Genomic DNA, 115,343 nt, shown 5'->3' on the forward strand with positions numbered 1-115,343 from the left:
TTATCCGCAAAATCAGAGGAAATTGACAGGATTCTAGGATTTGCTATTGGTGGTGACGACTATATTGTAAAGCCATTTAGCCCCAAAGAAGTGGCTTATCGTGTGAAAGCACAATTGCGTAGAGCAGAATATATCCAGATGGATAAAGAAGATATTCTATTAACAGCAGGCCCTTTTGAATTAAATGAACAAAGGGCAGAATTTAAAAAGAATGGTGAGAATATTGAACTCAGGCCAAAAGAACTTGGCTTAATAACATATCTTCTTAAAAATGTGAATCGAATTATTAGCAAAGAAAGCCTCTACGATCATGTGTGGGGGGAAGATTTTATAGGATATGAGAATACGGTCATGGTACATATTCGCAGGTTAAGGGAGAAAATAGAGGAACAGCCCTCTAACCCTCAATATCTAATTACAGTAAAAGGTTTAGGGTATAAACTTGTTGTAAGGGACGAATAATCCATGAAATGGTTGTTAACGGGAAGGTACTTATTATCCATTGTGTTGGTAGTCATAGTCGTGCTGATTATAAATATCCTGATTTTATTGGGCATGCTCGTGACCTATTCTGTGTCACCGAACCCCTCTTTTCAAAACAGAGAGATATCTGCGGAAGCATTTACGAAAGGGTTCCGTGATTACATAGAGATAGCAAATAATCAGGTGACTATCAGTGAACAAGGAAAAAAAGAGCTTGAAGTCAATAAGTCTTGGATACAAATATTAGACGAAAATGGCAAGGAGATATACGGATATCGATTACCCGAAGGGGTAAAGAAGAAATACACACCATTAGACGCTATTCAAATGCACAAATATAAAGAAATAAATAATGAGACAACTGTTTTTGTAAGTGGAAAAGAAATAAATAGAAAAAACTATAGTTTTTTTATTGGAATAGAAGATCGTAATATCGGTAAATATGTCTTCTCATTTGACTATCGGGACATTTTCAAAGCGTTTAAAGTAGGAAGCCTTACTTTCATTATTATTGATGGATTAATTGCATTAGTGATCGGGTATTTATTCAGTAAAAGACTGACCAAGCCATTAAATATATTGATTGATGGGATCAAGAGGTTGGCTAATAAAGAATACAATATAAATTATGAACCTAAAGGAATCTACAAAGATATCTTTTATAACGTAAATTATTTATCAAATGAACTAAGAGTGAACGAAATTGAACGAAAAAAGCTGGATAAAATGAAGGAAGAGTGGATTTCAAATATCTCTCATGATATTAAGACGCCACTTGCCTCCATCTTAGGTTATGCCGAAATGATGAAAGATCCCGACTATCAATTTACATTAGAAGAAATGATGGAATATGCCGAGATCATTGAAAGTAAATCACTATATATGAATGAGGTTATTGAAGATTTAAACTTAACGACAAGATTGAAGAATAAAGAATTAAATTTAAATAAAGAGACGATCAATATGGTAACTCTTGTTCGGAATATTGTGATTGATATATTGAATGATGCCAAATATGCGAATAGACACATTGAATTTCATTGTAGCGAAGAAACAATACCCTTAGATGTAGATGAGATCTTTATTCGGAGAGCGATAAGTAATCTGACCTATAATGCGATAGTTCATAATGATGACCATGTAAAAATTGTTGTCCGCATTGAAAAGAAGGAACAGGTTCATATCATCATTCAAGATGATGGAAAAGGTATACAAAAACAAGAGCTCGATAGAATTTTTGATCGGTATTATCGGGGGACAAACACTGGGGAGCTACATAAAGGCTCGGGACTTGGCATGGCGATTGCCAATGATGTGATCCGTGTACACGGTGGAGAAATCAAGATCAATAGTGTAGTGGGTCACGGAACGATGATTGAAATCTTACTATAGAAGATGATGTGGAGTTAGGACAAGAGAGAAGGAACGCAGGGTAATATCATATCAGAGGAGCAACGGCATGTGCCGGGGCTTCTTTTTGTTGAAGTCTTGTCTATAAGACTTCTAATTAGAGTTCTAATACTTATATATGGTTAAATATAGAATAAGGATAGATGCTTCTGATTATTTAAATGCGAGATGGAGGAATCGTCTATGAAATTATATGTCACCGTTAAAAACTTAGGTAAGCGTAAGAATGTACTGACCAAAATTGAAATTGAGCTTCCAATCGTTCCGATGACACTAAGGGAACTCATTACGGAAGTTGTTAAAGTGAATGTGCAGGATTTAAAGGATAAGCAACAAGGCACTCAGCTGATGCCATTCTTAACAGGAGCGGAGATTGAGGCGCGTGGGGAGAATGGTAAGGTGGGATTCAGCTCGGTGTATAACGAACAAAGTCCTGATGTAGCTAAGGCAGTAGAGAACGCATTATTAGCTTTTGATGATGGGTTATATAAAGTATTTATTCGTGAAGAAGAGAATAGTCTGTTGGAGACACCACTTAAGCTTATGGAAGAAGATGAGATTGTATTTATCAAGTTTACAATGTTAGCTGGAAGCCTATGGTGAAAGGGGATAATGATTGATGGAGAAGCAGGAACGAGAGAGGTATTACTATGCATCATTACAAGAAATAGCTGAGGGGCTAGATCCTCATTTAGCTCCATTAGCTCAGTTGGTGGTAGAGTTAGGTCAGATTCAATACGTGACTCAGGATGAAGAGTGTTTTACGAAATGCGCAGAGACCTTGCAGTCACTTGCTAGTGGTAATGATGAGATATTATTCGAACCCCTAGTGAAAGTTGTGAGGCTACTTACGAAAGAGTATACGGGAGAAGTCTTTGATTATATTGCTTCTCATGCGACGGAATACCCTTATGGTACAGGATACGAACGTAGACCTTTCCGTACATCGGACCGGCAAGCTCACTTGGGCCAGGTGATTAACAAGTTGAGTTCACTGTTATCTATGGAATGTCATGATTTCGTAATGATTGATTATTTGACGACAGCAGACTATCCCTTACGCCAGAATTATCAAATGGCACAGACGATAAGTGATGTCGTTGCTTTTGAGATAGATCGTAACAATGCAGAGGTTATTGCGGCACTTAAGGACGTAGTTTATGGAGATAATCAAACCGCGTTACTTACACATGGGATGATCAAAGGAATATTTATGAGTCACCAATCGGACTTGTACGTGATGATGGGAGAGCTATTAACGGCTGCACGATTACAAGAGGGGCTTCGACAATCTATTGTGGAACGAATGGACGAGGGCACGCTTGAGGCGAATTTATACATGCTGAAGGTCATCATAGATCAAGGTTATATTCGTTATAGTTCTGTCGTGAGAGCGCTTGGTGTATGGACGGGTATGGGGTTGGAGTCAGCGAATCAACGTGTAGCAGGACAACTGATAGAAGGTGCCTATCTTGTCTTAAGTGATGAATCAGTTCGTACATCGTGGCTGTCGAGTGACAATGCGAACCATGTCTATTTAAGTTTATGGGCTACAGCGGTATATGAAGAACGCGATTTATTTCGTGGCATTAAGCACTTGATGGAGCATGGTGCACTGTATCAGAAGATCATTGCACAATACGTACTCGTGAATAGTGAGAATAGAGATGTTCGGTATGAGATTGCTAGACAATACCTAGATGCTACGGATCCTGAATTACAGTATTGGATTCTATCCAACTATAGTTATGACTACTTCCGTAATTGGGGGGAAGAGGAAGCTAGCGTTACGATTGTACATACGTCTGTCTTGGAGGATAAGAATGAGCGTCGGCGTGAATTCGAGCAGCTTAAGGGCATGTTCCTTGCCATGACTAACAAAGAGATTTCTGGACCTTCCAAAGTGTTGGATTTCGCACATATTCATTACACGCCGGATCTCCCCGTCCGTAAGATGTTATACCTTACAGCTTATGATATGGACAGTGAATGGATCGCGACAATCATTACGTTGAAGGATCGATTAAGTGCGGATATGCGTGGCGAGTTGTTGTCTTTATTCATGAAAGATACGGATCATTCTGCACAGCGTGAATTTATATTCTCATCGCTATCCGATAAAAGTATGCTTAATCGCGAGAAAGCACTCGACAAGGCGAAGAAATTGACGTTATCAGATGAAGAGTTGAGACTAATAGAAGGTTTGTTGAAGCTCAAGACAGGTTCCTTACGTCAAAGTGCTATTGAGTTACTGTTGCGTCAGCCAGAGGCCAATGTGAAGAGCTCACTAAATCGTTTATTACAAGGTAAGAGCGAATTACAACGACTGGCTGCACTAGAGACTATAGTCGAAATTTATGGTGACAGTGAACGAACGAAGCAGTATGAAGACCTAAGTCCACTTCCTCTTTTAATTGAGAATCCCACGCCTAAGGAGCAGCAATTGATTGGAAAGCTTGGTCAAGCGAATGAATATACTAAATCGAATGGCTTTGGTCTATTTGATCCGAATATGATCGAGACTTGGCTTACAGAAGCTCCGGAATTAGGAGAATTTGAGTGGAAGAAGATCTTCAGATTATCGACAGAAGAGGTGATTCTGTTCCTTTCTGGGCTGGAGCAAGAAATTCATAATCATCGTGACTATGAGTATGAGGTAGAATATTACTCTGGTTATAAGGATACATTGCTACTCGGTACAGGATTAAGAAGGCTTCATCCACTTCAAGATGAAGAGGATGATACAGCAGAGCTTACGAAGTATCCATTGCATGAGGTATGGAGAGATTACTTAGAACGGAGTCATTTAGGTGCTATTGAAATCATGCAGCTCTATTTCTATTCTTTACTTGACCCTCTTGATCAGACATTGAACCAGTATTATCATTATTTCTCTAATGGTGATATGGATTACGCTGAGCTTGCGAAGCATACGTTGCTTGAGGGTTGGCGTAAGGAGTTTGCGGAGCAGGTGTATCCTGTTGCTCAGATTCAAGAGATTAAAGATGCACTCAAACAATTTAAGTATAGAGATCAGATCACTACTCTTATTCATGCATACTTCATAGATAGTGATAAACGTTCAACATTTGATTTGAGCGTAGATGCTCTAAATACTGTGATGCAAGCGATGCCTAAGGAGAAGGTGTCCACTGAATGGGGGATATTCAAGCTCTTGGTGAATCCGTGGTTCTCCATGGTCCGTAGTCGAATGGTTGATGATGACAGCTTTAAGCGAGTGTTCCATACTTTCTATGCATTTAATATGATGAGCCCGAAAGAGCGTGTTGATTCCGTACTTGAACTAGAGGATTACTTGCGTGCTTTTGAAGCGGGAATGATCGGAAGAGGAGAAGTATATCGGGAGTTGTTAGGGAGTCATGACAGTCGCCATCATATGCGCAGTATTACATCTAAACGATATGATTGGATTGATGCCAAACCTGAGCTAGTTGCGATTCGACAGACTGCTGTAGAGAGAATTCTAGAGATAGAGCTTGAACGTGGCGATCTAGCGACTGATGTTACACCTCTAGCCATGGGACTGAATCGGATCGAGGGTATGGAGCATTTCATTCATATATTATCTGGCTTACAGCAGGACACTTTCATTCGTGGTTATATCTACGGATATGGGGACAGTATCACGAAGAAGGAAACGTTCAGTCATTTACTGAAGATCAGTTGTCCACGCGAGGGTGAAGATGACAATGGCTTGAGACAAATGCTTGTAGGTCATCATATCACGGAGAAAAGGTTACTAGAAGCAGCGATGTATGCTCCTCAGTGGTTAGATATTGTAGCTAAATATCTAGATTGGGAGGGGCTGCGTAGTGCAGCGTGGTATTTCCATGCGCACATTAATGAAGGCTTCTCTGCTGAGAAAGAGACGATTGTCGCGCACTATTCACCGATTTCAGCGCAAGACTTTAATGATGGTGCCTTTGATATTAGTTGGTTTAAAGAGGCTTATGATACGGTGGGGAAGAAACGGTTCGATTTATTGTACGATTGTGCTAAATATATATCAGCCGGAGCTAACCACCGAAGATCACAGTTGTTCGCAGATGCGACACTGGGCAAGCTAGATATTATGGAAATACAGAAGTCGGTAGAAGAAAAGCGGAATAAGGACCTTTTACTCTGTTATAGCCTTATTTCATTAGGTGATGACCGTGAACAGGATATTCGTGATCGGTATGAGTTCATTCAGCAGTTTCTTGTGCAGAGTAAGAAATTCGGTGCTCAGCGTCGCGCAAGTGAAGGCATGATCTCTCAGATAGCCCTTGGCAATTTGGCGAGAAATGCAGGGTATGGTGATGTTATTCGACTGATGTGGGATATGGAAGCTCGAAAGTTGGACGATATGCAATCCTTCTTCGAGCCCCATAACCTAGATGAGGCGACGACAGTACAGCTTCTTATTGATGACGAAGGAAAGTCAGAGATTGGCATTATGCGTAAAGGTAAAGCGTTGAAATCCGTTCCTGCAAAGTACAAGAAAGATGAATATATTGCGGATTTGAAAGAAATGAGGGTTGAACTAACAGAACAATACCGGAGAGCACGTAAGGAGCTTGAACGCTCGATGGAGTCAGGAAATACATTTACACTGCAAGAGTTGAAGGGGTTATCAGGAAATCCAGTTATTACTCCTCTAGTGCGGACGCTAGTGTTTAAATCTGGAGAGACTTTGGGATACTTCGATGCAGCCACAGGAGGACTTCTAGATCCAGCGGGTAAATTAGTTCTTATCGGGGATAACGAAGAACTCCTGATTGCACACCCCCTTCATTTATATAAAAGTGGGCAATGGAGTCAGTATCAGAAGGACTTGTTCGATCGTCAACTTCGTCAGCCATTCAAACAGATATTCCGTGAGTTATACCTTCCCAATGCGGATGAACAGGCTAATGAAACCGTTTCTCGCAGATATGCTGGACATCAAATTCAACCGAGAAAGACAGTCTCCCTACTCAAAGGTAGGCAGTGGACAGTTAGTTATGAAGAGGGATTACAGAAGGTATACTATGCGGAGAATCTAATCGCGAATCTTTACGCGATGGCAGATTGGTTCTCTCCTTCGGAGACTGAAGCGCCTACACTTGAGACGGTTCAATTCTTTGATCGCAATACCTATAAGAGCGTAGCCTTGGATAAGGTTCCTCCGATACTGTTCTCAGAAGTGATGCGAGACGTAGATTTAGTCGTGAGTGTCGCGCATGTCGGAGGCGTTGATCCAGAAGCCAGTCTGACTACGATAGAGATGCGTTCCGTCATCGTCCGAGAGTCACTTCGTCTCTTGAAGATTGATAATGTTCGTATAGAAGGTAATTATGCTCGAATTGAAGGTTCCCTGGGTGAGTATGGGGTACATTTAGGTAGCGGTATGGTCTACAGACAAGCTTCGGGCGCTATGCATATCATTCCTGTACATTCACAGCATAGAGGCCGTATATTCCTACCCTTCATAGATGAAGATCCGAAGACAGCAGAAATTTTGTCTAAGATCGTGATGATGGCTGAGGATAAGAAGATTAAAGATCCACAGATTCTAATGCAACTGCAATCATAAATGTATTTCAGCGGTACCCAATGAATAACAAATAAAAGACCCGAAGATAGACACTGGGGAACCATGTGTCTATCTTCGGGTCTTTTACGGTTAGGATATGTATAGATTGCAATGGTAATGGTTACGTCATTATTACACAGAAGTGTTCAAAGTTGGATCATTAACAACTTTACGGGAAGCACGTGGCTTGCCATCGCGTGAGAAATAAGTCCACATTCGGAGAATGCGCTCGAATGGGCCATTCTTAAACCAACGGAATAGCAGGGTCGTTAGTACCGCTTGCACCGAATATATAAGCAGAGCCAATAGAAATCCGTTTAGAATGCTGATTTGTCCGAACCAACCCAACCCATACCCATAAAATATGGTTGTACAAATGACAGTTTGCATCAAATAGTTCGTTATAGACATCCGTCCGATAGCTTCAAATGCCGATACGAGCAGTGATCCATTAGATAAGTACGATAAGATTAGAGCTAGCGCAGAAATATACCCAAGTGCGAGCATCTGCCCACCAGCGGCAAGGAGGACGCCGCTCCAAGGGGAGTCTGGCTGCAGTATAGCTATGCTCTTAAACCCTAGTCCAAGCGGCAGAAGAGTAGCCGTCCCCCATATGTATCTCCGTCTCTCGCACCGTGAATTGTGAAACCACTCTTTCTTTGCGGCGGCGATCCCGAACAAGAATGTTGGAATCATTACGATGGGTGCAATAAATATCAACAAGATGATCATAGCGCCTGGCGGTAAACCAAGTGGGTCCTCAGTCAAGCGAAACTTAGAAATCTCCGAATAAGTTCCTTTACCATAGATTTCAATGGATTTTGTGACATAGGCTTGTATCTGAGTTTCCTCTGTAGCTGTCATGTTATTCGTATTGTAGCTTAAGCCCGGTATTACTAAGCTTAGTAGGATTCCCCATATAATAAGTGTTTTCGGTTTCCTCTTAACGAATAGTAGCAAAAGGAAGCCCACTCCCCCATAGAATGCTAGAATGTCACCCTCCCATAATAATAAGCTATGTATTACTCCTAAAATTATGAGCATGAGGAAACGCCGAACTAATGGCCACTTGGGCTTAAGACTACGGTTTACCAAGCTTTCCCGAAGCTTATATAAGCTGTAGCCAAACAGGAACATAAAGATCGGCACAAAGCTACCCACAACTGTAATATTCAATACCTGATACGCTATAGTATCCAAGCTTGTAGGGTTGAATAGCGACATGTTATCAAGCCCGTACATGCCATATTGGAAAGTAAGCATATTTGCAATAAGGATACCGAGTAAGCAGAAGCCACGAATCACATCTATAACGCGAACGCGGTTTCCTGTATTTATTGGGTTCAACTGTTCCACCACCTTGTTTATAAGTATAATCATTTAATTATCTCTAACTCTGATCAACTAATGTTAAGGTTTATATGCAAGCATTACAACAGGTGATGGAGAATGAATATGGGCAAGATGATTATTAAATATCTACAGTGAAATTCATAAAAGAAGCGTCCGCATATGCACGGACGCTTCTTTTATGAATTGATAACTATCTGTGAGTGAACAAATAGATGATTAGTGTGACATATGACCTGCTGACATGTTAGTCATATCAGTTGCCATGTTATGTGCTGCTGCACTTGCCGGTGCCATAGCTTTCGTCATTATAATGGTTGCCTTATCCTTGCCCCAAGCAACATTCCAACCCAGAAGCTCGGTGATGAAACGTAGAGGAACCTCAGTACGACCATCTTTTACGAATACCGTTGCTCCGACCTTCTTGTTCATACCATTCAATTGCATTGTGTCTTGACCAATCCAGAAGGCAAGCTTATCATCTCCAGCCATGATCCAAGTGGTATTTGTTGTTTTATCATATTTGACTTTAGCACCAATCCCTTCAGCTAGGAAACGTACGGGGATAAAAGTACTACCGTTCTTTATGAAAGGTGCCACATCCATCATCATTTTGTTGTTGTTCACATGAATTGTTTTACTTCCGAGTTGCATGGTGACAGTACTCACTTGTGGTGAAGTTGGTACAGTTGGAGTCGTTGTTTCGAATTTAGCAGGGAACTGTTTTACAATACCTTCAGATAGAGCATCACCTGTCATAAACATATGGGCATAGGCTTCACGTTCAGCGGTATAGGCTGTTTTGTAGTCTTTAGCTACATAGCTGTCGAATGCTTTCAGCAATTCATTAATGTGCATTTTCAATCCATCAGCCAATTGTTGTTCACTCAGATTCGGATTTGCTGTAGCGAAGAATTTAGCTTGTGCTAGACGATACTTCTCTAAGTTAGCTACTGCTTTTTGTTTCGCTGTGTTGTCTTTGGTAGCTGTTGCTTTGACATAATCTACGAAATATCCGATATGAGAAGACCATAATGGGTTGAAGGCTTTACCTGCATCCGCTCCGTAGATTGAAGCTATGGCGTTGGACAAATCATTGGTATTCATCGTTAGAACAGCGGCTGCTTGATCGAAGTCAGGGGCACCGTCGATTCCCTTTTGCATAGCGAATACGGCTGCTGAAGCATGTTCACCGAGTATTTGACCTAAAGTCTGACGAAGGTCGGAAGCGGGGTTGTTCATAATGTCTCCAGTAAACATGGTAGGGAATTGTTTAACAATTCCGTCAGCTAGAGCATCACCAGTCATAAGCATGTGAGCATAAGCTTCACGTTCGGTTGTGTACACGCTAGCATAGTCTTTAGCTACATAGCTGTTAAATGCTTTCAATAATTCATTAATGTGCATTTTGAGTCCTTCAGCGAGCTCTTGTTCATTTAGGTTCGGATTCGCTGTTGCGAAGAACTTAGCTTGAGCCAAGCGGTATATCTCAAGATTATCTACAGCTTTTTGTTTGGCTACGTTATCTTTAGCACCGGTTGCTTTCACATAATCTACAAAGTATCCAATATGCGAGGACCATATGGTGTTAAAAGATTTACCAGCTTCATCGCCGTATACAGATGCAATCGCTTGGCTTAACTCATCGGTGTTGGCATTCAGTGCGCCGGCTGCATCGGCAAAGTCTGCTTTACCGTCGTAACCTTTCTGCATCGTGTTAATCGCAAGTATGGCATGTTCACCAAGTAGATTACCGAGGGCTGATCTGAGATCGGCCGCTGATCCTTTAGTTGTCGGTGCTGCACTAGCGAAGGCTGGAATCACAAGAAATACGGCTAACATCAATGTAAGTATTCTGGTCATATGAATTTTCATGAATAGCACTCTCCTTTGAGTTATGGTTATTTGTCCGCCTGTCTTTGAAGCGGTTATACTGATGAAACGTAAGAAGTTGATTTTTGGATCACATAAATTGAAATAAATATTTTGTTATAAAAAGTCATCCTCTTCAAAGGTTCTTGCGAACGTTATAATAGAGGGAGATCATGGAAAGGGGCCCTTAAATGAAAGAACCCATAGAGGATAGTCAGATCATGCAGCGGATTAGGGATAGGGATCAAGCGGCGCTAGAGTTGCTATATGACCGCTATGAACGAGTCGTATATTCCTTTGCCTACCGTATTGTCAATGATGCGATGGCCGCCGAGGAAGTGGTGCAGGAATTATTTCTGCGGATCTGGAACCATGGTGAGAGGTATGAAGTAACCCAAGGGAAACTAACAACGTGGATGTTCGTGATTACGCGAAATATTGCTGTGGACATGCTACGGCGCAAATCGGTTAGAGCAAAGGAGACCCCAATCGAGACGGAAGTTCTACAGCAGTTCACAGATGAAACGTCAGACACCGAGCTAGAAGTGCAGCGAAGAGCTGAAAGTGATGAAGTGAAGCAGGCACTAAATGTACTTAACGAAGAGCAGAAACATGTGATTGAATGGATATATTTCGAGGGACTAACGCAACAAGAAGTGGCCGATCGGCATGATATTCCGCTCGGAACGGTCAAGAGTCGTGTGAGACTTGCCATGAAGCAGCTTAAGCGGCGGCTAACGAACGCGGGAAGGAGGGAGCATGTCCATGAATGAGAGAGCAAATGAATGTTGTGACTGGGCGGATATGTATGTGCTGGGCGGACTTGATGCTGTGGATACGGTTGAATTTGAAGCGCATCTACAGACATGTGTAGCTTGCCAAGATCAGGTACAGGAACTACGCGAAGTTGTAGACCTTCTTCCCTTAGCTGTCGAAGAAGTGCAGCCGCCAGAAGGTATGAGAACACGTATACTAAGCCATGTGTTGAACACAAGCAAAGTGTCGGAAGATAAAGTTGACGCAAGTGATGAGGAGCACAACGTAGTTGAGCAGACGAGCAACCGTAAGCATGGTGAAGATATCCAGAACCTAGCTAATGAGGTATTGCAGGTGGGAAAAGAGGTATTGCAGGTAGAACCAACTCTATCAGATCGCGGAGGAATGGTATCCGCGCAAGCAGTTGAGACGCCAAGCGGTTCGTGGATACCAGCGCGTAGAAATACACGCCGCAGTAGTCTACTATTGTGGCGCACAGTTAGCGTGGGGCTCGCAGCGGCTGTAGCAGGGTTGGCTATCTATACTTCTCAGCTACAACGTGATGTGAATGGTCTAACTAATCAGCTTACGACTATGAATCAGCCTGCACAGGGATTGCGGACGAATGAAGCGGTTCAGCTGAATCCACAAGCGAAGGACATTGTAGCGAAGGGCTTAGCTACCATCGTCATTGACGATAAAGGCACGCATCTGGTCGTACAGGCAGAGAAGCTGCCTGAACTTACAGGCAATCAAGCATTCCAAGTATGGTTGATTAAAGGGGACGTTAAGCAGAATGCTGGAACGTTCCTTGCGAACTCGAAAGGCACGGGTGCGGTCTACTATTCCTTTGATCCAGATGAATACGATACCGTAGCCATTACGCTAGAGCCAGATGCGATGGGGCAGCAACCAAGAGGGCAAATTATATTGGCTGCACCTATTAAAGAGAGCTAGTCAAGATCTTCTAATGTTACTTTTGGGAATGAGAGCTAATCGGAATTTTCCGATTAGCTCTTTTTGAAATATTATTAATTGAAAAAGGTTTTTTATCATAAGAATAGAATTAGGATTTGGGATATATTTACTTATTGTTGAGGTATCAAATATCAGAAAGAAAAAGGAGGGAATTCGAAAATGACGAGTCCAACAATAAAAATGTATGACTACCACGTCTGGGCAAACGGAGTGATAATGAATCGTATAAAAGAACTTCCACAGGAGATTTATCATAAGGAAGTTCAGAGTGGTTTTTCTTCCATTTCCAAGGTGATGACCCACATCTACCTCGTAGATTCTGGATGGTTTGATATTATCTCAGGGAAAAGCATGAATGAAGCATTTGCATATGCAAACGCAGTAAGAGAACAGTTGGAAGCAAACAATATTGAGGAAATGGAGACCCTCTTACTCAATTTATCCGAGAGGTACAAAGTGTTTATCAACCTTCAAGAAGATTTAGATAGGGAAATTGTAGTTGATAATCCATATGCAGGGTTGCTTGAAACGTCACCTTCTGAATCGATTCTACATGTTGTAACGCATGGATCATATCACCGTGGCAATGTAGCAACCATGTTAAGACAATTGGGACATACCTCTGTAATGCAGGACTATGGACTTTACCTATATTCACAATAAACTGAGAGTTTCTTTCAATCAAATTTCTCTTTTGTGCAATAATAATTGTGGATATTATTTACTATTACGTTATACTCAATGTAGCAATTATATCGTCACGGGAGCTTGGTGGGACCAGGCTGAGAGGATAGTTATAACTATCGACCGTCAAACCTGATCTGGATAATGCCAGCGGAGGAAATGGAGTTTTATTTCTATTTGTCTACTCTAAGGGCTGCATCTTAATCAGATGCGGTCTTTTCTATGGAGTAGACTTTACTCCGCTTGATCAAATCACCTTTACTTAGGAGGAAATGAGATGACAAGTGAAATGAAGAATGACCCAATCAATTTATCAGCTTTTCCAGCAAGTCAAAAAGTATATGTAGAGGGTTCGCGTCCAGACATTCAAGTACCGATGCGTGAGATCAAGCTCAGCCCAACGTCAGGTATTCATGGCGAAGAAGAGAATGCACCGATCCACGTCTATGATACAAGTGGCGCTTACACAGATGCTGATATTCACACCGATATCCGACAAGGCCTACAGCCCAACCGTTTAGGGTGGATCGAGGAACGTGGAGATGCAGAAGCGTACGAAGGAAGAACAGTGAAACCTGAGGATAATGGCAATGCAAACGGAAAAACCACGGCGGAAGTATTTCCAGCACTTCAAAGAAAACCTCTAAGAGCGAAGAGAGAACATAATGTCACTCAGATGCACTATGCTCGTAAAGGCATCATTACAGCGGAAATGGAATACGTCGCTATTCGCGAGAACGTGACACCTGAATTTGTACGAGATGAAGTAGCTCGTGGTCGAGCGATCATACCAGCGAATATTAATCATCCTGAGAGTGAGCCTATGATTATTGGACGGAATTTCTTGGTGAAGATCAATGCCAACATTGGGAACTCCGCTGTATCTTCATCTATCGAGGAAGAAGTGGAGAAGATGAGATGGGCGACACGTTGGGGTGCAGACAACATTATGGACCTATCTACGGGCAAAAACATTCACACGACACGCGAGTGGATCATTCGCAATTCTCCTGTTCCGATTGGTACAGTACCGATCTATCAAGCTCTGGAAAAGGTGAGTGGTAAAGCAGAAGAATTAACGTGGGAAATATACCGCGATACACTCATCGAGCAAGCAGAACAAGGGGTTGATTATTTCACCATTCATGCAGGCGTTCTGCTTCGATATATTCCGATGACAGCAGAGCGAATGACAGGTATTGTTTCAAGAGGTGGATCGATTATGGCTGCATGGTGTCTTGCACATCATCAAGAAAATTTTCTATATACACATTTTGAAGATATATGTGAGATCATGAAGACGTACGATGTCTCTTTCTCCCTAGGGGATGGATTGCGTCCGGGTTCGATAGCTGATGCTAATGATGAGGCACAATTTGCTGAATTAGAGACGCTAGGTGAATTAACGGCAATTGCCTGGCGACATGATATTCAAGTGATGGTCGAAGGGCCAGGGCATGTACCAATGCATTTGATAAAAGAGAATATGGATAAGCAACTTGAAATCTGCAATGAAGCGCCATTTTATACATTAGGTCCACTTACGACAGATATTGCACCGGGTTATGACCATATTACCTCGGCTATTGGTGCAGCGATGATCGGTTGGTTCGGTACAGCTATGCTTTGTTACGTTACGCCGAAGGAGCATCTTGGTCTACCGAACAAGGAAGATGTACGTGAAGGGGTTATCACTTATAAAATAGCAGCCCATGCCGCGGATTTGGCAAAAGGTCATAACGGAGCACAAGATCGCGATAACGCGCTTTCCAAAGCCCGGTTCGAGTTCCGTTGGCGAGATCAATTTCATTTATCATTGGATCCTGAACGAGCGCTCGAATATCATGATGAGACGTTACCTGCTGAAGGAGCCAAGACAGCTCACTTCTGTTCCATGTGTGGACCGAAATTCTGTAGTATGAGGATTTCCCACGATATCCGTGATTCCACGAGAGCCCTGAAACAAGAGGAGCAGGAATCAATAGAGGTAGGGATGCTAGAGAAAGCAGAAGAATTTAGAATAGGCGGTAACGTCATTTACAAATAACATATTGTCAAGATAAGTGCGACAGGACCTCCGGGAATGATTCGTAAGCGGTCTCGAACTATAATGTCGTTAAATTAAAAACCCAGTTGTAGCATTCTCATGCTGTAACTGGGTTTTTATTCCTTTATCTATTGATATACAACACTAAGTTTATAATAAAATAATGAAAGCGATTACAAAAGTTGATATAAAGAACGTTTTGTTTATTTTACGTCCTTATTTGCTACATCCTCTTTTGTTATTATGATCTTGTAACTTTGAAAGACTGATAAAATTTAAGGAGGCAATGGTAATGAGAAAAAGGATTAGTTTGTTTTTATCCTCAGTCATGTTGGGGAGTATATTGTGTGTGTCATATGTTCCATCTGTATCGGCAGCCGGGCCTGGGGGTACCATTTGGACGCAGGACTTTTCTAAGAGCGATGAATTTGACAGCTTGGATCTTAATAAATGGGACACTTCATTCTGGTATGATATTTCTGGTGTCTTTGCATTCAATTCGAATAATGTTGCAGTGTCCGGTGGAAACGTTAATCTTTCAGCTAAAAAAGAAAATTATAATGGAAAGTCTTATACCTCAGCCGTGCTAAAATCAAAATTTCAGGTGGGAGGAGATTCTTACACTGAGATTAAAGCCAAAATGATTAATAAAAATGCTAATGTTACCGCTGCACTCTGGTTATCTGATCAACCGGCTCAATGGAGCAATCCGAATATAGAAATTGATATAATGGAAAGTTTAGACCCAGACGGTGCACCTCAAAGAGTCGAAAGTACTCTTCATACTTGGCCAGTAAGCCCTGATTTCCACTTTGTTGCAGGGAATAAAAAATACAATGCGCCAGCTCCTTTAGACAATGACTTTCATGTTTATGGATTAGAGCGAAGAGACGGGAAACTTCGGTTTTATTTGGATGGGGTTAAATATTGGGAATATACTGCATCTGTAATTAAGGAATTTGCAACACAACCTAGAAACGTTATTTTTAGCATTGAAGGACATGCTGGAAATCCTGTAGATGCATACTTGCCTTCTGACTTTCAGATCGATTATGTAAGGGTGTATTCAAGTACAACTGTCGAAAATCCAGGCTTTGAATCCGATGGCGGACAGAATCCGACGGGATGGCTGGAGTCAGGTGATATAGGGGCGAGTTATGCTGTTCGTCATGTAGGGGGCACACATAAGGGGAATTATAAGCTGGAGCATGCAGCTAATGAGCCTTTCGTTGTAAACACGTATCAGAAGAAAATTGGATTGGAAAATGGACTCTATACGATGAAGGCTTGGGTTGCCAAGAGCAGTACAACGAATTATAATTCGTGCAAGATGTATGTCAAGGATTACGGCGATATAGAACGTTCAACTAACGTTAATGGTACTGGCTGGAATCAGATTGTCATATCTAATATTAATGTAACTAATGGACAGATTGAATATGGCTTTGTTACAGATTATAAAGGTGGGACTGGAGATTGGGCCGTGTTTGATGATGTTGAGTTTTATAAGCAGTAATAAGCATTAATTATAAAAAGAGGCTATTCTATCGCGACCATGATAATGGTTGTGACAGGATAGCCTTTACTTATGATTAACTATCGTTCCCAATTTATATTGCAGAACGTGTTGGTGTTGGCTGATTCATTCGCTTTTAAGCACAATAATGCACTAATCAAACCATCATCTAACGAATTTTGAGACGGATCTTGCCCTCGCATAATTTGGATGAAGTTTTGGAGAAGCTTTCTGTCTCCGCCCATATGTCCTTCAGTATTCGCATCAAGCTGATAGGTTTCAACCCTAGCATCATGATGCATATAAACTTCTAATTTATTCGTATACCAATCAAATTCTAAAGTTCCCTTATAACCGAGCAAACGCGCTCCGCGTTTCTCTGCTCCTCGACGTGCGAAAAAGTTCTGTGAGTAGGAAATATGCATCCCGGACTCATATCGAATAAGTGCGCTGCCCGAATCTTCGTTTCCAGTATCTTCAGCGAAGCAACAATACTCTCCAATCTGACTAACGATCGTACTTTCAGCGCAAGTATACTTTTCATCACATTCCGTGCATTTGAGTTTGGCGGGTTTGTTTCCTTTGAAGATCTGCTTCGATTTCATTGCACAAACGGATAAGGGCTTATTAGATCCAATCAAATAGTTAATATAGTCGAAATCATGTGTTGCCTTTTGCAGGAATAAACCTCCGGTAATTTGTTCGTCTCGATACCAACTGTGAAAATAGACACCTCCGTAGGGAACGTTATTCACTGCCTGTACATGCTCTACGGTGCCGATTTTGCCAGAATCAATGATTTCCTTGGCCAGTCTGATCATTTCGGTATGACGAAGAGGGAATGAGACGACAACTGGTGATTTCGAAGCTTCATATCCTGCCTTTAATGAAATTAAATCTTCTAAGTTCGTTGCTACCGGTTTTTCGAGAAATAGCGGTAAATTTCTCTTCAGCACTTTAAGTGCGATTTCCGTATGAAGATCACATCGTGTACCTACCATGACGCCATCCAATTGCATCTGCTCAAGCATTTCATCTGCATTTTCAAAAAACGTGATAGATTCCGATTCAGCACCCAATTTTGTTTTAATCTCCTCATGACGAGGATCTGCGATAGCAACGATATGGCAATCAGCATCCATTGTGGATAGCATGACATGAAGATGCTTAAGGCGAAGCCCATAACCAGCTATTCCAATTCTCATATAGCCTCTCCTTTTACGATTTCAGTAAGAATCTCAGAGATGATGTCCTCGTAGTCCTTATTCTGTAATGAAAAGAGTTCTTCCTTTGTTTTTCTTGCGCTCGGATGAAGCTCATTTAATGTTGTCCATAAGAATACATTTTTCATCTTTTGCTGTATCTTCTCGCGATCTCCGCCTTGATTGATATAGCTATTGAAAATTTCATAATCCCGAATACCCTTTTGTAATAATTTATATCGTAAGGATAGTAGGGGGTGACCATTCCTACCGGGATAGACGAAGTTAGTATCACCCGCTGGGAAGAAAGGGTAATGGTAGGAAATCTTATTCAATGGATCATTAGGCCACACGGTATAATTCCATCTTAAGAAACCATCGATGTTCATGTGGAAGGCGAGCCAAGGAATAAGTCTGCTCTCTAACAAGTGTGAGCGTATGAAAGTGTTAGGAATTTCAGGAACACAGCAGACATAATAGGACATTTTTCCTTTGATCTGGTTCTTCAATTCCTGAATTCTCTCGAATTCATTAGCAATGCAATCTAGAACCGGGATATAATCCATAATTCCTTCAATATCTTGTTCTATGAAGGAAGCATGATTAATGGCTGCTTTATATTTAAAAGAGGGTGCCATTTGTTTAAGCTCGTTAAGTCTGTGAGTGAAGATTTCCGTATCTGAGGGTTCATCAGCGATGACTCTCACGATATCGATCCAGCCTTTATCGATGAAGTTTTGTTCTAAAGCTTGAACATATTTCTCTAAATCTTTTTTATACTTCACAAACTTGTAGGTATTCGTGCTCTCATCCCAATATCTAATTCGGATGGCATCATTATAATCTTCAATAACACTTCCGAGACCAGCATCTTCAAGAACCCAAATGTTGAGCAATCCGAACACTTCGATTTCTTGTGTTATTCCATGCTTCATTCCTAATTCCACATATCGATTCAAGGCATTGAAGTCAAAGGACCATTTGCCATTTCTTAAGAGCGATACGTTTACAATATTATATTCGAACATGTTCGCGGGATCGATTCGATCATAACTTGAGGATTGCCCTGACCAAGGGATTTCCGAGACGATAACCGATAAAGCCTTCTGCCCAAGATCAGCCAAGGAGGAGATATAGTTCTCCATGATGGAGAAATGTTCATCACTCCACAGGGCTAAGTCGTATTTTCTCGCGATATTAGAATTGTGTTGCCATAAATTCAGGTTGAATGAATAATCCGACGCATCGGTAAGGGTTGTATTCACGACTTGGATGTCGAAAGATAGCTGTCTAATGATGACCTCGTCTTCGAACAATCGATGTCCAAATACGCTTATCTGAGGATTATAAGTTCCAGGCTCAACATCTTTATCGATCTCTACTTCGATCCAGATAGGTTGTACTCTTCTACCATCAACATGGATGAACGGCTGCTGCAGAATGATATCGGACTTTAATTGCCGATCATCATCTTCCACAAGACCAATAAGATTAGCTTTAATGCTTCCTTCCTTTAGACCAGGTACTTCAACATGTACGCGGACAATATCGATGGGTCTTCTTTCATAGAAGCAAGCATCTTCATTGACTGATATCAACATTTCTTGCTCGGAATAGACAAGAAGTTGAACGGCAGCACGGTCATTCTTCCCGCATACAAGAGATGTCTCCTTATTCTCGTCAAAAGGGAGCTTGAAATTGTTCACTGCACCATGTACATACTTATAGCTTGCATCCTCTAAACCCAGTGAAATATTCATGAAGGGCCTCCATTTAAATTAAGTATTTGATAGTTAAAGTATAGAACCTGCGAAGTGAAAACCATATGTATATTTCCCTTGTGAATATGGACAATTCACGTATCTATCTGTGATTATGCTAGAATATATTTAAAGAGGTGACGAGATGAAATATTCAAGCGCATATCGAATAGCGGATGAAGATGATAGGGGAACTCTTGATCTAAGCAGCCATCTACTCGTAAATTCCGTTGGATTTTACGAGTACGAGGCTTATTTTAAAATGTCTCATAGGAAAGAAGGGCGTAAGGACTTTTATCTCTTTTATAATTATTTCGGACCGATGACAGTACGTAGTAGGGGGCGAGAACATATATTGCAACCCGGAAGTCTATTTGTATATCGCCCACATGAAGAACAGTACTACGGTCATTACGCCGAACGGAAGTTTATTTCCTACTGGGTGCATTTTACCGGTTACGGTGTGGAAGAGGTTCTTCATACCGCAGAGTTGGCCGAAGATGGCCCTTATTTTGTAGGAATTAATAATGATTTAGCTGAAATGTTCGAAGATATTATGAATGAACTACGTGATAAGAAACCTGGATATGAGCTTGCATCTGCCTCACTTCTGTCGTACTTGTTATCCATTATATCAAGGCAGATTACGCAAGGTTCGGATGTTCAAGCCAACAAAAGCCGTACAGAAATCTATGAATCTATTAAATATATACACGATAACTATGCGCAGGAATTATATGTGGCTAAGCTTGCCGAAATCGCGTACCTTAGCACCGACAGATATACAACGCTGTTCAAGATCATGATGGATACGACGCCGTTGCAGTACCTCATTAGATTCAGACTGGAGAAGGCGTGCGAGCTGATGAAGCATACCCACTTAAATATCCAGCAGATTTCAAGCCGTGTAGGCTTTGAAGACCAGCTTTATTTCAGCAGAATGTTTAAGAAGTATTATCATGTAACCCCCTCTGAGTACCTTGCAAGGTTTAATTAATTAGCTTAATTAGCTCAAAAACCCACATTATGCTCAATGGTTATGTTACGAGTAGAGTCGGCATCTGCGAAGATTGTTTTGTCATACTGGACAGTCGTGGTGACACACTTATTTAGTGTGACTGAAACATCACTTGCATTAACAATATGAATGACTCCACTATAGAACTCGTCATAAACAGGTGTTTCTTGTTGACTTGACCCGTAGCTATGCTGTTCAAGTGGAATCTGATTAGAGTTGATGATGGCATTCCTTCGGACGCTCACATTTTGGCAGGAAGAGAGGAACATCGCCATCCTAGGGCAGTTAATGATCGTATTATCCTCAATCCATATATTATTGAAAATGGGGAATGAGGTTCTGCCGCCTGGCAAATATACGCCCATATAAATGACGGCCATCTGCCACGCATTAAGATCGCAGTTACGAAAGATATTATGCCGAATTGCTAATTGATGAACGCCAGTTCCTTCAGACCATCTGGATTCACAGCCAGCTTCAATCTGAATGGCCGCGCCTTGAATGCTATCGAATATATTGTTTTCTACGATACCGTTAGAGCCATGAATTAATACGCCACGGGCACGATTATTCGTAAACCGATTATTACGAATGATGAAGTGGTTTGTAGAAAATCTGCGATTGAATAGAACGGTGTTCTCATCCAAATGCTCTGGCAGTACATCTTTGAAAGTAAGCTTGCAGACGAACTGCTGCTCATCGTAGGTTATCCCGGTTAGTTCAGAGCTGAAATCCATCGGGGATAAATCGGGATTTCGCAGCTCAACGAGATCATCTACTCCGAATAGTAGCGAGCTTTTTCTTACACGCAAAGCTAGTAGCGTATAATCATCAAGACGCCTGACGCCCATCGTTGTGTTGTCATGAATGTTGATGCAGTCATCACCTGCATAACCGAAGTCGCAATCCTCGATAATGAAATATCCTTTAGAATTAGCGATATGAAAGCAGTCAGCTGCAGTAGAAAGTGATCGATCGGTGCCTGGACGAATAGTCACTTTACAGCTCTGGATATGGATGTGATGGATGTTTCCATTACCGACAAAGCCGCTTCCAGGACATGAGTAAAGTATGACATGATCAACTGTAATATGGCTGCTATCGAACAAGAAGATGGCTACCGTATCATACTCATAATGCCGTAAATTGTAGCATTGACCTTGCTTCATTCGCTGAGCGGTCCAATCGGAGTCCGTAGTATAGAAACGCATCGTGTTGGAGTGTATTTTCTCTATGCCGAGAATTACATTCGATAGCTCTCTCACTAGCTGTTGCATTTGCGAATCTGTTTCTTCTTGATCGCTTGTTATTGCATGCTCGTTTTTGTAAGGACGGTATTCGATGCCTCCAGGCGTTCCGGGGGAATAGAGGACAGGGTCATAGGGGCCGACGATGCGGATCGGCCAATTCTCGGGTATTTCTTGATACGTTGGGAATGCCATGTCGAAGTAAGCACCATTCGTCTCGAGGTGTGTAACTACGCCCACGCTAGATAGCGGGGCGAGCTCCCAGTTCCAATCTAGAACAAGGTTACACAGGCGAATTCGGGTGGAATTGACTACCCGGATGTACATTTTCGGATGTTCAAATATAAGCTCAGATCCGCAACCTTCAACAGTGAAATCAGTTAAGCCATCAAGGGTAAGATAAGCCCCATGAGGTGGGTCAGAATGAAAATAATAAATTCCTTTCGGAATGAAGAGACTCGAAGCACCAATGGCTTTACAATGCTCGATCGCTTGTTGAAAGGGCTGCTGATTGCACACTTGTTGTTGGGTTGATGCTCCAAAATCATGCACGTTAACAGTTATCTGGTTATTACTTTGAGGAAGATCAATCTGAATATTTAAATTTTCATAGGTTAACATGGTCTCTACCCCTTTACTCCGGATGCCATAATGCCTTGCTTTAATTGCTTCGAGCAGATGATGGTAAGTAATATAACGGGTATGATCGTAATGAGAGAAAGGCCAAGAATAAAGTTTTGTTTGGTGCTACCGTTCATAGACAAGTTATAAAGTGCTACGTTAAGTGTCCATAGTTTCTGGTCTTCTGTAACCATCCATGCCCAGAAGAAGTCATTCCAGTTCCCAATAAAGGTTTGTAGGGCAATAAGCGAAATAATTGGCTTCGAAAGCGGCATACAAATTTTCATATAGAGATAAAAGTTTTTGGCGCCGTCCAGTTTAGCTGCTTCGAAGTAGTCTCCAGGTATACGGTCGAAAAATCCTTTGAATAAATAAATATAAAAACCGAATGGATATAAGAACGGTAGCAGTAATGCAGCGTAGTTGTTATAGAAGCCCATATCCTTATACATGATTAACTGAGGTAGCATAATGGAAGCGAATGGAATCATCATCGCTCCAAGGAAATAGAGAAGAACAATGCTGCCAGCCTTTGGACTAAGTAGACGAGATATGACAAAGGCGGAAATGGAGCTTAAGATTACTTGTGTAACAATAGCCCAACCGATCACGATGAATGAATTAAGCACAAATGTTAAGAAGCTGTATTTGGCAATCATAGGATTGTCTGCATACACATACGATGGCAACTGGAAATAGTATTTGAAGCTTTCGAGAAGTAGTAAATTATGATTGGACACACCACTGCCAATAAACTTGCCGTTTGTTTTGTAGCTATCGGATAGTAGACTTGTCAATGTTGGTGAGTAACTATCGTCAAGATGATCCAGCTCTGGCACTCGATCAAGGCCCTTCGGATCAAATTGATAGCCAATGGAATCATTTGCTCGGATATAACGATCACCGTATAGTAATACATCGGACTTCACGACAGAGCTCTGGTACACACCGAAATCTCGGATTAGCTCTAGCTTCATCTTGTGAGCTCTGGAATAGAAGATCGTTTTGTTGTTCAACATTCCATAGACTTCGATTTCAAATATAGACTCTCGTGGATACTCATAGTTGGTCGCGAACATCGCAAGCGCATTATCTCGCAACGCTTTGTCCAGAAGTTCCTGGTCACTCAGTTCGCCCAGACTAGAGTAGTCGATGACAATAGACATGCTTTGTGCTGGGTCGGGCAGTAGCTTAGGCGGTACATCATAAATTTTAACGTTATCCTTAGCTGAGTTGCTTATCGTATACATAAATGGATACAGCATGCATACTACAAATAGAATTGTGATGGTGTATGCGGTGAATCGGAGCAATCGCTCCGAGCCAAATTTGCTAGGTTTCTTATTCATTCTAAATGGCTCCTCTCTAATCACGTTCAGTACGATCAAACTTCATTTGAATGGCAGTGATGATTGCGATGACAAGTAACAATATCGTAGAGGCTGCGGATCCTCGGCCGTAATTAAAATCTTGTTTGAATGTATTGAAGATGTAGATACCCATTGTCGTTGAAGCGCCGCTTGGGCCTCCAGATGTGTACATGAAAGGGGCGTCCAACATTTGCATCGCAGTAATGACTGCCATAACCAATTGGATGGAGATAATGAATTTGATGTTAGGTAAAATCATATAGCGAATGCGCTTCCAACCGACACAGCCATCGAGCTTAGCAGATTCCACAATATCTGGTGAAATGCCTTGAATAGCTGACAAGTACAAAAGAACACTTATCCCGCCTCCCAAGACGCCTGGGAAAATAATGCAAAATTTCGTCCAAGCCGGATCACTAAGCCATGCTTGGGGCTGCCCACCGAAAAACTTGAGGATTTGATTCGCGACACCGTAATCAGGATGCCAGATCCACTTCCAGATGATGACGTTGACGGCAGTCGGAATGAGTGCCGGTAAAATATAGAGTGTTGTAAACACATGTTTCCAGCGAATGATTTCGTTCAGAAATAAAGCCTGTATAATAGGAATAAAAAATGTCATGGCGATACTTAGAAATAGGAAAATAAAGGTGTTGTTCCAAGCATCCCAATAGTATTGCGTAGAGAACATGCGAGAATAATTGGCAAAGCCGACAAACTTACCAGGAGTATTAATGGGATCGTAGTCAAATAACGAAATATAAAATGCTTTAATAATTAAGTAATACTTGAGCCAGGCTGTCAGTAGAATAGGCGCCGCGAGTAAAAGCCATGGTGCTAACCTATTTCTCCAAAAGTATCCTCTCGAATGTAATCGTGTTTGCGATAAGTTAACCACCGTAAGAGACCTCCATATATATAGTAATGATGCTGCATTCATAGAGTACCAAGGGATGGATGTAATTGAAACGATACATAATTGACATCTATGAGCTGTATTTTCTACTTCCTCATGAGCTTGGATGTAGGCGTTGTTATAATATTAAAAGTGCAATCATGAAGTTGATTTTAGATACCATTATGTTCAATTTGATACATATTTCTTTGGAGAACTGTGAGCTATACTTCTAATCACACCACTGATGTTGCTTTATGAAATCCTAAAAAAATGGAGGTCTATCAGATGTTCAAAAGAATGCTTAGCACATTATTTGTAGTCTTGTTAGTTGTTTCTACTGTAAGCGCTTGCGGAGGGAGTGGAAACAGCAATGAATCGTCATCTACTCCTGCACCATCCGCAACAGAGCCTGCAGAGTCAGCTAAAGATCCAGAGCCAGTAACTCTCACGATGTGGGTGACAAGTCGAGAGCAGGATGATTTTACAGCGCAGACAGAAAAGGAATTCTTGGACAGCCACCCATATATCACCTTTAATAAGGTTGTCAAGGAAGGCGATCCCGGAAATGAATTCTACCAGGCAGTTGCTGCGGGTAATGCGCCTGATTTCGTGAACGTATCGTTCACGATGATGGATAAGTACATGAAAGCCGGCATTCTGGAACCACTTAACGGGTATGTTGACAAGTGGGACGAATGGAACAACTTCAGCAAAGAATATGTAGATATGTTTACTTCGGACGGCAAGCTTCAAGGTATTCCTCAAATAGTTGCACCGATGCTGTTTGGATATAATAAAGCGCTATTTACTAAGGCAGGCATAACTGAGCTTCCAAAAACATGGGACGATGCCGTCGAAATTGCGAAGAAGATCAATGATCCTTCCAATCAAGTCGCGGGCTATTCTACTCTGGCGGCCGAATGGACGGAATGGTTCTTCCAGTATTATGTTTGGCAGGCAGGCGGTGACTTGACGACACAAAATCAAGACGGCACGATCGAGTTGACATTTACGGATCCTGCGGTAATTAAGGCTGCGGACTTCTACAAGCAGCTGCGTTCCACAAAAGTGTTGCAATCGGATCTCACGCTTAAATTCGACGAGGTAGTAGGTAAATTCGCCCAAGGTAAAATAGGGATGATGCCGTTTGCAGGAGATTGGGTAAGTTGGGTGATATCTCTTGGTATGAAGCCAGAGGATATTGGTCTAATGTTGCCTCCTGCGGGCCCATCTGGCTCTACCAAGACAGCGATTGCGGGAAGCGTCTTCGCTATTAATTCCAAAGTAACGCAGGATAAAAAAGATGCCGCTTGGGAATATATTAAATTTCAGATGTCCAAAGATTATTTGGTTCGATATTATGAGAATATTGCCAGTAAGGGCGCAGGCAACCCGATTGTTATGGTCAGAAATGATATCAATATTACGGACTACTACAATTTCCCGAAAGAGTACGAACAAGTTCTCAACGATGTAAAGTCAGTAGGAAGACTTGAATTCTACGGTAAATCCGAGTTCGGTATTTATATCGACCGGGTAGTGCAGAAATTATTGTTCGATCCGAACGCGGATCCTACCAAGGAATTCGAAGCAGCTCAGAAGCTGGCTACCTTAGAAGCGCTTGACGGATTCAATGAAAAGGCCAATAAATAAAATAGAGTCAGGGAAAAGGACTGCTAAGACAGTCCTTTTCCCTGATTTAATGGTATATAATAGAATAGATTTCAGGTTCATATTAGGTATTAATTAAAGCAGGTGAGAGTTCATGATTGGGGTATTGCGTAACCGCTTTTTCAATTTTTCACATAGGGTTATTAAGATATTGCGTAAAATCAATATTTTTCAACGACTTATTATCGCATTTCTGGTTCTCGTCATATTGCCAACAATCTTCATTACATTGTTTACGTACAATAAATATGTGAATGAAATCGAAAATAATATGGAAAAGTTTATTTCATTACTCGTCCAAAATGTGAACGTCCAAATTACCGACAAGCTGAGCTCCTTTGAGCAATTAGCGGTTCAATTTTATTCCGATAGTACGACTGTAAGTAAGCTGGAAGATGGTGTCTCTGAGAGCAACCGGGTGATCATTGGACAAAAACTGAACATGATAGCCCATAATAATGGGTATGTGGCGAATATGCTAGTGATAACGCCTCGTGGCCAATACTCTATGATGGATGAGTTTGGCAACAGAAACGGTGGGTATATCAGGGATATAGATCGGTTTCGAGAGAGTCAATACTATACAGAGGCCATTGAGCTGCACGGTTATCCGGTTTGGTTTGATACGAGTAAGGTAAGCGATGTTTTCTATAGGAGCGAGAGTATTAAATACGGAATGTCAGATGTAATCACGATGACTCAGGCGATCTATAATATAGAAACTCGTGAATTTATCGGTGTTCTTGTGATGAATGTCAATATCAGCTTTCTCACGGATTCGTTGAAATCTTACGCTTTTTATGGAAGCGGTAACACATTCTTATTCGGTCAGAATGGCGCAATTATGGGTATTAATTTGAATATATCTGAGCCTAATTTCTCTAATGTTAGAAATATGAATCATCTCATTTATCGAGTTCCGGAAGGCTCCTATAGTGGAAAGATAGACGGTACTAATGTGTTCATGGTATACAAACTCGTTCCCTATACGGATTTGTCCGTCGTTCACATCGTAAACAAAGACAGATTGCTTGAGACAGCATTTAATATACGTAATCTATGCTTGACAATTGTAGCTTTTCTTATTGTATTGTCCGTCGTAGTTGCCTATTGGACAACGGTTAGCATATCGCGTCCTCTGAATAAGTTGATGAAAGCAATGAGAACGTTTACAGAAGATAAATTCGTTGTTAACTATGCCGCTTCTGGAAACGACGAAATCACGGTGCTCGGAGAAAAGTTTAATGAGATGGTCTATAATACGAAAGTACTGATTGACAAAATATATGTGGCCGAAATTAAGCAAAAAACATTGGAGCTGAATAAGACGAATGCGGAGTTAAATGTTCTGCAAATGCAAATTAATCCGCATTTCCTCTATAACACACTTGATATTATCCGATGGGAATCAATGTATGAAGCCGGTGGAGAGAGTAAGGTAAGTCAGATGATTGAAGACTTTTGCCGACTTATGCGGATGACGATCAAAAAGAGCGAAGACATGATACCTATCTATAGTGAACTTGCACACGCTCAAACGTATACTGAAGTTATAAATTTCAGAAATAGGGAAAAGATTGCGCTGACGATTGATTGTTCCTTTGACACAAACGATTACTATATACCGAAGCTTACCATTCAGCCGTTGATAGAGAACGCTATTGTTCACGCATTCGATGATATAGTCTCTCAAGCGAGGATTAGTATTGTGGGTTCAATAGAGAGTTCGGATATTGTGATTGCTATTACGGATAATGGAAAGGGAATGGAACAGGGTCAGCTAGAAGAACTACAACAATTGCTGTCAGGAGATGGGGAACTTAAAGAAAGCATAGCTCTAAATAATGTGAATCAAAGACTGAAGCTACACTTTGGAGAACGCTTCGGACTGAATGTTAGTAGTGAGTCTGGTGTGGGTACCACTGTTCTTGTTAGATTACCTATGAGGCAAGGGGTACAGAGTAGGATGACTCATGCAATTGAATAGGAGGGGACAGTCTTGCACTATAAAGTGTTACTCGTCGATGATGAAGCGATCGTGTGTGATGGTCTGACAAGGTTTGTTAATTGGGAGGAGCTCGGATATCAGGTCGTTTCGGCAGCGAATTCGGTTGCGCAGGCGCTCGTGTATATGGAATTTCACCCCGTGGACATCGTGATAAGTGATATCAAGATGCCGGTACAAAGTGGATTGCAGCTACTTGAAGTAATCCAGGAGGAATATCCGGATGTGAATACCATCATCTTAAGCGGTTATGGTGAATTCGAGTTTGCACAGAAAGCGTTGCGTCTAGGTGCTGTCGATTTTTTAATGAAACCTGTCAATTTCGGTGAACTAAAAAAACTACTAACGGCGATTCACCATAAGCTTGAGGTGGAGCGTAACGAGATTCGCTATAGACAGGACTATAAGAAAATGCAGATCAATAACTTGTTAAATAACCTTGCCAAAGGATATATAAGTGATCTTACTCATGAAAGTGTGCAACATCTTCAGCTTTCTATAACCGATGATGATTATTATGTGGCCCGAATTCAATTGAATAGGTCCTACATGCAATATGATACCTTGACGACGATTAAAGAAGAGATTCATCAAGTCGCTGGTCAGGCTGCCGAGGGTATTGGAACGGTATACGTCTTTAACAATGAGTTAAATGAAATGGCCTGTCTGTTTACTCCGCTGGCAAGTTTGCAAGGTATTCAACGTTTCGCAGATGAGTTACTAGCTGTGCTTGTTGGACGCCAAATCTATGCTCTGATCGGAATTAGTGCTAGACACCAGAAGATGGTTTATTTGAAAGAGGCCTATATAGAGGCTGGTAAAGCTTTGCAGTATTCCATCATAAACAATAAACAGAAGATGAACATGTATAGTGATATGGATCATTTACTGCTGATAGATCATAGCATTGATGAGGAATTGGTTATGGATATGCTCAATATGCTTGCTAATCCGACTCAGAGAGACAACCTCGTAACGGTTATACATTCGACGATTGATGCTATGGATCATTCCAGCGGACAAAGCGTTGGTGAGATCCATTCCTTTTGTATTCAGACGATGTTCATGTTAAGCCAGCACATTCAGAGCTTCAGTAGCGTTAAATCGGATTTTGACGGAAAGCTGTACTCTTCAATAAGATCGTTGTTATTGACTCCAAATATACCGAGCATTAAAGATAATATGGCAAGCTACCTGGTTCAGTTGAACAATGAAATGACGAGGCTGGAAGATGGTGCGGGGTCAGGAAGTGTGATTGCGAACGTGAAGCGTTATATAAACGAGCATTTCGCTGAAGATATAAGTCTCAACACGCTTTCGAACGTATTCTTTATCCATCCCATTTATTTAAGCCGATTGTTTAAGGAAAAGACAGGCGTGAATTTTATTGACTATGTAACCGAAGTGAGAATTTCCAATGCTAAGGAGCTTCTGAAAAACCATGCTCTGAAAATATATGATATCTGCCAAATGGTAGGCTATGATAGTCCGCGCTATTTCAGTAAGTTATTTAAGAATACAACGGGTATGACACCGAAGGAATTTAAAAAAATGACTCTTTAATTCTAAACCATAGGTCCATGCGACCCGTATCAAAATAAGTAGGAATACGATAATCGATCAGTAGGAGGACTTCTTGCGTGAATTTGAAATCATTTTGTGAAGGGATAAGACTTAATCCCGACGCCCAAAAACTCTTGTTTGATTTTCATAAGGATGAAGAATCATATAATAGGCACAAACAACAGTTTTACAATAATCGATTCTCCTTCTTTGAGACTGTAAAGCAATATCCAAACCATCGTCAGCTATTTTTATATTATTATGTGAGATTTGCAATAGACGCTTATGGAGAATATCAAAGAAGGGGCATAGCAGATCAGATTTATTTTGACACGTTTACTGACATAGAGATTTGGTGTTCAAACTGTAAACGAGATTTCGGTGAATACGGCATTCACGAATATGAATGGCTACAAGAGCATGTTCAACTGCGGTTATTCAGACTGGGAAGATTACAGTTTCAGCCATCTGCCTTTGATCGTGAGTTAGAAGTAGAGGGAAGAAAGATCTATAAAAATCAAATTGTTCTCAATGTACATATTCCGTCGGGGGAGCCGCTAGAACCTCAACAAGTCGAAGAATCCTTTGAACTTGCAAGGGGATTCTTCAGAGGGATTACTCCGATTTATATTTGTCATTCTTGGTTAATTTACCCGAAATTAGATGAGATATTAAAGCAAACATCCAATATTATAAAGTTTAGAAATAATTTCATAAACTATCAGATAGATTATGACGCAAGAGAAGCTGAAGAACGGATATTTAATAAGGTGAGTTCCGATCCATCTGAATATGAAGCCCATACAACTTTACAACGAAGTGCGAAGGCGTATCTAATGGCCGGCAACAAACTGGGTAGTGGTTATGGAATTAAATTATAGTTTCGTTGGCGAGATCAATTTCATTTATCGTTGGAACCTGAGCGAGCGTTCAAATATCACGATGAGATATTACCTTAGCAGGCACGCTAGAGAAAGTGGAAGAATTTAAAAAAAGCGGTAACGTCATTTATAAATAAACAAAAAGCAATAACCCAGTTGCCTTCAAACTGGGTTATTGTGCATGACATGGCGTCTTGGAATTAGCAATAATCATTCATTTAAAGAAAGCTGATTATTCATAATGAACCAAAAAAATTTAGATTTTGATATAAGACGAACTACTTTAAAATTAAGTTATGAAAGAGCTGAAAGAAATATAGAAAACAAGGGGGTCTCACCATGAAGAAGGTTAATATGTTACTACTCACTGCAATAACCGTACTTTCGATGACACTTGCAGGTTGTTCTGGAGCGAAGAACGAACCGACAGCTGATCAAGGCGAGAAGAAAGAAAAAGTTAAAGTGAGAATCGCTTACTGGAACAAAGAGGAAAGCGTTAAGACGCTTCTAGATCTAGTGAAAGAAAAATTACCGAACATTGAAGTCGAATACCAATTTATTGATAACAAACAATATCAGAACATCATCGAAACGCAGCTAACAGCAGGAGCAGGACCAGATATTATTTCCACCAATCCATATACAGCTTCAAGATATGCGAAGCTAGGATACATTAAGGATATTTCTTCGTTAGCAGATCGTTATAATGACGGTGGGAAAAATGTATACTCGGTTGACGGTAAATTGTATGCGCTTCCAGGTATTAGTTGGTTTGAAGGAATGTTCTACAACAAAGAAATTTTCGACAAATTGAATCTAAAGCCACCAACAACGTTTGAAGAAGAACTAGCGCTTCACGAAACATTGAAGAAGAACGGGGTTAAGCCGCAGGCTATGGGTGCTAAATCTTGGGAACCGATGATGAAATCTTCAATGGCCTTCGTAATGAATGATTTCTTAGCTAAACCTGAGAATAAGGATTTCGATGTTCAATATGCTGAAGGTAAAACTAAGCTTGATGGGAACTGGAATACAGCGCTAGAACAGTGGTCTGAATTAATCAAGAAAGAATACTTAACGGAAGATATGTTGGGTATTGATTATGATCAAGCGCTTGATGAATTTGCAACGGGTAAGGCTGCAATGTGGCAATCTGGCCCATGGGCTGTTGAGACAATTCAGAAGAAAAATGCAAATTTGAAATTTGATATGTTCCCGTTCTACGGAACTGAGCCAGGAGCAGGATGGTTGATTGGCGGACCAGGCGTAGGCTTTGCAGCGAATAGTAATTCCAAGCATCAGGAAGAAGTTATGCAAGTCTTGGACTTAATTTCGACTCCTGAAGGTCAACAAGCGTTCTGGAACGACAACAAGGGCGGAAGCAGTTATTTGAAAGGCGTTGAATTTGAAATGCCTGAACAATTTGCGAGTGTAAGCGAAACATTGAAAGCAGGAAATGTATATGCACCTTGGAACAACTGGGGTAACGCTTCTAATGTCATTGAAGATTACGGTAAGTATTTCCAATATGTATTGAGCGGTGAAATGACGGTTACTGAAGCGCTACAAGCTATTGATAAAAAGACAGCAGAATTGATTAAAGCTAAAGCAGAGTAATGAACCCTAATATTTGCGGCAGTACTACTGTGCTGTCGCAAATGTTTTACAGAGAGGTTGAATGACACATGAATACGAAAATGAGGTTGTTAAAGAGGGAATTTGATTATCAAATATTGATTTTACCAGTACTGATTTTTTACTTACTGTTCTGTGTATATCCCTTTTTATCGACGTTCTATTATAGTTTTACCGACTATTCCAATATGAAATTAACAAATTTAAAATTTGTGGGTCTTGAGAATTTCAGAAGTATATTTGATAGCGATCTGTTGATGATCTCCATTAAGAATTCGCTTATTTACGCATTATTAATGACAGTATTTCAGACGACTTTCGGCTTGATACTGGCTGTATTCTTAGATCGTAAATTAAAAACAAAAAATATTCTACGTTCGATGTTTTTCTTACCGGCAGTCTTCAGTCCTTTAATTATCGGTTATTTATGGAGTTATCTCATGTCTACTTCTGATTTCGGTCTAATCAACAGTGCGATTACTGCGCTCGGGTTTGAGAAAATTAATTTTCTTGGTAATCCAGACTTAGCCTTATATTCCGTCGTATTTACCCAATTATGGCAATGGACCGGATGGGCAATGGTTATCTTCCTTGCGAACCTACAGTCTATTCCCAAAGATTTATATGAGGCAGCGGAAATTGATGGCGCAAATAGCTGGCGTAAATTCTGGAAAGTCACTTTGCCACTTATGCAGCCTTCCGTAAACGTTGTTGCAGTCACAGCCATGATCGGTGGATTAAAAGTGTTCGATATTATCTTTGCACTAACGGAAGGTGGACCAGGTAATTCGACGGAAACAATTATGACTGCTTATATCAAGACCGTATTTAATGAAGGATTTTATGCAAAAGGTGCTGCCTTCGGTGTTGTGTTCTTTATTGCTGTCATGATGATCACGATGGTGATGATGAGCTTCTTAAGAAAATGGGGTGAAAATACAAGATGAGTTCAAAATTGGTGCGTAAATGGGGTAACCCCTTGTTTGAACTTTGTATGATTGTTGCGGCGGTGATCACATTTATACCGATCTATTATTTGATTGTTACGACATTTAAAACACCTGAAGATGCTACGCTCTTTCCATTGGCGTTACCGTCATCGTTGAACTTTGCCAACTATATGGAAGCATGGACGACGATGCAATATCCACGCGTATTTCTGAATACGCTGATTGTAACGGTCACATCCGTTTTGGGGATTGTCTTGTTCTCCTCCATGGCTGCTTATTCGTTGGCAAGAAGAAACCATGCGTTTAACCGTTTTTTATTCATGTTCTTCTTGGCGGGTATGATGGTGCCTTTCCAAATGGGACTCGTTAATTTGTATAAATTGATTAATGCGCTTGGTTTGATGGATCATCTTGCTGCGGTTACCGTTGTGAATATCGGTACGGGTAGTATCATCGCTATTTTCTTATTTCATAGTTTCTTTCTCAGTTCGGTCCCAATTGAACTCGAAGAGGCTGCCTTTATAGACGGATGTTCTGTTTTCAAAACATTTTGGCTCATCGCGTTCCCTTTATTGAAGCCGGTTATCGCTACTGTGGTGATCTTAAGTACATTGAACGTGTGGAACGACTTTATGAATCCGCTCCTGTTCCTTCAATCCAGAGACAATAACGTCATTCTATTGGAAGTCTTCCGTAACGTGGGTCAATTCTCAGTTGACTGGACGAGTCTGTTCCCAATGTTGCTGATGGGTGTTGCGCCACTTATGATTTTCTATCTTGCTATGCAGAAATATATTATTAAAGGTGTTGCAGCCGGAGCGCTAAAAGGATAAAAGGAAGGTGTATTCTATGCTGCTTACTGCGGTAGATAAGATGGATGTATTAGGTATGATCGAAAGAGTCATTGGGGAAGTAAAGGCTTCGCAATTTCGATTGGAATCGATAGACCAGGAGAACGGTCAGGATGTATTTGAGTTAGAAAGTGAAGGCGGGGTCGTCGTTCTCAAAGGCTCATCAGGAACGGCTCTAGCCTCAGGATTTCACTGGTATTTAAAACATACTTGCAAGGCGCATTTATCGTGGTGTGGAAATAATCTTGAATTACCTGACGAATTACCTAAGCTTGATGCCCCAATTCGTCTAGCCACACCTTATATGTACCGATACTATTTAAATTATTGTACCTTCTCCTATTCGATGCCTTTCTGGGAATGGGATCGTTGGGAAATAGAGATCGATCGGATGGCGATGAACGGCATCAATTTGGCACTTAGCATTATTGGGCAAGAGGAAGTATGGAGAAGAACACTTCTTCGAGTAGGTTATCAAGAACAAGAGGTATCTGAATTTGTATGCGGTCCTGCATTCTTCGCGTGGCAGTGGATGCAGAATATGACTTCTTGGGGCGGACCGTTACCTGAATGGTGGTTCGAAGACAGAGCTCAATTAGCACAAGCGATTCACCAACGCATGAAAGAACTAGGTATTTCTCCTGTACTACCCGGATATAGTGGTATGGTTCCACGGGACTTCGGCGAGAAATTCCCAAGTTCACAACCTATCGATCAAGGGAAATGGTGCAATTTCGATAGACCATCACTCTTGCTTACGGATGATCCGATGTATACTACCGTCGCTACCGCATTTTATGAGGAACAACAAAAGCTGTTCGGAACAGACATTCATTTCTATAGTGTAGATCCGTTCCATGAAGGTGGAAAAACAGATGGCATTGACTTAGGCGCCTATGCGGTTGGTGTTCAGTCAGAGATGATTCGTCATGATCCGAAGGGTGTGTGGGTATTTCAGGCTTGGGAGGGCAATCCGAAAAAAGAAATATTACAACATGTGATACCAGAACAAGCCTTGGTTCTTGATCTGTGGTGCGAATCACACCCAACATGGGAGAGTAATGAAGCTTTTCAAGGGATTCCTTGGGTATGGTGTATGATTCAGAATTACGGTGGTAAGAACGGGATGTTCGGTAACTTAGAGACGATTGCACATGACCCTATAGCTACGATACATAATCCCGCTGCAGGACGAATGAGTGGAATTGGGATGGCAATGGAAGGGATTGAGACAAATCCTGTGATGTACGATCTAATGGCAGACTCCGTGTGGCGCTCGGATGCGACTGATGTTGGGGAATGGCTAAATGGCTACATTGAACGACGTTATGGCAAGGTTACGCCACAAGCACGGATGGCTTGGAACCAGCTACAACATAGCGTATACAACTGTAATACGGTACAGCAGGGTGGTATGGAATCATTCATATGTGCGCGTCCATCTCTGGAAATCTCCAGCGTGTCCAACTGGGGACCAAAGAAAGAATATTATGAACTTGAGGCTGTACGTCAAGCATGCAAATCTCTCTTTGCATGTTATGAGGAGTATCAAGATTCGGAAAGCTATCGATATGACCTCACTGATGTAACACGACAGGCATTAGCGGATTTGTCCCGCGTGTATTATAGTCGTTTCTCGGAGGCTTATCGTATAGGAGATTTTGCAACGTTCGATAAGGAGTCAGAACAGTTCTTACAACTCATCCGTATGCAGGAGCAACTTTTATCTACGAACAAAGCATTTATGCTTGGACCATGGCTTGAAGATGCTAAGCGTATGGGAAGAAACCAAGAAGAGATAGAACTGTTCGAGTTCAACGCAAGGACGCTCGTGACGCTGTGGGGGCCGAAGGAGTCTTCAGAGTCGCTGCATGATTATTCTCACAGAGAATGGTCTGGCTTAATCGGAAATTTCTATTTGCCACGGTGGGAAATGTTTATCGAGAGCCTCAAGGATGCGATATCTGAACAATCGGTCCCGGAGCCAATGGATTGGTATGCATGGGAATATGAATGGACACAAGGACATGAATTATATGCGATTGAACCTCATGGGTCACTTTATGAAGCCGTGAGTATGATCTTGAATACTTACTCTGAATTTGGAACAGAAGAATAACATAGAATTTTTGTGAAAAGCAGCTTTTCAGCCAAAATTGTGGCGATGAAAGCTGTTTTTCCCACATTTCATTTAATTCACATGACGATGTGGAGCATTTAAAACTATTGATCATTCAAAGATGAAGTTGGTAAAATAGATCATGGAGGGGGATATCATCATGTACAGAATGCTTATTGCCGACGACAATAAAAATGAGAGAGATGGTATGAAATACTTGATCTCTAAATATCAACTGCCTATCGAAATTAGTGAGGCGAGAAACGGTAAAGAAGCACTTCAGATTGTTCAACAACAGAAATTTGATATTCTTCTAACGGACATTAAGATGCCATTCATGGATGGCTTGGAGCTAGCCAAAGAAGTTCGGACGATCTATCCGAATATGAAAATCATGTTACTCAGCGGTCATGGCGAATTTGAATATGCAAGGTTAGCTATTCCACTCAGGGTACTTCATTATTTGCTGAAGCCCGTTGAAGCACAAGAGTTACGTAGGGTGCTTTCTGAGGTTATTGAAGAATGTAAGCAGGAAGAAGCAGAACGAGATAAGATACAATCCAATTTGAAACCGCATACAAATATGGATGCAGACGCTCATGTAGAATCCATGGGAAATCGTACGCCAGAAACCGAATATGGTATAAGAGCGATAGATGATTTGATCCGTATCATCGAGAATAACTATGATCAGGATTTGAGTCTGGATTATCTGGCGGGAAAGGTTCATTTGTCTGGTAGTTATCTCAGTCATCTTTTTAAGAAAAGAACAGGGACGAGTGTCGTGAAATATATCAATCAGTATCGTATGGAGAAAGCGAAAGAATTCTTAGACCAAAGTAATTACAAAATAAATGATGTGTATAAGATGGTAGGGTATTCAGATTTCTCATATTTCGGAGTGTCCTTCAAACAGCATTTCGGGCTTACACCCACGCAATATCGAGAAAAGGTTCGATCTTTATGAAAGCATTATTGACGTTCTTCCGGGATATGAAGCTCAAGAACAAACTGGTCGCATCCTATCTGGTCGTGATTATTATTCCCATCTTGGTATTGGGCGTCTATTCTTACCGAATGGCTGAATTTTACTTGAAGCAGCAACTTATGATGGGCATGGAGAATACCGTGAAGCAGATTTCTCTTAACTTAGAACAGAATTTTGAGAAACAGAGCAACTTTATTGATTTCATGGTATTCAATCCAATTATTAAGAAAATTATGGGGTACGAATTAGGGGATATATTCAGCTATACGAAAGAACTAAATGAGAATATTGAGCCAACGCTTTGGTACTACACGAACATCAATATGGAGTTGAAAGAAGTCAGCTTTTACTCGGAATTTACAGGTAGGCAGATCGGGAACTTTATCTATCCAAGTGAGAACGTTCGGAATTTGGATTGGTACCAAGTAGCCAAACAGCGCAATCAGACAACATGGACCTATGAGCAGGGGGTCTTATTTGCAACACATAATATTATGAAGAGTAATAATAGTACCTTCGCGGGTGTTCTGCATGTGAAGCTAGATAAAGATAGAATTTTTGAGAAATTGGACGAGATCAATAATCGTAGTGACTATGGCACCATTATTACGGATAGCAATCAACAAGTGATTTATTCAAGTGCGAGTGGTGGGGAAGCAGATGCTGTAGCGAGTCAAATCATAGGTGCTAGTACCGGACAATTAGATATTGGCGACAAGGAGTATTCGCTGGTCAAAAGTAATATTGAGCGTCCTGGGTGGACTCTTTATTATTATACCCCTGTACGTTCTATGATCATGGATACTAGCAATATTTTAAAAGCAATGGTATCTATCATATTGGTGTGTATCTCTATCTTATTGTTCATTATATGGATTTTTACAAAGACGCTAGTACTGCCTATCTATACGCTCAAAAAGAAAATAAGAATCGTGGAGGAAGGTAACTTCAACGTTCCTATCCATTCACACTCAAAAGATGAAATTGGCGAACTTACGAACAGCTTTGCAAGTATGGTTCGAAAGATAAGGGAATTGATTGACCAAGTATATCAATCTGGCATTATGGAGAAGGAAGCCGAGCTGAAAGCTCTTCAAGCCCAGATCAGTCCTCATTTTCTATATAACACACTGTCGATTGTTAATTGGCGGGCCGTTCAAATGGAAGCGGAAGACATCAGCCGCGTGGTGAATGCTCTTTCGAAATTCTACCGGACAAGTCTGAATCAAGGAAAGCAATTAACAAGTGTCAGAGATGAGATTCTTAATATTGAAGCGTATATTGATATTCAATTGGCTATGCATGATGATCGTCCGTTCGACGTCGTGTATGAGATTGAAGAAGGCTTGAATTATTATCAGACAGTAAACTTTATACTGCAGCCGATTGTTGAGAATGCAATCAAACATGGTATTGATGAAAAAGAAGAGGGAAAAGGAATCCTTACGATTCAAGCCTATACATACGATGATCATATCCGATTTGTCGTAAGTGACAATGGCAAAGGGATGGATCAAGAACTAATCAATCGTCTTTTATATTCTAACGGAACGGGATATGGTCTGAAAAATGTCCATGAACGTATTAAACTTTACTATGGAGAACCCTACGGCATTACGATCGAAAGTGAAATGAATGTAGGGACCAGGATATGTATTGATATCTCTAAACAGATGTAGGTGGATCTATTATTGTTGCTCCTAAGTCTGTGATATCGACTAAAGATCCTATATTATAGATAAATCTACCATATTGAGGTAAAATGAGAGTTGGTAGTTTCTGATCTACTATATTCAGATTCATAGAATAGGAGACATACAATGAAACGATTTGCTCAAATATTATTATGTTCTATTATCGTCGTAGGTGGCATGTCTGCTTTAAGTACCAATACAAGTGAAGCTGCTTCTAATCAATCTGGTCAGGTTAGCATTATGTTGGATGATTATTCGCTTCCATTTCCAGTACAGCCAACGGTTAAAGATGGAACAACATTGGTACCATTTCGCGCCATATCTGAAGCGCTTGGTGTTAAGGTTGTGTGGAATCAAGCAAAACAGGAAATTACAGCATCTAAGTCGGGCGCAACAGGGACTAAACAAGTCGTACTCACGATGGGAAGTAAGAACGCACTAGTCGATGGTCAGGTGGTTAAATTAATCGCTTCTCCGCAAACGGTTCAAGGGAGTACGCTGATACCATTGAGCTTTTTTAGTACCCAATTTGGAGCAACTGTCGCATGGGATCAAGGGACCAAGACAGTATCGATTACTTCTCCCAAAGAAGATATATATACGATGGGGTTCTATGCGTTGTCTTCTTTTGATGAGCGTTCCATGGTCTCGTCATTCGATTCTGTTGCCTTTGGCTGGAGTAGAATTGATAAGGATGGTCAGTTCACAACGCAGGGCAAGGAGTATAGATGGCCACAGGCAGCGGGTACGGTTACGCCTGAATCTATTATTCAGGAAACGGATCAGCAGGGAACGACACCTTATCTGATGGTATATTCAGTTGATGGTGGTCTTGAGCTTACCAAGAACCTAGAGGACTTGGAACTTCAGAACAAGACGATTACGGCTATCGTGGATACAGCTTCTCAAAAAGGTTTTAAAGGCGTTGTACTCGATTTAGAGGGCTTAGGATGGAGCGGAGATAAAGCGAAAGCACGTTCAGACTATAATGCATTTATTAAGAATCTATCCTCGAAGACAAATCAAGCAGGACTTAAGCTTAGTATCGTCCTTCATCCATTAAATAGTTCTTATACGGGATATGATTATAAGATGCTTGCGAGCCTATCTGATGATTTGATTATTATGGGATATGCTTTCGAAGATGAGAAAAGCCCGGAGCCACTTGGTAAGGTAGACGAAGCTATTACATTGGCTTTGAAGGAAGTGGGTAAAGATAAGCTAATTCTAGGTATATCTCTAGGTAGTGAGAACGAGCAATCTGTTAATGCGAAGATTGGACTTGCCAAACGATATGGTCTCAAAGGAATTGCGATCTGGCGTATCGGAATTATTGGACAAGCAGCGTGGACCGAAATGAATAAGTCAGTCTTCAAATGAAGATTACGAAAAGTTAGATCAATTGATATCAGACCTGAAGCAACTGGTCTCCAAGCATTAAATTAGTCATCAGAATAGAAGAGAGTCCTACTAGACCATTCATTCGTCTAGTAGGACTCTCTTTGTTTATGTTGTGAATATTTTATAACATGAATATCAAGATGAATGCACTCAATAAGAAGCAATACCAAGAGAAGTACTTCAGTTGACCACGCTCCATAATACCCATGAACCACTTCATGGAGAAGTAGGAAGTAACAAGCGAGCATAGGAAGGCTAGCGCATAGGGTAGAGCTAATGTCCCTATTAGAGGGTCATGTATGAGATTCGATCCCTCAAGAATCATACTGCCGACACTTATAGGGATGTAGAGAAAGAATGAGAATTTGAGTGCAGTTGATTGTTTAAGTCCGAGTCCCATCCCGGCAACAATCGTAGCTCCTGACCGACTAATTCCAGGGATTAAAGCAACAGTCTGAGCAAGTCCGATGATGATAGCATCTTTCAGTTTGAGTCCTGCTTCATTCTTTCGACCGCGTAGATTACGGATCAACCATAACGCAACTCCGGTAATAAATAGGGAGATGGCGATGGTCAGCATTCCTTTAAAGACCTCAGAGATAAGATCATTGAATAGGAATCCAACCAGCCCAGCAGGGATAGTTGCAATGATAAGGTAAAGGATGAAGTGGAAATCTTTCTTGTATTGCTGATCTTTTGTGGTTAGGAACAGATATCCGTGTTTAATTAACTGTAATAAATCATTCTTGTATATAAGCAGAATAGCTAACAGTGAAGCGAAATTGACAAGTACTTCAAAGCTCAAACCTTCAATTTCTAATCCAAAAAGCTTTTGTACAATGATAACATGAGCACTTGATGATACAGGAATAGGTTCGGTAATACCTTGTACTAAGCCCAAGAAGGCATATTTCAGCAAATCAAAGAAATCATTCATAGTTGTAGAACACCTCGTTAGTGAAGATTGTGTAGAAATACCATGCCATGGACGTAGCGACGAGAGAGAGACTGGAAGCAGGATGTATGAACGGAAGTTAAGGCTACATGGATAGCAGTCTGTAACGTTTCTCTTTGTTCATCAGATAGATCCGATTTGTGTGAAATATAATCTTTCGCTGCCTCATTAATCATCTGATCCCATTTATAGACGAAATCTGACCGTTCACCTATGTAATTGCGGTAACGTTCATCAAGTTCCTCGAACAACGTAGCATAGGAGGAGTAGAAATCAAGAGGGTTAATCAGTTGAAATACAATTTGAAAAAACTTGCGGATGGTGTCGTAATCTAAGGTTGATCGTAGATCCTCTATGATAAAGAATAGAGCAACTTGTTGCAATGAGTACTTCTTTCCTTCCTCGGCATGTCCAATGAAATCTTTGAAATCCCGCTTCACCCAATTTTGAACAGAGGTTATGGAGAAATGAGTGTATTCAATTTGCGATCCTAAGGACACAATATCATGAAGTGAAAAAGAGGGATGAGTGTCTGACTTAATCATTTTTTCTATTATAGATGGAAATGCGGTCGATATTAATGCCGACATGGATCTACCTTGTGCCAATTCAAGCTCATGATTTTCTCTCCAAATGCCTTGAATAACGGTTCGTGGAGAAGTTGTCGCCCCTACTTGTAGTGAGAGTAATAAGGAAGACATTGCCTTACGGGTAAATGTTAGAGTTTCCATAGTGACACCTTTCTATATTGACTAGTTCATCTGAACTTATCATAAAATGATTCTGTGTTCGTGTCAAAACGATGTACTAAAAGATAATGCCTTATCAGGTTTTGCTAACGAGACTAAATCGTCTAATATCACCTCGTATTCGCTTTTTAGCGGTTTGATACAGAGAGAAGGAAATAATATAATAAGTTCATAAGAACTGTTTGTTTGAACGGTTCAACAATTGATAAGAAGGAGCTTGATATGTTACTGAATTTATTTCTGATTGCTGTACTGATTATTCTTACTGCCTTTTTCGTGGCTACGGAGTTTGCGATCATTAAACTTCGTCCTAGCAGAGTGAATCAAATGGTTATGGAAGGCAAGAAAAACGCATTGGCGGTTCAGAAAGTTACAAGCAATTTGGATGGATATTTATCAGCGTGTCAGCTTGGTATTACAATTACTGCACTAGGTCTTGGTTGGTTAGGTGAACCAACAGTGGAGAAGATCCTGTTTCCTCTGTTCAAACAACTGGGAATTGCTGAAAGCACAGGACATATTCTGGCCTTTATTATTGCATTCGTGTCGATAACGTTCCTGCATGTCGTGTTGGGTGAACTAGCTCCAAAGACGCTAGCGATTCAAAAGGCAGAACAAATCGCAGTGCTTACTGCACCTATTATTATTATATTTAATAAAGTTATGTATCCATTTATATGGTTGTTAAATGGTTCAGCCAATACATTCGTAAGAATGTTCGGCATCATGCCTGCCAGTGAACATGAGGAAGCGCACTCAGAGGAAGAGATCCAGATCATTCTGTCCGAGAGTTATGAAAGTGGAAAAATCAATAAAACGGAATATGGCTACGTCAGTCGGATATTTGCCTTTGATGATTTGTTAGCTAGGGAAATTATGGTGCCTCGTACAGATATGGTGTGTCTAGATGTGAATCAAACACTTGAAGAGAATATAGCTATTGTGAAAGCAGAACAATACACTCGCTTTTTGGTTACTAAGGGGAGTAAAGATAATATCATTGGTTTCGTAAATACAAAAAAGTTTTTCTTGAAATACGATAATACTAATCTGGATTTTGATTTTAACGGGTTGATTCAACCTGTTATGACAGTACCGGAAAGTATACCTGTTAAATCACTTCTATTGAAAATGCAGGATCAACACGTACACATTGCTCTTTTATTAGATGAGTATGGTGGAACATCAGGATTAGTTACGATCGAAGACATATTGGAAGAAATCGTTGGAGAGATCCGAGATGAGTTCGACACAGATGAGAAGAAACCCATTGAAAAAATAGAGGATCATCGTTACCTCGTTAAAGGAAACACTTCTATTGATGATATCAACTTACAGCTCGACGTAAATATTGAACATGAACAAGTTGATTCCATTGGAGGTTGGTTATATAGTCAACAACCGGAACTAGCCAAAGGTATTGCATGGCAATACAACGAATTGACGTTCATCATTCGAGAAAAAGATAAAAATCGTATTCGTAAAGTTGAGATTATTCGTGAGAATGTCGAAAAAGAAGAAAGTGAAATATAATAAAATAAGCAGGGTCCTATCGATCAGTGAGTTGATCGGTAGGACCCTTTTTTTGAATATAATGTTATGAGTATTCAAATAGGCTCTGAATTGGTATTATAAGGATTGAGTTTATTGAAAATATTGAAAGCGCTATCATAAATAGCGGTTAGATGATTTAATATGAAATACCCATTTATAGAGATTCCTATACAGGGGGGGGCGATATGTTTGAATGATCTGTGTAAAGTGTTGATTGTTGATGATGAATATCTGGTAAGACAGGGAATCAAACATCTTCTGAATTGGGAAACAGAAGGTTTTCAAATGATTGGAGAAGCTGGAAATGGTAAGGAGGCACTAGAAATGGTGTCCTTGGTAAGACCTCATATTGTGATTACCGATATTGTTATGCCTGTGATGGATGGAGAAGAATTCACTCGAACGTTGAAGGCGACGTATCCTGAAATTGAAGTTATTGTGCTTAGTAGCTTCAGTGAATTTGAATATGTGAAGTCTACTTTTCGGAGTGGGGTAGCGGACTATATATTGAAGCCTACGCTAGAAACAGAAGGACTCCTTACTGTACTGAGAGCAACTGCAGATAAAATACCGTCATTGAGTGGTAGAAATCTTGCCTTAAGCAGCTTCAGTCCTTCTGTAGATAGCATTATTGATAAGCTTATTTCTGGGTATGAAGCGGATGTTGATACAAACATTATTCATGATACATTTCCATGGGATAGCTTCTGTTTACTAGGTCGTTCTATGAAATATATGATCAATAAAGATCAGAAAGAGCTTGCTTCATATAAGACTAGCTTGGTAGCGGAGGTAGCTCGCCATGTCTCTCAAGACCTTACGAAGGTTCATCTGATTGTAACGGAACCTGAGATGTTTATGGTGCTGTTGAATTTTAGGAACAAGGAATTGGGAAATATCTCGGATGTCGTGAGAACGATAGCAACAGTGATAAGTAAGCATGAGCCGGAATGCTGCTGGGTTATGGGGGATGTTTTTCATCATTTGAATCAAATAGGGAACGTGTATCGGGAATCTTTCTTGAAGATGATGGATTATTTATTCTTTTTGCCAGATCGGACACTTATCATAGGAAGTGAGTTACCTATTGTTCCTAAGAACGATATAAAGTTCAATATGAATCATTTCACCGATGAGTTAAAGCGTAAGCAATCGGATACAGCTTTTCAATATTTGCAGGAGCATGTTGAGGTACTTGCGGGTCAGTATAAGAATGATGTGTTTGAGTTCAAGTCATTTCTGAGTAACATTATTTTTGTAATTATCACGTTACTAGATAATACGAAGATAGATACGGCGCTCCTGGAAGAAGAGAAATATAGTTATTTCAAAAAAATGGATGAATCTAGGCATGCGAGAGATGCGGTTAGATTGTTACAGTCGTTTCTAGATAAGGTGAAGCTAATGATCGCATCTACGGACAATAAAGAGAGCAATCGACTACAGCAACTGCTTGATTACATGCACGAGCATTATGCGGACCAGCTTACCTTGGCAGAGTTATCGAAGCATTTTCATTTCAATACATCGTATTTATCCAGTTATTTCTCAGCTCATATGAAGGAAGGATTCAGCGAATACTTGAACAGAATTAGAATTGAGAAGGCTGAAGAATTGTTGAATGACGATAGCATTACCATTTCAGAAATCAGTGGTAGGGTGGGATACTCTGACCATAGTTACTTTTGCAAAGTGTTTAAGAAATATACAGGAGATTCTCCAAGCTCCTATCGTCGCAAAAAATACAAGAAGCAAGTGAAGTGAATGTGATGAGGACTTTATTCGATAAATTTAAAAATTTGAAGTTGTTTACGAAAATGTTCATGGTCATGGTTGTGAGTATTATTGCCGTCTCAGTAGCCATATCATGGACCGTCATTCATATGTCGACAGATTTGTTTATGCAAACGTTTAGTATTACCAATACGAAAGTACTCAATCAGATTAAGAGTGGGTTTGAATCATACAATGATGCCATCGTAACGGTCGTAAGTAATGCCAATCAGAGCGGGGCGATGAAGAGCTTCTTGACGCAAGGGGATGCAGATTCGCTAAGTACCGCGAAGTCGTATTTCAACATGTCTGAGCAGATGAAGAAGCTCAAATCGAATTTAGATGCATATGAGGTGGGAATCACAATTGCTGGAGTGAATGGTCGAGTGTACTCAACCGATCGCTCTTATTTGTCGATGGATGATAAGAAGCTGAAGCAGCACCCACTTACTCTAAATAGTCATAAAGATCCGAAACGACTGATCTATCAAGATTATAAAGAAATTACGGGAACGAATGGTCTAGGAGAGCCGATGATTGTTGCATCCAAAGCCTTATTAGACCGCTCTACCGGTTATGTTTATGGAACGATATATATCAGCATGAAGGAGCGCGACTTCGGTCAAGTCTTCGATAGTTACACAAGCCTTGGTAACGATGTGTTCATCCTTAATAAAAATGGGATGATCGTCTCGAGTAATCGACAGGATCGAATTGGCTATATGAGCCAAGAACTGCTGGATTATGCAGAACAAATGGATACGGAAGCTTCAGATTATTTAAATGTAAGTGTGCAAGGTAAGGATAGTTTTGTGATATCGGATAATCTCCCTACGTATGATTTCTATATTGTGAATACAATCGATAAAGAAATAGCCCTTGGGCAAATGATTGATACTAAGACATTGACGCTCATTGGTATCGTTATCGTAGGCATCGCATTATCGATCGTATTTCTCATCACTAGACAAATCAGTAAATCACTAACGAAGCTTGTTCTTCAAATGTCCAATGTGACACATAATGAATTCGGCAATCACATCACGGTGACGGGAAGTTATGAAATAAGAGAACTCGGTCAGGCGTTTAATTATATGGTTGATGAGCTCCACGATTATGTAGACAAGCTTGTAGAGACGCAAAAAGGACAGCGGAATGCAGAACTTGCAGCATTACAACGACAGATTAACCTGCATTTCTTATACAATACATTGGCATCCGTCAAAACATTAGTACAACAAGGCAGTAAGGAGAAGGCGACGGAAACGATTCATTCATTAATATCGGTGTTGCAAAACACGATCAGTAATGTCAGCGAGACGATTATGGTGGAGCAAGAGCTCGGAATATTGAAACACTACGTGTTTATTAACCATGCTCGTTATGGTGACCGTATTAAGGTTGGTTATTTCGTTGCACCCGAGTGCATGGACTACCATGTTCCGAAGCTGATCATTCAGCCTTTTATTGAGAATGCCTTTTTTCATGGTTTTAACGTAAAAAGTAGCGGCTACATTCATGTACTAGTGTCAACAGACGGACAGGCTCTTTATTGTGAGGTAGTGGATAGTGGTGATGGAATCGAAGGACTCCCTTCAGAGGATGCTTTCCTTAATACGAAGAAGAGTCGGCAAATGTTCAGTGGGATTGGGATTAAGAATGTACATGATCGTATCCGATTGTTGTATGGAGAAGAATATGGAGTCAGCATTGTGAGCGAACTTGGAAATGGAACACGGGTGAAAATAACGTTACCGTTGATCAAATTATAAAGATAGTAATAGAAACCAAAGAAAGTACAAATCGTTTAAGTAAGCGATTACAATATAGCGAAAAATTGACAAATGATCGTAAAGATATTCCTAACGATCGATTCTAGAGAAAAGGTAAGATTAATCCCATGGAAAGCAAACGCTTTCAGTAAAGGTTATCAAAATAATACTCAACGGGGGTTGATGAAAATGAAGAAGTTAAGTGTTGTTCTTCTAACAAGTGTATTAGTATTAAGTGCCTGTTCATCGAAATCAGAAGAATCCAACACGAGCGGTGGTGAAGCTGCAGGGAAAAGTAAAGAAATAACAGTCTGGGCATGGGATCCAGCATTCAACATCGCAGCACTAGAAGCCGCTAAAGAAGTATATAGTGCAACAGACCCTGATGTGAAAGTGAATATCATAGAGTACGCACAAGCAGATATTATTCAGAAATTAAATACAGGACTCAACTCGGGTACTACAAGCGGTCTTCCGAATATCGTACTGATTGAAGACTATCGTGCTCAGAGCTTTCTCAGTGCTTACCCAGATGCCTTTCATGAATTGTCGGGAAGTATCAAGCCAGAGGATTTCGCAGAATACAAACTTGGTCCTACAAGTCTGAATGGTAAGCAATATGGTGTACCTTTTGACTCAGGTGCAACAGGGTTGTACTACAGAACAGACTACTTAGAGCAAGCAGGTTACAAGGCTAAAGATATGGAGAATCTGAATTGGGATCAATACATTGAGATTGGTAAAGCTGTCAAAGAAAAAACAGGTAAAAAAATAATCACGTTGGATCCAAATGATCTAGGGATTATCCGTTCGATGATTCAGTCGGCAGGTTCATGGTATCTAGCTGAAGATGGAAAAACACCGGATATTGTAACGAATGCTGCGCTGAAGGAATCCTTCATGATTTACAAAAAAATGATGGAAGCTGATATCGTTAATATTCACTCGGATTGGAGTCAATTTATTGCAGCTATAAATAAAGGCACAATAGCTACAGTTCCAACAGGGAACTGGATTACACCTTCCATTAAGCAAGAAGCTTCACAATCAGGCAAATGGGCAGTAGCTTCGTTCCCGAAACTTCCGGGTAATGCTAAGTCTGTGAATGCCTCTAACCTTGGAGGAAGCTCATGGTATGTGATGAATGTTCCAGGAGCAGAGACAGCAACGGATTTCTTAGCTTCAACATTCGGTAGTAACGTTGAAATGTATCAAAAACTACTAAAAGATATTGGTGTAGTAAGTACCTTTAAAGCGGCTTCTACAGGAGATGCTTATTCGCAAGAGGATCCGTTCTTCTCAGGACAAAAAATATATGCTGATTTTGCATTATGGACAGAGAAAATTCCAAATGTGAATTATGGTATGCACACCTATGCGATTGAAGATATCTTAGCCGTTGAAATGCAGAACTATTTGAACGGTAAGGAAATTGATAGTGTCCTGAAGGATGCTCAGAGCCAAGCGGAAACACAAGTTAAATAATCATCATTTCCTGATAAACCACCCAGAGCCTTGAGGTTTGATCGGCTCCCTCGCCACAATGAAAGGGGGTTCGGTCAGCACTCAAGGTTCTATTTAGTATTACCTACAGAGAGGAGTGAGACAGGTATGAAGCAAGCCAAACCACGCTTGAGTTTAGACAGAAGAAATGGCATTTCCGGGTGGTCATTTATCATCATTTCTGTTGTGATGATCTTTACCTTTTATTTCTATCCGATGGTTCAATCGCTCATATTATCTTTCAAAACAGGTACAGGGGCTAACTTAACATTTGTGGGATTAGATAACTATATTCGGTTGTTCAGTGATCGTACTTTTCTAACAGCGGTTAAGAATACGTTTATTTATTTGATAATACAGGTACCTGTAATGATCATTCTGGCATTGATGATTTCAGTCCTTTTAAATGATAGTAAGCTGAAATTCAGAGGGTTCTTCCGCACAGCGATATTCCTTCCTTGCGTTACGTCGCTCGTTGCATATTCGATCATTTTTAAATATTTATTTGCTGGCGATGGCCTTGTGAACTCTTTATTATTGAATGTTCATTTGATTAATCAGCCGATCGAGTGGATCACAGATCCATTCTGGGCCAAGGTGACGATTATCATCGCAATCACTTGGCGCTGGACAGGGTACAACATGATCTTCTACTTATCCTCCTTACAGAATATTGATAATTCTATCTATGAAGCAGCTAGAATTGACGGCGCTTCATCGATCCAGCAATTTTTCAAAATAACAGTTCCACTAATGAAGCCAATCATCTTATTTACATCCATCACATCAACGATTGGTACACTACAACTCTTCGATGAAATTGTTAACATTACGAAGGGTGGACCAGGGAACGCCACGATGAGTATTTCCCATTACATATATAATCTTTCCTTTAAATATTCTGCGGATTTCGGTTACGCAGCAACGGTATCTTACTCCATCGTAATTATGATTATTGTGTTAGCCTTCATTCAGTTTAAAGTGGCAGGTGAGAAGAATGGCTAAAATGAAAAGAACGTTTGTATATTTGTTTCTCAGTGTCATTTCCTTCGTATCTATATTTCCTTTTCTATGGATGATTATCAGTTCTACGAATCCATCAGTTGATGTTACTAAAGGTAAGCTTCTTCCAGGTAGCTACTTCATGGACAATTTAAGAAAACTAATGGATTCAACAGAATTGTTGCAAGCACTATATAACTCGGCTGTTATTGCTATCATGACTACGGTATTGGCGATGGTTATCGCTTCACTTGCAGGTTATGGATTCGAAATATTCAGAAGTAAGACGAGAGACGCCGTATTTAACATTTTACTGCTCTCTATGATGATTCCATTTGCTGCACTTATGGTACCGCTTTATCGCTTCTTCGCAGATATATCGCGCTTTGCGCCTGCCATAGGTATTAACAGTATTTCTGCAGTTATTCTACCGACGGTAACGACAGCGTTCTTGATATTCTTCTTTCGTCAAAGCACCAAGATGTTCCCGAAGGATATGCTTGAAGCGGGTAGAATTGATGGTCTAACGGAGATCGGAATTTTCTTCAAAATATTCATGCCAACGATGAAAACAACGTACGCTGCTGCGGGTATTATTACGTTCATGGCAAGCTGGAACAATTATTTGTGGCCATTGATTGTATTGCAGACACCAGAGAAGAAGACCATTCCACTCTTGATCTCGAATCTGGGTGCGGGTTATGCTCCAGATTATGGTGTGATTATGACAGCGATTGTCATTGCAACGCTTCCGACAGCGTTAGTGTTCTTCCTATTGCAGAAGCATTTCGTAGCGGGTATGACAGGCTCTGTTAAGTAAAGCTTGATTTATAGGGTGAGGGGAGAGTTTCAGATGTCTATAAAGCAAATAACACCTACGTTAGAATGGTTAACGGACTTAAATATGTATGCAGTGAATCGATTGGATCCACATTCGGATCATCGATATTATGAAACGATGGAAGAGGCGGAAACGCTAGGCGTAATGCCTCTTCGGTATTCATTAAATGGTGAGTGGAAATTTAGTTATGCTAAACATCCAGATAGCCGACCTCAGAATTTCTATCAAGTAGACTATAATTGTGCAGGATGGGATCATATTGATGTGCCAGGACACATCCAGCTACAAGGATACGGGAAACCACAGTATGCGAATACGATGTATCCATGGGATGGGGTTGAAGAATTACGACCACCACACATTCCACTGAATGATAATGTGGTTGGAAGTTACGTGAAGTACTTCTCAGTGCCCGATAATATGAAGAATAGACCTGTGATGGTATCGTTTCAGGGCGTGGAATCAGCCTTTTATGTATGGGTAAACGGACAGTTTGTAGGATACAGCGAAGATAGTTTTACACCATCGGAATTCGATATCTCTCCTTACTTAGTAGAGGGAAAGAATAAGCTAGCGGTAGAAGTCTATCAACGGAGTACAGGGGGATGGCTAGAGGATCAAGATTTCTGGAGATTCTCAGGAATATTCAGAGATGTGTATCTGTACACGGTGCCGGAGATTCATGTTCGTGATCTATTCGTTCATACGGGTCTGGATCAGGAGTACTCCAAAGGAACGTTATCTGTAGAACTTGATTTTCTTAGTGATGTGAAAGCATCCTTACAACTGGATTTAAGAGATGCAGATGGAGAACAGGTAACGCTCGTTCATTCGGCCGTTGATGGAAGAACGCTTGAAGTGTCTTTGGACGTTGGACAAGTCCAGTTATGGAGTGCAGAGAAGCCTTACTTATATACACTATTTATTCGCGTTCTTGATGCATCAGGTAATCTAGTGGAAGTTATTCTACAACGCGTAGGATTCCGTGTCTTTGAGCTTATAGATACAGTGATGTGTCTGAATGGCAAAAGAATTGCCTTTAAGGGTGTCAATCGCCATGAATTTAACGCTAGACGTGCTAGATCCGTTACGAAAGAAGATATGTTGTGGGACATTCGTACATTGAAGCAACATAACATCAATGCTGTACGTACATCGCATTATCCGAATCAGACAGATTGGTATGAACTATGTGATGAGTATGGGATCTATGTGATTGACGAAATGAACTTAGAGACGCATGGTTCATGGCAGAAGCTAGGCGCTGTGGAGCCTTCATGGGTCATTCCAGGAGATCGGCCAGAGTGGCAAGGTATCGTTCTTGATCGTGCTAAATCAATGTTAGAAAGAGACAAGAATCACCCATCTATCCTGATTTGGTCCTGCGGTAATGAGTCTCATGGTGGCGAAGTCATCTATAACGTGTCGCAATACTTCAGAGAGAAGGACCCGGATCGATTGGTTCATTATGAAGGCGTATTTCATGATCGACGTTTCAATGATACGAGTGATATGGAGAGCCGCATGTATGCGAAGCCAGCAGACATCGAGGAATATTTGCTTGATGATCCGCAGAAACCATTCATTAGCTGTGAATACATGCATGCGATGGGTAACTCACTTGGAGGCATGCACAAATATACAGAACTTGAAAGAAAGTATCCATTGTATCAAGGTGGATTCATCTGGGATTATATCGATCAGGCATTGTTCAAGAAAGATCGCTATGGCAACGAATTCTTAGCGTATGGTGGCGACTTCGGAGACCGACCTACTGACTATAATTTCTGTACAGATGGCATTGTATATGCTGATCGTAAGCTATCTCCTAAGATGCAGGAGGTTAAAGCGTTATATCAGAACTTCCGTTTGCAGCCTGAACTTGAAGGTGTGACGATAGTAAATGAAAGCTTATTCCAGAATGCGAATGATTACAGGTTGGAATATAGCGTGAATTATGAAGGAAGCGAACTGTATCGTGGGAGCATGGAAGTGGATGTAGCACCACGATCAGAACAATATGTGGCATTGCCTTATCTTGCAAACTTTGTTGATGTAGCAGGTGACTATTACATTAACACATCACTGGTATTGAAAGAGGATATGGCTTGGGCGCAAGAAGGTTATGAGATTGCATTTGGTCAGACCATATTCCAGCATGGTTCGGTAGATATACAGCAAGAAGTATCAACTGGTAAGCTGAAAGTGATTCATGGCGACGTCAATATTGGTGTTCAGGGAACCAACTTCAGTATGCTGTTCTCAAGAGCGCAAGGTAGTCTGGTCTCACTTGTATACTCAGGCAGAGAGATGATCTCTCGTCCTCCATATCCGGAGTATTGGCGTGCAATGACCGATAATGATAGAGGTTGTAGCAAAGGCTTCACGCATAGTGGATGGTATGCAGCTAGTCTCATGCCTAAATGTGTTAATGTGGAGACGACGAAACAAGATGATTACGTCTTAGTATCGTTCTCATATGCGGTTAGTATCAGTGAGGACGTTAAAGTTACGGTGACCTACAAAGTGACTTCAGATGGTGCTTTGCGAGTGAAGACACGATATCAAGGTGCGGCTGGATTGCCGTCATTACCGATCTTTGCGCTTTCCTTCAAAATTCCTATGGATTACAATCATTTAGATTGGTATGCTATGGGACCAGAGGAGAACTATATTGACCGTGTTGATGGCGCTAAGCTTGGGGTATTTCGTAACGAAGTATCAGACAACGTATCTGGTTATGTTAAACCGCAAGAGTCAGGGAATCGTACGGGTGTTAGACAAGTCAGCATAACGGATGATCTCGGTCATGGGATTCTTATTAATGCGGACGTACCTGTAGAATGTAACATTTCACCGTATACAGCATTTGAGCTAGAGCATGCAGCGCATCATTATGAGTTACCGCCAGTCTATTACACGGTTGTGACGGTAGCTGGCAGACAGATGGGTGTGGGTGGAGACGATAGTTGGGGTGCACCAGTCCATGATGAATATCTAATCCCATCGGATGGTGAAATGGAGTTCGAATTTGTGATAAAGGGATTGTAGTTATAGAGTAACAGCGGCTCTTTATTATGGGTTGCAAGCTTTAGAGATCAATGAATTGATCTCTAAGGCTTTTTTTATGTAAAAGGACTTCATGAGTATCCAAAATGATTGCCAATTGGTATTATAAGGAATGTGTTAGACATACCAAAAAGAGCTATAAGGGGACTAAGCTATGAATTGGATCATGTTCATGATTATAGGTTGCGAAATTGCCTTTTGGGTATTCATCTTGCTAGGTTTAATATGTAGATATATTTTGAAGATGGAGAAGCTAGGATTGGTATTGTTATCATGTACACCGGTCATTGATCTCATTTTATTAATTGTAACTGGGCTTGATTTATATCGAGGAGCGATAGCGACTACGGCACATGCCCTTGCAGCTGTATATATTGGTGTGTCTATTGGATTTGGTAGAAGTATGATTGGATGGGTAGATGCACGATTTAAATATTACGTTACGAAGCAAGGGAAGTTACCCAATAGATTACACGGTAAGTCATTTGCCAAGCATTATTCAAAGGGATTTGTTAGGCACATCGTAGCTTATGTCATAGGGTGTGGTCTTCTTATGGCAATCCTGCACATCATTAATGACGCATCACGAACAGAAGCACTAAGTAATATGATGAAGATTTGGAGTATAATTGTAGGTGTGGATCTGATGATTACAGCTAGTTACTTCATGTGGCCACGTCAGGAGAAACGCAAAACTTAGTTCTTTCACTAGGTATAGAAAATACGCTACTTAGCCGAAAATAAGCTGGGTAGCGTATTATTGTTTGTGCATGACATCAAGTCATAGGGTTTATATGTGATTTAAGATTACGCTTTTTTTCTACTTCTTCGGATCCAAAAATACAATGCAGTAACAATACCAAGGGCAATGATTACATAAGCAACATTGGAATAGACATCCATATACTCGACGACGTTCTCCCAATTGTCTCCGACAGCGGCACCCACCATTACAAGAGCGACATTCCATATTACACTGCCAGCTATTGTGAAAATTAGAAATAGCCCGAACTTCATTTTAGCCATGCCTGCTGGGATTGAAATCAGACTACGAATCAAAGGGATCATCCGGCAAAAGAACACCGTCCAATATCCGTAGCGCTCGAACCAGGCATCTGCTTTGTGAATGTCTTCTTTCTTTACACGGAGGTAACGTCCCCATCGATCGATGATAGATTCTAATCTATCCACATTAAGTAGATGACCAACACCATATAGAATAATGGCACCAATCGTAGATCCGAGTGTTGCTACGGCAATGACGCCTGTAACCGTCAGATCAGTATGGGTTGTCATAAACCCTCCAAAGGTAAGAATGACTTCAGATGGAATCGGGGGGAATACGTTCTCCAAGGCAATCAGTAGAAAGATACCCCAATATCCGAATTGTTCCATAAAACTCGTAATCCAATTTTCCATGTAGAAAGATCCTCCAAGTAGGGTATATCTAGTTTTAAATAGTATAACTGAAATATTCATAATCTAAAACTTGAGAGTGACATTAGAAGTTAAAAGTTAGGGGGAATTGCTTTTATTTTCGTCATATGGCATAATGAAACGTTAGCTCATGTTTAAATATTGGGCTTTTTTGCAATATAACTTCATGGAGGTAAACAATATAGTGGAGCGTTATCCTTTTGAGCATGACCCTACCAAGCCTTTTATTCAGCAAGTTGGCGATTGGGTAGCAGATGTATTCTATGAACTATTACCAGAAGCGGGCTTTGAAGTCCGTGATGAACAGATATATATGGCGTTCCAATTGGAACGAGCTTTTGCAGATAAGAAAGCCATCTTTGCTGAGGCAGGCGTTGGAACGGGGAAGACGCTAGTCTATTTGTTGTATGCCCTTTGTTATGCTAGGTATACTCGTAAACCTGCTATAATCGCTTGCGCGGACGAGTCGTTAATTGAGCAGTTGGTGAAGCCAGAAGGGGATATTGCCAAGTTGGCTCAGCATCTTAGCTTAGCCATTGACGCACGTTTGGGGAAATCTCCTGATCAGTATGTATGTCTAGTGAAGTTGGATGAAGCTAGATTTAAGGACGAGCAGGGGGCCCAATGGGAGGATTTGTACGAGAATCTACCTGAATTTGTTCATAGCCCTCAACCCATGCAGACCTTCTATGCCTATGGTGATCGGAAGAACTATCCGCATCTAAATGATGAACAATGGCACAAGATTAATTGGGATTCCTTCCAGGATTGCTTCACATGTGACAGACGACATCGTTGTGGACAGACACTTTCCAGAGAATATTATCGTCATTCGTCGGACCTCGTGATATGCTCACACGATTACTATATGGAGCATGTATGGACATTCGAGGGAAGAAAGCGTGAGGGACAACTTCCGCTCTTACCTGATCATTGTGCGGTTGTATTTGATGAAGGGCATTTACTAGAGTCAGCAGCTATGAAAGCACTTGGTTATAAGATGAAGCATGTCATATTCGAAGAGTTGATTTTACGTTTGCTACAAGGAGAAGTACGTGAAGCGCTTGCTGTACTTATTGATGAAGCGATTGATCAATCTGAAATCATGTTTCATTTGTTAGAGAAGCACAGTGAGAGTATTCCAGGCTCTGATCGTAAGCAGATTCATCTGAATGACACGCTACTACAGGCAGTTCACCATTTCCGTAGTATCTTGACGGCTATCGAGGAAGAGCTTGTATTTGAAAGTGAGTTATATACATTAGACGATTATCAATTGCGGATTGTGGAAGAACATATTGAGATGATGCAGAAGGCTTTGGGTCTGTTTGAGAATTCTGAAGCTTTGATATGTTGGGTGACGGATAGTGAAGATGGGTTAACCTTGTCAATTATGCCAAAGGCGGTTAAAGAAGTATTGCAAGAACGGGTATTCAATACGAATATGCCAATTGTTTTCTCTTCCGCAACGCTTTCTGTTGATGGATCATTCCATTATGTAGCAGATAGTCTAGGACTGGACAATTACTTATCCTTCTCAGTGAATTCGCCATATGATTACCCAAATCAGATGCAAGCCTTTGCACCCAAATTAACGCAGGGGACTTTTGCTGAGAAGTTGGAGATTGCAGGGCAATTGCTGGAACGCACGAATGGAAGGGCTCTAATTCTCTTCCGTACGCATGAAGAGTTACAACAGTTCAAACAGCAGATTACACTAGATCCAAGGTGCTCAGATATGCCATTCTACTATGAAGGTGATCAGGAGATTAGTTATCTGATCTCGGCGTTTCAGAGGAATGAAGCAAGTGTACTATGTGCGGTAAGTCTGTGGGAAGGACTGGATGTGCCTGGCCCATCCTTATCGAACGTAATTATATGGTCGCTCCCTTTCCCTCCAAACGACCCAGTGTTTATGGCGAAGCGGAATGCCTCTGCTTCTCCGTTTGAAGAAGTGGATCTACCTCATATGCTATTACGCCTAAGACAAGGTATGGGGCGTCTGATTCGATCCCGTGGGGATCAAGGGATTATTGCTATTCTTTGTGAAGAATTACAGCAGAAGGATAATGTGCGCGAGCATGTCCTATCCGTAATGCCAGAAGGCGTTACCCTACAAGAGACGTTATAGCGTTAGATATATAGTGAAAAACCTTAATTCATCAGAAATGATGGTTAAGGTTTTTTTGTATAGATATTGTTAGAAATTTGAAGCATACCTATATACCTGAAATCACTATGATGTGTGACTTCTTATGGTTGGTAATTGTACCTAGAAACAGCCAGGCCTTACTCTGTGTATCTTCAATCGCGAAGAAGAAGGGGCGATCTACATTCATGTCAACTGGGGGTGCAGGAGCGCCTGAAGTAGGTGTTAGGACACCAGTAACTGCAGCAGCTTCTGTTCCCTTTTCATTAACTTCTAGAAAAGTTTTATGTAGAACTTGATCGATATATAATGGTGTGATCGTGGACATTTGTGAGAAGTCTGCCTTATTAGGGTCGAAGGCGTAAGTCATCCCAAGTGCTTGAAGTGCTTTTTTTAGCTTGTTCTCATATTTTGCTGTGAACCTTGGCAGGTTTATGTGAACATTCTTGGAGTCGAATGTCTTTTGCCAAGGGGAAGGATCTTTAACAAGTTGTTGTGTAAGTATATCTATTGTTGTTTGTTTATGTGGAAGGATGATGAGCATAGACATGCGACCATCACCGTATGGAAGGCGAATTGCTTGCCAATCTTCCGATTCCGCATAAGGAAACTCGTGAGTCTGTTGCATCATTTGTACGTTCTGGATCGATCCATCTCCCAATGTGAAAGGATGCTGTTCCGTAAGATCCTCTGAGAAAGGATGTTTCCATGTCCCTTTGAAATAGATGGCGTTAATAAGAACAGATAGAGTATCTGTGCTTAAAGGCTCGCTTAATATGCTATCAATTTTATTTTGTGTTTTCTTCTTCACCCAATCATTTATCTTATTCATCGTACGGGAACTACTCAAGTTGTCTTCAGCATTAATCTCCGCTTTGTAGCTGTTCTCTCCTGTATTGAGGAAGGATGGTCTGATCTTGGGACCTTCTTGATACCAGATGGAGTTGGCAATACTCAATTCGATGCCCTCATCAGAATGTTCAAGCAGTTTCCTCTGTTGCTCATTCGCTTGATTTAAGTTCTCTAACGTCGTGTTACTCCAACCAAGCGCCTTGGCCATTTGAATGGCTGTATCGCTAGATGCCCCATTGTAAGCCATGGCTAATGCGCTTGAAATGCTATAAGGGGAGATGATTATATTCTCAGTCTTATCGCTCTTTAATAATTCCTTCAGGAGCTGGATACCTAATGTATTCTCGGATTGAATGACTTGTTTATCGATAAGTTGTGCGGCTACTTGTCTATCCTCGTAGGATATGGACACAATTGTGTTCTTTGCTACTCCTGAGCAGGCAGAGAGTAAGGCTAATAGGAGTAAGCCGGTGATAACACGTGTTTTCAAAATCACTGTAGGAGAGCCCCCCTTTGAATTTCATATAGATCTCAATACCTGTAACGTATCTAAGAGGTGAAATGTTCCATAATTGTAGAATTAATATGTATGGAACTGTTGTGAAATATATCGCTTTTTATCGGAAATATGATTATTATATGTATGATCTAATAAATGTGAATGGAGGGTCCGGTTTTGCAAAGTAAACATTCGGAACAACATTCTTTATATGAGCATGTTTTTGCTAACGCTCCAACAGGGATTGCAGTGACCACATTCGATGGTCAATGGGTGAATGTAAATGCTAGTTGGTGTCAATTATTCGGATATTCTAAAGAGGACTTTATAAAGCTTACTTTAAAAGATGTGACCTATCCGGAAGATTGGAATTACGAGCAGTTAGAACTACAACAATTAATCCATGGGCAATTGCCGTCATGTACATTGGAAAGACGTTATCTTCATAAGGATGGAACGATCATATGGGCCTCTGTCCATATTTCAGCATTAAAGGATGAATCGACTGGAGAAATCCCTTATTTTATAATACATATCATTGATATTTCTGGAGAAAAAGAGGCGGAAGAACAACTTTTGTATACCAAGAGATTATTTCAACTTGTATCTCAGAATACGCAGGATATAATTTATTGTTGTGAACCGGATGGACACTGCTTGTATTGTTCACCGTCTATTCAGGGGCTATTAGGATATTCTCCAGAGGAGATGCTGCATAAGAATGCAATGGATTTAATATACCCTGACGACTTGCATGCATTGAGACAAAAGAAAGTCCTCAAAAACGGTCTTCGGCAATTCAGAGTTCGTCATCGTAATGGAAAATATCTGTGGTTCGAAGGTTCATTTAATTCTAGTCTGAACGAAGACGGGGTTATGAATATTATGGCGGTCGGTCGCGATATAACGCTACGCAAGAGAAGTGAGCACATTATTGCGGAATCACAGCGGATCGCCTTAATGGGGAGTTGGGAGTGGGATATTGAGCATCATCAATTGATATTCTCAGAACAATTGCTCGAGGTATACCATTGGGAGGCAAGGGAGGTTGGACCACAATCATTAGATATATACGACCTTGTACAGGGTGATGAGCAGGGACGGTTTAAAGAGAGCATTGCGAAGGTGCTAGATGAAGGAAGCGAACTTTGTTTTGAATTCCAGCATATCCAAGCAGATGGAATAGTTCATTACTTACATCTTCGTGGGGTTCTTGCTTTGGATGAGAATGGGAATACTGCCCGGATGAATGGAACGGTTCAAGATATAACAGATCGAAAAATGGTTGAGTTGAAGCTTCAAGAGATGCTTGAGCGTTACACCTCACTTAAGAAATATAACTATGATGCCGTGATTTCACTTGATTTGGAAGGGAATATCGTGAATTCCAATGCCAGGGCTCAAGAACTTACGGGTTATTGTGTCAATGCAATGATAGGTTTAAGTATTTCTGAAATCATAGGAAGCCAGCATTTACAGAGTATTCTTGCATATTCGATGAATGACGTGATCATTGAGAATAATATTGAGAGTATTACACATAAAAGTGGTCTTTGTGTGGATGTATTGGTAACCATCGTTCCTATTATTATTAATGAAGAGAATGTCGGTTTCTATATCTTGATCAAGGACATTACAGAACAGAAGAAGTTGTTGATTGCGAAGGAAACGGCGGAGAGTATGAACAAAGCCAAAAGTGAGTTTCTAACCATCATGAGCCACGAGATTCGCACACCTATGAATGGCGTGATCGGCATGGCAGAGCTATTATTGGAGACGACACAGCTTGATACGCAACAGAGGGAGTATTTGGAGATCATTCGTAAGAGTGGGGATGGACTATTAGGCATTATTAATGACATTTTGGACCTTTCCAAAATTGAATCAGGGAAGGTTGTTTTACAGGAAAAACCTTTGGAAGTGAGAAGTTGTATAGCCGATATACTAGATGTATTGTCACCTACAGCTGAGGAAAAGAAGCTTAATATGAGTTACTGGGTGAATCCCAACGTGCCAGAGTCATTCATCGGGGATACGGATCGCTTGAAGCAAGTGCTGATGAACCTCATTGGTAATGCGGTTAAGTTTACTTTCTCAGGAGATATCACAATTAACGTTGATCTAGTATCTCGTAATTACAACAATACAGAACTTAAGTTTGTCATTAAAGATACGGGTATTGGCATCCCTCAGGCTAAAGTAAACCAACTATTTGAGCCGTTTAGTCAAGTGGATCATTTCATGACGCGCAATTATGAAGGCACCGGGCTTGGTCTTGCCATCAGTAAAAAAATAGTGGAGTTAATGGGTGGAACAATTTCACTGGAAGATTTGGATGAAGTGGGTGCAACATTTGTATTTACGATTCATTTAAAAGAAAGTCAGGGTAACGTTAAAGTTATGGATAACCGATTATTTAGTATTGATCACAAGGAGTCTGAACCCTCTTTAAGGATTTTAATAGCCGAAGATAATGAAATCAATCAACTCGTATTGAAGAAAATGCTTGAGAAACAAGGGCATACCACCCATGTTGTCAGTAACGGAAATGAAGTCATTCAACAATTGGCATATGAACGTTATGACATTATCTTCATGGATGTACAAATGCCAGAAATGAACGGATTTGAGGCGACAGCTATTATAAGAGAGACGATATCATCTGAGTTGTGTCCTATTATTATAGCTGTCACTGCAAATGCCTTGAAGGGCGATCGTGAGAAATGTTTGGCTGCTGGGATGGATAATTATATTAGCAAACCAATTAAGTCGTTAGTATTAAAGGAAGTTATTGCGGAGTATTTTGGATGAAGATTGGATTTTTATATCTAGTCTACAATAGAAAAGAAATAGAAGAAGGCCTGGCTGCTTTTATACAGCCAGGCCTTCTATTTATGGAGCTGATCTCACCATGTCATTACAACACCCAACTTATCAAAGTAAGGATTTAACTGTAGTTGAAGTACCTTATAATAGCTGCCTCATCTCGAACTGGGGAGTTCTGGACTTGATTCAGATACTCAATCACAATTGTTTGGATTGTTATTCTGTGACTAAGGATTCGATCTTTGGTTGTGGACGTGACTTTCGAAACATCGTGTAATACAGGGCGGCGGCACTGACGTATAACGCACCTGTGATGCTGAAAGTGACGGCATAACCCCAATAGTAACCGTAAGTTGTAACAAAGTAGGATTGAATGGGACCCATGAATGCCCATCCGAGCATAAATGCAGTCTGCGTAATGGAATTGGCTATGCCTCGACTTGAATCAGATACACGATCAATCAAGACGGTAGACTGAATGGGATTGGCTGCATTCATCAATGCTTGTCTAAATAGGAAGCTCACAGCTGCGATTGCAAATAGATTGGTAAACCCCGTCAAAAGAAGGAATGGAAGGGAGAGTAATTGAAAGCAGACGACCGCCTTCACAGAACCAACCTTTGCAGCTAAAGATGGGCCGATTAACATAGATACGATCGTCATAATCTGTCCAAGTGAGATAAGTAAACCCACGGCACTAAGTGACACAGAGAAACGATTAGTGAAATATAGATTCAAATAAGGAATAACGAGCCCAGATCCGATACCGATAATAAGCTGGACGAGTGCAAACTGTCCTATCATGGTGTAATCAGTTCTCAGATTGTTGGATGCAACCTTTAACGGTTGATCTATTGTTGTGATAAGGTTCTTCTTGGGTGTAACCGTTCGCGTAGCTTCAACGATGAAGAGTAATGGAATGAACGCTGCAAAAGTAGCTACTCCCCCTATGGCCAATACGATTTGCAGACTAGTAATACGGTTCATACCGAATACTTGCAAGAGATCGGCTAACATTCCGCCACCCATACTACCAAGCACTTGTGATGCAAGGACGAGGGATGAATAATAACTGAAAATACGTAGTCTCTGTTTTATAGGAATACTTTCAGCAAGGAATGGGATAGCCAATACTTGAAAGATGGAAGCGAATAAGCCAGAGAAAACAGCAAGTGACAATAGACTGAATTCCGAATCGAAGAGGGATCGTCCGATAAAAGCTAATCCACTAAACATGGCTCCAATGATGAGGAGCTTCTTGCGACTCGTCCGGTCTCCAAGAAGACCGACAGGAATGAACATGAGAGCCGTAGCCAATGACTGAATACTTACGACTTTTCCGGTCATGGCATCTTCGTAACCAAGGCCTTGGATGTAGAGATTATATAAGACGGAGAACATTCCGCCTCCGATCTGAAATAACACATTTGCTAGAAAAAACAATTTAATATTGAGGGAAAGATCATTCCAACCCTTTTTGACTTGATGTAAATGGCGCATGATGTATTCATATCCTCCTAATATGTACTACCAACTATACTATTTTAACAGTTTTGGAGTGGACTAGGGAGTGATCTTTCATAAGTTATTTGTATTTGATATCGTATTTAATATCAACTATAATCATAGGATAACTAGTATTTGTAAATAAGTTATTGCATAAATATACATTTAGATGTATTATATGCAAAGGAAGTCAACAGAATAACATTGTGCAAATAAGGTGCTTTAGTTGAACTAACTTTAGCTTAAAAGGGAAGTCCGGTGTAATACCGGCGCGGTCCCGCCACTGTAACAGAGGAGTCGCTGCTTAGTAACCACTGATCGTACGGATCGGGAAGGGGAGCAGATGGATTACGATTCTGGAGCCAGGAGACCTGCCTATTTTGTCAACACTGATGTACCTACGGGAGATAGGGAGGTGTTAAAGATTGCGACTAGAGTAAGTATATCCTAGGGCATCTTTATCCTTTTTATAAAAGGGTGAAGATGCCCTTTTTGGATGTTTTTTTGAATATATATAGTTAAATATGAGGAGGCGTAATGTACACATGTTAAAGAGCAGTAATCTAGGGTACCCACGTATTGGGGCTAATAGAGAATGGAAGAAGACACTTGAGGCATACTGGGCAGGCAAGTTGGATGAATCGCAATTGATTAGTCAGTTGGAGAATATTCGTTTAGACCATTTGAAGCTTCAGCAAGAAAAGGGAATTGATCTTATTCCTGTAAATGATTTCTCGTTCTACGATCACATATTAGATACCTCAGCAATGTTCGGACTTGTACCAGAACGCTTTTCTTATACTGGTGGTGTAGTTCCGTTCTCTACCTATTATGCTATGGCAAGAGGAGACAAAGGTGCAGCTGCATGCGAGATGACGAAGTGGTTTAATACCAATTATCATTATATTGTGCCAGAGTTAAATGGGGCAGCCCCAACATTAACAGAGAACCGTCCTCTTAAGGCTTATCAAGAAGCGAAAGAAAAGTTAGGGATTGAAGGCAAACCGGTATTGGTTGGATTGTATACGTTCTTGAAACTTTCCAAAGGATATGAGCCGGACCAAATAGATGATAAGATCGAACAATTCTTACCTATCTACACGCAAATTGTACAAGAGCTTGCACAAGCAGGTGTTCAATGGGTCCAAATCGATGAGCCTATTCTAGTAACATCTATTACGAAAGCAGATCTAGAGAGAATTCGTCGTATTTATACCGCTTTAAATGAAGCAGCGCCAGCGTTAAATATTATGTTACAGACGTATTTTGAAGCGGTTGATCATTATGAAGACATCATTTCACTTCCAGTTCAGGGGTTAGGACTTGATCTTGTTCATGGCTTAGAGCAGAACTTACAGTCGATTAAGAAATTCGGATTCCCAGAAGGCAAGACACTTGGTGCCGGTCTGATTGACGGTCGTAACATTTGGCGTTCAAGTCTTGAATCTCCACTACAGTTGCTTAAAGAGCTATCAGAGTTCGTAACTTATGATCAAATTCTGGTGCAGCCATCGTGTAGCTTACTTCATGTTCCGGTTAGTACGAAACCAGAGACTGCCTTAGATCCTGTGTTAAAAGAGGCGTTAGCTTATGCAGATGAGAAGTTGGATGAGATTGTTCTTCTTGTGGCAGCTACAAGTGGACAAGAGGGTGTAGATGAGAAATTAAGTCATAGCAGAAAAGCAGTTGAAGCGCTCAATGCATCACAGTCAAGAAATCGGGTTGAAGTTCGAGAAGCTGCGGCGAATAGGGATTCTCAGCCATCGACAAGAAAGAATGTATTTGCTAAACGTCAGGTTAGTCAGCAAGAGAAATGGCAGCTTCCTTTCCTACCGACAACAACAATCGGAAGTTTCCCGCAGTCACCAGAGATTAGAAAAGCTCGCCAAAGCTTCCGTAAGGGAGATTGGAGTAACGAGCAATATGAGATTTTCATTGAAGATCAGATTCAAATCTGGATCAAACTTCAAGAAGAGATTGGTATTGATGTACTTGTTCATGGTGAATTCGAAAGAACGGATATGGTTGAGTTCTTCGGAGAGAAATTGAATGGATTTGCCTTCACGTTGAATGGCTGGGTACAATCTTATGGTTCACGCTGCGTGAAACCGCCAGTGATCTACGGCGACGTAGAATTCATTGCCCCAATGACTGTGAAGGAAAGTGTGTATGCTCAGTCTCTTACAGACAAACCGGTCAAAGGGATGTTGACGGGTCCACTGACGATATTGAACTGGTCTTTTGTACGTGATGATCTTCCTCGTAATGAAGTGGCCTTCCAGATTGCATTAGCATTAAGGGAGGAAGTAGAGGCGCTTGAGAAGGCTGGCATTGAAATGATTCAAGTGGATGAGCCTGCACTTCGAGAAGGTTTGCCGCTGAAGAAAGAGAAGTGGGATAGCTATCTGGAAGATTCCATTCTTGCCTTCCGTCTTTCTACATCTACTGTAAAAGACACAACGCAAATTCATACACATATGTGTTATTGTGAATTCCACGAAATGATTGATGCGATACGTGCATTAGATGCCGATGTTATTTCCATCGAAACATCTCGTAGTCATGGCGAACTTATTCATACTTTTGAAGAATCCACATATGAGCTAGGTATTGGCTTAGGTGTATATGACATTCATAGTCCTAGAGTTCCGGCTGTAGAGGAAATGGTATCCATGATCGATAGAGCGCTACAAGTATTAGACCCAGCATTATTCTGGATTAATCCAGATTGCGGGTTGAAGACTCGTGGAATAGAAGAAACGGTTGCATCTCTGAAACATATGGTGCAGGCAACTGAAATTGCAAGAGAAGCGAGAAGTGTAGCGAACTAATAACGGAATAGATGATACAAATAGGCTTCCCTTAGAAATAGGGAAGTCTTTTTTGTAGGATTTTTTTGAAAAAAGATTATTGTAAATAAAATCCAAAAGTAATATCATATAAATATCAAATTAATACTATATTTCAGGAGGTAAGATTAAACAAAACATGAAAGAGAACAAAGCATGGTCGATTAGTGGATTTGTGGGATTGCTATTAATGCTTGGATTTATTGCCTTAGCAATCTACAGCTTAATAAATGATGGTGTCGTATTAGGAGTAATATCGATTGTTATTGCGGTTACCTTGTTAGCTTCCTTTACTGTCGTTCAGCCTAATCAAGCTCAGGTTATTACATTCTTCGGTAAATATATTGGGTCTATCCGTAGTAGTGGATTCTGGATGACCATTCCGTTTTCATTTCAAAAGAAAGTATCTCTTCGTGTGCGTAATTTTAATAGCGTTAAACTTAAAGTGAATGATATTGAAGGAAATCCGATTGAGATCGCGGCAGTAGTTGTATTTCGTGTTACGGATTCCGCTAAAGCATTATTTGAAGTTGAGAAATATGAGGTGTTTGTCGAAATTCAGAGTGAAACGGCACTTCGTCATGTAGCGAGCAAATATCCATATGACCGATTTGAGGGTAATGGATATTCACTTAGGGGTAACGCTGAAGAAGTGGCAGCAGAATTAGGCGAGGAATTACAGAAGAGGCTGCAGGTTGCTGGTGTAGAGGTTATTGAGACACGCTTGACGCATCTTGCTTATGCTACAGAAATTGCCAGTGCAATGTTGCAACGCCAGCAGGCATCCGCTATTATATCAGCACGGGAAAAGATTCTTGAAGGGGCAGTGACTATGGTGCAAATGGCTATCACACGGATTGAAACTGAGGGGATCGTTCAGTTGGATGAAGAACGTAAGGCAGCAATGATAAATAATTTAATGGTAGCAATCGTGTCCGACCGCTCGGCACAACCTATCATTAATACGGGTACGATATACTAAGGTGGCAACGAAGAAGAATTTCCCCTTGAGACTGGATCCTAAGCTTTACGCAGCGTTAGAGCGGTGGGCCCAAGACGAATTACGTAGCGTAAACGGACATATAGAATTTGTACTGCGTGAAGCGCTTAAGGATGCGGGTCGACTGAACACAATTAATCAAGGAAAAGAGAAAGATCAGGAGTAATTATAATTCTAGTGCGGATAAGAGATCCCCGACAGTATTCAATGCTGTTGAGGGGTCTTTTAATTTTAGAAACACACACAAATAAGATTATATAAGGTAAAATATATCCAAATATAAAAATAACATAGTTATAAGAAACAGGGAGGTCCACAACCCAAGGAGGAGATATCGGTGAAGCCTAAGAAAAGGTCGCAACTGAGACTATTTGTAGGGAAGCATTATTTTGTCACTCGAAGATATATGAAATGGATCTTGGGCAAAGAAAGATATGCAAAGAAGATATCTCTAGATCCATTGGGACACACTATAAGTTCGCATAACACACCATTGCTAAGAGAACTTAAGAATGTAGATATGTGGATGCAGCATAATAAAGTAATCAACCTGAAGATTGCACTTGAGCAACTGAATGGTATTGTACTTCAACCTGGGGAGACATTTTCTTATTGGAAGCTAATAGGAAAACCTACGAAACGTAAGGGGTACCAGGAGGGAATGGTGTTATTTTATGGCGATTTCAAAGCAGGCGTAGGCGGTGGATTATGTCAATGCTCGAATCTTATTTATTGGATTACATTACATACCTCGCTTACGATAACGGAGAGACATCGTCATAGTTATGACGTGTTCCCTGATGCAAGACGCACACAGCCTTTTGGAAGTGGAGCAACATGTGCCTATAATTATCTAGATCTTCAGATTCGTAATGATACTGAAGTTCCATATCAGTTATGTCTTTACATGGACGCAAACGATTTAATTGGGGAATGGAGAGCGATGAATCCGGAGTCTTATACATATGAAGTATACGAACGAGACCACCGGATTACGCTTGAGGCATGGGGCGGATATGTTAGGCATAATATCATTCATCGTAAAAAGTATAATTCCCAACATGAACTGATCGATGATCAGTTCATTACAGAGAATCATGCGATTATGATGTATCAGCCATTATTGAAAGAACCTGAACAGGATATTGAAATGGAGAATAATGCTTAAGGTTTAACCTGAACTATATTATTACGGTTCTTTGGACGCGATAGACCAAGATGCTCACGCAAGGAACTGCTTACATATTCTTTTCGGAAGAGACCACGTTTCTGTAACTCGGGATGACGAGATCAACGAAATCGTCGAGTCCACCGGGTAAGAAAGGAGGCATGATATTAAAACCATCTGCGGCACCGTTATTAAACCATTCTTCGAGTTGATCTGCAATCTGTAGGGGTGTACCCTTGATAGTCCAATGTCCACGTGCACCAGCAATATGTTGGTACAGTTGTTTGATTGTTAATCCATCGCGGTCTGCTAAATCCTTAATAAGCTTAAACCGACTTTTGGCGCCGTTAATTTCTGAAAGATCAGGTAAGTTAGGAAGAGGGCCATCAATAGGATAGCCACTTAGATCGAAGCTAATGAGACTGGAGAGCAAGGATACCCCTACAGCAGGATGAATTAACTCCTTGAGTTGTGCTTCTAGTTCATCGGCTTCTGCCGTGCTACGACCTATGATAGGTAAGACCCCTGGCATGATCTGTATATCTTCAGGAGAACGCCCATATCGAGGGAGACGATCTTTAATGTCTATATAGAACGACTGTGCTTCCTCTAAGGTCTGCCATGCTGTGAATATATCTTCTGCCGTTTGCGCCGCGAATTCACGACCAGATTCCGATGAACCAGCTTGTATAATCACGGGATGTCCTTGTGGTGGACGAGCAATATTCAGTGGACCTCGGACAGAGAACCACTCACCTTTGTGATCGAGTGCTCGTACTTTGTTAAAGTCTGAAAAAATACCCGATTCCTTATCGTTAATAATCGCATCATCGTGACAACGTCTACGAATTCCTTTGCACGTTCATAACGGAGATCGTGACGTAGATGTTGATCTTTGCTGAAATTGGCTGCTTCAGCTGGATTTCCAGAAGTGACGACATTCCATGCAGCTCGCCCCCCACTTAAATGGTCAAGTGAGGCAAATTTGCGAGCGACATGAAAAGGTTCATTGTATGTGGTGGAGACGGTTGCAGCTAGACCAATATGGCTAGTCACGGATGCAAGTGAAGATAATAAGGTAAGGGGCTCGAAGATGGAGCTTACAAAGCGACTGGAGATATCACCAGATGTTTTCCCTCCGAGACCGTCGGCGAGGAAGATCATATCGAATTTGCCGCGTTCCGCTGTTTGGGCAAGACGCCTATAGAACTCGAAGTTCATTACGTCATCGGCCTGAGCATCAGGATGACGCCAAGCAGCGACGTGATGTCCAGGAATCACAAAGAAAGCTCCTAATTTCATTTGACGATTGTTTTGGCTCATCATGATATCCTCCTTATTAGTTCAACGGTAGTTACTTTCCAAGCGGCACAGCATAGATTATTTCAGGAAGAATCCAGCTTCCTGAGTTTGCTCATATGACGAAGCACAAAAACCAGAGATATATCCTAATGAAAGGGGATATCTCTAGCTATCCGGTAGAACTAGAATATATTTATTCCGACTATTTTAGTATAAAATGGATACTAACATGAAAATTTATATACATCAACATAAATTCAGATCATAAATTTATTTTCCCTAAATGGAATAGATCTTCTCTATGGTGATGTGTTTATTTTGATTATAATGGGTAAGAACAGTTAAACAGCAAGATTTATTATCGGTTCACTTCGAATATAAAAAGACTATATTAGAGTTCGAATGTTGGAACAACGAGAGGAATTGACTTATGAAGATCACACCAGAACAAACAATTAAATTGCATGGCTTCAATAACCTGACGAAATCCCTAAGTTTCAACATGTATGATATTTGTTATACCAGAACGAAAGAAGAACGTGAAGCTTATCTAGAATATATTGATGAACAATATAATGCAGATCGTTTAACTACTATTCTGCAGACTGTATCCAACATCATTGGTGCACATGTACTCAACATTGCGAAACAGGATTATTTCCCACAAGGAGCAAGTGTAACCATGCTTGTGTCAGAAGGTCCAGTAGAAACAGCGCCAACAAGTTCGTTCCAGGAGTCACCAGGTCCATTACCAGAGACAGTCCTGATGCATTTGGACAAAAGCCATATTACGGTTCATACTTATCCTGAGTACCATCCTGATGAGGGTATTAGTACATTTCGAGCAGATATTGACGTATCTACGTGTGGGGAAATTTCCCCTCTTAAAGCACTCAACTATCTCATTCACTCGTTCGATACGGACATTATGACGATAGATTACCGAGTTCGAGGTTTCACACGTGACATTAGCGGACATAAGTTATTCATTGATCACGATATTAACTCCATTCAAAATTACATCCCAGAAGAAGTGCAAGAGCAATATGATATGATTGATGTTAACGTATATCAAGAGAACATATTTCATACCAAGTGTAAGCTCAAAGCATTTGATCTAGATAACTATCTCTTTGGCTACACCAAAGTAACGCTAGATGCAGGGGAACAAGATAAGATTACGAAGAGAATAACGGAAGAAATGGATGAAATTTATTACGGGAAGAATATGAAACGTGGGACTTGATCAACGATTAAATTACACATGATCAACACATGGAATAGGCAATGACGGTGATTTCACCATCATTGCCTATTTTTTATTATTTTCGTAAGAAAAGCACGACGTTACATTACATTCAACATTTAAAATGTAAATGATTGTATGTTATTTAAATGCAAAAATAAGTACATTTTCAGAAAGTTTTGAAAATAACGCTTTCAACGGTTGCTATTTTTAACTTTATTTACTATTATTTATAATTAATTGGACTAAAAAAGGGAGTTAATGGAAAAAAATTAATTCATATTTAGATTCAAAATAGAGAAAAAGGAGTGAGTCCATGCAGTACTTTTTTTACTTATCTACATTTATTTTTATTGGTTTTCAAATTATTTACACGATTATCCCCTTATTTGCAAGTAAAGTTAAGCCATTAAATATCGATCTTTCAGAAAAGACGATCTCCGTTCTAGTACCTGCTTACAACGAGGAGCTAACCATTAAGAATTGTATAGATGCAATGGAGGGCTTAAATTACAGCAACTATGAAGTCATCATCATTAATGATGGTTCAAAGGATCAGACGATGAGTAAGCTGACTGAGCTTTTAGACTTAACCCTAAGTGAGCGAGAAGCAGATGGTAAGCTCAGTTATGCGGCTATTAAAGGGATGTATCATTCGGAGAAATATGACAATATTTTTGTAATCGATAAATTTAATGGAGGAAAGGCGGATTCCCTCAACGCCGGTATCGATTGTGCGAAGTCTGATATTGTTATTACGCTAGACGCAGATAGTATGTTAGAGATTAACTCGCTTAAATATGTGAATCAATATTTCCATGATGACGAGGTTATCGCATTAGGTGGTACTGTCAAAATCGTACAAGGCGCGGAGAAAAAGGATGGCGTTATCCTAGATAAATTTACGGGTAAAGGAATTATTAAAAGCCAAGTTATTAGTTACATACACGGATTCTATTGCAGGAAATTAACACAATCTGCATTTAATTCAATTGTTGTTATTTCAGGGGCATTCGGTGCTTTTTATAAAAGTATATTGGTTGACGTAAATGGATTTAGAAGTACGGTAGGGGAAGATATTGATATCACTCTGAAAATTCATGAGTACATTAAGGAGAACAACTTAAATAAGAAGCTTGTCTATGCGCCAGAAGCTGTATGCTACACGGAATGCCCTGAGAACATTACGAACTTCTATAAACAAAGAATACGTTGGCAAAAAGCTTATGTCGATTGCATTCTAATCTATTGGTCCAAATTATCACGAAAGTTTAGTTTTGGAGTCAGCATCTTTTTTGCGATAGACGGATTTGTGCTAGGCACACTAACGGCATTTACAACCATTTTTTATCTCATACAGGCAATCTTTCTAGGTACAAACTTAACGCAATTGATCATCCTTATGTCGTCGGTTCTTCTCATTAATGCGCTGCAAATTGGGGTTTCGTTGATCTTATGTAAAAAGTATGGAAGCAATTATTCATTAAAAGATTATATCCATATGTTTGTCTTTAGCCAATTTGAATTACTGACCTATCGAAATTTACTTCTTTATATGAATATCGTAGGCACATTTAAGTACTTTGATAACGACGAAGGCTGGGGATTCGTTGAGAGAAAAGGTGTTTCAAGCATAAGTTAATTCCTACTTAAAATATATGAGAACTGCAATTTCGGGAGGTTAATATGAGTCATATACTAAAAGATAAACGAATTATATTCATAGATATACTAAGAATACTGTCCATCGTAGCCGTCATCATTTTGCATTACACGGCGGACTTGCTTACAAGGACAAATGATTTCAATACAACATCATGGTGGATTAGTAACTTTTTCAATTCGATATCAAGGTTTGCCGTTCCGGTGTTTTTTATGATTAGTGGTTCGATGATTCTTAGGGTTGAAGTGAAATCATACCGACATTTTTACTTGAAGAAAGTTCTCCCTCTAATTATTTCGTTACTTAGCTGGTCATTAATATATGCCGTGTACACGCAATACTTTATTCTGAAAAGTAGTATGAGTGTTTATGGGTTTCTTGTTCATTTTGCAAATGGTTTGATATACGATAGAAATTATGTTCATTTATGGTTTCTGTATGCGATCATTGCGATATACATAACTGTCCCATTAATTAGTAAGTTGGTAAAAGCGTGCAGTGAAAAGGATTTGAGATATTATCTACTATGTTGGTTCTTAATAAGTGTGGTTTATAAATTCATATCTGACGTCGTATTCCGAGTAACCTCTGAATATATCAGTATACCCATAACGAATATCCCTTTATTCATGGGTTATCTAGGATATTTTATTTTAGGGTATTATCTCTATAACTATGATATATCGAGTAAATTGAAAAATATTTTCTATAACTTAGGAATCATATCTTTCTTTATAACACCAGTAGCTACGTATTTTGCATCCTTTTACAGTGGCGTACTAGATGAGATGTTCTACGGAAATTACTCGCTCACCACATTTTGTATGGCGATAGGAATGTTTATTTATTTTCAAGCAAAAGAAACCGTTATTAGTGAGCGAATTAATTACAAAATCAAAAAAATAATTAGTTCAGTCTCGAAAGCAAGCTTTAGTATTTATCTTATACATTTGTTAGTTGAGATATTGGTCTCGAAGCGAGCAGCAATAGAAGCGAATTTATTTGAAACTACAATGAGTCTTATTTTTAATGTAGCGGTTATTTTCTCGATAAGTTATATCACGGTTAAAGTGTTAAATCTAAATAAATATGTGACACAAGTGTTATTTGGAGGGAAAAGTTAACATGATCAAAATAAGTCTTTTTACAAAAGCCTTCGTAGCTATATTAGTTGTAGGTATGGGGATTTACTTTTACGATACTATTTATTCAGACAAGAAAGTAACCTCTGTGTACATACCCATATGGAAAGACTTTAAAGATATCGATCTAAAAGGGAAGAATGTCGATATCGCTATTATTGCCTTTGCCAAAATCGATAAAACAAATATATATTTTGATCTAGACCCTGCTAAAAATGAGGTCATTAAAGAGAACATAAAGAAGCTACAAGAAAATAATAAAAAGACGAGCTTTATACTTGGCGTTGGTGGTTATAAAGCAGATGGATTCTCCGATGCTTCCATGGACGGCAATCGGTACTCTTTTACAGAAAGTATTCTCGCTATGGTGAAAGAGTTAGATCTAGATGGGATAGATATCGACTGGGAATATCCTGCTTTTGATGCATGGAATACGATTAAAGCAAGACCAGAAGATACCAATAACTTCACCAATCTAATGAAAGAACTGAAAGAGAAGTTGGATAGACTCCCTCGTAAAAATAAAAATTACTATTTAAGTTTTGCTGCTGGGAACGAAGATTGGTACTTTAAGAATGTTGAGGTTAAAAAAGTAGAAAAGTATGTGGATTTCATTAATGTGATGAGTTATGACTTAACTGGAGCTTGGTCAGAAACAACAGGGTATAATTCAAATTTATATAAAGATAAGAATGAGAAGAGTAGAACTAGCGTAGATCGTATTATTAACCTTTACTTAGAGCGCGACATTGATGCTAGCAAGCTGCTATTAGGAATTCCCGCCTATTCTTACGCTTGGGAGAATGTTAAGAGTGCTACGAATCAGGATGCTGCGTTCACCTTGGGTAAACCGATTAACATCGACAAAGTAGATTTAAGCTACAAGACGATACAGGATAAATATTTAGAGAAAGATGGGTTTAAGCGGTACTTTGATGATACAGCAAAGACAGCCTTTTTATATGACGGTAATACGTTTATTACTTATGAAGATGAAGAAGCCTTGGAGGCAAAAGTTAAATATGTTAGAGATAAGAAGCTAGCCGGTGTCATGGTGTGGGAATATTCGCAAGACTCCGACGAGGGTATTGTAAAGTATTTAGCGGATAATCTTAATAAGTAATATCCGGTCGTTCATTTCTGTTCTAATCAAAAAGCCGCGATATCCTATAACAGGATACCGCGGCTTTTTAAATGAAAATGATATCGATTTATTTCTCAGTAATCTTAACATTTTTAATCTGAATCTTCTCTGTTGGTGTGCTCATTTCACCACTCATACCTACCTCAACAGGTGTGGCAGCAATCTGTTTTACAACATCCATTCCATTCGTAATTTTACCGAAGATAGTGTAGTTAGGCTGATTGTTTAGAGAAGTGCTATCTGCACCGGTACAGATGAAGAATTGGCTTCCATTTGTATTTGCTCCAGCATTAGCCATAGCTACAACACCAGGTTCATATTGATAACTCGTCTTCTCATCTTCGAATTGATACCCAGGTCCGCCTGCACCAGTACCTTGTGGATCGCCAGTCTGTATCATGAAACTCTCAATAATTCGGTGGAAGATGACGTCGTCGTAGAAACCTTGTTTAGCTAGGAATACAAAGTTATTGACAGTCTTAGGTGCGTCCTTAGCATAAAGCTCGATAGTGAAAGTTCCTTTGTTCGTAGTAACTTCAGCCTCATAGGATTTCGTGCTGTCAATCTCCATAGCTGGAGGGTTGTCCCAACTCTTCGTTGTTTGAGTAGGTGTTTCCTCTGCGGGTGGAGTCGGTTCAACAGGCGTTGTTTGTTCTGTGTTACTTCCCGTTGTTTGATCCGGTGTGGACTCTTCTGTGGGCTTGTTACCGCAACCGCTTAACACTAGAGCAGCAGTAATAAGCGTAATTAACGGCATGAATAGATGTTTCTTTTTCATAAATACGTGTTCACTCCTTTATATCAAATATCTTGTCTTATCATATCGATATTTCGAGTAAAAATCTAGTTCACCTGATTTCAGTTCTTCAAATTACCAACAATTTGAAACTTGTTGGGGAGTAATAACGTTTAATATTAATATGGGAGTGGGATTGTAATGGGAGGGATTGCTCATGTTTCATGATTTAAATGTACGTCTGGCTGAAGTCAAAGAGAAAGGTCGCAAATACAGAAAGTGGGATAAGCGCCTTGTGGATCTCGGACTTTCGTTAGAGCAGTATGAGCGTGAAGCGAATAACTGGGAACAGCGCCTACAACGTGAAGAGCAGGATGTAGAGAGAATGACGGGAATGTCTTTATTTAACCTCATCTACAGTGTTATGGGCAAGAAGGAAGAAAAGATTGAACGTGAACAGCTTGAAGTACTTGAAGCAAAGGTGAAATATGATGAAGCATTACGTACGTTGAAAGATACGAAAGATCAAATACATGACGCTCAGCAACAACTTTCTCATGTCAGGGGTTGGGAAGTAGAATACGACGCAATCATAAGACAAAAAGAACAATCCCTCCTACACAGTAACAGGGAACTTATGGAACTTGTTGATCAACAAACGGATATACGACTGACTCTGAAAGAGTTGAAGGAGGCCATTCAGGCGGGTAACTCAGTTATGGATAGTCTGAAGAGCGCATCAGATGGGCTTCAGAAAGCTAGAGACTGGGGCACGTATGACCTTCTTGGCGGGGGAATGATTGCGACCCACATAAAGCATAACAATATTGATGATGCGATGTCGTATATTCATGATGCTCAAAGGGAATTGAGCTTGTTCTCGAAAGAACTGAGAGATATCCAGATGACCACATTGATTGAGATAGATATTGGAGATTTCCTTAGATTTAGTGATTATTTCTTCGATGGATTTATTTCGGATTGGATGGTTCAAGGTAGAATTAATGATACACTAGATCAAGTAGAAGGTAAGGCAAACTCAATACATGAGATACTACAACAACTGGACAATGAATATGAGAAGCTAGATTCTGAGTTAATGACTTTGAATCTTCATTACACAATGATACTTGAACAAGCAGAATAGAATATACGGAGGTAAGAACATATGAGTTTTTTTGATAAATTGAAATCAGGCGTATCGGAAGCTGGTAATAAAGCCAAGGTAGCTGTAGAAATTAATCGGCTGAGGATGCAGAACAGTTCTAAACAAAGAGAAATATTAGATCATTATCAGGAGATTGGACGCTCCGTATTTATGTCATTAACCAATGAGAATCAGTCACTTAATAATGATCATCTTGAACCCATCATCCAACAAATATTAACTTTAAAAGATGAGATTCAGAAGAATCAGGACCAAATGGGTAGTGTTGGGGATGAGAAAGATTGTGTCTGTGGGCAAAAGGTTGCGATAGCAGCACGATATTGCCCAGCGTGTGGGCATGCATTTGAAGTTATTGATATCGGGGAGTAGAGTTAAATATTGTTCGATTTGCTGTTGGTGTGAGACGCGTCGGTGTGATATTAAAAAGCAGGACCATTAATCATGATGGTCCTGCTTTTTCATTATTCGTACATATGAATTACATTAAATATCGAAGATAGATATATATCGTTGAAATGATAATGGACAGAATCATAAGTGGGAATCCGTATTTAAGAAATTGTACAAACGTAATCGGCTGCCCTTCTTTGGCGGATAACCCCGCGACAATAAGATTTGCACTGGCACCGACTAACGATCCATTTCCTCCAAGACAGGCACCTAATGCTAGGCTCCACCACACAGGTTCAAGATTGCTTACACCCATGGAACCCATATCCTGAATCAGAGGAATCATGGTAGCTACGAAAGGGATATTATCTACAAAGGCGGAGGCGATGGCACTAAGCCATAGAATTAGCATGGAAGTGGAAGCTACATTTCCTCCGGTTAGAGCCATAGCTTGTTTCGCTAATGCTGTTATAACCCCCGTCTCAATCAATCCAGATACGAGTACGAATAGCCCCACGAAGAAGAATATGGTTGTCCATTCAATCTTAGCAAGAGCCTTCTCTAAGAAATGTTCTCCACTAAGAAGTAGCAATAGAAAGGCTCCAGTTAAAGCAATGGTAGCCGATTCTAGATGTAGCATCTGATGTATGAAGAAGCCGATCATCGTAAGTCCTAGCACGGATAAGCATTTGATAAGTAATGTTCGGTTCGTAATGACTGCTTTTTCATCCATGTCCATCAGGCTATGCATTAATTCGGGTTTTGTCTTCAATTGTTTACGAAATATAAGAACAAGTATAGGAATCATAACCATCATGATGATGATAATTACTGGCGCTAGATTCTCAATAAATGCCATGAAGGTTAGTTCCTTTACTGCACTTCCGATCATAATGTTGGGTGGATCTCCGATCATCGTAGCTGTCCCACCGATATTTGAAGCTAAGATCTGAGCAAACAAATAAGGAAAAGGGTTAACTCGTAGTTGACTTGTAATGCTGAAGGTAACGGGTACCATGAGTAGTACGGTAGTTACATTGTCTAAGAATGCAGATGCAAGTGCCGTAATAAGTGTGAGCGAGATAAGAATACGAATGGGGTGTCCTTTAGCTTTTTTCGCTGCCCAAATCGCGATGTACTTGAATAAGCCAGTCTCAGCCGTGATATTGACCATGATCATCATGCCAATGAGAAGACCAATTGTATTGAAATCGATATGGTGTAAGGCTGTTTCTTGATCAACAACGCCTAAAATAACCATAAGAATACCGCCTATCATAGCTACGATCGTGCGGTGTATTTTTTCAGATATAATAAATCCATACACAATGAGGAAAATACCAATAGCTAGAATCGTCTGATGTTCCATAATGCCTCCTATAGTTGTCCGGTATATAATAACGACAGTAAGCTGTCGTCAATCAGTAATTATAGAGGATAATGAAGGGTACAACAAGAAAATACCTAACATATAGCTTCATGATTAGAGGCGAAATATGATATTAAGTTAGCCAGTGTTATACTGAAATGGAGAGAGCTTAAGAATCTAATATGATGACTAATTATTATGTGTTTAGTGGGGAAGGAAAATGAATATGAATATGAATATGAATGCTCACAATCAAATGGAACAACTCAAACAGTTTAAGCATGATATTACGCGATTTATGATGGTCTACAAATTCGCCTTGGACGAAATGGAGACTAAAGTTGATATATTGAAGGAAGAATTTCAGTCTTTACATGACTATAGTCCGATCGAACATACGAAATCACGTTTAAAGTCTCCAGAAAGCATTATGAAAAAGATGCTTCGCAAAAATTATGAATTAACATTTACAGGTATAAAAAGTAATATTAAAGACATTGCGGGTCTCCGGATTACTTGCTCCTTCATTTCAGACATTTATCGAATGCAAGAAATGCTTTCGAATCAAAGTGATCTCATTATTCTTGAAGTGAAAGATTATATTAAGAATCCTAAACCGAACGGTTACCAGAGTCTTCATTTATTGATTGAAGTCCCCGTATTTCTGTCGGATGGCGTAGAACACGTATGTGTTGAAGTACAGATCCGTACGATTGCTATGGACTTCTGGGCAAGTCTCGAGCATAAGATTTTTTATAAATATAATCAATCTGTACCTGAACGCCTCACGCAAGAGCTTAAAGCAGCTGCAGATTCGGCTAATGCGCTAGACTTACAGATGGAGCGTCTAAATGATGAGATTCAGGAAATTAAGGATGCTCAAAGTGAGGACTCGGTGGATGAGCTAAGACGTATTATGATTAACAACCAACAATTTCACCTTCCCGTAGATCTCTTGAAGCTGCTTGGTGACGGAGAGTAATATTTATACTAAATAATTATATTTCTCGCTGAAACGGATACCATCCTTTAGGGTGGTATCCGTTTCAGCTTGTTTAGGGTCCGTTACCTCGTAACCCTTTTTCTATAAAGATTCACTATAATAACTGCAGAATTATTTCAACAGTAGTCTAGTGGATTTGAATTAAACCGCTTACAATGAAAAGGGAACAATGTATCATCATTTATCATTCAGTAAGGTGGGACTATAGGAATGCCTAAATACAATTTATTCACGAAAATATTGATGATCATTCTAATGATATTAGTACCTATTGTAGGCCTTTATTTCTATTCTAATCAGACGATGACTAGTGTGCTCGGATCAGAATTGAACAAATCGAATGAGAGTCAATTGACGTTTTTTCAGAATCAGGTGAATATGAATTTCGATCGGCTAGCTCTCATGCCTAATCAATTGATTCATGATCCTGACATATCAAGTTTTCGTGATATTTTTATGAATGAGTCATATCTTGATCTAGATGCTATAACGCAAGTGAAGCGAATTCAGGATAAATTGAGTTTGCAGGAGAGTTCTTTGAATTGGAGAAGTGAACTGCTGATCTATTCACCTTCTATGAATCGAGTAGTGTCATTGAATGATGCGAAGCAATACGATCCGAAAGAGCTGAACGGACGTATTCATTCTGGTTGGCAAGTGACTACGAAAGAAAACGGAGGCTTTCAATTTTCATTATTTACAGTGACTCCATATGCAACATTTACGCACCTAGAGGATGCAAATCTCCTGGTTGAGATTAGATTCAGTAGTCTGAATATTGAGGAAATGCTCGATAAGTTTAAGGGTGATGGAAGGCGTGATCCATTCTATTACAAACAGGATGTTGGCGTGATTTATAATGGTACTTCCGATCAGGAGTTGGCAAATCTACTCATTAAAGAACTAGAAAAGAAAGAATTTCAACCTGAATCTGAGCATCGGACAGTGGAGCTGAACGGGGAGAGTTACATGGTGAACATCGTCTTGTCGAAGACGACCGGATGGTATTTGATTGATTATATGCCTTTAACTGATATTATGTATCCGATAGAACAGTCTAACCGTTTATTTTATGTGGCCATTGGAGCATTATTATTGATGAGTTCTCTGGCATCTTACTTGTTATACGCTCAGGTTCAAGTACCGATGAAGAAGCTTGTACATAGTTTTCAACGTCTAAAGAGTGGGGATTACTCGGTTCGAATGGTTCCACGAGGGAATAGTGAGTTCAGCTTCGTATTCGGCAGATTCAACTCCATGGTCGCGCAAATCCAGGAATTGTTCGAGAACGTATATATGGAGAAGATTCATGTGAAAGAGGCTCGCTTAAAGCAATTACAATCGCAGATTAATCCACATTTCTTTTATAATTGTTTCTCTTTTATTTCGAGTATGGCTAAGCTTAAGAACTTTCAGGCTGTCGTCGCTATGTCTCAGAATTTGTCTAATTATTATCGCTATACAACACGTCAGGAACGAGATGTGGTTCCCCTATCAGAAGAAATGGATTTCGTAACTAATTATTTAGAAATACAGAAGATGAGAATGAGTCGTCTTGATTATTCGATTGATCTACCTCCGATATTGAAAAGGTTAGACATTCCATTACTCATCATTCAACCGCTAGTGGAGAATTCGATTATTCATGGAATTGAGTCGAGAGCAGGTGCAGGTCTGGTCCGAATTTCGGGAGAGATCAATCAGGGTGGAGTAACGCTGATTGTTGAAGACAATGGTAAGGGTATGAAGGCACATGAGTTACTGACTTTACAATATAAGCTTAGCCATCCGGTAGAGGAAGGGATGGGCTATGGTCTTTGGAATGTTCAACAAAGAATGCAACTTCGGTATGGAAGAAACGCAGGGGTAACATTGTCAGATTCGGAATTAGGTGGGCTTAAGGTTGTGTTGTATTGGAGTTATCCTAATGAAGCAGAAATGATCGGATGATATTTCATGAAATAGTGGAGAAGAGATATGAAAGGGTGATATGTAAATGATTGAGCTACTATTAGTGGATGATGAGTCCTACGTAACCGAGAGCATAGCTCAGACCATAAAGTGGAATGAAATGGGGGTTAGCCAAGTCTATCAGGCTAGCTCTGCAGCGGAGGCATTAGAGTTATTGGAGGAGCAATCGATAGATATCGTTATTACAGATATTCGGATGCCCGAGATGGATGGATTACAACTTATTGAGACGATTTCCTCGAGGTGGGCGGATACTCGATGCATCTTACTTACGGGCCACTCGGATTTTCAATATGCTAAAAAGGCGATTCAGCTACAAGCTTTCGACTACTTATTGAAACCTGTAGATGATGATGAATTGATAGCAAGCGTATCCAATGCCATAGAATCCTTGCAAGATGAATGGGAGCAGGTCGAGCGATACCAGAAATTGTTATATGATCGAAAGTCCGACCTCACGGTGTTGAGAGCTAATTTAATGTATGATCTATTACTTGGAAGGACATTATCATCCAAGATCATTCGCGATAAGTGTAAACAATATGAGATCCCACTTCAAGGGGATGAGCCTGCGCTGATCATGCTTATTCCCTTAGCGAAGACGTTCGCTGAGATGGATCATCTTTCCATATCACTAATGGAATATGCTATTGGCAACATTGCAGAGGAATTGTTCTCTGATCATTTCCATATATGGCATTGTAAAGCGCCACATGATTGTTTAATTATTATGGTAGCTCAGAAGGATACTCTTCGTCCGAGTAGTAACCGCGGCTTAGATAAAGAGAGTGAACGGAGAGTGAAACTTACGGAGTTGGTTCAGACTCTTCAGAGGAGTGTTAGCAACTATTTAAAGGGGGACATCTCGATTGTTCTAACAGAATGGTTCGAGTTCCCTATTGGAATATCTACAGCGTATCGAAAGGGATTAAGTGCGATCTTCATGGCGGAAGCTCGTGGTTCTCATGGGCTGTTATTCCTAGAGGACATCTTCCAGAGTAAAGATTCAGTCAATAAATCGATAGAGATGTTATACAAGCCACCAACGCTCATTCATTTGTTGGAATCTAAACAATGGGATGCCGCACAGAACAAAATCGATAGTGTATTTCAGGATATGGAGCAAGTATGTTTTATGCGAGAACATCTGTATGAAGTCTTCTTATCTGTGACAAATGCATTCTTATATATCGCCCATAAACATGGGGTGTTCATGCACCAAATTGACCATTCCGGATTTGATTTGTTCATTGATCAGAGGATCATTCATTCACTAGATACACTACGAAACTGGTCAACAGAGATGATGGGTAAGCTGAAGAAAGAGTTATATACGAATGATGAATATACGAATAGCTATATTATTAAACAGGTACACGAGTTAGTAGCTAATGATATGGGTCAGGATACTTCGGTTAAAATGATTGCAGATAAGGTATTCCTTCATCCGGTATATCTGTCTAAGATTTATAAGTCTGAGACAGGTGAAAGCCTTAGTGACTATATGATTCGTAAGCGTATGGAACGTGCGTTGTATCTGTTAAAGAATAGTAATATGAAGATATATGAGATTACGAGTGAGCTTGGGTATCAGAATCCTCAATATTTCAGCAAGATGTTTAAAAAGCATTATGGTGTGACGCCACATGAATATCGTGAACATTAACGATCAACGTAAATATTGTTACATATAGGTTGTTAAAGGTGCAGAAATCTTGAGTTCGTGACATAGGCTGATGACAGATAGCCCCCTATAATTAAAGTTGTAGTTAATATTTTCACCAAGAAATAAAAGGGGGATTAATATGAGAACAGGATCCAAAAAAAGCTTGTTGCTATCTATCTGTATGATGACGGTAGTAGGTATTGTAGCAGGCTGTTCAGGTAGTTCGGGTAATAAAGAGAATGCTCAAGGTACGGCACCTATTGAGACGACAACTTCTGAGAACGCATACAAAGATAAATACGATCCACCTATTAGTATTACTACGGTATGGGGAGTAGATCCTGAACTTAGATTTAAGAATAACGAGACGATAGAGAAAAACGTAGCCACACAATGGGCTAAGGATACCCTCGGTATTGAATTGAAGTCCTTGTGGTCTGTTACAGATACGAATAATGCATTTGCAACGAAGATGAGACTTGCGATGTCCTCAGGACAAGAAATGCCAGATGTTGTAACCATAGGTGACGAACAGTTAGCGCAAGACTTGATTGATTCAGGTTTATTTAGAGAAGTAGGATCGCTGTTTGATCAATATGCATCAGATACATGGAAGAAGGCTGTTGAACTCGATAATCATGTATGGGACCCATACCTTCGTGATGGTAAGAAGATGGGAATTCCGGTACTTGATTATGCCTATAACCATGATTATTTACTTTGGATTCGTCAAGACTGGTTAGATAAATTAGGATTAGAAGCTCCGAAGACGCTAGCTGAACTAGAAATTGTTATGGATGCATTTAAGAACAAAAATCCAGATGGACTTGCTCCGAGTGAGGTTATACCGCTTAGCATAGGATTCAAGAACAAGATGAATACTTGGATGGCAGATCCATCATGGATATTCGGAGCATACGGCACGATTCCGCAACAATGGAATGTCGGTGCAGATGGTAAGCTTGAGTATGGTTCAACTCAAGCGGGCAGTAAACAAGCCCTAGAGAAATTAAAAGAATGGTTTACGAAAGGGTATATTCCTAAAGAAGCAGCATTGTGGGATGAGAACAAGGCTGCGGATCCTGCTGTCGCAGGTAAAGCAGGAATTCTTCCAGGTCCTTATTGGATGAGTGGATGGCCTCTAGTGGATACAGTGAAGAATGTGAAGGATGCTGTATGGAAGCCTATCGCGATTCCGACAGGCGCAGATGGTAAAGCGGGACGACATGGAACGAAGTACACGAATGGTGTCGTATTGATCAACAAGAAAATGAAGAACCCAGAAGCAGTATTTACTTATCAGAACTATATGTTTAATAATTTGGCTGATCCTCAAGTAGGCAGTGAATTTGATAATGGAGTATTCAAAGGGTATGACTATGATATTGATGCCAGTGGTAAAGTACTTCACTTGGATGATATCCCAGGTGGTTACGTGAATAGTATTCGATACCTGCTTGTTCGTGATGGAGCACGTATTCCGGATGCACAGATGAAAGCACTTCTGAATCTTGCAAATGGTGGTGAAGCTAAAACGAAGCTTGAATTAGAAGCGAAGAATAACTATGGAACGGAGACACCAGCTGCAGCTAAGGTAATATTGGAGCAAGACAGTATTTCGATGAAGAATATGTTTACAGGTCCCACAACGAAGACAATGAAATCGAAGATGGATTATCTGAACAAAATTGAAAGCCAAGCGTTTAACGAAATTATTTACGGTGAGAAGCCGGTAGATTCTTTCGATAAGTTTGTAGAAACATGGAAAGCTTCAGGTGGAGATGCCATCACACAAGAAGTGAATGAATGGTATGACACGGTAAAATAAATAGCTTACACCAAGCATCCCAGACCACGAACGAGTGGTTCTGGGATGCTTGGCGTTTATGGCATACTCGCAGAAACAAAGAGGTTAAAATCGTACCATTTATATTGCTTTTGTTAGCTACTCCCTCTAAATCTGGGTTGCTATAATTCAGGTATACAGACACTCAAACATCCACAATAGAAATGTGTAAGGGGCGAGATTATGAGAACTTTAAAAAAGGATTGGAAATTCCATCTAATGCTGTTGCCTTCGCTTGTATTTCTGGTCATTTTCAACTTCATTCCCATGGGAGGAGTGGTGATGGCATTTCAGAATTACAAACCATGGCTCGGTCTAACGGGATCCGAATGGGTTGGATTAGATAACTTTCGCTATTTGTTTGAAAGGGAAGATAGTTTGCAGGTCATATGGAATACACTTATTATCGCGGTGTTCAAGTTGATGTTTAATTTAGGTGTTCCATTTGTATTCTCTATATTGCTAAATGAGCTTCGTAAGATGGTTTTCAAGCGTTTCGTACAGACGTTAGTATACCTTCCACATTTCCTGTCATGGGTTATCTTGGGCGGAATCTTAATTGATATTCTTTCCACAGATGGTGGGATTGTCAATCGGGCTTTGGGTGTAGTTGGAATAGAGCCGATCTTCTTCTTAGGTAACGGAGATTGGTTTAGATTTACGGTCGTCGTTTCGGATATATGGAAAGAGTTCGGATTCGGTACGGTGGTGTTCCTAGCAGCCTTAGCTAACATTAATCCTACACTTTATGAGGCAGCTGAGGTTGACGGGGCCAGCCGGTTTAAACAAACACTTCACATCACGATTCCTTCTATCATTCCTATTGCAATCGTTGTAGGTACGCTCGCACTTGGAAATGTCCTCAATGCGGGATTCGACCAAATTTTCAACTTATACAATTCCTTGGTCTACGAGAAGGGTGATATCATTGATACCTTTGTATATCGGACAGCGATATTGAATGGCGAGATGGGATTCGGAACCGCTGTTGGCCTCTTCAAGTCGGTCATTAGCATGATCTTAATTCTAATTTCTTATCGATTAGCCTATAAATGGGCCAACTACAGAATCTTCTAAAGGAAGGGGAGAACTACATGTATCATAAAACATTATCCTACCGTATATTTAATGTATTTAACATTTGTTTGATGCTCATTATTGCTCTGCTATGTATCATTCCACTTGTTCATGTATTAGCAGTATCATTTAGCTCAAAGGCTGCTGCGGATGGGAATCTTGTAGGATTGTGGCCTATTGATTTTACATTAGAATCTTATAAAAAGACGATGAATAACCCGATCTTCCTACATTCCATTTGGGTATCGATTAAAAGAACGGTGATTGGAACAGGGCTAACGCTAGTACTAGCTTTTCTAGCAGCCTATCCTCTATCTAAGGAGAATTCCGCTTTCAAAGGAAGAAATATATACTCGTGGTTATTTGTTTTTACGATGATCTTCAGTGGAGGACTCGTTCCATTCTATATGGTTATTCAGAAAATAGGTCTAATGGATTCGTTCTGGGTACTCGTTCTACCTGGTGCAGTGAATGTATATCTGACGATTCTACTTCTTAACTTCTTTCGAGGTGTTCCTAAAGAACTTGAAGAGGCAGCTTTAATCGATGGTGCAGGACATTTCCGAGTCATGTTCAGCATCTATTTACCAGTATCTTTACCAGCTATCGCAACACTTGCGCTATTTAGTATGGTAACACAATGGAATTCCTGGTTTGATGGTCTGCTGTACCTTAATAATGCTAAGGATTATCCGCTAGCTACTTTTCTGCAGACAGTCATTATTCAAAGAGATATGAGCTCGATGAGCATTAGTCCCAAAGAGATGGAGCTTATCTCGACCAAGACGGTAAAATCGGCGCAGATATTCATAGGAGCACTACCTATACTGGTCGTATATCCTTTCCTCCAGAAATACTTCGCGTCAGGACTTGTCGTTGGTTCAGTAAAGGAATAGTTATATAAATCATTGTAGGAGTGGACATCGATTATGACTAAAACAACTTAAGCACCTTTCAGTTCCAAGGTCCCTCACGTGAGGGGAATCGTCCAACTTCAGCAAGATGGGGTCTTTGTGTTGAAGCGGCCATCAGCCCATTGACTATTGATGGGATAATTGTTAAAGTAGTTTCATCCTAACCCAAAGGGGAGCGATTTTGATGACGAGGTTTGTTCTTAACTAATAAAACTCCATATGGACTGCATGTACGATAAGGAAATTTCGCTTGAGAGAGCGGATTTATTTGCTTATGTCTGTATAACAGTCTTGGAATAGTTAAGAACACGCGAAGCATCAAACGGCGCCTTTGGCTGTTTATTTCTTTGTAAATATAGGATGAATGGGAGTTCCTCACTTCTTAAATAGTGGGGAGACGTCTCAATCATACTATACGCGGTCGTGCTCTTGGAGCACGATTTTTTGCGTTTACATGAGAAAAGAACAACTGGATTTGAGGGCAAAGAATGACGACACTCGTCTATTCTTTGCCCTCTTTTTTTGTTATTCAAAAATTGAAGGAGGAACATGAATATCATGGATAAAGCAACTTTAAGTATGTTGGAGTATGACAGGATGAAGGAAAGTGTCATGGCATATGCGGTATCGTATGCAGGAAGAAAGCGGGTTATAGAGCTTCATCCCATGGATCAGATAAGGGTAATTCAACGTGCAATGGAGGAGACAGATGAAGCGACGGCAATGATTGAGAAGGGAGCCAGTATCCCATTACCTTCTTTAGAGGGAGTAGATTATGTCGTTTCCTTGCTGAATACAGGATACATGTTCACGGAACAGGATCTTATGGCGATGTACACCTTTCTCAATAGTTGCAGCCAGTTGAAGAAGTATATGGCGGGTAAGGGGCATATTGCGCCTGTCATTAGTACGTATGCTTCTTCATTAGACGATCTTTTGAAAGTGAGAAGAGAAATTGAGCGCTGTATTCAATATGGTAAAGTGTCGGATCAAGCGAGTAAGAATCTGGAGAGAGTTCGTAAGAAAATAGTTGTTATTAAAGAACGTATTCAGAAAAAGCTAGCGAATGTTCTATCGAGACACCAATCGATTCTTCAAGAGAGCTTAGTGTGTATGAGAAATGGACGGTACGTCATTCCAGTGAAGAAGGAGTATCACAAACAGGTCAAAGGCGTGGTGTTAGATCAATCTACAAGCGGCCAAACGGTGTATATGGAGCCAGATGAAATCTCTGATCTACAAGTTGAGATGTATATGCTAGAAGCGGATGAAGCAAGAGAAGAAGGAATTGTACTGTATGAATTAACTCGGTTACTTGAAGCTGAAGTTGCAGCTATACTTCTGAATATTGAAGTCACCGGAACATATGATTTCATTATTGCGAAAGCGAAGTATGCTAGGTCTATTGGAGGTGTGGCTGTTCAGCTGAATGATAAAGGGATCATATCTGTTCAAGGTGCGAAGCACCCGTTGCTTCTACAGAAAATGATTCCGTTATCTGTTGAGATCGGACAGGGATATCAATCGCTTATCATTACAGGACCGAATACAGGTGGCAAGACCGTGGCTCTCAAAACAGTGGGGTTGCTCACACTTATGGCACAATCAGGAATGCTAGTTCCCGTGGAGCAGGGCAGTAATTTCGCTGTATTTTCAAATATCATGACCGTTATTGGTGATGGCCAAAGTATTGAACAATCACTGAGTACCTTCTCTGCACAAATTCAGAGAATCACTCATATGGTACGTGCTGCGGATCGATCTACATTACTTCTGATTGATGAACTGGCAGCGGGAACCGATCCGGGAGAAGGAATGGCATTATCGATTGCGATTCTGGAAGAATTGAACGCCCGAGGTGCTTCCATGATGGTTACGACACATTTCAATGAACTAAAGAGCTTTGCATCACGAACTGCGGGATTTGAGAATGCCAGAATGGAGTTCGATGTTGAGACTTTAGAACCGCTGTATCGCTTAACCATAGGGGAGTCAGGTCAGAGTTATGCTATTGAGATTGCTAAGAAACTAGGTATGGTCTCAGACATCATCAAGCGATCACAGGAAATTGTCAGTAAGCAGCGAAGTCATGTCTCTGGTGCTTGGGAGGATCAGGTGTTTGAGGATATAAAGATTGAAGTCGAGCCTTCAGTGGAACATGTGGTTGTAGATAAGATCGATCGTGAGGGTAAGAAGAAGGGTGCTGTTCCTGCGACTAAGTTTGAATTGGGAGATAGTGTTTATGTGACTACTTTCGGAAGGACAGGAATTGTCTATAAGCAGGAGGACGCGATGGGTATGGTAGGTGTGATGATTCAGAAGCACAAGCACCAAGTGAATAAGAAAAGACTTCAATTATTTCTGGATAAAAGCGAACTGTATCCTGATGATTATGATTTAAGCATTATTTTCGATTCCAAAGAGAACCGGAAGAAGAGAAGAATCATGGAACGTAGACACGTAGATGGACTTATGATTACGCAGGAACCTGGGAAAGATTGAGAAGTTTTTTGTTTTAATTATGGCCATGTGGGTAATTGAGACTTATAGGAAGTATGTAGGTAGTGAAATATAGTGAAAACAGGAATGGATAGAGGGGTTGTCCATTAGAAGGAGCTTATTATGAAATCGGAACTATATGATCATGAACCACTTGAACAGGATATCCTCCAGCGATATGGAGATAGTTCAGAAGATATAATGGAAGAAAGTAAAAAGAAGATGGAGCAATGGACGAGGAAAGATGAAATAGAATCTCAAGCTCAAGTTGACCGAGTAAACATACAACTTAAAGGAGCTATTGAAGCGGGACTTGCACCAAGTAGCCCGGAAGTACAACAGATCATACATCGGCATTTCAAATCGATTGGACGACTCTATAAGCCGACTGCGGAAGTTTATAGAAGCTTGGGAGAACTATATGTGAGTCATCTCGACTTTAAAAATATTTTTGATTCCTATCATCCTAATCTTGCAGAATATCTTCGTGATGGCATGAAGATATTTGCAAAAGAACAGCTTTAATGTCATGAATACAGAGGTTGCCCCTTCGTTAAGTTATTTGACCGAAGGAGCAACTTATTTTTGTTGAATTATCCTAAGGACGACAGTTGAGCTGTTAGAATTTCTACGAATTGCTCCAGAAATTGTTGCTCTTCGCTGTCAAATCTGTTCTTTAGAGGACTATCAATATCTAAGACGCCATACAACTCGCCGTCTTTTATAATCGGAACTACAATTTCACTATTAGTGGCACCATCACAGGCGATATGACCGGGGAAAGTATGAACATCATCGACCACCAATGTTTTTCTTTCTGAAGCTGCAGCACCACAGACCCCACGGTTCAGTGGAATACGTATACAGGCAGGCAATCCTTGAAATGGACCCAGTACAAGCTCCTTACCATCATAAAGGTAGAAGCCCACCCAATTGATATCGTTCAAAAATTGATTGAGTAGAGATGATGCATTAGCTAGATTAGCGATGGAGTTAGGTTCGTCATGAATAAGTGCTTTTAATTGCTCTAACACGGTTGTAAATGAACTGCTTCGGTTGCCTTCGTAGGGAATCGCTTGAAACATTACACTCCACCTTTCTTTTAACCACTGGTTAATTATAAAAGATAGTACAACGTGACCTCTCTCGTCAAGTGGAAATTACCTCTAAAGAAAAACATAAAGGTGGCACTTTTGATCTACATAAGTTCGGGGAGAAGTTAGAACCTTAATCATTTCAATGAAGCTTTAAGGAAGCTCAATCTCATAAACAAACCTGACGAGATATAATCGTCAGGTTTGTTTGTTGGGTGAACTCATGTATTAAAGTGACTTACGCAGTGGGAGCCATTTCAATACGTCCTGTATTTTGCTATCCCAGTATCCCCAGTCATGCCCTCCGAGTTCTTCCTCATAGGTGAGCTTTAAATCGGTACGAGCACAGGCAGTTCTAAAAGTTTGGTTGTCTTCGTATAGGAAATCTTCTGTTCCACAGCATTGATAGAGAAGCGGCTTAGGGCCATCTGCTTGATCACACTGCTGGAGTAAATGAAGAATATCATTATCTGTACCACGGATATCCTTGTCGCCAAAGATGTGAGTGTAATTCACAGGGGAGTTGTTCATATGGATATGATTAGCCATATCTAAGGCACCAGACAAGCTTGCAGCAGCTGCATATTGATCGGGTCGGCGTAGCGCAAGTTTCATCGCTCCGTAACCACCCATAGATAAACCTGCTACATAATTATCTTCTCTAGCTTCTGAGAGTGGAAAGAAAGATCGGGCAATTTCAGGTAACTCTTCGTTGATAAAAGTCCAATAGCGATTTCCCTGAGCCATATCTGTATAAAAACTAAGATGAACTTGTGGCATCACCACAGCAATTCCAAGCTCAGCGACATAACGTTCAATGGAAGTACGACGTAGCCAGATGGAATCGTCATCCGTTAGTCCGTGTAACAAATATAAAGTAGGATGTTTATCTCCTGATTTATTATTTTTCATACCTATTTGTGTTCTCGTCTGTTGCGGTAGAATCACAGTCATAGAAGTACTCAGACCGAGAACCTCAGAGTAAAAGTTACAATGGAATAATGCCATGTTGGATAACCCCTCGTCTATTATTTGTTAGTAATACATAGATTATAATTGAAATGACCGTAAATGAGCTAATGATAAATTGCAGAATATGGATCATAAAGGTTTGACTTGATCCGGGGATTGTTACTATAATTGTTATAGTTAAATAGCTTTACAATAGATTAGTATGAGATATAGAATTGACAGCTTAATTTGTAATTGAATTCGAAATTAAAGCACAACAGATGTTGAATTAAATTATAAGAAAGGGGTTAGAAAAGATTCATGAAACCAAAGAAAAATGCTAATGCGATCGCCATGCGTAAATTGGAGAAAGAAATGAAAATCAAACGTATGCAAAGGATTATGTGGATTACTGGAGCTTGTATTGTTGTTCTTATTATTTTAGCTCTGGTATTAAGACCGAGTTCGAATGACAGTTCAGATACAAATGTGGCATCATTTTCATATGAGAGTCTACCTATTATTGGGAAGGCTGATGCACCGGTGAAAATAGTAGAGTTTGGAGATTATAAATGTCCATCCTGTCAATTTTTTAGCCAGAATTTCAAGCCGCAATTAATGAAGGATTTTGTTGATAAAGGACTCGTATCTTTTCATTATATGAATTATCTAGTGATTGATCCAGATAAAGACTCCAACACAGCGGCTTTGGCAGCACAGTCGGTATTCCATCAGAATAATGATGAATTCTGGAAGTATTATCATGCTCTATATGATAATCAGAAGGATGAGTCAACCATCTGGGCTACGCCTGAGTATCTTGTTGAACTGGCTCGTCAAGAGAATATCGCCATTGATTACGATAAGCTAGCTGCGGATATTAAGGATAAGACGTATCAAGATGAAGTGAATGAACATCAGGAAATAGGGAATAAGAACAACGTGAGTAGTACGCCTTCAATCTTTATTAATGGAAAACTATTTGTAGCTAAATCAGGAATGAATTATGATGACCTTGCAAAGGCAATCAATGATGAAATAGCATTACAAAATGCGGGGCAAGAAGGGAAATAACCATGAAAGTTAAAGGGTTCTTCAGAACGTATTCCCTATATTTAGCTTGGGTTGTATCTATCATAGCCACTTGCGGTAGCTTATATTTAAGTGATGTAATGCTGTATGAGCCTTGTAAGCTTTGTTGGTTCCAGAGGATATTTATGTATCCTCAGGTAATTCTGTTGGGTATCGCAAGCTATAAAGATGATAGAAAGATCATTTCTTATGTGCTTCCTTTGAGTATCATTGGTGGAAGTATATCCATATTTCATTACTTGGAGCAGATGGTTCCAGGATTCGCTAAGGTTGCACCGTGTTCTGTAGGGATACCTTGTAATTTTGATTATCTGAACTGGTTCGGATTTATTACCATTCCATTACTTGCCCTTATTGCATTTATAATGATCATTAGTATACTGCTGTGTGGAAGAAACAAAGAAGAAGAAGAATAGGATTTTAACAAGGAGTGCTAGCTGGAAACGGCTGAGCACTCTTTTTCTTTTTGTTTATGAGGGTATTATTATGTAAGATACGAGATAGAGTGATTATATTCATGATATAAGCAGGGAGGTTCATACATATGTTCGTTTGTGGCGGGAACATTCCACAACTTGAGGGAAATCGAATTCAGCTACGCAGAATGCAGGCTGAAGATTCACGATCATTATTTGAGTGCTGGTCAAAACAAGAGGTTCGTGAATACTCAGGTATTCCAGAGCTTGAATCCATAGATGCTGCCACGGAGATGATTCAATTCCTGAACGCCTTGTCAGAGACGGAGGATGGGGTAAGATGGGGAATAGTGAATAAACAAAATAGGGAGTGGATAGGGAGCTGCGGTTTCAATACGTGGCAATTAGAAGGGGCGTATCGCGGGGAAATTGGTTGCGAGTTATCTAGTCTTTACTGGGGACAAGGGTATATGGGTGAAGCGATAGAGCTTTTATTACAGTACGGGTTCCAAGAGATGGGACTACACCGTATTGAGGCTCTAGTAGATACACGAAATGAACGTGCCAGTAGACTATTTGCTACTCAACATTTTCAGATGGAGGGTATTCTTAGGGACTATCGTCATACGGATGAAGGATATCACGATGTACATATGTACTCATTATTAGTGAGAGATTGGTTGTTGGAGCATATGGAGACGCCGCAATAATTACCTGTATGCTCATATGTAATCATGGTCACAACCGTATCGATCCACGTAGTAAGTTAGTGTTGATTCTGTGTATCCGATACGAAATGGGACAGCTACGAAATCGTTATTATACATTCCTATCTAATCGTCCACATCTAAATAATTAACAAATAGTGACATGCATTCATGACATATTTACGGTAGAATACAAGAAGCGTATTGCTATACTGAACATTAGAAAGGAATTACATTCGTGAATCCATCAGTAAATATTAAACGTAATTTTATTTTAGCGGGTCTTTTGCTCTCAACATTCATGTCAGCCATTGAAGGAACCGTTACTGGACCAGCTGGACCAGCTATTGTAAGTCATTTCGGTGGCATGCAACTTATGAGCTGGATATTTACGGCTTATCTTTTAACGATGGCTGTAACCACACCGATTTTCGGTAAAATCAGTGATATATATGGTCGTAAACCGGTATTTATCGTTGGCTCAATCATATTTATCTTGGGATCATTACTCTGTGGATTATCTCAGAATATGGAACAGCTTATCATATTTCGTGCGATTCAAGGGATTGGTGCAGGGGCAATCGTTCCTGTAGCCTTTACGATTATTGGAGATATCTATCCATTAGAACAACGTACCAAGGTTCAAGCGCTCATTAGCTCTATCTGGGGGATCTCATCTTTAATTGGACCCTTACTTGGCGGTTATTTTGTTGATTATTGGAGCTGGCGTTGGATATTTGGATTTAATGTGCCCTTTGGGTTAGTGTCTATCGTGCTTATCATGCGTTATTTGCCGAAACATACGGTGACAAGGAAAGCCAAAGTAGACGTAGCGGGAGCGCTAACATTTACCATTGGTGTGACGGCACTTTTGTTCACAATGGCTACGGGAGGGCAATATTATGATTGGAATTCGCCCTTATTAATTGGATGTATGGTCATCGCTGTTGTGTTCCTTGCATTGTTTCTTATTGTGGAAAGAAAAGCCGCAGAGCCTATGCTTCCGCTTCAGCTTTTTCGAATCCGTGACATTGCAGTATCCTCTGTAGCTAATCTACTTATAAGTTCACTCTTGATTGGGATTACGACGTATACACCGTTATGGATTCAGGGTGTCTTGGGTAAGAATGCGACCTTCTCAGGTTTGGCTTTGGCACCTATGTCGATAGGATGGGTACTGGGTTCTATTGCGGGTGGGAAGATGTTGCTCACTGCAGGTTCACGTAAGACAACGTTAATCGGAGTTTGCGGTATTGTCGCTAGTGCAGTAGGAATGGCCATGATGACAAGTGAGACATCTAATATAATCTTGTTACTACTAACATTTATTTATGGGATCGGATTCGGATACACCTCGACGGTATTTACAATTATTGCTCAGTCTTCTGTTGGGTATAATCTACGTGGTTCCTCAACGGCCCTCAACTCATTTATTCGCTCTTTGGGTCAGACGATTGGTGTAGCCGCCTTCGGTTCATGGATTAATATAAAAATTGCAGCTTTGTTAAAAGATACACCAGGTACAGAGAGCGTATCTCAAGCGGACATAAATAAGTTGCTTTCTCCTGAAGAAAGTAAGAATATAGCTGAGTCTCTATGGCTTAGTATGCGTTCAATACTTGAAGGAAGTTTGCATTCTCTCTTTATCATAATGGCTGTTATTTCTATTATTAGTATGCTGGTGGTGACTAGATTTAAGAATAAGGCACCTTCTTCTGAAGAAAAGGCAATGGCTACAAAAAATTAGGATGTAGTGAATGATGGTATGAACATGACAAAAAAAGCTCCAACATCACTTTAAAGTGGCGTTGGAGCTTTTTTTGTCAACATATATATAAAAAATACGTTGTACGTGTTGCCTTCTTATTCATTGCAACTTGTTACTTTCTCGATGATGGAGATAGACGTTCAGCTTGAATACCCATTTTTTTGAGAAGAGAGATCATTTGACATTTCTCTTCCGCATTTAATCCGCTTAGTGCACGGTGAATTCGTTCTGAGAATTTAGGGTATAGGTCGTTCATTAGTTGTTCGCCTTCGGTAGTTAGCTCGGCGAATATAACACGTCGATCGGTAGGACAGGGTCTGCGACGAAGGAACCCGCGTTCTTCTAATTTATCTATAACATATGTGACATTTCCACTCTGTAGTAACAGTTTTGCACCAATCTGTTGAATGGGTTGAGCTCCTTTGTAGTATAGAACCTCCATAACAGCAAAGGCAGTTGGATTGAAGCCTTCAATTTTGCTGCCAGTTACGGCATGTTCATTCACACTTTTGAAAGACTTGGCAAATACACGATACAGATGAAGAGAGATTTGGGTATCAACTTCTTGAATTTGAATCAAGGTTCTCACCGCCTTTATATTCATAAATGGATAAATTTGATGATTATGTATTCATTTTAAGCGAAGTGATGTATAGATGGACATGTGATTTGTCACAATGACAACGCTTTTAATATTTAAAATTAAAAATTTATCTCTCCAGGGATCTTAATAAGACCCAACCCAAGGTATACAAGAGTTGTTCCTTTCATGGAACCCATGTATCTGAAACATTTTTTGGAGTGTCTACGTTATAGAGGGTAGGTGGGGACTCGCAATTGGGTCATATATTCTTCTTTATTAACATACTTAATGACAGCAGGGAGTACACAACATGAACAAGATCATTACATCACTAGTTATTGCTATATTATTTAGTTCAATTCATTTATCCGGTACAACATTTGCTGCTACAAAGGAAACACCTATCATTATTGATAACGGTAAAATCTCAAATGGAAGGACTTTAATTCCGATAAGAGCGGTTTCGATTAATCTTGATTTTAAAGTGAATTGGAATCAGGAATTAAAGACGATTGTAATTACTGATAAAGAGACTACGATTTCTTTGAAAGTAGATTCTAATAAGGCAAGTGTCAATGGTAAAGCCGTTACTTTGGAAGCACCTGCCCAAATAATTAAAGGAACGACTTATGTTCCGTTACAATTTATGAGTACAGCGTTCGGAGTGAATGTTAAGTGGGATCAGTCATTTAAAGTAGCTCATATTACTTTGGAGGATCTCGATATTCTAATCTACACAATGAGGAAACCAATTCCGAAATTAACAGAAGAGCAATTCAAGACTTTTTCTCGTATAGCAAATGAGGCAGCGGTGATAACCGATATCCCTTATGCAAAAGCGCAATTCAAACCTTATTTCACAGACAAATTACTTGGTAACATAATATGGTATAAAGGATTACCTTACGAAACACAATTTGATGAAGAAAAAAATAATTTGATAACCTATAAAGATATTTATAATTCAGAAGCAACAATATCACAAGTTGCTCAATTTGTTAGTGTTGTGTGGATTACGCGTACAATGGAGTTGAAGTTCACTGAGACAGGCTGGAAAGTGCAGACAATCGATTTTAAGTATCTGTATTTGTAGAAGGTTAATCATTTTATATGGTTTGACTGGTTACATATTGGTATTCCTGAACTTATCCAACTATAAATGAGAACAGCGGTAGTATAAGGCGCGCTGCCTTATACTACCGCTGTTGTATATTCCTTTAGCATGATCATTAGTTGTATAGAATAATCACTAACGCTTCTTTAGAACAATTCAGCTCTGAAGCCACTACTCGAATAGGTGTTTCTTAGTTGATCCCTCACGAATAGCTTTCTGCTGCGTGCATGCCCGCGGTATAACCAGTTGAGAATGCAGCGGTGATGTTATATCCCCCTGTGTAGCCATGAATGTCTAGAATTTCTCCGCAAAAGAATAATCCCGGCATTAATTTAGATTCCATTGTTGAGGGATTTATTTCTTTCAGATGGACACCGCCACCTGTAACAAAAGCATCGTCGAGTGATTTCGTTCCTGTTACATAGAAGCTGAATTTTTTTAATACGCTTAAGAAAGCCAACCATTGTGTTTTTTGCAAATGAGCGTACGTTGTATCTCCATCTAATTCAGCTTTGGATAAAAGAAGTGGAAGCATCCGTTCAGACAGCGAACCTTTCAAAACATTCTTAATTGCCTTTTTAGGTTCAGCTTCTAGACGTTCTTTGAGAAAAGCGTCGAGTTCTGTTGGAGAGTAATCTGGGAATAGATCAACAGACATTTCAACTTTCTGAACGTTAAATTTCATTTTAACTTGGCGAATAAATTGACTACATCGAAGCGCAATTGGACCGGATATCCCGAAATGCGTAAAGATAAAGTCTCCTCGATGATGAATGACATTTTTCCCTTTTGGGTTCCATACGGACAGTTCTACATCACGAAGGGAGAGGCCTTGCAATTCACGATCTTGGATCCATTTTTCTTGGGAAACAATAGGAACCTCGGTAGGATATAGTTCTGTAATGGTATGCCCAGCAGCTTCCGCCCAAGCATATCCGTCTCCAGTAGATCCAGTCTGGGGTACAGATTTACCTCCCGTAGCCACGATTACACTAGAAGACTTAAATATCTCCCCTGAGATTAGCCTTACGCCAACGGTCTGTCCATTCTCGTAGAGAACTTCAGCGATCGGACTATGGGTACTTATCTTAACGCCCAACTCTTGTACTTTGCTTAGCAATGTGTTGACTACGCTAGAAGCTTTATCGGATACGGGAAACATTCTTCCATGATCTTCTTCTTTTAAAGCAATCCCCAGACCTTCGAAGAAAGCCATAATATCACGATTATTAAAATGTCCGAATGCACTATAGAGAAAACGTCCATTCCCAGGAATATGAGCAATCAATTCTTCTCTCTCTTTGGCATTCGTTACATTACAACGTCCGCCTCCGGATATTCCTAGTTTACGTCCCAATTTATTACCTTTATCAAGCAGTAGAACGGAAGCACCTTTACTTCCAGCGGCTACACAGGCCATGAGTCCTGACGGACCTCCGCCTACAACAATAACATCGTATGTCATTCATTAATCTCCTTTTTAGCAGTTAACCCTTATGTCAGTTAATCATTCTCTTCTTTAAGATCATAACAAATAGATATAGGTTACAACAACTCTAGTAAGAGATATAATATAGAATATATTGTAATAATATCAGAGCTGTTATTTAATATAGTTATATTGCTTTTAATGGTACTTAGGTAGGGAGGAGAGATAGGTATTTATAATGTCCTTAAGAATATCCTATTACAGGTATTGATATCTAGCTCATTTGCAGTTCTATTCCCTTTCACTCTTGATAAATACATACATCACAAGGGGAAGTCTAGAAATTTAGATGCTACTGCTTTTACTATAGTTATTTTAATATCGAGTGCCTTAAGTCTGATGTTATGTTCTATGTTTTCATCTGAACTGTATGGGGAGACTATACCTCTTAATATGGGTATTGTTCCGCTTTTTGTTGGGATCTTGTATGGTGGTTATAAATCAGGAGTGCCATTGGCTATTTTATATATTATTTGTTATTTCATATTTACAGATCATTATTCAGTATATAGTCTAGTTGTGCATACAGGGTTATGGATGTATCCTGTTTTGTTCTGGACTTCTTCTTTCTTTTTAAAAGCTTCACTAAAAGGAAAGATAATTCAGATCGTTATAAGTCTATTGCCCGTGATACTGTTGGTGCATGTAACCCATCTTTTTCAATGGAATAATCTACACTTTTCTAACGTGACCACTATACTTATGGTTACCTTTTACTTAATAATTAGTCTTGTTTGGGGAGCCATTGTTATTTATTTGATTGAATTTTCATTAGAGAGGTTACTTCTTAAGGAACAGATTATGGGGATGTCCGAGAAATATTTACGTGAAGAGGAAAAATTACAGCAGGTCATGGACATGACACCCCTCTGTATGGTTTCTTTAGATCGGAATGGCAGAGTGACTAGCATTAATGAAATGATGATGAATCTGTTTAAAATAAAGATGCCTAATTTGTCCAAATTAGAGGTTATTGGACAAGATGTTACTTTGTTTACGTACGATATGATGGAAAAGGAGCATATTGAATATCGTGTTTCTCAGGCACTTCAAGGAATAATCATGGATCATGAATTAACACAAAATGAGTCTAAAATATATTATACGAATACTTCTCCGCTTACTAACTCTTATACAGGTGAAATACTGGGAGCTGTATTGGTTATTCAAGATATTACAGAAACCGAAAGACTTCGCAGTGAGTTGGGCAATATGGAAAGACTTAGCTTGGTAGGTCAGATGGCAGCAAGTATAACACACGAAATCCGTAATCCTATGGCAGTAGTTCGTGGTTTCTTACAACTCATGCACGAGAAGAGCCCTAGCACGTTAGATCATTATTACCGAATTGTCATGGAAGAGTTAGATCGGGCGAATGGTATTATTGATGACTTTTTGTCCCTTGCACAGAATCGGGTAGCAGAGAAAACAGATTGCCACTTACATAAAATTATTTATGATCTGAGCCCACTTTTATGGGCAGATGCAAATTTGCGAGGTCAGAGTATTGAGTTAGAACTTGACGAGAATGTACCTGAACTCCGTCTGAACTCAAAAGAGATTAAACAACTAATTCTAAATATAGCGCGTAACGGAATGGAATCTATGCATGTTAAGGGTCAGCTCACCATACGAACTACAGTAGATGACAATTATGTAGAACTGATTATATCAGATACAGGAGTAGGTATTCCGAAGAGTAAGATAGATGAATTATTTGTCCCCTTCTTTACAACCAAGGATCAAGGGACAGGGCTTGGATTGGTATTATGTCGTAGTATTGTTGAACATCATAAAGGCATAATTACAGTTCATTCCGAAGAGGGTATTGGTACATCGTTTGTTGTGAAGTTTCCTCATAATAACACTAATACATTAAATTTATTGTGATTTATGTTTTATGAGTAAGGGATAAATAATCTGTAAAGTACTGTCTTTCTTACTCAGTTACTTGCTTTCAAACATTCAGAATAGGTATAATCAATGAAGTCATTGTTATATATGATTAATGAGGAGTGAATGAGAATGTCTATGTCTTTTGATCGATATATGCGAGATATGATTCAACCGATGCGGGATGAATTAACAAATTTAGGTATTCAGGAACTTACAACACCTGAAGAAGTTGAGGCACAAGTGGCCAATGCTAAGGGTACAGCTTTGATCGTAATTAACTCAGTATGTGGTTGCGCTGCTGGACAGTGTCGTCCTGGTGTTGCAATGGCGTTGGAACATGCTGTTGTGCCTGATCAATTATTTACTGTATTTGCTGGGCAAGATAAAGAAGCAACAGCTAAGGCACGAGAGTATTTCGCTCCTTATGCGCCTTCTTCACCTTCCATTGCATTGATGAAAGACGGAGAACTTGTTCATTTCATCGAACGTCACTCCATTGAAGATAGATCCGCGCAAGAAATTGCTGCAGAACTAACAGAAGCGTTTGACCGTGTATGTAAGTAATACTTAAGTGTTGGCTGCATTATAAACCCCGAAGTTGCGGCAATCCGACAGCTCCGGGGTTTTGTGTACAGTATTTAAGGAATAATCATGAATTCACGAATGACATATTTTTAGAAAAGGGGTGCGCTTAAGAATGAGTTTACAAGAACAGATCATCGCAGAATTAGGGGTTAAACCTGTTATTAATGTGGAATCAGAAGTGAAGGAAAGAGTGGCCTTCCTTAAGAATTACGTTAAGAACGCTGGATCTACAGGATTACTTATTGCAATTAGTGGTGGGATTGATAGTGCAGTTGCTGCTGGTTTGTGTAAATTAGCTACAGATGAACTATCTAAAGAAACAGGTAAAGATTACATGACACTTGGTGTATTTCAGCCCTATGGAACACAAGAAGATATTGATCATAGTTATGAGACGGCGAAGGCATTCGATCTTAAACATACGGTTGAGACGAATATCGAAGATGCTGTCACTGAAGTGGCATTGGAAGTAGAGCAAGGACTCAAAGGTATGGGTATCCATCGTCATATCAGCCACAAAGGCAAAGGTAATGTTAAAGCAAGAACACGTATGGTCATGCAATACGCATTATCTTTTGAGCTGAATCTGATTGTAGTCGGAACGGATCATGCATCCGAAGCCATTACTGGATTTTATACCAAATGGGGAGATGGCGCGGTAGATATTACACCACTTAGTTCCCTTAACAAACGTCAAGTTCGACAACTGGCTGCTTATATTGGTGTACCACAGTCCATTTTGGATAAAGCACCTACAGCAGGGTTATGGGAAGGTCAGACAGATGAAGAAGAACTGGGTCTTACATATGAGGAGAATAGCGACTATCTAGAAGGTAAAGAAATTAATGCTGATTCACAGGAGCGTCTAGAGGGTTTCTACACAAGAACGGCTCATAAACGTAATTCTATACCGGGGATCTAAGTATGTTATTTATGTGTGTTACTTGGTCCTGATATAAGATAGAAATTCTAAATAGAGTGCACACAGGTAACGGTTGTGGCACTCTATTTAGAATTTTTTCTCAAGAAACATTAATATCAGATAAGACAAATGGTAACATGAGTTATGCTTGGAGAGGTCGCAACATATCGCATCGGCTGATACAATAAGGAGTGAAGCTCCTGATGGAAGGTGTGTGGAACCCATGATTTATGGAATCGGACACGATATACTTGAGATTAATCGTGTTGAGCAGTTGCTCAGTAGAAGCAATGGTCAGGCATTCATGCAAAGGGTGCTCACATCGAAGGAATATGAATTAGCTCAAAGCCGAGGACCGAAGATTACGGAATTTACTGCAGGTAGATTTGCTGCTAAAGAAGCCATAGTCAAAGCATTCGGCTGTGGAATCGGTGCAATCATTGGTTTTGGAGATATAGAAATTCTCCCTGATGACTTGGGGAAACCAAAGGTAGAATTAAGCGAACAAGCATGGGGGAATTTGAACCTTCCGGGACAATCAGCGAATTATGCTATTCATTTGAGTATTACGCATCAGAGAGAGCTTGCTTCTGCGTTTGCAGTTATTGAGAGAGTGAATTAAGCTTGCTTCTGCCCATGAAATACAAAGATAGATAAGGAGAAGCACATGTCTAATATAGAACAACAACGCTATTTCAGTGAGAATCTGCTGAGCTGGTATCTTGAGAATCGACGGGACTTACCTTGGCGACGCCATCGTAACCCTTATTATATTTGGATATCTGAAATTATGCTTCAGCAAACACGTGTAGATACGGTCATTCCATACTTCAATCGATTTATAGAGAAATTTCCTACGATTGCAGATTTGGCAAATGCACCTGAGCAAGATGTGTTGAAGAGTTGGGAAGGGCTAGGATATTACTCTCGTGCACGCAATTTACAGTATGCTGCCCAACAGGTACTAGATTTACATGGAGGTCAGGTACCTAGTGACAAAGAAAGTGTGTTCGCGCTTAAAGGCGTGGGCCCGTACACTGCAGGAGCCATCCTTAGCATTGCATTTAATCAACCGGAACCAGCCGTAGATGGTAATGTCATGCGAGTACTGTCCAGATTCTTCTTAATCGAAGAGGATATTATGAAGGGAAGTACACGCACTTTGATGGAAAGACTAGTGGTGGAGTTAATCCCAGAAGGACAGGCTTCTCACTTTAATCAGGCCCTTATGGAGCTTGGAGCGCTAGTCTGTACACCTAAGTCTCCTTGTTGCTTAACATGCCCGGTTATGGAGCATTGTGAGGCAAGGATAGAAGGCAAGGAGGGGCAACTTCCCATCAAGTCGAAGAGTAAGCCTCCGCGTCCAGAACAACGATTTGTTGCCTTGATTGAAGGTCAAGGGAAGCATGCTGGACAGATATTGATTAGGCAACGTCCAGAGAGTGGATTACTTGCACGGATGTGGGAGCTTCCACATATGATCTCACCTGTAAGTCGTGGTGGAAGAATGGACGATCTGCGTGCACAGAGCCTGCTAGGTGTGGAAATGGCGTCTGAGGGAATTCCAGCAATACCTTTGGAGCATTTCATGGATATTGAACATATATTTAGTCATATTCGTTGGAATCTCCAGGTATATCGTTGCAAAGAAGAGGATCAGATGGTTATAGAGGAGAATAGCGAACCCTATAAGATGGATGTGACCGATATTGGGGACACCATCACTGAATATCGTTGGATAAATGAAGAGGATATGACATCGTACGCTTTCCCTAATGCATTTTTGAAGATTATTAATGCTAATTTCGAAGAGAAAAGAATGAAATTATAAATTAAGCTCTCAACAAGATCTATAGATTTAAAAAAAATGATCCGACCCTAAGTGGGTGGATCATTTTTTTGCTTATAATTAAGTATAAGTTTGTTTAATTATTTAGCCGCTACATAACGCGCAGCAACTGCATCCCAATTAACAACATTCCAGAAAGCAGCAATATAATCTGGACGTTTGTTTTGGAATTTCAAGTAGTAAGCATGCTCCCATACGTCAAGTCCTAGAATAGGAGTCAAACCTTCGCTAAGTGGGTTGTCTTGGTTTGGAGTGCTTGTTACAGCTAGCTTACCGTCTTTACCAACAACAAGCCATGCCCATCCGCTACCGAAACGAGTAGTAGCTGCTTTAGCAAACTCTTCTTTGAATTTATCAAGACCACCAAGCTCACTATCAATAGCTTCTGCTAATTCGCCAGTTGGGTTTCCTCCAGCATTTGGACCAATGATTTCCCAGAAAAGGCTGTGGTTTGCGTGTCCACCACCATTGTTACGAACAGCGGTACGAATTTCTTCAGGTACGCTTCCAAGACCTGTAAGCAATTCTTCGATGCTCTTGTTTTGCAATTCAGGTGCTTTCTCAAGTGCTGCATTTAAGTTTGTTACATAAGTGTTATGGTGACGATCGTGGTGAATTTCCATTGTTAACGCATCGATGTGTGGTTCAAGTGCATCGTTCGAATAAGGTAGTGCTGGTAGTTGAAATGTCATGGTAAATTACCTCCTGTGGATTGTATTAGTTTAATAATAATTTATGAATGAATAAAGGGCCTGACGAAGCATCCTTCATCAACATATGTAGTGTAATGTACTAAATGTACAACAAGCTTAGCTCAATACATGGATGTAATGATCTAAATGTCCAACAAATTTAGCTCAATACATCGTAGCTATATATATTATTAAACCGTATTTAACATATTAAATCAACATTTATGTTTGTAAAGTCGGTTTGTACTTTAATCATTAACAAAACATTATTTATGTTAACCTATTGTTAATAGAAATATGCCAGTAAAATAGTTGATCTTCTATATTATAGCAATAAAGAGAGATATGAAGCGCTTTCATAAGAAAACAGGTGTTTTCTCGAGAAAACTGTGGTTTAATGGACTAGCAAGAAGGTTTTTCAGGTTATTTGTCGTAATTATTATATTCGGTATGTTTGTAAAGTTGGCTTGTTATGTTAACTTTTGTATAGCCGAATAAAGCTAACGAAAAGGGAGATTTAATTTATGCATGTTCGTTCCTTTCAGTTAAGTGACTGTAATCCAGTAACTGAACTTCTTCAGGTTGCATTATCGGAAGAGTGTTTTGAGAATACGATCCAACCATTCTCTAGACAACTTTCGTGGGATTCTAACCTGATTATGGTAGCAGAAGAAGATGGAGAGATTGTGGGAGCCTTGATCGGTACGATTGAGAATAACCATGGTTGCTACTTCAGAATTGCTATTCACCCAGACTATCGACGTAAAGGGATTGGAAAAGCCCTTGTTAGAGCGATGGAACAGCGGTTTCAACAACGTAAAGTAAGTCGTATAATGATTGCTGGGGATGAACAAAACCTTGCAGCAATGCCATTGTTTGAGGCGATGGGTTATGGAGCTAACAAAATTATGGAGGCTTTCCAGAAACTTAGTATTGTTGCACAAAGTAAGTTTTAGTATAATATATGTATATAAATAGACGATTCACCTAATTTTTCCTAATATCAAGCATATCTGGCCGTCGTTGCAAAAACGGAGCAGATATGCTTTTCTATTTAATAGGATCTATTGAGCAAATGAGTATAAAAAGAGGTGTAGTTATGAATCAAGATCATGTAGTAGATGGAATAACATCGGATAGTTCTACATCCCCTAATGAACCAACTGGACAACATAAGCCAGGATGGAAAGCGGAATTGTGGGATTGGATTAAAACAATTGTTGTTGTCTTTGTTATTATGATGTTGCTTAATGTATTTGTTTTTAATTTATCAATGGTTAAAGGGCAATCGATGCAGCCCACATTAGTAGAACAAGAACGGCTATTCGTTAACAAAATCATTTATGAGTTCTCTGCTCCTAAAAATGGTGAAGTGGTAGTATTACATGATCCAAGTCAAGATGATAGTAAGAAGGATTTTCTTGTTAAACGTGTGATCGGCATTCCCGGAGATGTGGTTGAAGTCAAAGAACACAAGCTATATCTAAATGGTCAATTACAGCAGGAAGATTATATTGATGTGGACATTCAAGATGAGGATTTCGAAGGAATTAAGCTTGCGGATGATCAATATTTCGTCATGGGTGATAACCGTCATCTAGGTGAGAGTAAGGATAGTCGTTATTTTGGTACTGTAACATCAGATTTAATTGTGGGTAGGGCAGAATTCATATTTTGGCCATTGAATAAAATTAGAGGACTTTAGTCTGTTATATAGCATAAGGAGACGATGTGGAGATGACGTTAGAACATGTACGCTCACCCTATGCTCCCTCGCCATCCGTATGGGAGCAACTGAAAAGAGACATTCAATTAGCTGCGCCTAGTTTAGGAATTGATGATATTGGTTTTGCTACTGCCGATCCTTTTGTTTCACTGAAATCTATTCTACAGAATCACCGTGATAAAGGATATGAGTCAGGCTTTGAAGAACCTGATTTAGATAAAAGGGTGACACCCGCGCTACCATCATCACAACCGACATCCTTAATTTCGATAGCAGTGGCATATCCATCCAAAATGGTGAACCCTCCGAAATCAGAACCAGGGGCCTACAGAGGAATATTAGCCCGCTCTGCATGGGGTAGGGATTATCACTATGTGTTACGAGAAGCGATGCAGAAGTTGGAGGATTTCATTAGGGAGCGTGTTCCCGAAGCAGTCTTAGAAAGTATGGTTGATACCGGTGCACTAGTCGACAGGGCGGTGGCTGAACGAGCAGGTATTGGCTTCAGTGCGAAGAACTGTATGATTATTTCACCGAAGTGGGGTTCTTGGATCTATTTAGGAGATATGGTAACCAACATTCCTTTTCCACCAGATACCCCTGTAACCGAAGATTGTGGTGAGTGTACTAAATGTATTGATGCTTGTCCTACAGGCGCGCTTGTAGGACCCGGACAGCTTGATGCACAGCGATGTGTATCTTTTTTGACGCAAACCAAAGGACTATTAGAAGAAGAGCAGATGCGAAAGATCGGGAATCGTCTTTATGGCTGCGACACATGTCAGATTGTTTGTCCTAAGAATCGAGGAAAAAGTTGGGATCATAACCAACAGTTACTCCCTGATCCTGAGATCACTAAGCCGCTATTGCTACCCATTCTTGATCTTACCAACCGAGAATTCAAGGAGAAGTTCGGAGAGAGCGCTGCGGCTTGGAGAGGGAAGAAACCGATGCAGCGCAATGCGATTATTGCATTGGGTAATTTTAAAGATCGTTCTGCCGTACCAAGACTCGAAGAAGTGCTGTTAAAGGACCCTCGTTTTGAAATGAGGGGGACTGCTGCATGGGCACTAGGACGTATTGGAGGTGAGGAAGCTTTGAATAGTGTGAATAAAGGACTGGCTATAGAAGACGATGTGAAGGTTAAGGAAATGCTAATGAAAGCGAAAGAAAAATTAGAACCATCGACTGCGCTTGAAGAAGAGCATTCTCAAGAGATCATTTATTACGATGAAATAACAACACCTATTGGGGTATTAACGTTGTGTACATCGGTCAAGGGAATCTGTTTAATTGAAATGGATTCTTTTACGACGAAGGAAGCCGTAATACAACAATGGTCCCGCAACTGGGCCCAAGACGCTGAATTTATATATGATGGAGATCGTTTATCCGAGGCTAAGACACAGTTAGAGCAATATTTCGCGGGGGAACGTAAACAATTTGATCTCCCGATTGATATGAGAGGTACTTTATTCCAGCTACAAGTATGGACCGCAGTTGCCGATATTCCTTATGGGGAGACTTGTTCCTATGGACAATTAGCGGAGGCTATTGAGCGTCCGAAGGCGGTAAAAGCCGTTGGAGGAGCAACCAATAAGAATCCGATTCCGATTATCGTACCGTGTCACCGTATCATTGGTGCAGACAATTCGCTTGCGGGCTATGTTTATGGTCACGAAATCAGAAGCCAACTGTTGTCCTTAGAGGGGTCATTACCCGAAAGATAAAGTATTCGGGATAATAAGTAATTAGGCCATGTGGGGGAACATATATGAGATATGTAAATATTGCTGATGTAGAAGCAGGGCAATTTCTTGGGAAGTCCGTATACTCTGGAAATGGAACAGTACTGTTAGGGGCTGGAATTCAACTCACCGTATATATGGTCAATACGCTCAATCGAATTGGCGTAACAATGATATATATTAAGGACGCTTTATACGATGATGTAGAGACCTCTGACATGCTGACCGAAGCAACGAAACAGAGTCTCATGCATGGGATAAGTGATACGTTTGAAGCCGTGCGCTCAGGTAAGGAATGGAATGCACAATTAATTGGCACAACTGTCGATACGCTGCTATCTGATGTCTTGAGTAACAAAGAATTGCTGGTTCAATTAACAGATATTCGAACTGCCGACAATGCACAGTACATTCATGCCATGAATGTCTGCCTACTATCTACAGTTATGGGTATTAATATGGGTCTGAATTATATTCAGGCCAAAGAGTTGGCTATGGGCGCCTTGTTGCATGATATTGGCAAGAACAACATATTGAAGGAAGAAGAAGTTGCTCCTGGTGTGAGGAATCACCATACATGGCGAGGATATGAGAAACTCAAGAATAAGCGAGAATTTAATCTCCTAATTGCACATGTTGCTCTCCAGCACCATGAAAGAGTGGATGGATTCGGTCTACCGCGGGGCTTGGAGAATGATGAAATTCATATTTATGCGAAGATCGTTGCTGTGGCCAATACCTATGATCATTTAATAAGCCAATTGGAGGGAGATAGAGCACTTCTTCCACATGAGGCATGCGAAGAACTAATGGCTATGTCGGAGAAACAATTAGACAGGGAAGTGTTGATACAATTCACGAGGATGGTCTCAATCTATCCGAATGGTACGGGTGTTAGGTTGTCAACGAAAGAGAACGGTGTTGTCGTGAGTCAGCACAGGGGCTTGCCGGGGCGACCTGTTATACGTATTATACGAAATAGTAATGGAGATAGTCTGGAGATCGAAGAAATAGATCTAGCCACTGAAACCACCATCTTTATTGACAAAGTACTCGCTTAGAATTATATTTGCTAGCCTCTAAAGGACATGCTATGATATGTTCGTATGTAAGCAAGTAAGACAAATTCTTGTAAATTATCGAGGTGGCCGAAATGAATATTGCACTTCCTATTATTACGCTAATTGTAGGATTAGTTGGCGGATTCTTCATTGGCGTATATTACTTACGCAAGCAGATGGAGAAAATGCAGAATAATCCAGAAATGCTACAGAAGATGGCTAAACAGATGGGTTATAATCTGAATGGTAAACAGATGCAAAAAGCACAGCAAATGATGAAGAATCAGCCTGCTGTACCGAAGAGAGGCCAAAGCCGTAAAAGGTAAGTAATCTTTCTATCCGGGAAGTATGGCCGTGAGAGGAGGATGTACTGTGTCTGGAGTTAAAGACTATGTAAACACGGATGTAGGTAACAATCGTGAGAAGATAGAATATCACATTGAACAAATTCTAAACCTTATTGGTGAGGATACTAAGCGTGAAGGACTGCTTGAGACGCCAGCGCGTGTCACTCGCATGTACGAAGAAATCTATGCGGGTTATGAAGTAGATCCACGAGATGTGCTAGGTGTAACTTTTGATGAAAATCATGAGGAACTTGTCATTGTGAAGGATATTGTGTATTACAGTCAATGTGAGCACCATATGGCACCTTTCTTTGGGAAAATTCATATTGGATACATCCCAAGTGGAAAAATTGCTGGACTCAGTAAGTTTGCACGTTTGGTTGAGGCGGTAACTCGTCGCTTGCAGGTGCAGGAACGTATTACATCTCAAATTGCGGATATTCTTAATGAGGTATTAGAACCGAATGGCGTAATGGTTGTCGTTGAAGGTGAGCATTTATGTATGTGTTCTCGCGGGGTGAAGAAACCGGGAAGCAAGACAGTTACTTCTGCTGTCAGAGGAATCTTCCGTGAAGATTCAGCTAGTCGTGCAGAGTTCTTATCTCTGCTCAGAGACTATTAATGGATTTGATTAGATAAACAAAAGAGGCTCTGTCGATTTCGGACAGAGCCTCTTTTGTTGTTAAATATAATAAGCCATAGTTCTTCTATTATTCTTTGAGAATGGATGTGTTAATGTTCGTCTTAACTTCTTCAAGAAATGAAGAGACACGACGTAAGTAATCGCGAGAGTGCTCGCGAAAGATGAGTTCATGATGACTATCTTCAACGATCCATGAGGTAGAGAGTGGATTACTCTGATTGGAAGCTAGCTTTTCAGCAATGCCAAAAGGAGCTTTCTCATCTTGAGTTCCATGTATGAAGAAGATGGGGAAAGGATAATCCTTACTTTTTACTTGTTGGTATGGAATCTGATTGAGGCTTGTTCCATTTAACACTGGAAATAGTAACTCTAATATTTCTAATGATGGATGGCGAGGCAGATCGATCTGGTTCTTAATATTGTGATATAACGTGTCTGGTTCTAATAGAAAGGTACTATCAAGAATCATAGCATCCACATCATTTGTTTGCAGACCCGCTTGAAGCGCCGTGCCTGCGCCCATGGAGAAGCCCCATACGATAATCTGCTCTGCATCGCGTTCCTTAGCAAGTTTAATAGCGCCTAGTAATTGCTGTGTTTCAATTTTACCGCCTGTCGCGACATCCTTATTGTATTCAGCTGCAAATCCATAGTCGAACATAAGCACGTTATAATTGAGGCTGTGAGCATAATGAGCAAGATCATACATAGGAACCCATGATTCCTCACGATTAGCGCCATAGCCATGGCTGAACACAATGGTCCTTTTAGACCCTTTAGCAGGAATATACCAACCATGCATCAGACGGCTATCATCGAGCGCAGGGAAAGTAACATTCTCATAAGCCATAGACTTAGCAGTTAACGGATTAGAATAGATCGGTGCAACCGTCGGATTGGATAATACCCAGGCAATGTAAGCATGTAGAGCAACGAAACAAAACAATAGAAAAAAGATAATCGATAAAACGAGTGCAACAATAATATGTTTAACACGAATGAATCGAGATGAGGTCGGCTGAGTTAACTTTTGAATGGAATGAGATTCTGGGGCATTAGTCCTAGTTAATATGTTCATAATAAGCCCCTCCTTATAGGTCTTATTAATCGTATGCCTCACATTAATGAAAGTCAATGTAGTTGGGACAATTGTTAACTAATTGTAATGTGTAGACTTTATTCAGGTTATTTCATATAATTATGTAACCATGTTTCACGTGATGAAACAACAAAGAGGGGCGATTCATCTTGGAAGATCGCAAATTGACGGTCCGTTCGGTAGAACGGGCACTTGATATATTACTGTGTTTTACAAAAAATGTAGATCTCGGATTAACAGAAATAGCTGTGCAGATTGGGCTTCATAAGAGCACCGTTCATCGTCTATTGTCGACGCTTGAAGAGAGAGGTTTCGTTATTCGGGATGCTGCAACAGAAAAGTATCGTCTTGGAATGAAAATATGGGAACTATCCACGCATTTATCAAGAAGCGATGACCCAGCGATATTATTGCTACCCGCAATGGAGAAAGTACGGGACCACTTAGGCGAAACCGTGAGTCTTTACTTACGAGAAGGAAACGAACGACTACGGATTCAGGCGGTACAGAGTAATCAAGGCATTCGACGCGTAGCTCAGGTTGGCGCGAGACTTCCGTTGTATGTGGGTGCATCAAGTAAAGTTCTAGTAGCATTTGCATCGCCTGAAGAGCAAGAGGCATTGTTAAATGATCCTGAATGGCCTTCCTTGATTGATCGTGCAAGCTATATGGGGCAATTGCATGAAATTAGGGAAAGTGGATTTGCAATGAGCTTTGAGGAGCGGGAGCCAGGAGCTGCCGCTATTTCAGTCCCTATTGCGAATCGACAGGGCGTGGTGACTGCTGCACTGTCCGTATCAGGACCCGTTAACCGACTTTCTCTAGATACACTTTATGCGTTTGTGCCTTATTTAGTGGAAGCAGCACATGATATGGGCTTAATGATTCGATAATAAATAGACAAAAGGTAAGGAGTAGCTACCACTATCACTAGTGTTTGGCTGATCCTTACCTTTTTTGTGTCAGAAATGTATATATGAAGCGACATGGAATATCGTTAGGTTTAGGAGGAAGCATAAGTTGCCTCAGAGAGAGAGAATAGCCGCCGCTTCAGGTTAATCGAGTGTGCTTAAATCACATTGTTCCAATGGAATGATTTTGGTCTTCTTCACCCATCGATATCCGAACCAGATCAACAAGAAGAGTGGAATACTGATATAGGATACGACAATGCCATACCAATCGATAGTTGCACCTGAGAAAGCTCCAAGGTTCTGTCCGAATATAGCGATTAAGCATAGGATGAAAGCGAAGATCGGACCAAATGGGAACCAACGTGCAACGAAAGGGAGTTCCGTAAGGGAATGCCCTTGGGCTACGAATGCACGGCGGAAACGATAGTGGCAGACTGAGATAGCTAACCAATTGATAAATCCGCACATGCCAGATGCATTCAGTAGCCAGATGTAGACAACACCATCGCCGAAGAAGGAAGCGAGGAAAGCCATCATACCTACTGCACTTGTTAGGAGTAGAGCATTTACCGGAATGCTACGTCGGTTCAACTTGCCTAGAAATTTGGGTGCTAGCCCATTCTTAGCCATGGAATAAAGTACACGTGTCGCTGCGTACATACCAGAGTTGCCTGCCGATAGAACGGAACTTAGAATAACGGCATTCATGAGTGCTGCGGCAAAAGCAAGTCCAGCCTTCTCGAATATAAGTGTAAATGGACTAACTCCAATGTTATTGAGATCACTATTGAGAAGACTAGGATCGGTATAAGGAATTAGCATGCCAATAACAAAGATAGCGAAAATATAGAAAATAAGAATGCGCCAAAATACTTGGCGAATGGCTCGTGGCACATTCTTTCGCGGATTCTCACTTTCACCAGCAGCAACCCCAATCAGTTCTGTTCCCTGAAAAGAGAAACCAGCGGCCATAAATACCCCTACAAAGGCAAAGAATCCGCCGTGGAATGATGAGCCTCCAAGATTGAAATTCTTCATTCCAACAGCTTCGCCTCCAAGTATCCCGAAGATCATAAGTACGCCTACGGTAAGAAAAATAATGACCGTAATAATTTTAATTATAGCGAACCAAAACTCTGATTCTCCAAAGCTTTTAGTGGATAAGAAATTTATTCCGAACATGATAAGTAGAAACAAGAGGCTCCATATAGCAGAAGGGCTGTCTGGGAACCAATATTTAATGATGACTGTGGCTGCAGCGAGTTCTGCTGCAATGGTAATTGCCCAGTTATACCAGAAATTCCAGCCCACAGCAAAGCCAAATGCAGGACTTACAAATCTTGAAGCGTATGTGCTGAATGATCCTGAGTCGGGCAGATACGTAGCCAATTCACCAAGGCTATTCATCAGGAAATAGACCATCAAACCAACCGCAGCATAAGCTAGTAACGCTCCGCCAGGACCAGAAGAGGAGATAGCACTTCCACTAGCGAGAAAGAGCCCCGTTCCAATGGATCCACCTAAAGCGATCATTGTCATATGTCTTGCTTTGAGACTGGGCTTCAATGAACCTTCAGTCTCCTTATGATTCTTCATTTATCATTACACTCCCTTTACAAATTAAATGCCTTGTCATGGAAGGGAAAGCAGACAGCAAAAAAGACCGCTGGAATGGATTCCGGCGGTCTTTTCAATAGATATCAAAACAAATGCATGCCTCTATACAAACAGCATAATGTCTTCTATTTATATGATCCGCACCCAACTTCCATGAAAGATAGCCCAACATAGCTTCCTTATCGAAGGAAACTATGACAGTTCTGCCCCTATTCGGAAAACAGACCCAGCATACGCGGCTAATTGAAGCAGCCTATATACTTCGGCGAAAGGCGCCTTTCGACCTGTGAATGATACGGCGGCTTCTTACGCCTCTTCACAGTCTACTCATCGCAATTCGCGACCTCTACCTCACCTTAGTAGGATGAGGATATCTTTACTTGATTATACTGAACAATATCTAAGTATAATCAATTGTCATAGTAGGATCAAATGGATAAATATTGTATTACGAACGAGTGCGCTTAGCCATTTGCTGCCATATCGTTCCGGCGGCTTCTTCACCTGATTCGATCCGTTCTAGAGCCATTTTGGCCTGCAAACTGACCTCGAACTCGGGATCCTGTGCTGCTTCTTCAAGAGCAGATCGTGCATCTTCTGTACCTACTTCATAAAGAAAACGTGCAGCACGCCAACGGACAAGTTTACTGCTGTCTTTTAAGGTTTCAGTCATAGCTTTCGTTGCCTGAGCATCCCCAATATCAGATAAAGTGTCCCCCGCTGTACGACGAACGGCTGCAGATTTATCTTGGAGGGCAACGTATAAGAGTTCCATGGCTTCTGGTGATTTCAAATCTCCAAGGTAGATGACTGCAAGCCGTCGGATTTGCATTTTGGAATCGTGAAGTGCAGTTCTTATGAACTCGATTCTTTCTTGTGTAGGGCTCATACCGTCAAACGCTGCATAGCGGATACGCCAATCGTTATTCTGGAGTGATTCTTCAAGCTCTTGATCGCTAAGTTGCGTACGTTTCTCCATGAACTCTTCGTCACTAGCGCCATGTGCAATGGCCTGTTGAATGACTTTCTCGAGACGTTCGGGGGGATAGGCGGCTTCAAGTTCTTGCTCCACTTCACGTGCGATGTCCGCAAGTTCACCATAACGGACACCATAATCAGAAAGCTTACGTTCCTTAATCATGGTAGCTATGGCAACAGCGGTTACCGCCTGAGTGAATCGCTCGGATAATGCAATCCGTTCTTCTTGACCAGTGGCCTTCACACGAATTTGCATAGGGATACTGCGGAAATACTGAACAAGAACTTCAGCCTCACCATAATGTTCACCTAACTCGTTATCTACTTCTAACCACGTCGTTGCCATATCATCTTGACCGAGTCGTTCTTGTACTTCACCCAAGATGGTGGACCAATCTGCATTACCTTTACGTTCAAGAGCTGCAAAATCAGTGGTGTGGAACACACTTTTGACACCTGAAATATGGAGCATTTCCCGTATCCATACGGGTGCTGAACGTTCATTTTCAAGGGTATATGTCTTCCGTAACCCAGTCTCTATAGTTTCATCCAAATGGAGCTTCATTGTATTGGGGCTTGGTGTTGGTTCAATAAATGTGATCTTCATGCGATCTTCACAACCTCCCTTTTCTTCGTTATTTTACCTCATTTTCAATGGAATAAAAAATGAAGTTAATTATTTCCTGATTTTATTGAAAAAGCAAGAAAGCAAGGTAATTTCTTATGACTTCGATAAGGTGCTTTTTTTGTGATATAATGTGAGGAGCTAAATTTGAAAGGAATGGATTTTTCATGATCAGTACAAGCGGCGTGACACTCCGTTACGGAAAACGCGCACTTTTTGAAGATGCAACTATAAAATTTACA

General features: G+C 40.3%; 89 protein-coding genes, 1 pseudogene and 3 riboswitches (2 of these 93 running past the window's edge). Of the genes and pseudogenes, 67 read left to right on the forward strand and 23 right to left on the reverse strand.

Going from position 1 to position 115,343, the window contains the following annotated elements; genetic code table 11:
* The 4 genes from PBAT_RS12570 to PBAT_RS12585 form a co-directional block, all read left to right on the forward strand.
* A protein-coding gene (locus PBAT_RS12570) for a response regulator transcription factor (protein WP_068650027.1) crosses the window boundary here: on the forward strand, positions 1-462 show its 3' portion. Its footprint begins 246 nt before the window's first position; 462 of the gene's 708 nt are visible here — the last part of the coding sequence; its start codon lies beyond the left edge, outside the window; it ends in the stop codon at positions 460-462.
* Positions 463-465: 3 nt separating this feature from the next.
* Positions 466-1,875, forward strand: coding sequence for a sensor histidine kinase (locus PBAT_RS12575; RefSeq protein ID WP_068650028.1), 1,410 nt, complete (start codon positions 466-468; stop codon positions 1,873-1,875).
* Between the two features lie 201 nt (positions 1,876-2,076).
* Positions 2,077-2,496 (forward strand): hypothetical protein, encoded by a 420-nt coding sequence (locus PBAT_RS12580; RefSeq protein WP_068650031.1) that lies wholly within the window; start codon positions 2,077-2,079, stop codon positions 2,494-2,496.
* Between the two features lie 16 nt (positions 2,497-2,512).
* A complete protein-coding gene (locus tag PBAT_RS12585; RefSeq protein ID WP_068650033.1) occupies positions 2,513-7,468 on the forward strand; it encodes a DUF4132 domain-containing protein in 4,956 nt (1,651 codons plus the stop codon).
* A 132-nt stretch (positions 7,469-7,600) separates the two neighbouring features.
* Here PBAT_RS12585 and PBAT_RS12590 read toward each other — a convergent pair whose 3' ends face one another.
* Entirely contained in the window at positions 7,601-8,815 is a 1,215-nt protein-coding gene (locus PBAT_RS12590) for a DUF418 domain-containing protein (RefSeq protein WP_246168309.1), read from the reverse strand.
* A 222-nt stretch (positions 8,816-9,037) separates the two neighbouring features.
* The gene (locus tag PBAT_RS12595) at positions 9,038-10,693 is read right to left on the reverse strand and encodes a copper amine oxidase N-terminal domain-containing protein (RefSeq protein WP_068650037.1); all 1,656 of its coding nucleotides are present in this window, start codon (positions 10,691-10,693) and stop codon (positions 9,038-9,040) included.
* A 188-nt stretch (positions 10,694-10,881) separates the two neighbouring features.
* Between PBAT_RS12595 and PBAT_RS12600 the strand changes: the two genes are divergently transcribed.
* The 5 genes from PBAT_RS12600 (at position 10,882) to PBAT_RS12620 (ending at position 16,671) form a co-directional block, all read left to right on the forward strand.
* The gene (locus PBAT_RS12600; RefSeq protein WP_068650040.1) at positions 10,882-11,463 is read left to right on the forward strand and encodes an RNA polymerase sigma factor; all 582 of its coding nucleotides are present in this window, start codon (positions 10,882-10,884) and stop codon (positions 11,461-11,463) included.
* Positions 11,456-12,403, forward strand: a complete 948-nt coding sequence (locus tag PBAT_RS12605) for an anti-sigma factor (protein ID WP_169810115.1) — start codon at positions 11,456-11,458, stop codon at positions 12,401-12,403. Before PBAT_RS12600 ends, PBAT_RS12605 begins: the two co-directional genes overlap by 8 nt.
* A 180-nt stretch (positions 12,404-12,583) precedes the next feature.
* Positions 12,584-13,087: a DinB family protein gene (locus PBAT_RS12610; RefSeq protein ID WP_068650044.1), complete on the forward strand. Its 504-nt coding sequence runs from the start codon at positions 12,584-12,586 to the stop codon at positions 13,085-13,087.
* Between the two features lie 87 nt (positions 13,088-13,174).
* Positions 13,175-13,284: riboswitch (TPP riboswitch) on the forward strand.
* A gap of 101 nt (positions 13,285-13,385) precedes the next feature.
* The gene (thiC, locus tag PBAT_RS12615; RefSeq protein WP_149466239.1) at positions 13,386-15,155 is read left to right on the forward strand and encodes a phosphomethylpyrimidine synthase ThiC; all 1,770 of its coding nucleotides are present in this window, start codon (positions 13,386-13,388) and stop codon (positions 15,153-15,155) included.
* A gap of 292 nt (positions 15,156-15,447) precedes the next feature.
* Positions 15,448-16,671, forward strand: a complete 1,224-nt coding sequence (locus PBAT_RS12620) for a glycoside hydrolase family 16 protein (RefSeq protein ID WP_068650046.1) — start codon at positions 15,448-15,450, stop codon at positions 16,669-16,671.
* 80 nt (positions 16,672-16,751) lie between these two features.
* Here the strand turns inward: PBAT_RS12620 and PBAT_RS12625 are convergent, their stop codons facing one another.
* A complete protein-coding gene (locus tag PBAT_RS12625; RefSeq protein WP_068650048.1) occupies positions 16,752-17,876 on the reverse strand; it encodes a Gfo/Idh/MocA family protein in 1,125 nt (374 codons plus the stop codon).
* Positions 17,873-19,633: a DUF4091 domain-containing protein gene (locus tag PBAT_RS12630; RefSeq protein ID WP_068650050.1), complete on the reverse strand. Its 1,761-nt coding sequence runs from the start codon at positions 19,631-19,633 to the stop codon at positions 17,873-17,875. Before PBAT_RS12630 ends, PBAT_RS12625 begins: the two co-directional genes overlap by 4 nt.
* Before the next feature lie 145 nt (positions 19,634-19,778).
* Here PBAT_RS12630 and PBAT_RS12635 point away from each other — a divergent pair, with 145 nt between their 5' ends.
* Positions 19,779-20,630: an AraC family transcriptional regulator gene (locus PBAT_RS12635; protein WP_068650052.1), complete on the forward strand. Its 852-nt coding sequence runs from the start codon at positions 19,779-19,781 to the stop codon at positions 20,628-20,630.
* Positions 20,631-20,644: 14 nt separating this feature from the next.
* Here PBAT_RS12635 and PBAT_RS12640 read toward each other — a convergent pair whose 3' ends face one another.
* The 3 genes from PBAT_RS12640 to PBAT_RS12650 are packed head-to-tail and all read right to left on the reverse strand — an operon-like array spanning position 20,645 to position 24,787.
* Positions 20,645-22,519 carry a right-handed parallel beta-helix repeat-containing protein gene (locus PBAT_RS12640; protein ID WP_068650054.1) on the reverse strand — a complete coding sequence of 625 codons (1,875 nt, stop codon included), beginning with the start codon at positions 22,517-22,519 and terminating at the stop codon, positions 20,645-20,647.
* Between the two features lie 5 nt (positions 22,520-22,524).
* Entirely contained in the window at positions 22,525-23,868 is a 1,344-nt protein-coding gene (locus PBAT_RS12645) for a carbohydrate ABC transporter permease (RefSeq protein WP_068650059.1), read from the reverse strand.
* A 16-nt stretch (positions 23,869-23,884) separates the two neighbouring features.
* The gene (locus PBAT_RS12650; RefSeq protein WP_068650061.1) at positions 23,885-24,787 is read right to left on the reverse strand and encodes a carbohydrate ABC transporter permease; all 903 of its coding nucleotides are present in this window, start codon (positions 24,785-24,787) and stop codon (positions 23,885-23,887) included.
* A 285-nt stretch (positions 24,788-25,072) separates the two neighbouring features.
* Between PBAT_RS12650 and PBAT_RS12655 the strand changes: the two genes are divergently transcribed.
* From PBAT_RS12655 to PBAT_RS12705, 11 genes are all read left to right on the forward strand, one after another.
* Positions 25,073-26,440 carry an extracellular solute-binding protein gene (locus PBAT_RS12655; RefSeq protein WP_068650063.1) on the forward strand — a complete coding sequence of 456 codons (1,368 nt, stop codon included), beginning with the start codon at positions 25,073-25,075 and terminating at the stop codon, positions 26,438-26,440.
* 112 nt (positions 26,441-26,552) lie between these two features.
* Entirely contained in the window at positions 26,553-28,445 is a 1,893-nt protein-coding gene (locus PBAT_RS12660; RefSeq protein WP_068650064.1) for a cache domain-containing sensor histidine kinase, read from the forward strand.
* Between the two features lie 12 nt (positions 28,446-28,457).
* A complete protein-coding gene (locus tag PBAT_RS12665) occupies positions 28,458-30,026 on the forward strand; it encodes a response regulator transcription factor (protein WP_068650065.1) in 1,569 nt (522 codons plus the stop codon).
* A 77-nt stretch (positions 30,027-30,103) separates the two neighbouring features.
* Complete coding sequence (locus PBAT_RS12670; protein ID WP_068650066.1) at positions 30,104-30,907, forward strand: acyltransferase domain-containing protein; 804 nt, start codon at positions 30,104-30,106, stop codon at positions 30,905-30,907.
* Between the two features lie 339 nt (positions 30,908-31,246).
* On the forward strand, positions 31,247-32,524 hold the full coding sequence (locus PBAT_RS12675) for an ABC transporter substrate-binding protein (RefSeq protein ID WP_068650068.1): 1,278 nt from the start codon (positions 31,247-31,249) through the stop codon (positions 32,522-32,524).
* Positions 32,525-32,592: 68 nt separating this feature from the next.
* Positions 32,593-33,489, forward strand: coding sequence for a carbohydrate ABC transporter permease (locus PBAT_RS12680; protein WP_149466238.1), 897 nt, complete (start codon positions 32,593-32,595; stop codon positions 33,487-33,489).
* Entirely contained in the window at positions 33,486-34,325 is an 840-nt protein-coding gene (locus PBAT_RS12685) for a carbohydrate ABC transporter permease (RefSeq protein WP_068650070.1), read from the forward strand. The genes PBAT_RS12680 and PBAT_RS12685 overlap by 4 nt, the downstream gene beginning before the upstream one ends.
* A 16-nt stretch (positions 34,326-34,341) precedes the next feature.
* On the forward strand, positions 34,342-36,462 hold the full coding sequence (locus tag PBAT_RS12690; protein WP_068650073.1) for an alpha-N-acetylglucosaminidase: 2,121 nt from the start codon (positions 34,342-34,344) through the stop codon (positions 36,460-36,462).
* Positions 36,463-36,622: 160 nt separating this feature from the next.
* Positions 36,623-37,429: a response regulator transcription factor gene (locus PBAT_RS12695; RefSeq protein ID WP_068650075.1), complete on the forward strand. Its 807-nt coding sequence runs from the start codon at positions 36,623-36,625 to the stop codon at positions 37,427-37,429.
* A complete protein-coding gene (locus tag PBAT_RS12700) occupies positions 37,426-39,129 on the forward strand; it encodes a sensor histidine kinase (RefSeq protein ID WP_068650077.1) in 1,704 nt (567 codons plus the stop codon). The genes PBAT_RS12695 and PBAT_RS12700 overlap by 4 nt, the downstream gene beginning before the upstream one ends.
* A 192-nt stretch (positions 39,130-39,321) precedes the next feature.
* Entirely contained in the window at positions 39,322-40,524 is a 1,203-nt protein-coding gene (locus tag PBAT_RS12705) for a stalk domain-containing protein (protein WP_420848773.1), read from the forward strand.
* A gap of 142 nt (positions 40,525-40,666) precedes the next feature.
* Here PBAT_RS12705 and PBAT_RS12710 read toward each other — a convergent pair whose 3' ends face one another.
* Both PBAT_RS12710 and PBAT_RS12715 read right to left on the reverse strand, forming a co-directional pair.
* A complete protein-coding gene (locus PBAT_RS12710) occupies positions 40,667-41,482 on the reverse strand; it encodes an undecaprenyl-diphosphate phosphatase (protein WP_068650081.1) in 816 nt (271 codons plus the stop codon).
* A 17-nt stretch (positions 41,483-41,499) separates the two neighbouring features.
* Positions 41,500-42,231 carry a DUF1836 domain-containing protein gene (locus PBAT_RS12715; protein ID WP_068650083.1) on the reverse strand — a complete coding sequence of 244 codons (732 nt, stop codon included), beginning with the start codon at positions 42,229-42,231 and terminating at the stop codon, positions 41,500-41,502.
* 240 nt (positions 42,232-42,471) lie between these two features.
* Here PBAT_RS12715 and PBAT_RS12720 point away from each other — a divergent pair, with 240 nt between their 5' ends.
* The 8 genes from PBAT_RS12720 (at position 42,472) to PBAT_RS12755 (ending at position 54,463) form a co-directional block, all read left to right on the forward strand.
* Positions 42,472-43,782 (forward strand): hemolysin family protein, encoded by a 1,311-nt coding sequence (locus PBAT_RS12720; RefSeq protein ID WP_068650087.1) that lies wholly within the window; start codon positions 42,472-42,474, stop codon positions 43,780-43,782.
* Between the two features lie 210 nt (positions 43,783-43,992).
* On the forward strand, positions 43,993-45,567 hold the full coding sequence (locus tag PBAT_RS12725) for a response regulator transcription factor (protein ID WP_068650089.1): 1,575 nt from the start codon (positions 43,993-43,995) through the stop codon (positions 45,565-45,567).
* Positions 45,568-45,572: 5 nt separating this feature from the next.
* Positions 45,573-47,348 carry a cache domain-containing sensor histidine kinase gene (locus PBAT_RS12730; RefSeq protein WP_068650343.1) on the forward strand — a complete coding sequence of 592 codons (1,776 nt, stop codon included), beginning with the start codon at positions 45,573-45,575 and terminating at the stop codon, positions 47,346-47,348.
* 189 nt (positions 47,349-47,537) lie between these two features.
* Positions 47,538-48,833, forward strand: coding sequence for an ABC transporter substrate-binding protein (locus PBAT_RS12735; protein WP_068650091.1), 1,296 nt, complete (start codon positions 47,538-47,540; stop codon positions 48,831-48,833).
* Positions 48,834-48,959: 126 nt separating this feature from the next.
* Complete coding sequence (locus tag PBAT_RS12740) at positions 48,960-49,856, forward strand: carbohydrate ABC transporter permease (protein WP_068650093.1); 897 nt, start codon at positions 48,960-48,962, stop codon at positions 49,854-49,856.
* Positions 49,849-50,673, forward strand: a complete 825-nt coding sequence (locus PBAT_RS12745; RefSeq protein WP_068650095.1) for a carbohydrate ABC transporter permease — start codon at positions 49,849-49,851, stop codon at positions 50,671-50,673. Before PBAT_RS12740 ends, PBAT_RS12745 begins: the two co-directional genes overlap by 8 nt.
* A 33-nt stretch (positions 50,674-50,706) precedes the next feature.
* Positions 50,707-53,745 carry a beta-galactosidase, LacZ type gene (lacZ, locus tag PBAT_RS12750; RefSeq protein ID WP_068650097.1) on the forward strand — a complete coding sequence of 1,013 codons (3,039 nt, stop codon included), beginning with the start codon at positions 50,707-50,709 and terminating at the stop codon, positions 53,743-53,745.
* A 172-nt stretch (positions 53,746-53,917) separates the two neighbouring features.
* Positions 53,918-54,463: a hypothetical protein gene (locus PBAT_RS12755; protein WP_068650103.1), complete on the forward strand. Its 546-nt coding sequence runs from the start codon at positions 53,918-53,920 to the stop codon at positions 54,461-54,463.
* Between the two features lie 107 nt (positions 54,464-54,570).
* On the opposite strand, the gene PBAT_RS12760 is transcribed toward PBAT_RS12755, so the two are convergent.
* Positions 54,571-55,182 (reverse strand): DedA family protein, encoded by a 612-nt coding sequence (locus PBAT_RS12760; protein ID WP_068650104.1) that lies wholly within the window; start codon positions 55,180-55,182, stop codon positions 54,571-54,573.
* Between the two features lie 202 nt (positions 55,183-55,384).
* Between PBAT_RS12760 and PBAT_RS12765 the strand changes: the two genes are divergently transcribed.
* Positions 55,385-57,331, forward strand: coding sequence for an ATP-dependent DNA helicase (locus tag PBAT_RS12765; RefSeq protein WP_068650108.1), 1,947 nt, complete (start codon positions 55,385-55,387; stop codon positions 57,329-57,331).
* An 88-nt stretch (positions 57,332-57,419) separates the two neighbouring features.
* Here the strand turns inward: PBAT_RS12765 and PBAT_RS12770 are convergent, their stop codons facing one another.
* Positions 57,420-58,697: a serpin family protein gene (locus PBAT_RS12770; RefSeq protein ID WP_084403030.1), complete on the reverse strand. Its 1,278-nt coding sequence runs from the start codon at positions 58,695-58,697 to the stop codon at positions 57,420-57,422.
* Between the two features lie 180 nt (positions 58,698-58,877).
* On the opposite strand from PBAT_RS12770, the gene PBAT_RS12775 reads away from it, so the two are divergent.
* A complete protein-coding gene (locus PBAT_RS12775) occupies positions 58,878-61,511 on the forward strand; it encodes a PAS domain S-box protein (protein ID WP_169810117.1) in 2,634 nt (877 codons plus the stop codon).
* A gap of 231 nt (positions 61,512-61,742) precedes the next feature.
* Here PBAT_RS12775 and PBAT_RS12780 read toward each other — a convergent pair whose 3' ends face one another.
* Positions 61,743-63,026: an MFS transporter gene (locus PBAT_RS12780; RefSeq protein WP_068650112.1), complete on the reverse strand. Its 1,284-nt coding sequence runs from the start codon at positions 63,024-63,026 to the stop codon at positions 61,743-61,745.
* Positions 63,027-63,230: 204 nt separating this feature from the next.
* Positions 63,231-63,425: riboswitch (cobalamin riboswitch) on the forward strand.
* A gap of 152 nt (positions 63,426-63,577) precedes the next feature.
* Between PBAT_RS12780 and metE the strand changes: the two genes are divergently transcribed.
* The 4 genes from metE (at position 63,578) to PBAT_RS12800 (ending at position 68,049) form a co-directional block, all read left to right on the forward strand.
* Positions 63,578-65,863: a 5-methyltetrahydropteroyltriglutamate--homocysteine S-methyltransferase gene (gene metE / locus PBAT_RS12785; protein ID WP_068650114.1), complete on the forward strand. Its 2,286-nt coding sequence runs from the start codon at positions 63,578-63,580 to the stop codon at positions 65,861-65,863.
* A 157-nt stretch (positions 65,864-66,020) separates the two neighbouring features.
* Entirely contained in the window at positions 66,021-66,863 is an 843-nt protein-coding gene (locus PBAT_RS12790; protein WP_068650121.1) for an SPFH domain-containing protein, read from the forward strand.
* 1 nt (position 66,864) lies between these two features.
* Positions 66,865-67,047 (forward strand): type II toxin-antitoxin system antitoxin, encoded by a 183-nt coding sequence (locus PBAT_RS12795; protein ID WP_068650125.1) that lies wholly within the window; start codon positions 66,865-66,867, stop codon positions 67,045-67,047.
* Between the two features lie 165 nt (positions 67,048-67,212).
* Positions 67,213-68,049, forward strand: coding sequence for a VanW family protein (locus tag PBAT_RS12800; protein WP_068650126.1), 837 nt, complete (start codon positions 67,213-67,215; stop codon positions 68,047-68,049).
* Here PBAT_RS12800 and PBAT_RS12805 read toward each other — a convergent pair.
* A pseudogene (locus PBAT_RS12805) lies at positions 68,046-69,372 on the reverse strand (LLM class flavin-dependent oxidoreductase). The gene PBAT_RS12800 and the pseudogene PBAT_RS12805 sit on opposite strands and share 4 nt — an antisense overlap.
* Before the next feature lie 409 nt (positions 69,373-69,781).
* Between PBAT_RS12805 and speD the strand changes: the two are divergent.
* The 4 genes from speD to PBAT_RS12825 all read left to right on the forward strand — a co-directional run bounded on the left by speD (position 69,782) and on the right by PBAT_RS12825 (position 74,525).
* Positions 69,782-70,597, forward strand: coding sequence for an adenosylmethionine decarboxylase (gene speD / locus PBAT_RS12810; protein ID WP_068650127.1), 816 nt, complete (start codon positions 69,782-69,784; stop codon positions 70,595-70,597).
* 316 nt (positions 70,598-70,913) lie between these two features.
* Positions 70,914-72,239 (forward strand): glycosyltransferase family 2 protein, encoded by a 1,326-nt coding sequence (locus PBAT_RS12815; protein WP_068650128.1) that lies wholly within the window; start codon positions 70,914-70,916, stop codon positions 72,237-72,239.
* Positions 72,240-72,283: 44 nt separating this feature from the next.
* Entirely contained in the window at positions 72,284-73,384 is a 1,101-nt protein-coding gene (locus PBAT_RS12820; protein WP_068650129.1) for an acyltransferase, read from the forward strand.
* 4 nt (positions 73,385-73,388) lie between these two features.
* Positions 73,389-74,525 (forward strand): glycoside hydrolase family 18 protein, encoded by a 1,137-nt coding sequence (locus tag PBAT_RS12825; protein ID WP_068650346.1) that lies wholly within the window; start codon positions 73,389-73,391, stop codon positions 74,523-74,525.
* Between the two features lie 88 nt (positions 74,526-74,613).
* On the opposite strand, the gene PBAT_RS12830 is transcribed toward PBAT_RS12825, so the two are convergent.
* Positions 74,614-75,324: a peptidylprolyl isomerase gene (locus tag PBAT_RS12830; RefSeq protein WP_068650130.1), complete on the reverse strand. Its 711-nt coding sequence runs from the start codon at positions 75,322-75,324 to the stop codon at positions 74,614-74,616.
* A gap of 175 nt (positions 75,325-75,499) precedes the next feature.
* Here PBAT_RS12830 and PBAT_RS12835 point away from each other — a divergent pair, with 175 nt between their 5' ends.
* Together PBAT_RS12835 and PBAT_RS12840 are read left to right on the forward strand one after the other, a co-directional pair.
* Positions 75,500-76,429, forward strand: a complete 930-nt coding sequence (locus PBAT_RS12835) for a hypothetical protein (RefSeq protein ID WP_068650131.1) — start codon at positions 75,500-75,502, stop codon at positions 76,427-76,429.
* A gap of 21 nt (positions 76,430-76,450) precedes the next feature.
* A complete protein-coding gene (locus PBAT_RS12840) occupies positions 76,451-76,819 on the forward strand; it encodes a zinc ribbon domain-containing protein (protein ID WP_068650132.1) in 369 nt (122 codons plus the stop codon).
* 109 nt (positions 76,820-76,928) lie between these two features.
* Here PBAT_RS12840 and PBAT_RS12845 read toward each other — a convergent pair whose 3' ends face one another.
* A complete protein-coding gene (locus PBAT_RS12845) occupies positions 76,929-78,209 on the reverse strand; it encodes an ArsB/NhaD family transporter (RefSeq protein WP_068650133.1) in 1,281 nt (426 codons plus the stop codon).
* A 226-nt stretch (positions 78,210-78,435) separates the two neighbouring features.
* On the opposite strand from PBAT_RS12845, the gene PBAT_RS12850 reads away from it, so the two are divergent.
* The 8 genes from PBAT_RS12850 to PBAT_RS12885 all read left to right on the forward strand — a co-directional run bounded on the left by PBAT_RS12850 (position 78,436) and on the right by PBAT_RS12885 (position 89,710).
* Positions 78,436-79,191, forward strand: a complete 756-nt coding sequence (locus PBAT_RS12850) for a GTP pyrophosphokinase (RefSeq protein ID WP_420848766.1) — start codon at positions 78,436-78,438, stop codon at positions 79,189-79,191.
* A gap of 231 nt (positions 79,192-79,422) precedes the next feature.
* On the forward strand, positions 79,423-81,162 hold the full coding sequence (locus tag PBAT_RS12855; RefSeq protein WP_068650134.1) for a sensor histidine kinase: 1,740 nt from the start codon (positions 79,423-79,425) through the stop codon (positions 81,160-81,162).
* 46 nt (positions 81,163-81,208) lie between these two features.
* The gene (locus PBAT_RS12860; RefSeq protein ID WP_068650136.1) at positions 81,209-82,849 is read left to right on the forward strand and encodes a response regulator; all 1,641 of its coding nucleotides are present in this window, start codon (positions 81,209-81,211) and stop codon (positions 82,847-82,849) included.
* A 139-nt stretch (positions 82,850-82,988) separates the two neighbouring features.
* Positions 82,989-84,677, forward strand: a complete 1,689-nt coding sequence (locus PBAT_RS12865) for a type 2 periplasmic-binding domain-containing protein (protein WP_068650139.1) — start codon at positions 82,989-82,991, stop codon at positions 84,675-84,677.
* 201 nt (positions 84,678-84,878) lie between these two features.
* Complete coding sequence (locus PBAT_RS12870) at positions 84,879-85,772, forward strand: ABC transporter permease (RefSeq protein WP_068650140.1); 894 nt, start codon at positions 84,879-84,881, stop codon at positions 85,770-85,772.
* 17 nt (positions 85,773-85,789) lie between these two features.
* Positions 85,790-86,668 (forward strand): carbohydrate ABC transporter permease, encoded by an 879-nt coding sequence (locus tag PBAT_RS12875; protein ID WP_068650146.1) that lies wholly within the window; start codon positions 85,790-85,792, stop codon positions 86,666-86,668.
* A 576-nt stretch (positions 86,669-87,244) separates the two neighbouring features.
* Positions 87,245-89,188: an endonuclease MutS2 gene (locus PBAT_RS12880; protein WP_068650147.1), complete on the forward strand. Its 1,944-nt coding sequence runs from the start codon at positions 87,245-87,247 to the stop codon at positions 89,186-89,188.
* 120 nt (positions 89,189-89,308) lie between these two features.
* Positions 89,309-89,710, forward strand: a complete 402-nt coding sequence (locus PBAT_RS12885) for a TipAS antibiotic-recognition domain-containing protein (protein WP_068650148.1) — start codon at positions 89,309-89,311, stop codon at positions 89,708-89,710.
* Between the two features lie 68 nt (positions 89,711-89,778).
* On the opposite strand, the gene PBAT_RS12890 is transcribed toward PBAT_RS12885, so the two are convergent.
* Together PBAT_RS12890 and PBAT_RS12895 are read right to left on the reverse strand one after the other, a co-directional pair.
* Positions 89,779-90,270: a GAF domain-containing protein gene (locus tag PBAT_RS12890; RefSeq protein ID WP_068650149.1), complete on the reverse strand. Its 492-nt coding sequence runs from the start codon at positions 90,268-90,270 to the stop codon at positions 89,779-89,781.
* 237 nt (positions 90,271-90,507) lie between these two features.
* Positions 90,508-91,287 (reverse strand): alpha/beta hydrolase, encoded by a 780-nt coding sequence (locus PBAT_RS12895; protein ID WP_068650150.1) that lies wholly within the window; start codon positions 91,285-91,287, stop codon positions 90,508-90,510.
* A gap of 264 nt (positions 91,288-91,551) precedes the next feature.
* On the opposite strand from PBAT_RS12895, the gene PBAT_RS12900 reads away from it, so the two are divergent.
* The 4 genes from PBAT_RS12900 to PBAT_RS12915 all read left to right on the forward strand — a co-directional run bounded on the left by PBAT_RS12900 (position 91,552) and on the right by PBAT_RS12915 (position 95,192).
* Positions 91,552-92,304 carry a DsbA family protein gene (locus PBAT_RS12900; protein WP_068650152.1) on the forward strand — a complete coding sequence of 251 codons (753 nt, stop codon included), beginning with the start codon at positions 91,552-91,554 and terminating at the stop codon, positions 92,302-92,304.
* Positions 92,305-92,306: 2 nt separating this feature from the next.
* Positions 92,307-92,738 carry a disulfide oxidoreductase gene (locus PBAT_RS12905; protein WP_068650154.1) on the forward strand — a complete coding sequence of 144 codons (432 nt, stop codon included), beginning with the start codon at positions 92,307-92,309 and terminating at the stop codon, positions 92,736-92,738.
* Between the two features lie 128 nt (positions 92,739-92,866).
* Positions 92,867-93,448, forward strand: a complete 582-nt coding sequence (locus tag PBAT_RS12910) for a GNAT family N-acetyltransferase (protein ID WP_068650156.1) — start codon at positions 92,867-92,869, stop codon at positions 93,446-93,448.
* Positions 93,449-93,683: 235 nt separating this feature from the next.
* Positions 93,684-95,192, forward strand: coding sequence for an MDR family MFS transporter (locus tag PBAT_RS12915; protein ID WP_420848767.1), 1,509 nt, complete (start codon positions 93,684-93,686; stop codon positions 95,190-95,192).
* 133 nt (positions 95,193-95,325) lie between these two features.
* Here PBAT_RS12915 and PBAT_RS12920 read toward each other — a convergent pair whose 3' ends face one another.
* Entirely contained in the window at positions 95,326-95,793 is a 468-nt protein-coding gene (locus PBAT_RS12920) for a MarR family winged helix-turn-helix transcriptional regulator (protein ID WP_068650158.1), read from the reverse strand.
* Between the two features lie 313 nt (positions 95,794-96,106).
* On the opposite strand from PBAT_RS12920, the gene PBAT_RS12925 reads away from it, so the two are divergent.
* Entirely contained in the window at positions 96,107-96,889 is a 783-nt protein-coding gene (locus tag PBAT_RS12925; protein WP_068650160.1) for a copper amine oxidase N-terminal domain-containing protein, read from the forward strand.
* Between the two features lie 223 nt (positions 96,890-97,112).
* On the opposite strand, the gene PBAT_RS12930 is transcribed toward PBAT_RS12925, so the two are convergent.
* Entirely contained in the window at positions 97,113-98,375 is a 1,263-nt protein-coding gene (locus tag PBAT_RS12930; protein WP_068650162.1) for a BaiN/RdsA family NAD(P)/FAD-dependent oxidoreductase, read from the reverse strand.
* A 417-nt stretch (positions 98,376-98,792) separates the two neighbouring features.
* Between PBAT_RS12930 and PBAT_RS12935 the strand changes: the two genes are divergently transcribed.
* The 5 genes from PBAT_RS12935 to mutY all read left to right on the forward strand — a co-directional run bounded on the left by PBAT_RS12935 (position 98,793) and on the right by mutY (position 103,633).
* Complete coding sequence (locus tag PBAT_RS12935) at positions 98,793-100,289, forward strand: two-component system sensor histidine kinase NtrB (protein WP_169810118.1); 1,497 nt, start codon at positions 98,793-98,795, stop codon at positions 100,287-100,289.
* Positions 100,290-100,424: 135 nt separating this feature from the next.
* Positions 100,425-100,859 (forward strand): BrxA/BrxB family bacilliredoxin, encoded by a 435-nt coding sequence (locus tag PBAT_RS12940; RefSeq protein ID WP_068650166.1) that lies wholly within the window; start codon positions 100,425-100,427, stop codon positions 100,857-100,859.
* Between the two features lie 133 nt (positions 100,860-100,992).
* Entirely contained in the window at positions 100,993-101,802 is an 810-nt protein-coding gene (nadE, locus tag PBAT_RS12945; protein ID WP_068650168.1) for an ammonia-dependent NAD(+) synthetase, read from the forward strand.
* Between the two features lie 223 nt (positions 101,803-102,025).
* Positions 102,026-102,424 carry a holo-ACP synthase gene (gene acpS, locus PBAT_RS12950; RefSeq protein ID WP_068650170.1) on the forward strand — a complete coding sequence of 133 codons (399 nt, stop codon included), beginning with the start codon at positions 102,026-102,028 and terminating at the stop codon, positions 102,422-102,424.
* Positions 102,425-102,469: 45 nt separating this feature from the next.
* Entirely contained in the window at positions 102,470-103,633 is a 1,164-nt protein-coding gene (gene mutY, locus PBAT_RS12955) for an A/G-specific adenine glycosylase (protein WP_068650172.1), read from the forward strand.
* Positions 103,634-103,731: 98 nt separating this feature from the next.
* On the opposite strand, the gene PBAT_RS12960 is transcribed toward mutY, so the two are convergent.
* Positions 103,732-104,343, reverse strand: coding sequence for a superoxide dismutase (locus PBAT_RS12960; RefSeq protein ID WP_068650174.1), 612 nt, complete (start codon positions 104,341-104,343; stop codon positions 103,732-103,734).
* A gap of 524 nt (positions 104,344-104,867) precedes the next feature.
* Between PBAT_RS12960 and PBAT_RS12965 the strand changes: the two genes are divergently transcribed.
* From PBAT_RS12965 to folE, 6 genes are all read left to right on the forward strand, one after another.
* A complete protein-coding gene (locus tag PBAT_RS12965; RefSeq protein WP_068650176.1) occupies positions 104,868-105,299 on the forward strand; it encodes a GNAT family N-acetyltransferase in 432 nt (143 codons plus the stop codon).
* 119 nt (positions 105,300-105,418) lie between these two features.
* Positions 105,419-106,048: a signal peptidase I gene (gene lepB, locus PBAT_RS12970; RefSeq protein WP_248912427.1), complete on the forward strand. Its 630-nt coding sequence runs from the start codon at positions 105,419-105,421 to the stop codon at positions 106,046-106,048.
* 32 nt (positions 106,049-106,080) lie between these two features.
* On the forward strand, positions 106,081-107,799 hold the full coding sequence (gene queG, locus PBAT_RS12975) for a tRNA epoxyqueuosine(34) reductase QueG (protein ID WP_068650179.1): 1,719 nt from the start codon (positions 106,081-106,083) through the stop codon (positions 107,797-107,799).
* Between the two features lie 44 nt (positions 107,800-107,843).
* Positions 107,844-108,878, forward strand: a complete 1,035-nt coding sequence (locus PBAT_RS12980; protein WP_068650180.1) for an HD-GYP domain-containing protein — start codon at positions 107,844-107,846, stop codon at positions 108,876-108,878.
* 92 nt (positions 108,879-108,970) lie between these two features.
* Entirely contained in the window at positions 108,971-109,204 is a 234-nt protein-coding gene (locus PBAT_RS12985) for a YneF family protein (RefSeq protein WP_068650181.1), read from the forward strand.
* Positions 109,205-109,250: 46 nt separating this feature from the next.
* The gene (folE, locus tag PBAT_RS12990; protein ID WP_068650182.1) at positions 109,251-109,847 is read left to right on the forward strand and encodes a GTP cyclohydrolase I FolE; all 597 of its coding nucleotides are present in this window, start codon (positions 109,251-109,253) and stop codon (positions 109,845-109,847) included.
* An 88-nt stretch (positions 109,848-109,935) separates the two neighbouring features.
* On the opposite strand, the gene PBAT_RS12995 is transcribed toward folE, so the two are convergent.
* On the reverse strand, positions 109,936-110,946 hold the full coding sequence (locus PBAT_RS12995; RefSeq protein WP_068650184.1) for an alpha/beta hydrolase: 1,011 nt from the start codon (positions 110,944-110,946) through the stop codon (positions 109,936-109,938).
* A 170-nt stretch (positions 110,947-111,116) separates the two neighbouring features.
* Between PBAT_RS12995 and PBAT_RS13000 the strand changes: the two genes are divergently transcribed.
* A complete protein-coding gene (locus PBAT_RS13000; protein WP_068650186.1) occupies positions 111,117-111,860 on the forward strand; it encodes an IclR family transcriptional regulator in 744 nt (247 codons plus the stop codon).
* 162 nt (positions 111,861-112,022) lie between these two features.
* Here PBAT_RS13000 and PBAT_RS13005 read toward each other — a convergent pair whose 3' ends face one another.
* On the reverse strand, positions 112,023-113,477 hold the full coding sequence (locus PBAT_RS13005) for an amino acid permease (protein WP_068650195.1): 1,455 nt from the start codon (positions 113,475-113,477) through the stop codon (positions 112,023-112,025).
* A 174-nt stretch (positions 113,478-113,651) separates the two neighbouring features.
* Positions 113,652-113,855: riboswitch (Lysine riboswitch) on the reverse strand.
* A 91-nt stretch (positions 113,856-113,946) separates the two neighbouring features.
* Positions 113,947-115,083, reverse strand: coding sequence for a virulence factor (locus PBAT_RS13010; protein WP_068650197.1), 1,137 nt, complete (start codon positions 115,081-115,083; stop codon positions 113,947-113,949).
* Between the two features lie 185 nt (positions 115,084-115,268).
* On the opposite strand from PBAT_RS13010, the gene PBAT_RS13015 reads away from it, so the two are divergent.
* Positions 115,269-115,343, forward strand: partial view of an ABC-F family ATP-binding cassette domain-containing protein gene (locus tag PBAT_RS13015; RefSeq protein WP_068650199.1) — the 5' end (the start) only. 1,551 nt of this gene lie beyond the right edge of the window; only the first 75 of its 1,626 coding nucleotides appear in the window; it begins with the start codon at positions 115,269-115,271; its stop codon lies beyond the right edge, outside the window.

The sequence above is a fragment of the Paenibacillus antarcticus genome, from assembly GCF_001637225.1.
Classification (GTDB): domain Bacteria; phylum Bacillota; class Bacilli; order Paenibacillales; family Paenibacillaceae; genus Paenibacillus_AQ; species Paenibacillus_AQ antarcticus.

What these genes read in the sequence shown, in the direction of transcription:
- PBAT_RS12575 (WP_068650028.1), top strand. Translation starts at nt 466, where the DNA reads ATGAAATGGTTGTTAACGGGAAGGTACTTATTATCCATTGTGTTGGTA.
- PBAT_RS12580 (WP_068650031.1), top strand. Translation starts at nt 2,077, where the DNA reads ATGAAATTATATGTCACCGTTAAAAACTTAGGTAAGCGTAAGAATGTA.
- PBAT_RS12585 (WP_068650033.1), top strand. Translation starts at nt 2,513, where the DNA reads ATGGAGAAGCAGGAACGAGAGAGGTATTACTATGCATCATTACAAGAA.
- PBAT_RS12595 (WP_068650037.1), bottom strand. Translation starts at nt 10,693, where the DNA reads ATGAAAATTCATATGACCAGAATACTTACATTGATGTTAGCCGTATTT.
- PBAT_RS12600 (WP_068650040.1), top strand. Translation starts at nt 10,882, where the DNA reads ATGAAAGAACCCATAGAGGATAGTCAGATCATGCAGCGGATTAGGGAT.
- PBAT_RS12605 (WP_169810115.1), top strand. Translation starts at nt 11,456, where the DNA reads ATGAATGAGAGAGCAAATGAATGTTGTGACTGGGCGGATATGTATGTG.
- PBAT_RS12610 (WP_068650044.1), top strand. Translation starts at nt 12,584, where the DNA reads ATGACGAGTCCAACAATAAAAATGTATGACTACCACGTCTGGGCAAAC.
- thiC (WP_149466239.1), top strand. Translation starts at nt 13,386, where the DNA reads ATGACAAGTGAAATGAAGAATGACCCAATCAATTTATCAGCTTTTCCA.
- PBAT_RS12620 (WP_068650046.1), top strand. Translation starts at nt 15,448, where the DNA reads ATGAGAAAAAGGATTAGTTTGTTTTTATCCTCAGTCATGTTGGGGAGT.
- PBAT_RS12625 (WP_068650048.1), bottom strand. Translation starts at nt 17,876, where the DNA reads ATGAGAATTGGAATAGCTGGTTATGGGCTTCGCCTTAAGCATCTTCAT.
- PBAT_RS12630 (WP_068650050.1), bottom strand. Translation starts at nt 19,633, where the DNA reads ATGAATATTTCACTGGGTTTAGAGGATGCAAGCTATAAGTATGTACAT.
- PBAT_RS12635 (WP_068650052.1), top strand. Translation starts at nt 19,779, where the DNA reads ATGAAATATTCAAGCGCATATCGAATAGCGGATGAAGATGATAGGGGA.
- PBAT_RS12640 (WP_068650054.1), bottom strand. Translation starts at nt 22,519, where the DNA reads ATGTTAACCTATGAAAATTTAAATATTCAGATTGATCTTCCTCAAAGT.
- PBAT_RS12645 (WP_068650059.1), bottom strand. Translation starts at nt 23,868, where the DNA reads ATGAATAAGAAACCTAGCAAATTTGGCTCGGAGCGATTGCTCCGATTC.
- PBAT_RS12655 (WP_068650063.1), top strand. Translation starts at nt 25,073, where the DNA reads ATGTTCAAAAGAATGCTTAGCACATTATTTGTAGTCTTGTTAGTTGTT.
- PBAT_RS12660 (WP_068650064.1), top strand. Translation starts at nt 26,553, where the DNA reads ATGATTGGGGTATTGCGTAACCGCTTTTTCAATTTTTCACATAGGGTT.
- PBAT_RS12675 (WP_068650068.1), top strand. Translation starts at nt 31,247, where the DNA reads ATGAAGAAGGTTAATATGTTACTACTCACTGCAATAACCGTACTTTCG.
- PBAT_RS12680 (WP_149466238.1), top strand. Translation starts at nt 32,593, where the DNA reads ATGAATACGAAAATGAGGTTGTTAAAGAGGGAATTTGATTATCAAATA.
- PBAT_RS12685 (WP_068650070.1), top strand. Translation starts at nt 33,486, where the DNA reads ATGAGTTCAAAATTGGTGCGTAAATGGGGTAACCCCTTGTTTGAACTT.
- PBAT_RS12690 (WP_068650073.1), top strand. Translation starts at nt 34,342, where the DNA reads ATGCTGCTTACTGCGGTAGATAAGATGGATGTATTAGGTATGATCGAA.
- PBAT_RS12695 (WP_068650075.1), top strand. Translation starts at nt 36,623, where the DNA reads ATGTACAGAATGCTTATTGCCGACGACAATAAAAATGAGAGAGATGGT.
- PBAT_RS12700 (WP_068650077.1), top strand. Translation starts at nt 37,426, where the DNA reads ATGAAAGCATTATTGACGTTCTTCCGGGATATGAAGCTCAAGAACAAA.
- PBAT_RS12705 (WP_420848773.1), top strand. Translation starts at nt 39,322, where the DNA reads ATGTCTGCTTTAAGTACCAATACAAGTGAAGCTGCTTCTAATCAATCT.
- PBAT_RS12710 (WP_068650081.1), bottom strand. Translation starts at nt 41,482, where the DNA reads ATGAATGATTTCTTTGATTTGCTGAAATATGCCTTCTTGGGCTTAGTA.
- PBAT_RS12715 (WP_068650083.1), bottom strand. Translation starts at nt 42,231, where the DNA reads ATGGAAACTCTAACATTTACCCGTAAGGCAATGTCTTCCTTATTACTC.
- PBAT_RS12720 (WP_068650087.1), top strand. Translation starts at nt 42,472, where the DNA reads ATGTTACTGAATTTATTTCTGATTGCTGTACTGATTATTCTTACTGCC.
- PBAT_RS12730 (WP_068650343.1), top strand. Translation starts at nt 45,573, where the DNA reads ATGAGGACTTTATTCGATAAATTTAAAAATTTGAAGTTGTTTACGAAA.
- PBAT_RS12735 (WP_068650091.1), top strand. Translation starts at nt 47,538, where the DNA reads ATGAAGAAGTTAAGTGTTGTTCTTCTAACAAGTGTATTAGTATTAAGT.
- PBAT_RS12740 (WP_068650093.1), top strand. Translation starts at nt 48,960, where the DNA reads ATGAAGCAAGCCAAACCACGCTTGAGTTTAGACAGAAGAAATGGCATT.
- PBAT_RS12745 (WP_068650095.1), top strand. Translation starts at nt 49,849, where the DNA reads ATGGCTAAAATGAAAAGAACGTTTGTATATTTGTTTCTCAGTGTCATT.
- lacZ (WP_068650097.1), top strand. Translation starts at nt 50,707, where the DNA reads ATGTCTATAAAGCAAATAACACCTACGTTAGAATGGTTAACGGACTTA.
- PBAT_RS12755 (WP_068650103.1), top strand. Translation starts at nt 53,918, where the DNA reads ATGAATTGGATCATGTTCATGATTATAGGTTGCGAAATTGCCTTTTGG.
- PBAT_RS12760 (WP_068650104.1), bottom strand. Translation starts at nt 55,182, where the DNA reads ATGGAAAATTGGATTACGAGTTTTATGGAACAATTCGGATATTGGGGT.
- PBAT_RS12780 (WP_068650112.1), bottom strand. Translation starts at nt 63,026, where the DNA reads ATGCGCCATTTACATCAAGTCAAAAAGGGTTGGAATGATCTTTCCCTC.
- metE (WP_068650114.1), top strand. Translation starts at nt 63,578, where the DNA reads ATGTTAAAGAGCAGTAATCTAGGGTACCCACGTATTGGGGCTAATAGA.
- PBAT_RS12790 (WP_068650121.1), top strand. Translation starts at nt 66,021, where the DNA reads ATGAAAGAGAACAAAGCATGGTCGATTAGTGGATTTGTGGGATTGCTA.
- speD (WP_068650127.1), top strand. Translation starts at nt 69,782, where the DNA reads ATGAAGATCACACCAGAACAAACAATTAAATTGCATGGCTTCAATAAC.
- PBAT_RS12815 (WP_068650128.1), top strand. Translation starts at nt 70,914, where the DNA reads ATGCAGTACTTTTTTTACTTATCTACATTTATTTTTATTGGTTTTCAA.
- PBAT_RS12820 (WP_068650129.1), top strand. Translation starts at nt 72,284, where the DNA reads ATGAGTCATATACTAAAAGATAAACGAATTATATTCATAGATATACTA.
- PBAT_RS12830 (WP_068650130.1), bottom strand. Translation starts at nt 75,324, where the DNA reads ATGAAAAAGAAACATCTATTCATGCCGTTAATTACGCTTATTACTGCT.
- PBAT_RS12835 (WP_068650131.1), top strand. Translation starts at nt 75,500, where the DNA reads ATGTTTCATGATTTAAATGTACGTCTGGCTGAAGTCAAAGAGAAAGGT.
- PBAT_RS12840 (WP_068650132.1), top strand. Translation starts at nt 76,451, where the DNA reads ATGAGTTTTTTTGATAAATTGAAATCAGGCGTATCGGAAGCTGGTAAT.
- PBAT_RS12845 (WP_068650133.1), bottom strand. Translation starts at nt 78,209, where the DNA reads ATGGAACATCAGACGATTCTAGCTATTGGTATTTTCCTCATTGTGTAT.
- PBAT_RS12850 (WP_420848766.1), top strand. Translation starts at nt 78,436, where the DNA reads ATGAATATGAATATGAATGCTCACAATCAAATGGAACAACTCAAACAG.
- PBAT_RS12855 (WP_068650134.1), top strand. Translation starts at nt 79,423, where the DNA reads ATGCCTAAATACAATTTATTCACGAAAATATTGATGATCATTCTAATG.
- PBAT_RS12860 (WP_068650136.1), top strand. Translation starts at nt 81,209, where the DNA reads ATGATTGAGCTACTATTAGTGGATGATGAGTCCTACGTAACCGAGAGC.
- PBAT_RS12865 (WP_068650139.1), top strand. Translation starts at nt 82,989, where the DNA reads ATGAGAACAGGATCCAAAAAAAGCTTGTTGCTATCTATCTGTATGATG.
- PBAT_RS12870 (WP_068650140.1), top strand. Translation starts at nt 84,879, where the DNA reads ATGAGAACTTTAAAAAAGGATTGGAAATTCCATCTAATGCTGTTGCCT.
- PBAT_RS12875 (WP_068650146.1), top strand. Translation starts at nt 85,790, where the DNA reads ATGTATCATAAAACATTATCCTACCGTATATTTAATGTATTTAACATT.
- PBAT_RS12880 (WP_068650147.1), top strand. Translation starts at nt 87,245, where the DNA reads ATGGATAAAGCAACTTTAAGTATGTTGGAGTATGACAGGATGAAGGAA.
- PBAT_RS12885 (WP_068650148.1), top strand. Translation starts at nt 89,309, where the DNA reads ATGAAATCGGAACTATATGATCATGAACCACTTGAACAGGATATCCTC.
- PBAT_RS12890 (WP_068650149.1), bottom strand. Translation starts at nt 90,270, where the DNA reads ATGTTTCAAGCGATTCCCTACGAAGGCAACCGAAGCAGTTCATTTACA.
- PBAT_RS12895 (WP_068650150.1), bottom strand. Translation starts at nt 91,287, where the DNA reads ATGGCATTATTCCATTGTAACTTTTACTCTGAGGTTCTCGGTCTGAGT.
- PBAT_RS12900 (WP_068650152.1), top strand. Translation starts at nt 91,552, where the DNA reads ATGAAACCAAAGAAAAATGCTAATGCGATCGCCATGCGTAAATTGGAG.
- PBAT_RS12905 (WP_068650154.1), top strand. Translation starts at nt 92,307, where the DNA reads ATGAAAGTTAAAGGGTTCTTCAGAACGTATTCCCTATATTTAGCTTGG.
- PBAT_RS12910 (WP_068650156.1), top strand. Translation starts at nt 92,867, where the DNA reads ATGTTCGTTTGTGGCGGGAACATTCCACAACTTGAGGGAAATCGAATT.
- PBAT_RS12925 (WP_068650160.1), top strand. Translation starts at nt 96,107, where the DNA reads ATGAACAAGATCATTACATCACTAGTTATTGCTATATTATTTAGTTCA.
- PBAT_RS12930 (WP_068650162.1), bottom strand. Translation starts at nt 98,375, where the DNA reads ATGACATACGATGTTATTGTTGTAGGCGGAGGTCCGTCAGGACTCATG.
- PBAT_RS12935 (WP_169810118.1), top strand. Translation starts at nt 98,793, where the DNA reads ATGGGTATTGTTCCGCTTTTTGTTGGGATCTTGTATGGTGGTTATAAA.
- PBAT_RS12940 (WP_068650166.1), top strand. Translation starts at nt 100,425, where the DNA reads ATGTCTATGTCTTTTGATCGATATATGCGAGATATGATTCAACCGATG.
- nadE (WP_068650168.1), top strand. Translation starts at nt 100,993, where the DNA reads ATGAGTTTACAAGAACAGATCATCGCAGAATTAGGGGTTAAACCTGTT.
- acpS (WP_068650170.1), top strand. Translation starts at nt 102,026, where the DNA reads ATGATTTATGGAATCGGACACGATATACTTGAGATTAATCGTGTTGAG.
- mutY (WP_068650172.1), top strand. Translation starts at nt 102,470, where the DNA reads ATGTCTAATATAGAACAACAACGCTATTTCAGTGAGAATCTGCTGAGC.
- PBAT_RS12960 (WP_068650174.1), bottom strand. Translation starts at nt 104,343, where the DNA reads ATGACATTTCAACTACCAGCACTACCTTATTCGAACGATGCACTTGAA.
- PBAT_RS12965 (WP_068650176.1), top strand. Translation starts at nt 104,868, where the DNA reads ATGCATGTTCGTTCCTTTCAGTTAAGTGACTGTAATCCAGTAACTGAA.
- lepB (WP_248912427.1), top strand. Translation starts at nt 105,419, where the DNA reads ATGAGTATAAAAAGAGGTGTAGTTATGAATCAAGATCATGTAGTAGAT.
- queG (WP_068650179.1), top strand. Translation starts at nt 106,081, where the DNA reads ATGACGTTAGAACATGTACGCTCACCCTATGCTCCCTCGCCATCCGTA.
- PBAT_RS12980 (WP_068650180.1), top strand. Translation starts at nt 107,844, where the DNA reads ATGAGATATGTAAATATTGCTGATGTAGAAGCAGGGCAATTTCTTGGG.
- PBAT_RS12985 (WP_068650181.1), top strand. Translation starts at nt 108,971, where the DNA reads ATGAATATTGCACTTCCTATTATTACGCTAATTGTAGGATTAGTTGGC.
- PBAT_RS12995 (WP_068650184.1), bottom strand. Translation starts at nt 110,946, where the DNA reads ATGAACATATTAACTAGGACTAATGCCCCAGAATCTCATTCCATTCAA.
- PBAT_RS13005 (WP_068650195.1), bottom strand. Translation starts at nt 113,477, where the DNA reads ATGAAGAATCATAAGGAGACTGAAGGTTCATTGAAGCCCAGTCTCAAA.
- PBAT_RS13010 (WP_068650197.1), bottom strand. Translation starts at nt 115,083, where the DNA reads ATGAAGATCACATTTATTGAACCAACACCAAGCCCCAATACAATGAAG.